The following is a 110,157-nucleotide window of genomic DNA, read 5'->3' as shown; positions in this document are numbered from 1 at the left end:
GCTGGTGGATTCGCTGGTGATGGGGCTGGTCGTGCTGGCGGTAATGAGCGTGCAGATCAGCTGGGAGCTGACGCTGCTGGCGCTGATTCCTATGCCGATTATGGCGCTGGTGATCCAGAAAGACGGCGCGCGCCTGCATCAGCGCTTCAAAGTGGCGCAGGCGGCGTTCTCCAGCCTGAACGACCAAACGCAGGAGAGCCTGACCAGCATCCGCATGATCAAAGCCTTTGGCCTGGAAGATCACCAGTCAAATCAGTTTGCCGGGATCGCCAGCGACACCGGCCGCAAGAATCTGCACGTGGCGCGCGTCGATGCGCGCTTCGACCCGATCATTTACATCGCCGTCGGCTTCTCTAACCTGCTGGCGATTGCCGGTGGCGGCTGGATGGTGTGGCACGGCTCTCTGACGCTCGGGCAGCTCACCAGTTTCGTCATGTACTTAGGGCTGATGATTTGGCCGATGCTGGCGCTGGCGTGGATGATTAACATCGTTGAGCGCGGCAGCGCGGCGTGGAGCCGCATTCGCGCGCTGCTGGCGGAAGCGCCGGCGGTAGAGGACGGCAATCAGCTACTGCCAGCGGAAGCGGGCGTGCTGCAGGTGGCGATCCGCGCCTTCCACTATCCGGCGAGTAGCGCGCCGGTGCTGAGCGACGTGCATTTCCAGCTACAACCGGGGCAGATGCTTGGGCTGTGCGGGCCTACCGGCTGCGGCAAAAGCACGCTGCTGAGTCTGATTCAGCGCCATTTTGATATCGATCAGGGCGAGATTTGCTATCACGCCATTCCGCTGCCACAGCTGCGGCTGGACAGCTGGCGCAGCCGGCTGGCGGTGGTCAGTCAGACGCCGTTCCTGTTTTCCGATACCGTTGCGAATAACCTGGCGCTGGGCCGCCCGGAGGCAACACAGGAAGAGATTGAGCGCGTGGCGCAGATGGCCTGCGTGCACGATGACATACTGCGTCTGCCACAGGGGTACGCTACCGAAGTGGGTGAGCGCGGTGTCATGCTCTCTGGCGGGCAGAAACAGCGCATCGCCATTGCGCGTGCGCTGTTGCTCAACGCGGAGATTCTGATCCTCGACGATGCGCTGTCGGCGGTTGATGGCCGTACCGAACATGAAATCCTGCATAACTTGCGCCAGTGGGGAAAAGGGCGCACGCTGATCATCAGCGCGCATCGGCTGTCGGCGCTGACCGAAGCCAGCGAGATTCTGGTATTGCAGCAGGGCGCAGTGGCACAGCGCGGCGATCACGATACGCTGGCGGCGCAGCCGGGCTGGTATCGCGATATGTATCGCTATCAGCAGCTGGAAGCCGCGCTGGATGAGGACGAGGCAGAACAGGGAGCCGACCATGGCTAAATCGCAACGCTTATGGCCAACGCTGAAACGCCTGCTGGCCTACGGCAAACCGTGGCGCAAATCGCTGTGGCTGGCCGTCGGCATGCTGTGGATCGCTGCCGCTGCCGAAGTCACCGGTCCGGTTCTGGTCAGCTATTTTATCGATAACCTGGTGGCAAAACACCAGATGCCGTGGGGCATCGTGGCCGGGCTGCTGGTGGGCTTTGTGCTGCTACAGCTGCTGGCAGCGGGTCTGCACTATTTCCAGGCGCTGCTGTTTAACCGCGCGGCGATTGGTGTCGTGCAGCAGCTGCGCGTCGACGTGATGAATGCGGCGCTGCGCCAGCCGCTCAGTGCCTTCGACACCCAGCCAGTGGGGCAGATTATTTCGCGCGTCACCAACGACACCGAAGTGATCAAAGATCTTTACGTCACGGTGGTGGCCACTGTGCTGCGCAGCGCTGCGCTGATTGGCGCGATGCTGGTGGCGATGTTTGCACTCGACTGGCGTATGGCGCTGGTGGCGCTGGTGATTTTCCCGCTGGTGTTAACGGTGATGCTGATCTATCAGCGCTACAGCACGCCGATTGCGCGCCGCGTACGTAGCTATCTGGCCGAGATCAATAATGGTTTTAACGAAGTGATTAACGGCATGAGTGTGATCCAGCAGTTTCGCCAGCAGGCGCGCTTCGGCGAGCGCATGGGCGAAGCCAGCCGTTCACACTATCTGGCGCGGATGGAGACGCTGCGGCTGGACGGCTTTTTGCTGCGTCCGCTGCTCAGCCTGTTTTCTGCACTGATATTGTGCGGTCTGCTGATGTTGTTCAGCTTTGCCACGCCGGGCGTGTTTGAGGTTGGCGTGCTTTACGCCTTTATCACTTATCTTGGCCGCCTTAACGAGCCACTGATCGAACTCACCACGCAGCAGTCAATGCTGCAGCAGGCGGTGGTGTCGGGCGAGCGTATTTTTGAACTGATGGATGCGGCGCAGCAGGGCTACGGCAGTGACGCTCAGCCGCTGGCTTCCGGACGTATCACCCTGCGCGATGTCAGCTTTGCCTACCGCGACAACCGCGACGTGCTCAGCCATATCGATCTCGAGGTGCCGGCGCGCGGCTTCGTGGCACTGGTCGGCCACACCGGCAGCGGCAAAAGCACCTTAGCCAATCTGCTGATGGGCTACTATCCGGTGACGCGCGGCAGCATAGAACTGGATGGCCGCCCGCTGCGCCAGCTGACGCACGATGCGCTGCGCGGCAGCGTGGCGATGGTGCAACAGGATCCGGTGGTACTGGCCGATACGCTGCTGGCCAACGTGCGCCTGGGACGCGATATCAGCGAAGAGGACGTGTGGCGCGCGCTGGAGAAGGTGCAGCTGGCACCGCTGGCCCGCGCGATGCGCGACGGCATTCATACCCGGCTCGGTGAGCAGGGGAACACGCTGTCGGTCGGGCAGAAGCAGCTGCTGGCACTGGCGCGCGTGCTGGTGTCGCTGCCGCAGATTCTGATCCTCGATGAGGCCACTGCCAATATCGACTCAGGCACCGAGCAGGCGATTCAGCAGGCGCTGCGCACGCTGCGCCAGCACAGCACGCTGGTGGTGATTGCTCACCGTCTTTCCACCATCACCGAAGCGGATCAGATTCTGGTGCTGCACCGTGGTCAGGTGGTCGAACGCGGTACGCACACCGAACTGCTGGCGCAGCAGGGCCGTTACTGGCAGATGTACCAGCTGCAGCAGGCTGGCGATGAACTCGCGGCGGGCATACCCGCAACGGCAGAGGGGTGATTTGCACCTTTTTTGCGCAGATTTATCGGAATGCTCTGTATTGATGCACTCCTTTGAGGCCGCAAGCACCAAAGGAGTGCAGTAAAGTCCCACCTTTCTGTTTTTCCGAATGAAAACCTTGCCCGTTACGCCATACCGGAGCGCGATACTCTGCGCCCGGCAGCCTTAGCGCCCACTTTTGCCATTTGTGGCACAGCCTTTGCTTAACTCTCTGCGTGTCCGCGAAGACTCACCTATTTTTATATCCGGAGGGGAACGTATGAAGCTGGTTACCGTGGTAATCAAACCATTTAAGCTGGAGGACGTGCGTGAAGCCTTATCCTCCATTGGCATTCAGGGCCTGACCGTGACCGAAGTGAAAGGCTTCGGTCGTCAGAAAGGCCATGCAGAACTGTACCGCGGTGCCGAGTACAGCGTTAACTTCCTGCCAAAAGTAAAAATCGATATTGCGATTGCGGACGATCAGCTGGATGAAGTGGTGGATGTGATCAGCAAAGCCGCGTACACCGGCAAAATTGGCGACGGCAAAATTTTCGTCGCGGAACTGCAGCGCGTGATTCGTATTCGTACCGGCGAGACCGACGAAGCAGCACTGTAACTGGGGCTCTGAATTGTGATGGGATGGAAAGAAATGAATAAAGTAATGACTAAGTTGGGCCTCACCAGCCTGGCGCTGTTACCGTCTCTTGCGATGGCAGCTGCGCCTGCTGTAGCGGATAAAGCCGATAACGCGTTTATGATGATTTGTACCGCGCTGGTACTGTTCATGACAATTCCCGGCATTGCCCTGTTTTACGGCGGCCTGATTCGCGGCAAAAACGTGCTGTCGATGCTGACGCAGGTCGCGGTGACGTTCGCGTTAGTGTGCGTACTGTGGATCGTCTACGGCTACTCGCTGGCGTTCAGCGAAGGCAACGCCTTCTTCGGTAACTTCCAGTGGGCAATGCTGAAAAATATCGAGCTGAAAGCGGTGATGGGCAGCTTCTATCAGTACATTCACGTGGCGTTCCAGGCTTCCTTCGCCTGTATCACCGTGGGGCTGATTGTTGGTTCGCTGGCTGAGCGTATTCGCTTCTCGGCGGTACTGATTTTCGTGCTGGTGTGGCTGACGCTGGCCTATCTGCCTATCGCACATATGGTGTGGGCTGGCGGCTTCCTGGCACAGGATGGCGCGCTGGACTTCGCTGGCGGTACCGTGGTGCACATCAACGCCGCCGTTGCGGGTCTGGTTGGTGCTTACCTGGTGGGCAAACGTGCTGGCTTCGGTAAAGAAGCGTTCAAACCGCATAACCTGCCGATGGTGTTTACCGGTACCGCGATTCTGTACGTTGGCTGGTTCGGCTTCAACGCCGGCTCTGCGTCTTCCGCTAACGAAATCGCGGCGCTGGCCTTCCTGAATACCGTAGTGGCCACTGCGGGTGCCGTGCTGTCGTGGGTGTTCGGTGAGTGGGCGCTGCGCGGTAAGCCTTCACTGCTGGGTGCGTCTTCTGGCTTCATCGCCGGTCTGGTTGCCATCACGCCAGCCTGTGGTTATGTCGGCGTCGGCGGCGCACTGATTATCGGTCTGGCCGGTGGCCTGGCAGGTATCTGGGGTGTGACCACGCTGAAGAAATGGCTGCGCGTTGATGACCCGTGTGATGTGTTCGGTGTGCACGGCGTGTGCGGTATCCTCGGCTGTATCCTGACCGGCGTGTTTGCCTCCTCTTCACTGGGCGGCGTAGGCTACGCGGAAGGCGTGACCATGGGCCATCAGGTTTGGGTGCAGCTGTTCAGCTGTGGCCTGACCATCGTCTGGTCTGGCGTAGTAGCCTTCGTGGGCTTCAAGCTGGCAGATATGATTGTTGGCCTGCGCGTACCGGAAGAACAGGAACGTGAAGGTCTGGATGTGAACAGCCACGGCGAGAACGCTTACAACCAGTAAGTGCCGGCTGGCAGAAGAGCAGTGCGCTATAACTATAATGATGAGAAAGGGGCGAGATAATCGCCCCTTTTTTTATGCTTCGCGCTGACGCATCACCCCTTCCTGCACCGTCGTCGCCACCAGCGTGCCGTCCTGGCTGAAGAACTCACCGCGCACGAAGCCGCGCGCGCCGGACGCTGAAGTGCTTACCACGCTGTACAGGAGCCACTCCGAGAGATCGAATGGACGGTGGAACCACATGGAGTGGTCAATCGTCGCCACCTGCATATCCGGCTCAAGGAAGCCTTTGCCATGCGGCTGCAGCGCGACCGGCAGAAAGTTGAGATCGGAAGCGTAGCCCAGCAGATATTGATGAATGCGGCGATCGTCCGGCAGCTGGCCATTGGCACGCACCCAGACCTGGCGCAGCGGCTCATCAACGTGGCCTTTCAGCGGATTGTGGATCTGCACCGGACGGATATCCAGCGGGCGCTCGGCGAGGAATTTTTCTTTCAGCTTGAGCGGCAGGTGCGCAGCCAGTCGGTGGGCGAGATCCTGCTCGGAGGGCAGGTTATCGGGTCCCGGCACCTGCGGCATGCTTTTCTGATGCTCGAAGCCATTTTCCGGTGCCTGAAAGGAGGCGGTCATGTAGAAGATCGGCTGACCGTTTTGTACGGCGCTGACGCGGCGGGCGCTGAAGCTTTTGCCGTCGCGCAGGGTTTCCACATCGTAAATAATGGCTTTCTGGCTGTCGCCCGGGCGCAGAAAGTAGCTGTGGAAGGAGTGAATGATACGGGCTTCCGGCACGGTTTGTTTTGCCGCATACAGCGCCTGTCCCACCACCTGGCCGCCAAACACCTGGCGCAGGCCGAGATCTTCACTCTGGCCGCGAAACAGGCCCTCTTCCAGTTTTTCCAGATTCAATAAATTAAGCAGGTTGTGCAGTGCCTGGCTCATAACGGATTCCTCAGTGATGCCAATGGCGTCAGTGTGAAAGATCCGACCAGTTTGCGCAACGCTTTTACCCGGTTTTCAGCAGCATGGCGGGGCTTCAGGCGCAAAGGGGATTTTTGTGCCAGAATTAACAGCAATCGGCGGTGGAAAACCCAGCCAATAAATTTACCGCCGACAATCATAGTGTTCATAAGGAGACGACATCGATGAAACTCTGGCATGTAATTAGCGGTATGACACTGGCGGTGGCAATCACAGGCTGTGCCGATCACAGTAAACCCGTGCCGACGCCAACTTTAGGCGCCAGCGTGGCCGGGCAGCCGTCGGCGATTGCCCAGCCGAACGTAAGCGGTTCCGTCTATATTCGCCAGCGTATTGCGCTGCCGCCGGATGCGGTGCTGACCGTGACACTGGCCGATGCGTCACTGGCGGACGCGCCGTCCAAAGTGCTGTCACAGCGTGTGGTTCGCACCGAGGGCAAACAGGCACCGTTCCAGTTTGTGCTGCCCTTTAACCCGGCTGATATCCAGCCGAACGCGCGCATTTTGCTGAGCGCAGCGATCACCATCGACGGCAAGCTGGCGTTTATCACCGATACGGTGAAACCGGTGATTAATCAGGGTGGAACGAAAGCGGAACTGCTGCTGGTACCGGTGACCAATATGGCGATGCCAACCCAGCCGGGCGCTGCTACCACCGTGCCTTCGACGTCGCCAACTCAGGTTACGCCGTCAGCCTCCGTGCCGGCACCAACCAGTCTGTAAGTTGAAACGGGAGACAGCGCGTTACGGAAGCTGCGCCAGAATGGCACTGCAGAAAGTAAAGGCGCTGTCTCGTCCCTGATCGCTCGGCACACGCCATCCCTGGCGTGTGACGCTTTACTTTCTGCAGTGCCATTCCCGCGCCTTAAAGGGAGTGCGGCCTGTCAGCATTAATACTCCCAGCGATACTTCGCCAGTTCAATTTCTCCCGCATCACTCACTTCAATACCTTCGGCTTCCAGCGCATCGCGCTGACGAAAAAGATCATCACCCTGCAGCGAAATACGACCATGACGATTAATCACGCGGAACCACGGCAGTTTACTGCCTGGCGGCAGGCGCCGCAGCACGCCGCCCACCTGACGTGCGGCGCGCGGTGAACCGGCCAGCAGCGCGACATCGCCGTAGGTCGTCACTTTACCGGCAGGAATAGCGGCAACAATTTGCCAGACGCGCTCGGAAAAATTGCTCTGTTCACTCACTGACGCACCTCGTCTGCGGGAAAAGCGCCACTTTAGCATGCGATTGCGGCTATCTGCAGGGTTTTGCCGCCGGCCTGTTCAAGAAACCAACGGTTGCCCGGCCTGCGCTTGCAATTGCCAAAGGCTTCCCCGATAATGCCAGCGCTCTCAACATGAGAGCTCGTCAATGGGGGCCCTGTTGGTTCTCCCGCAACGCTAACTTGTGAACTCGGTCAGGTCCGGAAGGAAGCAGCCGCAGCAGGCGACGCGTGTGCCGGGATGTAGCTGGCAGGGCCTCCACCATTTCTGCCCATGCAAAATCCCTGCGCGCAATGCGGCACAGCACCCTGTCGGCACTCCTTTGCCTGCCTGTCATCCGTGGAAATAAAGGTGAGTAACGAAACGACCTGCGGGGAGAAAACTTAGCGGACGTACTTCCAGACAGATCCGGGCACTTTGTCATAGAGCTTGTTCATGGTCAGCTCGGCCAGACGGTGATCGGCTGCGGAGTAGAATACCGCTAACTCATCATCGGGTAATTCATACTTGTTCTTTTCAATCACCCGTTCAAGGGTGTCAATTGAGCGACAACGACGCAGTCGCATCAAATAGTCTGTTTTGGTTAAGGCTGGGTTGCTCATAAATAAACCGGTCTCACTCTGATGCTAAAAGGAATGGCTGGGTTGCTGGAGATAAGCGCACTCTTCGGCAAACAGATTAAATAAGCGTTTTGCTGAACGTTGCCACCGTTGAAGATCCTGGGTATTGATTCCATAGCTGCTAAACAGCATAAAGGTATCATCAAGATATTCATCGATTTGCGTAATCAGCGCTTCATCTTCAACATGCTTAATTTTGTAATTCATCGTGAAAGAGGCGATATGCTCAATCAAATCGTTGAGCTGTAAATTGCCTGGCGAAGTGGGATCATTAACCCAGCCGTGATGGCTGTCGGTTAGCGTCGCCATACTTTCGTCAAACAGGTTCTCACACAGAAATTTAAGCTGGGCAATATCATGCCGTTTCGGTGAGTATTCGTCCATCTTTTTCCCCTCCATAGCGAGCACAGTTACCGCGACGCGGCGAGATTTGGAAAAGCTACCAGGGAGCGATCACGAATAAAAAGAATTCAGCGACCTTTTAAATATAATCCACAATCATTAGTTTTGCTCACCCAATTACTAAATATTACAATTCGTCGCACGGTGACGGGCGGGTATTGTCTATCACCTCAAACACCAGTGCACCGGGCGTTGTCTGGAACATAACTTCTTCACGTTGGGTAAAGGTTTCATTTAAATCAAGGCAGGGATTAAATAAATCCCACGTGAAATCGTAAAGCATTTTAAATCGTTTGTGGCCGACGGGCTGAATGGAAATAATGGTAAAACTGTCCGGAACTAATTGCGCGTTTTGAGAATACCACTGTAAATCGCCGGCAAGGTCCTGGGCTATTTTGAGAATATTCCCCTGGATAATCTGGCGTAACTTGCCGCAATCATCCTCATTCACGTCAATATCACTATGAATAATAGACTGCATTCTGCATCCCGTAAAAAGCAAGGAGAGTTCTATCATTGGCTTTCAGCTCTGACATTGCAAGCCATTGGTAAACAGAAAGGGCGATTGCTGCGATGGGCGCTGGCTTGATGGCACAAATCGCCCATGCGTATCGCCGCTGATCAATTTTTGAAACACTTTCGTCCGCGCGTCGCGATGATGCCATCAGGTAGTATATTGTTATGTTATAACATTTTGGTTACCTATCATGAATCACAGTGGATTACTTCTCTCGCTCGGCGGGCGCCTGCTGGTAGCGCTGCTGCTGAGTGGCCTGCTGGCTCTAGCCATCGTCTGGGGCCTGCACCAATGATGCGTTTTCATCGTCTGCAGGGCGGCTATCAGGGCAGGGCGGTGACGCCGGTGGTGAATGGCGAACTGGCGGCCGGCAGTATGACGGCACTGGTCGGGGCCAACGGAACGGGCAAATCAACCTTGCTCAAAACTATCGCCGGACTGCTGCCGCCAGTGGCGGGACGCTGTGAACTGCAGCTGCCGCGAAAAGCGCTGGGCTGGTTGCCGCAGCGCAGCGAGCTGGATACCCGCTTTCCGCTCACCGTCTATGAGCTGGTGGCAATGGGCTGCTGGCCGCGCTGCGGCTGGTTCGGTGGCATCACGCGTGCGCTGAGGCAGGAGATTGATGCCGCGCTGGAGGCGGTGCAGATGCGCGACTTCGCCACTGCGCAGCCCGCGATGCTCTCCGGCGGGCAGTTGCAGCGCGTGCTGTTTGCGCGCCTGATGCTCCAGCGCAGTCAGCTCTGGCTGCTGGATGAACCCTTCAACGGCATTGATACGCCGACGATAACCTTACTGATGTCGATTCTCGAACAGCAGCAGCGGGCGGGCACCACGCTGCTGGTGGTGCTGCACGACAAGCTACTGGTGGCGCGCCATTTTCGTGACGTGCTGTCGCTGGATGAGCGCGACAGTGCGCAGCAACCGCGGCTGTGTCGGGTGGCGTCATGACGTTACTCCAGCCGTTTATTGAGTTTGGTTTTATGCGCCGGGCGCTGGTGGCCTGCATGGCGCTGGCGATCAGTGCAACGCCGCTCGGCGTCTTTCTCTCGCTGCGCCGTATGAGCCTGGTGGGCGATGCGCTGTCCCATGCGGTATTGCCGGGCGCCGCCATCGGCTATCTGGTGTCCGGCCTGTCGCTGGTGGCGATGGGCATTGGCGGCCTGATTGCCGGGCTGGCGGTGGCGCTGCTGTCCGGTGCGGTCAGCCGTTACACCCACCTGAAGGAGGATGCCAGCTTTTCCGGCTTCTATCTGGGTTCGCTGGCGCTCGGCGTCACGCTGGTATCACTGCGCGGTTCCAGTGTCGATCTGCTGCACGTGTTGTTCGGCTCGCTGCTGGCGGTGGATAACGGCGCGATTGTGCTGGTTGGCAGCATCGCCGCGTTCACCCTGCTGATGCTGGCCGTGATCTTCAGGCCGCTGGTCATTGATGCCTTTGATCCTGATTTTCTGCGTGCGCAGGGGAGATGGAGCGCACCGCTGGTGCACGGCATTTTCCTCACGCTGGTGGTGCTGAATCTGGTGGCGGGTTTTCAGGTGCTCGGCACGCTGATGTCCGTTGGGCTGATGATGCTGCCCGCCACCAGCGCGCGCTTCTGGAGCCGTCACCTTACTCGCATGCTGGCGATTGCCATGCTGCTGGCGCTGATTGCCGCCTTTATCGGCCTGTTGCTCTCCTGGCACTATGCGCTGCCTGCCGGACCGGCGGTGGTACTGAGTGCGGCCGTACTGTTTTTGCTGTCTGTGTTGACAGGACCATGTGGCGGCCTGCTGCGCCGTCGATAATAAGATGACAAGGGGATAGGTATGAAGAAGTTACCGTTGAGTCTGGCGATTGGCGCGATGCTGATTAGCCCGCTGACGCTGGCAAAAACCGTTGATGCCGTAGCCAGTTTTACCGTGCTGGCTGACATCGTTAAACAGGTCGGCGGCGATCACGTTAAGGTGAAATCGCTGGTGGGCCCGGATGGCGATCCGCACACCTTTGAGCCGACGCCGCAGGATAGCCAGGCGCTGGCGCAGGCCGATGTGGTGTTCGTCAGCGGGCTGGGCATGGAAGGCTGGATGGACCGGCTGATTAGCGCGTCCGGCTACAAGGGCACGGTGGTGGTCGCCTCGAATGGTGTCAATACGCGCAAAATGGAGGAGGATGGCAAAACCATCACCGATCCACACGCGTGGAACAGCATGCACAACGGCGTGATCTACGCCACCAACGTGATGAACGCGCTGATCAAAGCCGATCCGGATGATGCTGCCGACATCCGTCACAGCGGTGAACGCTATATTCAGCAGTTGCAGAAGCTGGATAGCTGGGCCAAAAGTGAATTTGCCGGCGTGGCGCAAAGTAAACGCAAGGTACTCACCAGCCATGATGCCTTTGGCTACTTCGGCCAGCGCTACGGCGTGACGTTCCTCGCGCCGGTGGGCTTCTCAACCGAAGCGGAAGCCAGCGCCAGCGATGTCGCCGCTATCATCAAACAGCTCCGGGCCGAGCATATCACCACCTACTTTATGGAGAATCAGACCGATCCGCGTCTGGTGAAACAGATCGCCAGTGAAACCGGTGCGCAACCCGGTGGCGAGCTCTATCCGGAAGCGCTGTCAGCGGCCAGCGGGCCGGCGCCCACCTATGAGGCGGCGTTTAAGCACAATGTGGAAACTCTGCTGCACAGCATGAAGTAAAAAAAAGGCCGGGGAGCATCCCGGCCAATTATCACGACACTTTCCTAACGTTTTTTCTTTCTTCCCTGCACCGCCTTAAAGCGCGGGTTGGTTTTGCAAATCACATAAATACGACCTTTACGCCGCACGACTTTGCAATCTTTGTGACGGGTCTTGGCAGACCGCAATGAACTGACAACTTGCATGTGGCTAAACTCCGGTTATTTGCTGCGCGTCAGGAAGCTGCCAAAACGCTTGTTGAAGCGTGCGGCGCTGCCCTCTTTGGCAAACTCTTTCTGTTTACCGGTGTAGTAAACGTGCGACTTCGACGACACATCGAGCGTGACGTACGGCAGCTCTTCGCCCTCAAACTGGATGGTGCGATCGGTCTGAATCGTTGAGCCGACTTTGAAGTATTCGTCGACGGTGGTGTCGTGGAACACCACAGGACGGTAGTGCGGATGAATGTTTGGTTTCATGATAGCGCTCTCGTGTAATGTTATAATATAACAATATTATGAACCTCGCGCCGCAGGATTGCAACCACGCTTCTGGTGCGGGTTTGTCATGGAACGTGCGAGGCAGGGGAGTGCGCAATAAAAAAGGCCGCTTGCGCGGCCTTTTAGCAGAGAGAAACTATCAGTGAGGGTGATCCACCGGATGGCCCTGTTCCAGCTCAGACTTGTTCTTACTGAAACGGCGGCGCACCACCACGAAGAACACCGGCACGAAGAAGATCGCCAGCGCGGTGGCCGTCACCATCCCGCCCATTACGCCGGTACCGACGGCGTTCTGTGCGCCGGAGCCGGCACCGCTACTGATCGCCAGCGGCAGTACGCCGAGGATGAACGCCAGCGACGTCATCAGAATCGGACGCAGACGCATACGTGAGGCTTCCAGCGTCGACTCGACCAGCCCTTTGCCTTCTTTCTCCATCAAATCCTTGGCGAATTCGACGATCAGGATGGCGTTCTTCGCCGAGAGACCAATGGTGGTCAACAGACCCACCACAAAGTACACGTCGTTACTCAGACCGCGCAGCGTGGTGAAGAGCAGGGCGCCAATCACACCCAGCGGCACCACCAGCATGACCGCGAACGGAATCGACCAGCTCTCATACAGCGCGGCCAGACACAGGAACACCACAATCAGCGAAATGGCGTACAGTGCAGGCGCCTGGTTGCCGGACAGGCGTTCCTGATAGGACATGCCGGTCCAGTCGTAGCCGATACCCGCAGGCAGCTTCGAGGCGAGGCTCTCCATCAGGTTCATGGCATCACCCGAGCTCTTGCCCGGTGCCGCCTGACCCAGGATCTCCATTGATGGCAGACCGTTATAACGTTCCAGACGTGGTGAACCATACTGCCACTTCGCCGAAGAGAAGGCAGAGAATGGCACCATGGTCCCGGCGCTGTTGCGCACGTACCATTTGCTGATGTCATCCGGCAGCATGCGCGAGTCGGCCTGACCCATCACGTACACTTTCTTCACGCGACCACGGTCGATGAAGTCATTGACGTAAGAACCGCCCCAGGCCGCACCCAGCGTGGTGTTGATGTCGGACAGCGACACACCAAGCGCCTGCGCTTTTTCCTGATCGATAATCAGTTTGTACTGCGGCGTATCTTCCAGCCCGTTTGGACGCACGCCCACCAGCGTATCCGGATGCTGGGCAATCATGCCAAACAGCTGGTTACGCGCGGCGGTCAGCTTCTCATGGCCGAGGTTACCCTGATCGATCAGCTGGAAGTCGAAACCGGTGGCGTTACCCAGTTCGATAATGGCCGGCAGGTTGAACGGGAACACCATGGCATCTTTAATCTGACCCAGCGCCTGCATTGCACGTCCGGCAATCGCCGGCACTTTCAGGCTGGCATCACCACGCTCATCCCATGGCTTCAGGCTGACGAAGGCGATACCGGTGTTCTGTCCACGACCGGCGAAGCCAAAGCCGTTAACGGTAAACACCGAATTCACGCTGTCTTTCTCTTTGGTCAGGAAGTAATCCGTAACCTGATCCAGCACTTTCTGCGTCCGTTCCTGAGTCGCACCGGCAGGCAGCTGCGCCTGCGCCAGTAACAGCCCCTGATCCTCTTCCGGCAGGAACGAGGTAGGCAGTTTCAGGAACAGGTAAGCCATGCCGACCACAATCAGCAGATAAATCAGCAGATAGCGACCGGTGCTGCGCACAATGTGACCGACGCTGTCGACGTAATGGTTGGTGCTCTTATCAAACAGGCGGTTAAACCAGCCGAAGAAACCGGTGGTTTTGCCGTGTTCGCCTTTTTTGATGGGCTTCAGCATGGTGGCACACAGCGCTGGCGTCAGAATCAACGCCACCAGCACCGACAGCGCCATCGCCGAAACGATGGTGATCGAGAACTGACGATAAATCACCCCGGTTGAGCCGCCGAAGAACGCCATCGGGATAAATACCGCTGACAGCACCAGCGCGATGCCAACCAGCGCGCCCTGAATCTGTTCCATCGAGCGTTTGGTGGCTTCTTTCGGCGGTAATCCCTCTTCCGCCATGACGCGCTCAACGTTTTCCACCACCACGATGGCATCATCCACCAGCAGGCCGATGGCGAGCACCATGCCGAACATCGTCAGGGTGTTTATCGAGTAGCCAAAGGCACTGATGATGGCAAAGGTGCCCAGCAGTACTACCGGCACGGCGATGGTAGGAATCAGCGTCGCGCGGAAGTTCTGCAGGAACAGATACATTACCAGGAACACCAGCACGATGGCTTCGAACAGCGTTTTCACCACTTCGAAAATGGAGATCTTAACGAATGGCGTGGTGTCGTACGGGTAAACGGTTTTCATGCCGGCCGGGAAGAACGGTTCCAGCTTGGCCAGTTCCGCTTTCACCGCGTCGGCGGTATCCAGCGCGTTGGCGCCGGTCGCCAGTTTGACACCGATACCGGAGGCTGGTTTGCCGTTATAGCGGGCAATGATCTCGTAGTTTTCACCGCCGAGTTCAATCTTCGCGACATCGCGCAGGCGCACCTGTGAGCCGTCCTGATTGACCTTTAGCATGATGTTGCCGAACTCTTCGGTCGAGGTCAGACGCGTCTGGGCAATGATCGAGGCGTTAAGCTGCTGACCTGGCACCGGTGGGGTACCGCCCAGCTGACCGGCAGCCACCTGGGTGTTCTGGGTTTGCAGCGCGCTGATCACATCCACCGGCGTCAGCTGGTAGTTGTTAAGCTTATGCGGATCGAGCCAGATACGCATCGCATACTGCGCACCAAACACCTGAGTATCACCGACGCCAGGCGTACGGCTGATCGGATCTTTGATGTTCGACGCTACGTAGTCTGAGATGTCGTTCTGCGTCATGCTGCCATCTTCGCTGACGAAACCGGCCACCATCAGGAAGCTGCTGGAGGATTTTTTCACCTGAATCCCCTGCTGCTGTACTTCCTGCGGCAGCAGTGGCATTGCCAGCTGCAGTTTGTTCTGCACCTGCACCTGAGCAATGTCGGCGTCAGTGCCAGACTGGAAGGTCAGCGTCAGCGTCAGCGTACCAGAAGAGTCACTGCTCGAGGACATATACATCAGCCCGTCGATGCCGTTCATATTCTGTTCGATAACCTGCGTTACCGAATCCTGTAGCGTTTTCGCATCTGCACCCGGATAAGATGCCTGGATTTCAACTGCCGGCGGCGCAACGTTGGGATATTGCTCGATCGGCAGTTTGATAATCGATAGCGCACCCGCCAGCATAATAATGATGGCAAGCACCCAGGCAAAAATGGGGCGATCGATAAAGAACTTAGCCATGTATCAACGGCTCCTGTTTATGACGATGATTTAGCAGACTGAGATTCCGGTGCGGCTTTGGCATCATCTTTGACTTCCTGCGGCGTCACCTGAGCACCCGGTTTAGCACGCTGAATACCGACGGTAATCACGCGATCGCCCTCTTTCAGGCCATCGGTCACCAGCCATTTGTCGCCAAACGCCTGGTTCGCGGTAATCTTACGCACTTCGACTTTATTATCCGCGCCCACTACCATCGCGGTGGCTTCACCGGTTGGCGTGCGGGTTACGCCGGTCTGCGGTACCAGCAGCGCCGTCGGGTTAGTGCCCTCATCCAGACGTGCACGCACGAACATGCCCGGCAGCAAACGATGATCCGGATTCGGGAAAATCGCGCGCAGGGTAATCGAGCCAGTGGTTTCATCCACGGTAACATCAGAGAATTCCAGTGTGCCCGGCTGGCTGTATGCGCTACCGTTCTGCATCAGCAGGGTAACGTTAGCTTTGCCGTCGTTCTGCTTCAGCTGACCCGACTCCAGCTCGCCGCGCAGGCGCAGAAAATCATCGCTGGATTGGGTCACATCGACGTACATCGGATCGAGTTGCTGCACGGTCGCCAGCGCGGTGGTCTGGCCGTTCGACACCAGCGCACCTTCCGTCACCGAGGATTTACCAATGCGGCCGCTGATTGGCGAGGTCACTTTGGTGTACGCCAGGTTAATGCGGGCGGTTTCCACATTGGCCTGCGCCGCCTGTACGGCTGCTGCGGTCTGCGCGGCGGTGGCCGCGGCGTTATCGTAGTCCTGCTGGCTGATATATTTGGTACCCAGCAGCGGCTTGTAACGATTCACCGTCAGCTGGGCAACGCGCGCGTTGGCCTGAGCCTGGGCTAAATCGCCTTTTGCGCTGTCGTACGCGGCCTGATAGGTGGCGGGATCGATCTGGTACAGCGAATCGCCGGCTTTAACATCACTGCCTTCAACAAAATTACGCTTGAGAATGATACCTGACACCTGCGGACGCACTTCAGCCACGCGGAACGCCGAAGTACGGCCTGGCAGTTCGGTGGTGATTTTCAGGGGCTCGTTTTTTAACGTGACAACACCCACTTCCGGGGGCTGCTGCTGGGCGGCTTGCTGGGATTTATTATCATCACATCCTGTTAACAAAAAGCTGCCTGTAAGCATCACGGCGGCCGCCAGAGGCGCTAATCCTCTGTTTTTATTCATAAATAAACCTCTAGTGTCCGATATCAAATGATCAATGGATCACAAACCGTTAAACCCATTGCTGCGTTAAAACACGGGTCGTGCTATGGTACATACATTCACAAATGTATGTAAACTTGCCAGTTTGTAAAAACAGTCCTCTATGGCACGAAAAACCAAAGCGCAAGCACTTGAAACGCGACATCAAATTCTGGATGCCGCTTTAGCTCACTTTTCTGAACACGGTGTGGCCGCCACCTCACTGGCGGATATCGCCGCGGCCGCTGGCGTCACGCGCGGCGCTATCTACTGGCATTTTAAAAATAAAGCCGATCTGTTACAGGAGATCTGGCTGCGCTGCGACGCCGGGCTCGACGATGTGGAACTTGAGTATCAGACAAAATACCCTGGCGATCCACTTTCTGTAATGCGTTCGATGCTGATCTATATCCTTGAAGCCACAGCAAAGGATCCACAAAGACGCGCATTAATGGAGATTATCTTCCATAAATGTGAGTTCGTTGGCGAAATGTCGACGTTAATGGCGATGCAGCAGGGGCTGCTGCAGGCGTGTTATGACCGCATCGAAGAGGTGCTGCGCAGCTGTATCGAGGCCGGGCAGCTCCCGGCCAGCCTCAACACCCGTCAGGCGGCGCTGCTGATGCGCGGCTACATCAGCGGCATGATGGAGAGCTGGTTGTTCAATCCGCAAAGTTTTGATCTGGTGAGTGAAGCGCCGCAGGTGGTCGAGGCATTTATAGATATGCTGCGCCTGAGCCCGACGCTCGCCGGCACGCGCTAAGCGGTGCGCTCGGCCGCCAGCTTCTGCTCATAATCGCGCTGGACAATCGCCAGCGCAGCCAGCACCGTGGCCGTGGGCACCTGGTTTTCCTCCAGCAGCTGAATTAAATCGACCGCCAGCTTGATGTCGTCCGGCGCGGTATCCAGCGTCATAGTGTCTCCTAAATACGTAGTTTAGCGGCGACCAGCAGCATCAGCAGAGCACCGGCCAGCGCCACGGCAAAGCCCGTCGGATGCAGCGTACCGAGGTCACCCGTGGTGAAATACGTGGCGATGTAGCCGCCAATCAGCGCGCCGATCACCGCCAGCACCAGCGTCGGCACCAGTCCGCCGGGACGGCCGGGAAACACCCTCCGCTTCAGCCAGCCGGCAGCCAGGCCAATAATAATCCAGATGATAAGGGTCATGCTTCTCCTCCCGTCAGCGCTGTTTCCAGTATAGAGGAAAGCGAACGGCTTACGGCTGCGCCGCGATCTCCAGTTTATGCAGCGCGGCGCGGCAGCGCGCCAGCCGCTCCTGCAGAATCTCCACCTCGCGCATCAGCTGCTGCTGCACGCTCAGCGTTTCAGCGCGCGCCAGGTGCTGTTCGCGCTGCTGCAGCATGGCCAGCAATCGCGTTTCGTAGCCGCGGTACTCATCACGCTTCGGCTGCAGCGGATCGCGCCGCGGCCGTTCACGCACTACGCGCAGTTGCTGGCTACTGCACTCGCGCTGCAGCGCGGCAATCTGGTCCAGCACCTTCTGCGCCAGCCACTGGCGGCGCGACGCATTACTGTTGGACGCCGCGAGCTGCGCCGCATTGTGCTGCAGCTCTTGCAGATAGTCAGCCAGCCGCGTGCCTTTACAGCGAAACAGCTGCGCGTCAAAGCGCGGCTGACGGCAGCTACCGTCCGGCTGCTGCGCAATCTGCTGGCGCAGCGTGTCAATCATTGCGTGCAGACGCTGTTGGGCGGGCAGTTGAGGCATCACTTCGATTCCGTCTGTGTTAACGTAGCGCTGTTGTGACATTTTTCAGGCATCTGGCATGCAGCGCATTTTACTGTTAAGCCTTGGCTGGCTGGCGATTGTGCTGGGCACGCTGGGCATTGTATTACCTTTACTACCGACCACGCCATTCGTGTTGCTGGCCGCCTGGTGTTTTGCCCGCTCGTCGCCACGCTTTCACCACTGGCTGCTGTGGCGCTCGCCGTTTGGCCGCTATCTGCGCCACTGGCAGCAGCATCGCGCCATGCCGCCCGGTGCCAAAAGCCGTGCCATGTTGCTGATTGTCATCACCTTTGCGGTTTCAATCTGGCTGGTGAAGCTGCTGTGGCTGCGCATCCTGCTCGGCGCGATGCTGGCGTTGCTGCTGCTCATGCTGTGGCGCATCCCGGTTGTAGCAGAAAGTGCGAACCCGCACGAACCGTAGCATCAGGGTTGCATTTAGCCGGCTGTTTGCTTAGATTTGGGCATCTTCGTGCGTGGCTTCCCTTTGAGAAACGACTTCGCTTAACCCGGTTTCCGGGTATTGGCGCTGTGGAAGCTGCGCGTTTTAGATATTTTTCCAGGCGTAACCTTTATGACCGCAACTGCGCAGCAGCTTGAACTGATTAAAAACAGCATCAAAAGCATTCCTGACTATCCGAAGCCGGGCATCCTGTTCCGTGACGTCACCAGTCTGATGGAAGATCCGCAGGCGTATGCCGCAGCGATCGCCATTCTGGTGGAGCGTTATCGTAATAAAAGCATCACCAAAGTGGTGGGCACCGAAGCGCGTGGCTTCCTGTTCGGGGCGCCGGTTGCGCTGGGTCTGGGCGTGGGATTTGTGCCGGTGCGCAAGCCGGGCAAACTGCCGCGTGAAACTTTCAGCGAAAGCTATGAACTGGAGTACGGTTCAGACGCGCTGGAACTGCACAAAGACGCCATCAAACCCGGCGATGTGGTGCTGGTGGTGGACGATCTGCTGGCTACCGGCGGCACCCTTGAAGCCACGGTGAAACTGATTCGTCGTGCGGGCGGTGAAGTTAAAGACGCCGCGTTCGTGATCAACCTATTTGATTTAAGCGGCGAAGCGCGCCTGAACGCGCTGGGTATCGACTGCTATAGCCTGGTCAATTTCCCCGGCCACTAAGGCCATCGCGCCGCCAGCCTTGATGCCCGGCGGCGCCTCTCTTCGCACTCCCTGACAGGCGTATTCCGCCCTGAAGCGCAGCGCGCAACGTATCACGGGTATAGGCATATCCGGCTGTGGCTGTTACACTCCTGTCAAAATAAACAGGGTTTGCGTCACCGCATTTTTCCCCTAAGTCCCACGGCAGAATCGGCGCAACTGAGCGTGCTGCTGTGCCAGGTTAAACAACTCCAGTGATTGAATCCACATGAGCTATCAGGTACTTGCGCGAAAATGGCGTCCCCAGGCTTTCGCCGACGTAGTCGGTCAGGAACATGTGCTGACGGCGCTGGCCAACGGGTTGTCACTGGGACGCATCCATCATGCCTATCTGTTTTCCGGCACGCGCGGCGTGGGGAAAACCTCGATTGCGCGTCTGCTGGCCAAAGGCCTCAACTGCGAAACCGGTATTACGGCCACGCCCTGTGGACAGTGCGATAACTGTCGCGAGATTGAACAGGGGCGCTTTGTCGATCTGATTGAAATCGATGCTGCCTCGCGCACCAAAGTGGAAGACACGCGCGACCTGCTGGATAACGTCCAGTATGCACCCGCACGCGGGCGCTTTAAGGTCTATCTGATCGATGAAGTGCACATGCTGTCGCGCCACAGCTTTAATGCGCTGCTGAAAACGCTGGAAGAGCCGCCGTCACACGTGAAATTCCTGCTGGCGACCACCGATCCGCAGAAGCTGCCGGTAACCATTCTGTCGCGCTGCCTGCAGTTCCACCTGAAAGCCCTCGATGTCGAACAGATTCAGCAGCAGCTGGCGCACGTGCTGCAGCAGGAGCAGATTGACGCCGAGCCGCGCGCGCTGCATCTGCTGGCGCGCGCCGCCGACGGCAGTATGCGCGATGCGCTCAGCCTCACCGATCAGGCGATTGCCATGGGGCAGGGCAGCGTCACGCGCGACAGCGTGGCGCAAATGCTGGGCACGCTGGATGATGAACAGCCGCTGGCGCTGATTGAAGCGCTGGTGGAAGGCAACGGCGAACAGGTGATGGCGCTGCTGAATCAGGCCGCATCGCGCGGCGTGGAGTGGGAGGCGCTGCTGGTGGAGATGCTGCGTCTGCTGCACCGTATCGCGATGGTCCAGCTGCTGCCCAGCTCGCTTGGCGAAGATGATGCCAGCCAGGCGCAGCGCCTGCGCGAACTGGCGCGCGTGCTGCCGCCTGCTGACGTTCAGCTCTATTATCAGACGCTGCTGATGGGGCGCAAAGATTTGCCGTTGGCGCCGGATCGCCGGCTCGGCGTGGAAATGACGCTGTTGCGTGCACTGGCGTTTCATCCGCAGGCCACCATCGCTGAACCGGTGGCGCGCCCGTCGCTGACGCCGCAGGCCGCGCCGGTCGTTGCCGCGCCAGCGCCTCAGACCAAAGCCGCACCCGCTGTGGCCGCGCAGCCGCAGATGGCACCGCCGATGGATGAGTCGCCGCCGCCGGCCGATGATTATCCCGATATGGCACCGGCCCCGGAGCACTTGCCCGACGCCACCAGTCAGCTGTTACAGGCGCGGACGCAGCTGCTGCGTCAGGGAGCCGGCAAAGCAAAAAAGAGTGAGCCGGCAGCGCGTTCCGCGCGGCCGGCAAACCCGGCGCTGGAACGTCTGGCAAGCGTCACCGAGCGCGTGCAACAGCGCGCGTCTGAACCGGCGGTAAAAGCGCCGGCGAAGCCGGAAGCGTATCGCTGGAAAGCCCAGCAGCAGGAGGAGATCAAGCCGGAGCCGGTGGCGACGCCAAAAGCCTTGCGTTCTGCGCTGGAGCATGAGAAAACGCCAGAGCTGGCGCTCAAACTGGCGGAAGAGGCGCTGCAGCGCGATGCCTGGGCGGCGGAAATCGCCACGCTGACGCTGCCGAAGCTGGTCCAGCAGGTTGCGCTGAACGCGTGGAAAGAGGTGAATGAGCAGGGCGTGACGCTGCATTTGCGCAGCAGCCAGCGTCATCTCAACTCTGCCCCGGCGCGCCAGGCGATTCAGGAGGCGCTGAGCCAGGCGGCCGGCCAGACGGTTGAACTGACCATCGTGGAAGACGATAATCCGGCGGTATTGACGCCGCTGGAGTGGCGTCAGGCCATTTATGAAGAGAAACTGGCGCAGGCGCGTCAGTCGATCGAAAGCGATACCCACATTCAGACGCTGCGTCGCTTCTTTGATGCGGACCTGGATGAAGAGAGTATCCGACCCGTATGATCACGCTGTCGCGCAGCGTTGCGCGCAGCCCCAGCAGAGAGAGAAAACTATGTTTGGTAAAGGCGGATTGGGCAACCTGATGAAACAGGCCCAGCAGATGCAGGATAAAATGGCCAAAGTTCAGGAAGAGATCGCCGCACTGGAAGTCACCGGCGAATCAGGGGCTGGCCTGGTCAAAGTGACCATCAACGGTGCGCACAACTGCCGCCGCGTGGAAGTCGATCCCAGCCTGCTGGAAGATGACAAAGAGATGCTGGAAGATCTGATCGCTGCGGCGTTCAACGATGCGGCGCGCCGTATTGATGAAACGCAGAAAGAGAAGATGGCATCCGTCTCTGCCGGTATGCAGCTGCCGCCTGGCTTCAAGATGCCGTTCTGATGCAAACCAGTCCACTGCTTGAAGCTTTGATGGAGTCGCTGCGCTGTTTGCCGGGCGTTGGCCCGAAATCGGCGCAGCGCATGGCGTTTCATCTGTTGCAGCGCGATCGCAGCGGTGGCATGCGTCTGGCGCAGGCGCTGACCCGCGCCATGGCAGAGATCGGCCACTGTTCCGACTGCCGCACCTTCACCGAGCAGGAGATCTGCACCATCTGCGCCAATCCCCGCCGTCAGCAAAACGGCCAGATTTGCGTGGTGGAGAGCCCGGCGGATATCCACGCCATTGAGCAGACCGGCCAGTTTGGCGGTCGTTACTTTGTGCTGATGGGCCATCTATCGCCACTGGACGGCATCGGCCCGCAGGATATTGGCCTGGATCGGCTGGAGCAGCGCCTTGAACGTGAGACGCTGCAGGAAGTGATCCTCGCCACCAACCCAACGGTGGAAGGCGAAGCCACGGCTAACTATATCGCCGAGCTGTGCGGCCAGTATGGCGTTGACGCCAGCCGCATCGCGCACGGGGTTCCGGTCGGCGGTGAACTGGAAATGGTCGACGGCACAACGCTGTCGCACTCGCTTGCCGGACGGCACAAGATTAAATTCTGACCACTTGCCGGTATCCTGCTGCGATACCGGCTTGAAATTCTTCCCACCATCCCCATTTCACTCTCAACAATTGATCAACCCCGATTCTGTTGAGGTAGCAATGACCATGAAAGGACAAGAGACGCGTGGCTTCCAGTCAGAGGTAAAACAACTTCTGCACCTGATGATCCATTCCCTCTATTCAAACAAAGAGATTTTCCTGCGTGAACTGATCTCCAACGCCTCCGATGCGGCTGACAAGCTGCGCTTCCGCGCACTGTCGACGCCGGATCTGTACGAAGGCGATGGCGACCTGCGCGTGCGTATCTCGGTCGACAAGGAAAAACGCACGCTGACGCTGAGCGATAACGGCATCGGTATGCGTCGTGATGAGGTGATTGAAAACCTCGGCACCATCGCGAAATCCGGTACCAAAGCGTTTCTGGAATCGATGGGTTCCGATCAGGCAAAAGACAGCCAGCTGATCGGCCAGTTCGGCGTCGGTTTCTACTCGGCGTTTATCGTGGCTGACAAAGTGACGGTACGCACCCGTGCTGCGGGCGCCAAAGCCGACGAAGGCGTGTTCTGGGAATCCGCCGGCGAAGGCGAGTATACGCTGGCGGAGATTGAGAAAGCCGATCGCGGCACCGAAATTACGCTGCACTTCCGTGAAGGCGAAGATGACTTCCTCGATGCGTGGCGCGTGCGCAACGTGATCAGCAAATATTCCGATCACATCGCGCTGCCGGTGGAGATCGAGACCAAAGACGAAGAGAACGATACCGTCACCTGGGAGAAGATCAACAAAGCCCAGGCGCTGTGGACGCGCAACAAAGGCGAAATCAGCGACGAAGAGTACAACGAGTTCTACAAACACATCGCTCATGATTTCAGCGATCCGGCCATCTGGAGCCACAACCGCGTCGAAGGTAAGCAGGAGTACACCAGTCTGCTGTACATCCCGTCGCGTGCGCCGTTCGACATGTGGAACCGCGACAGCAAGCACGGTCTGAAGCTGTACGTGCAGCGCGTCTTCATCATGGATGACGCGGAACAGTTCATGCCGAACTACCTGCGCTTTGTGCGTGGCCTGATAGATTCCAGCGATCTGCCGCTCAACGTCTCCCGTGAGATCCTGCAGGACAGCCGCGTCACGCAGAGCCTGCGCGCCGCGCTGACCAAACGCAGCCTGCAGATGCTGGAAAAACTGGCTAAAGACGACGCAGAGAAATATCAGCTGTTCTGGAAAGAGTTCGGTCTGGTGCTGAAAGAGGGCCCGGCGGAAGATCATGCCAACCAGGAGGCGATTGCTAAACTGCTGCGTTTCGCCACCACCCAGAGCGAAGGCGCGGCGCAGACCGTTTCACTGGAAGATTACGTTAGCCGCATGGTTGAAGGGCAGGAGAAGATTTACTACATCACTGCCGACAGCTATGCCGCCGCGAAAAGCAGCCCGCATCTGGAGCTGTTCCGTAAGAAAGGCATCGAGGTCCTGCTGCTGTCCGATCGTATCGACGAGTGGATGATGAGCTACCTGACGGAATTCGATGGCAAAGCGTTCCAGTCGGTGAGCAAAGCGGATGAGTCGCTGAGCAAGCTGGCGGATGAAGAGACGGAAGCACAGAAGGAAGCGGAAAAAGCGCTGGAGCCGTTCGTCGATCGCGTGAAAACCCTGCTGGGCGAGCGCGTCAAAGAGGTGCGCCTGACCCATCGCCTCACTGACACGCCAGCGATTGTCACCACTGACGCCAACGAAATGACCACGCAGATGGCGAAGCTGTTCGCCGCGGCCGGTCAGGATGTGCCGGAAGTGAAGTACATCTTTGAGATCAACCCGGAGCATACACTGGTGAAACGCGTGGCTGATACGCAGGATGAAGCGCGCTTTGCGGAATGGGTTGAACTGCTGCTGGATCAGGCGCTGCTGGCTGAGCGCGGCACGCTGGACGATCCTAACCAGTTTATCCGCCGCATGAATCAGTTGCTGACGGCGTAACGCGGTGCGGTAATCGGAACGGTCGGCATGAATGCCGACCCTACAGGTTACCTGTCACCGATTTGACAACTGTCCACTCTCTGTAGGGTCGTCATTAATGACGACCTTAAAAAATCACATATTCGTAGGGTCGTCATTAATGACGACCTTTTTTTATTTATGCCGCCCTTGCTTACTTCAGCGCTTCATCCCGCAGCCAATCCCGGAACAACGTAATCTCCGCATCGTGCTGGCGTGACCGCTTGGTCATCATCCAGGTGGCACGGTCGGCGCGCACAAACCCCAGCGGCGCAATCAGCGTGCCGTCGTTCAGCTCCTGACGCACCAGCAGACGCGGCGCCACAATCACGCCCAGCCCGTTTCTCGCGGCCTGAATCGCCAGCGTCAGATTATCGAAATGTTTGCCCAGCCAAAAATTACCGCGCACGCCGCTGATTTTCGCCCATTCGGCCCAGGCCTGCAGGCGGGTATCGGCGTGCAAAAGCGGCAGCGACGCCAGATCCTGCTCGCTGTGAAAACGCGCCGCGTACTGTGGGGCGCACAGCGGGCCAACGTAATCATCGCTGATGAGCGAGGCATCAATGTCGTCGTCCGGCGCCTGTTCATAACTGAGGATCAGCACATCGGTGTGTTCGCTGCGCAGCTGAGCAATATCGCCCTGCGGCTGAAATTGCACTTCAATATCGGGATAGCGCTGGTAAAAGCTGCTGATGCGCGGAATCAGCCACTGGGATAAAAAACTCGGGGTACAGGCGACGCTCAGATGATTGCGCATCCCGGTGCGAATACTTACGCAGGTGGTAGAGAGTTCGCTAAAGGCTTTCTGGCAGCTCACCAGCAGGCGTTCGCCGTGAGAGGTTAAGCGCACGCGCCCGTTGGTGCGGATGAACAGGGGTTTGCCCATCCAGCTCTCCAGCTGGCGAATCTGATGGCTGATGGCGCTGTGGGTGACATGGAGACATTCGGCCGCGACGCTAAAGCTGCAATGCAGCGCCGCCTGATGAAAATAGTGCAGTGCACGTAACGACGGAAGCGCGGTCATACTCATCCCCTGTGTAAAAACCTAACAGGGATTGTCAGTTTATATCATTTTAATGTCCAGCCGCATTAACCTAACCTTTCCTGCTTAATCTGGCGGGTTGACGGACCGGCTTCGCTGTGTAAAGCAGCGGCGATGTCCGCTGCCAGCGCCAGCTTCACACAGCAGAATAACCAAGAGAAATGTCACGTGATGACTTCACAACAGGCTACTGCCAGGGCGGCGGCGCGCGATCGGCTGCGCGGCTTGCTGTCCCGTCACTATCGGCTGGAAAATTACGATCTGTTTTTTGCCCCCTCACTGCACATCGCGCGCGTGCTGCTCTCGCAACTGTTTCTGCGCCAGGAGCAGGCGCGCAATCAGACGCGCTACGCCGCGCAATATCCGGTCAGTGAACTTAGCGTGCTGCCGGCCCTGCCGATGATGGCGGGCAATATCGCGCTGGTCGATCACGTCGATATGCAGCAGGGCCGGGTGCGCAATCTGAGTGCCTGCCAGAGCCAGGGCGTGACGCACGCGTCCGGCTCCTTCGCCAGCGTGTTGCATAAACGACTCATCAGCGAGGCACGACTGTTTGTCACCCAACTGAATCAGCATGCGATGCTGAGCGACGATCTGGTGCTGATTGCGCTGCGTACTCATGATTTTAGTACGCTGGTGCGCAGCGAACTGCGGTTGTTCGAACAGGGACTGGCGCTGGGTGACGCGCCGGAACGCGCGCTGGAGTGCATGGCGCAGGACGACTGGCAGCCCTTCAACGTTGCCAGTGTCGACAGCCTGACGCTGGATACGCCGTTCACGCTGCAGTCGATTCACCAGCCCGGCCTGCCGTTTGCGCTGCTGCCCTTGCCGCCCGGCAGTGCGCTGCCAGCGTTGCCCGCGGATATGCAGCTGCTGCCCGCGCCGCATCGCCTGTTTTTGCCGGTCAGCGTACGCGGCAACGGCAATAAGCCACAGAATGTCACCGCTGCGCTAAAAAAACGGCTGCGCGAGGTGCTCAGAGACAGCCGAAATTCTTAAAAACGTGCGTGCTACTGGCGCACAGCGCTAAAGCAGGTCAAAGTAGGCCTTTCAGCGCCCGGGGGCCCGTTGCCTTGTGGTGTGCGGGTCATAATGGTATGTTCTTGGCCTTCTCAGATTGATCAATGCGATTCGCAAGGGGAATTACGCAATGCGTATTATTCTGCTCGGGGCACCGGGCGCAGGTAAGGGCACTCAGGCTCAATTCATCATGGAGAAATACGGTATTCCGCAGATCTCCACGGGCGACATGTTGCGTGCGGCTGTCAAAGCCGGCACCGAATTGGGCCAGCAGGCGAAAGCCATCATGGATGCCGGTAAACTGGTAACGGACGAGCTGGTGATTGCGCTGGTTAAAGAGCGTATCGCGCAGGAAGACTGCAAAAACGGCTTCCTGCTCGATGGTTTCCCACGCACCATTCCGCAGGCTGACGCCATGAAAGAAGCGGGCATCAAGGTGGATTACGTGCTCGAGTTCGCCGTACCGGACGAACTGATTGTCGATCGCATTGTCGGCCGCCGCGTGCATGCGCCGTCAGGCCGCGTTTACCACATCAAATACAATCCGCCAAAAGTGGAAGGTAAAGACGACGTGACCGGCGAAGAGCTGACCACGCGTAAAGATGACCAGGAAGAGACTGTGCGTAAGCGTCTGGTGGAATACCATCAGCTGACCGCGCCGCTGATTGCTTACTACAGCAAAGAAGCCGAAGCCGGTAACACCGAATACCACAAAATCGACGGCACCCGCCAGGTGACCGAAGTGAGTGCACAGCTGGCCGATATCCTCGGCTAAGTGGTGACCAGGGCCGGTTGTCCGGCCCTTTTGCAGCAATTGCTTTCCCCCTCCGCTTTTTCCGCTACAATTTCCCCCGATTCAGAACCATTGTCTGCGACATCAAGGAAATACAATGAGGCAAGATAAGCCTGGGGTTTTACTGGTTAACTTAGGTACACCAGACGCACCGACCACCGCGGCGGTGAAACGCTATCTGAAACAGTTCCTCGGCGATCCGCGCGTGGTGGATACGCCGCGCTGGCTGTGGTGGCCGATTCTCAATTTCATCATTCTGCCGTTCCGCTCGCCGCGCGTCTCGAAGCTGTACGCATCGGTGTGGATGGACGAAGGTTCCCCGCTGATGGTGTTCAGCAAGCGGCAGCGTGCCGCGCTGGCGCAGCGGCTGGATATGCCGGTAGAGCTGGGCATGAGTTACGGCCAGCCGAGCCTCAACGGTGCGGTGGAGCGTCTGCTGGCGCAGGGCGTCACCAAATTCATCGTGCTGCCGCTCTATCCGCAGTTCTCCTGCTCCACCGTGGCGGCAGTGTGGGATGGCCTGGCGGCCAGCTTTAAACCGCTGCGTTCCCTGCCGGAAGTGGCGTTTATCCGCGATTACGCCGAACATCCGGCCTATATCGCCGCGCTGAAGGCCTCGGTAGAGCGCTCGTTTGCCCAACACGGCGAGCCGGATCTGCTGGTGCTCTCTTACCACGGCATTCCGCAGCGCTTCGCCAATGAAGGCGACGATTATCCGCTGCGCTGTAAAGACACCACCGATGCCCTGGCCGCCGCGCTCGGCATTGCGCCGCATAAAATCATGATGACCTTCCAGTCGCGCTTTGGCCGCGAGCCGTGGCTGATGCCGTACACGGATGAGACCATGAAAAGCCTGCCGGCCAAAGGGATCAAACATGTGCAGGTGATGAGTCCGGGCTTTGCGGCGGACTGCCTCGAGACGCTGGAGGAGATCAGCGGCGAAAACTGCGAAATCTTCCTGCACGCTGGCGGCGAGAAATTTGAATACATTCCGGCGCTTAATGCGGATGATGAGCACATCGAGATGATGGTGCAGCTGGTACAAGCGCGCCGCTAAGGGTGCGGCAGAGAATGTGATATCATTCTCTGCCTGATTTTCCCTGACGGCAGCTTTCATGAAATTTCCCGGCAAACGCAAATCCAAACACTATTTCCCCGTCAACGCGCGCGATCCGCTGCTGCAGGCTTCCCAGCAGGAGCAGGAAGAGGGCAGCTGGGTGGTGGGTATCGACCAGACGCTGGTGGATATCGAAGCCAAAGTCGATGACGACTTCCTGCAGCGCTATGGTCTGAGCGCGGGTCATTCGCTGGTGATCGACGATGCGACCGCCGAAGCGCTGTACAACGAGCTGATGCGCGAGCAGCTGATTAGCCACCAGTTTGCCGGCGGCACCATCGGTAATACGCTGCACAACTACTCGGTGCTGGCTGATGACCGTTCGGTGCTGCTCGGCGTGATGTGTAACAACATCCAGATTGGCGGTTACGCCTATCGCTACCTGTGCAATACCTCCAGCCGCATGGACCTTAACTTCCTGCAGGGCGTCGATGGCGCCATTGGCCGCTGCTTTACCCTGATCGGCGAGCAGGGCGAGCGCACCTTTGCTATCAGCCCTGGCCTGATGAACCAGCTGCAGGCCGCCAGTATTCCGGAAGAGGTGATTGCCGGTGCGTCGGCGCTGGTGCTGACATCCTACCTGGTGCGCTGTCAGCCGGGCGAACCGATGCCGGACGCGACGCTGCGGGCCATTGAGTTCGCCAAAAAGCACAATGTACCGGTGGTGCTGACGCTGGGTACCAAATATGTGATTCAGGATAACCCGCAGTTCTGGCGCGATTTCCTGCGCGAACACGTCTCGATTGTGGCGATGAATGAAGAGGAAGCGTTCGCGCTGACCGGCGAAGCAGATCCGCTGCTGGCCTCCAACATGGCGCTGGACTGGGTCGATCTGGTGCTGTGCACCGCCGGACCGACCGGGCTGTATATGGCCGGGTTCACCGAAGAGGCGTTTAAGCGCAAAACCAATCATCCGCTGTTGCCGGGGGCGATTGCCGAGTTCAACCAGTATGAGTTCAGCCGCGCCATGCGCCATCAGGATTGCCAGCAGCCGCTGCGGATCTTCTCGCACATTGCGCCTTACATGGGCGGTCCGGAGAAGATCATGAACACCAACGGTGCCGGTGATGGCGCGCTGGCGGCGCTGCTGCACGATATTACCGCCAACAATTTCCACCGTCAGAAAGTGCCAAACTCCAGCAAACACGCTCGCGAATACCTGACCTACTCGTCGCTGGCGCAGGTGTGTAAATATGCCAACCGCGTCAGTTATCAGGTGCTGAACCAGCACTCACCGCGTCTGACGCGCGGGCTGCCGGAGCGGGAAGACAGTTTAGAAGAGTCTTACTGGGACAGGTAATAACGGCGGGTTGACCAGCTATCCGTCATGGATATCTGCGCTTTGCGAAACGGTGCGCATGAATGCGCACCCTACATGGGTCTCCATGGCGGCGCACCTTATGGTAGGGGCGCCATTCATGGCGACCTGGCAAATTAATAACGTCTTAAATCGGGCACTCGCGCACAATCGGGTTTTGCGCGATCTCTTCCTGCAATACATGCAGCATACTGTTGGCAATCTCCCGCTCGCCCATTACCACGCGATTGGCGCCACGCTCCATGATATAGGCCACTTCGTCGTCGTAATGCGCCCGGGCGATAATCTCAATATCTGCCCGCTTTTCGCGCGCGGCGGTAACAATTTCCCCGGCTTCATAGCCGTTGGGGATGGTCAGCAGCAGCCAGCGCGCGCAGTCAAGACGCGCTAAATCCATGGTATCGACTCGCGCCGCGTTGCCCAGCACGGCTTTGATGCCCTGTTCGCGCAGCGCTTCGACGCGCGGGCGCGAATTCTCCACTACCACCAGCGGCACATCAGCTTCCATCAGCTGCTGTCCCAGCAGGCTGCCGACGCGACCGTAACCCACGATCACCGCATGATTGCAGATATCCACCGGAATCTGCTTCTCTTCTTCAATTGCCTCTTCCAGTGTCTGCTCTTCCATGGTCTCGGTTTTGTCGAGATAACGCTCCAGCACGGTAAACAGAATCGGATTAAGCATGATGGAGAGAATCGCCGCCGCCAGCACCAGGTTGCGGCCTTCGTCGCTCAGCATACCGAGCGAAATCCCCAGTCCGGCGAGGATAAAAGCGAATTCGCCAATCTGCGCCAGGCTGACGGAGATGGTCAGCGCGGTGCGCCGCGAGTGGCCGAGCAGCGTGACCAGCAGCCAGGCGGCAATCGATTTGCCCAGCACGATAATGGCCAGCGCACCCAGCACCGCCAGCGGCTGCTCCAGCAGGATCATCGGATCGAACAGCATGCCGACCGAGACAAAAAACAGCACGGCAAACGCATCGCGCAGCGGCAGCGTGTCGTGTGCCGCCCGGTGGCTGAGCTCTGATTCATTCAGCACCATGCCGGCAAAAAAGGCGCCGAGGGCAAAGGAAACATCAAAGAATTCCACCGCGCCAAACGCGATACCCAGCGCCAGCGCCAGTACCGACAGCGTAAACAGCTCGCGTGAACCGGTGGCGGCGCTTTTGGCCAGAATCCACGGCACCACGCGGCGGCCGACCACCATCATCAGCACCATAAAGGCAGCGACTTTGCCGATGGTCAGTAACAGGTCCCACGCCAGCAGCGTCGGGCTGGCATTTCCCTGCTCCAGCATGCCGGCGATGGCCGGCAGCAGCACCAGCGTCAGCACCATCACCAGGTCTTCGACGATCAGCCAGCCGATGGCGATCTGCCCGCGCTGGCTATCAATCAGTTGACGCTCTTCCAGCGCGCGCAGCAGCACCACGGTACTGGCGGTAGAAAGACACAGGCCAAACACCAGGCCGGTCATCCATGACCAGCCCATCGCCCATGACAGACCCATTCCCAGCAGCGTGGCGACCGCGATCTGCGCGATGGCACCGGGAATGGCGATCGACTTTACCGACATCAAATCCTTAAGCGAGAAGTGCAGACCGACGCCGAACATCAGCAGAATAACGCCGAGTTCAGCCAGTTCGGGGGCCAGATTGGTATCCGCGACGAAGCCCGGGGTAAAAGGACCCGCCAGCACGCCGGCCAGCAGATAGCCGACCAGCGGCGAGATGCGCAGGCGATTCGCCAGCATACCAAGGAGAAATGCGAGGACCAGACCTCCGACAATGGTGGTGATCAACGGGGTAGTGTGATGCATGCCTGTCTCCTTGTGTGCAAATGTATCCGCTTGTAACAACCTAGTGTAATGCACAATCGTTCGCCGCGTTTAAACATTTGAGCGGTGAAAGACGAAAAAATTGAAAAAATGAGACAAAAACGCAGCCGAAGCGCTATTTTCCTCAGTTATCTCAGCATATCGGCAGGATTTATGCAGAATGGAGGGGGGCAGAGAAAAATAGTTGCCCCCCGAAAGGGCTCAGCGCTGCTGCTGATCAGGTAAGAAAGCGGTCAACAAGCCAATAAGTGGCAGCCAGGCGCAGATTTGATACACCCATTCGATACTGGTGTGGTCGGCTACTACGCCCAGGACCGCCGCGCCGAGGCCGCCCATGCCAAAAGCAAAACCGAAAAACAGCCCGGAAACCATACCGATACGCCCCGGCAGCAGCTCCTGGGCATAGACCAGAATGGCGGAAAACGCCGAGGCAAGGATCAGACCAATAATGACGCTCAGCACGCTGGTCCACATCAGGCTGGCGTGCGGTAACAGCAGGGTAAACGGCGCCACGCCGAGAATCGATCCCCAGATGACATATTTCCGTCCGATTTTATCGCCTATCGGCCCACCGATAATGGTGCCGGCGGCGACCGCGCCGAGAAAGGCAAACAGATGGAACTGCGAGGCCTGCACGGACAGCCCGAATTTGTGCATCAGATAGAAGGTGTAATAGCTGCTCAGGCTGGTGAGATAAAAGTACTTGGAGAATATCAGCAGCAGCAGAATGCCGATGGCCAGCGCCACTTTATTGCGCGGCAGGGGGTTACGCGGCCTGCTGGCAGCGCTGGCCTGCGTGGCGCGCTGCTGGTGGCTGTACCAGCGGCTCACCTGCAGCAGCACAATGATGCCGAGCAGCGCGGCCAGCATGAACCAGCTGAGATGGCCTTTGCCATAGGGCGCGACGATGATGGCGGCCAGCAGCGGCCCGAGTGCGCTGCCAAAGTTACCACCGACCTGAAACAGCGACTGAGCCAGCCCGTGGCGGCCGCCGGAGGCCATACGCGCCACGCGCGACGATTCCGGATGGAACACCGATGAGCCGCAGCCAACCAGCGCTGCGGCCAGCAGCACCTGCGGATAAGTGCTGGCAAAGGTCAGCAGCACCAGACCGAACAAGGTAAACCCCATCCCGACCGGCAGTGACCAGGGTTTCGGATATTTGTCGGTGTAATAGCCAATCAGCGGTTGTAATAATGAGGCCGTAACCTGATACGTCAGCGTAATCAAACCAATTTGCACAAAGCTGAGGCTGAAATCTTTCTGCAGCAGCGGATAGATCGCCAGTAACAGCGATTGCAGCATATCGTTCAGCAGATGCGCGAGACTGATGGCACCAAGAATGCCAAAAGCGGTACGCCCGGTGCGCCGCGTCGGGGTTAACGTCTGTTCACTTGCCATAAAGATCCTGAAGGGGTGGGAATTTCGTTATCAGATTGTTACGTCATGCATGACTGTATTCGCCTTTGGCCTTGAGTTAAAGGGCGAACTGTGCGACACAGAAGGGCGAAAAAGCACATCAGGCGCACCGCCCGGTAAAAAACGCAGAATAAGGAGATCGGCTTTGTTGTTATCACCGCACAGAGGGCGCTGGCTGGCGCTGATTATGCTGCTGTTGCCGCTGCTGGCGCAGGCGTGGCAGCCGGACCGCAGCTACCGTTTCAGCATTTTGCACACCAACGATCATCACGGCCACTTCTGGGCCAACGCGCAGGGTGAATATGGTCTGGCCGCGCAGAAAACGCTGATGGATCAGCAGCGGTACGATGTGCAGGCGAAGGGCGGCGGCGCGCTAATTCTGTCGGCGGGCGACGTCAACACCGGCGTGCCGGAATCGGATGTGCTGAACGCCGAGCCGGACATTCGCGGCATGAACCTTATCGGCTATGACGCGATGGCGCTCGGTAACCACGAATTCGACAAACCGCTCAGCGTGCTGCAAAAGCAGCAGAAATGGGCGAAGTTTCCGTTTCTTGCCGCCAACATTTATGCCAAAGGCAGCGATAAGCGCCTGTTTAAGCCGTGGGCGATATTCAATCGTATGGGACTGAAAATTGCGGTGATCGGCCTGACCACCACTGATACGCTGCGCATCGCCAATCCGCAAAACGTGGCGCAGATAGAGATTCGCGATCCGGTGAAAGAGACGGAAAAAGCGGTGGCGGAACTGCGCGCCAGCGACAAGCCGGATGTGATTATCGCGCTGACGCACATGGGCCACTACGACGATGGGCAGCATGGCAGCAACGCACCGGGTGATGTGGAACTGGCGCGCAGCCTGCCGCCGGGCACGGTTAATGTGATCGTCGGCGGGCATTCGCACGATGCGGTGTGCATGGCAAAAGAGAACGTCAGCGTGGCGGATTATCAGCCCGGACAGCCGTGCCAGCCGGATCGCCAGAACGGCGTGTGGATCGTGCAGGCAAAAGAGTGGGGGAAATTTGTCGGTCGCGGCGATTTCACCTTCCGCAACGGTGAGCTGACGCTGGATAACTATCAGCTGATTCCGGTCAACCTTAAGCACAAGGTGAAGAACCTTGATGGCAGCGAAACCTGGCTGCCGTATCAGGAAGCGATAGCGCAGAACGGCGCAATGATGAAGCTGCTGACGCCGTATCAGCTGCGCGCCGGCAAACAGCTGGCGGTCAACGTGGGTCGCAGCGACAGCGTGTTTGATGGCGACCGCAGCAAGGTGCGCTTTGAACAAATGCCACTGGCTCAGCTGATCCTGCGCGCGCAGATGGCGGCTACTCAGGCCGACTTTGCCGTTATCAGCGGCGGCGGTATTCGCACCTCGCTGGCGCAGGAAGAGATCAGCTGGCGCGATCTGTTGCAGATCCAGCCGTTTGGCAATCAGGTGGTGTCCGTGACGCTTACGGGCAAAGAGCTGCTGAACTACCTGGCGACGGTGGCGAATATCAAAGCCGATTCCGGCGGTTTCGCGCAGTTCAGCAACATCAGCCTGGTGGCCGATGGCAAAAGCGTCAGCGCAGTGAAAATCAATGGCGAGCCGCTGCAGCTGGATAAAACCTATCGCATGGCCACTAACAGCTTTAACGCCAGCGGCGGCGACGGCTATCCGGTGATTGATGGCCATGCTGGTTTCCGCAACAGCGGCCTGCGTGATGCCGAGGTACTGCGCAGCTATGTCAGTCAGCACTCACCGCTGCGCGTCGCCGATTATGCGCCACCGCAGATTGTGCACCTGACACCGCAGCAGGTTGAGGAGCGCGACAAAGCGCTGGAGAAGCAAAAGAAGCGCAGCTATCCGCAGATGATCCTGGCGTGGATCTGGCCGCGCGCGGCGCACGAGTGACAACACGGGCGGCACTTCAGCCGCCCGTGGTTTTTCAGGCGCGGCAGGATTTCTGGCTCACCCAGCGCTGGCGCAGCTTATCCCATGCCCAGTTGTAAGCCATGGTGTAGGGCAGAAAGAACAGAAAGAACGCCACTTCCAGCAGGAAAGCCTCCAGCAGCGAAATGTGCAACATCCACGCGGCAATCGGCAGGCCAATAAGGATAAAGCCGCCCTCAAAGCCGAGCGCATGCAGCGCGCGCAGGCCGAGACCGCGCTGGCGCTGCGGCGGACAGAGACGGTCAAAACCGCTGTTATAAATGATGTTCCACAGCATGGCGACGGTCGACAGCATAATCGCCAGCGCGCCCATCTGAAACAGCGGTTTATCCATGGCCCAGGCGGCCAGCGGCGCAACCGTGACGATCGCTAACCCTTCAAAGCCTGCGGCATGACAAAAACGTTCTTTCAGTGAACGGGTACGCATATAAACCTCCTTTTGAGTAACGCCACGCATTTTCTCACTGCACAATGCTAAGATAAAATGATTACCTATCGATAAAAGCGATGGTTCAGCATGAAGTACTCACCAGAATCCCTTGAGGCATTTGTCCAGACCGTCGCCAGCGGCTCGTTTTCTGCAGCGGCGCGTGCGCTGGCAAAAAGTCAGTCCACCATCAGTAGCGCGGTGGCCAATCTCGAAGATGACTTAGGCTTTGCGCTGTTTGATCGCAGCGGACGCCAGCCGGTGCTGACCGCTCAGGGCCAGCGCGCGCTGGCGCAGGTGCAGCAAATTCTTGCTGCCAGCCAGCGGCTGGATGAACTGGCGGTGCGGCTGTCGCAGGGCGTTGAGCCGCGCCTCAGCCTGGCCATTTCCGACTTCTGGCAGGCCGATCACCATGAAAATCTGCTGACGCGCTTTGAGGCACGCTATCCGGATATCGAGTTTGAATGCATGATTGCGGAAGATGAGGATGTGCTGGATTTACTGCAGGCCGGGCGCGTACATCTTGGCGTGGTGCGCGCGCAGCCGCGTTTGCCGCCGGATCTGGCGGTGGCGCGACTGCAGGTTGAAGCGCAAATGGCGATTTTTCTGCATCAGGATCACCCGCTGGCAGCCCGTTCGCAGGTGAGCGAGGCACAGCTGGGCGAATTGCGTCAGCTGCGGCTCAATACCTGGGTGGAAACCCGCCAGCCGCTGCCGGCCGGCCGCACCTGGTCGGCACCAACCTATCTTTTATTGCTGGAGATGGCGGAGCAGGGGTTTGGCTGGAGCGTACTGCCGCGCTGGCTGGTGCAGCAGTTTGGTCATCAGGTCTTGCGCGAGCTGCCGGTGCCGGGCTGGCCGCAGCATATCGCAGTGGATGTCATCTGGTCGCGGCGCAATCCGCCGGGCCCGGCCGGGCGCTGGATGATCGACCAGCTGTGCGCGCAGCAGCCTGATTAATCGCGGCGCGCCACGTCAGCCAGCGTGGCATCCAGCAGCCGTGCCAGATCCTGCGCGGCCAGTTCGATATCCAGCCCGCGCTTGCCGCCGGAAATAAAGATGGTCGGGAATTCGCTGGCCTGCTGATCGATCACCGTCGGCAGTCGCTTTTTCTGCCCCAGCGGACTGATGCCACCCACCAGATAGCCGGTGACGCGCTGCGCCAGTTGCGGATCGGCCATGTCGGCTTTCTTCGCCCCCAGCGCTTTGGCGACTTTTTTCAAATCCAGCTGTGAAGAGACCGGCGTCACCGCCACTGCCAGCGCTTTGCCATCACCGTTAAGCGCCACCAGCAGGGTTTTAAACACCTGGCGCGCATCCAGGTTGAGCTTGCGCACCGCCTCGTCACCGAAGTGGGTTTCATGGCTGTCATGCTCGTAGGGATGCAGGGTAAAAGCGACCTGTTGTTTTTCCAGCAGTTTTACGGCGGGTGTCATAATCAATCCTTGCTACGAAAATTCTTATCTCGGTTTGCGTGAAAGTACTGGCGAAAATCTGAACTTTGCGCGAAAATTGGCCGGCGCCAGTCACCCTGGCGATAACCAAAATCATAAACAAATTCCTCTTTGACGGGCCGATAGCAATATTGGCCTTCTTTTTTTATGCCTTCAGCAGCTGCGGCAAATTGTCTTCGCCGTACAGATGCAGTGCACCGACCGCCACCACATAGCGCCCGCGCGGCAACGCCAGCAGCAGCTCGCGCCAGTGCTGATTACGGTTGCGCATCAGAGTATCGTTCAGTTCACTACTGAACGTAGTCGGCAGCGCCACCGGCTGACTGGCGGGCGGCGCATCCAGCCACCAGCTGATCATGGTTTGCAGCAGTCGCGCGTTGGTGTGCCAGTGTTCCAGCGTATCCAGCAGCAGCGCCAGGCCATCCTGCGGTAGTGATTTCAGCAACGCGATCTGCGTTTCCGGCCCTTCCAGCTCAATAATGCGTTTTCCTGCCGCCTGCGCTGCCTGCAGCAGCTGATAGTCGATACCGTACTGCGGTCGCAGCCCCAGCCGCTGCGCCTGCTGCGCCTGCAGCATCAGCGCAATTTGCCAGAACGGCAGGCTATCAAACAGCGCGATGTTCAGTGACAGCTCATCGCACAGCGCCGTCAGCTGCTGCAGCGTCTCTGGCGTCAGCCGCGTTGCCAGCGGCGGATACGCTTCACCCTCACTAAACGGTGAACTGCCGCGGGTAATATCCGCTTCCACCACCAGCGCATCGGCTTTCTGCAGCTGGCGCAGCAAGCCGGCCGGCAGCGGTTGCATATCGCGCGTGCCCATATGAATACTGCCAGCCAGATGCAGACGGCGGTCTCCGAGTCTGATATCCATGGCGGGCCAGCTGTAGCTGGCGGGGAACAGGCTGCTGGCCAGCTGTTGCAGGCGGTGCCACACACTGCGTCTCATGCCGTGTCCTTTTTAAGTCAAAAATCCATGCTAGCGATTTCGCTCAGCGAAAGACAGGGCAGAGGTTGCTATTGCCGCTGCGCCGGTTTAAAGCGTAGCAAACGGTTAGCATTGCTCACCACGGTGATCGACGACAGCGCCATGGCGGCACCGGCGACGATGGGGCTGAGCAGCACGCCGGTAAACGGATAGAGTACGCCGGCAGCAATCGGAATGCCCAGGCTGTTATAGACAAAGGCACCCAGCAGATTCTGCCGCATATTGCGCAGCGTGGCGTTGGCCATCGCCAGCGCGTCGGCCACGCAGTGCAGATCGTTGCGCATCAGCGCCATCGCCGCGGTTTCAACCGCCACATCGCTGCCGCCGCCCATGGCGATCCCCACATCCGCCTGCGCCAGCGCCGGGGCGTCGTTGATGCCGTCGCCCACCATCACCACGCTGCGCCCCTGCTGTTGCAGCTGCGCTATCGCCTGCGCTTTACCGTCCGGCAGCACGCCAGCGATCACCTCATCAATGCCCGCTTCGGCAGCGATGGCTTCGGCAGTGGTCTGATGGTCACCGGTCAGCATGATCAGACGGTAGCCCAACTGATGCAGCCGCTGTAGCGCCGCACGGCTCTCCGGACGCAGCTGGTCGCGCAGGGCGATCAGGCCCAGCAGCTGCTGCTGATCCGCCAGCAGCACCGGCGTGGCGCCCTGCGCGGCGAGCCGCGCGATATCCTGCTGTGCGTCGCGCAGGTCGATGTGCTGCTCTTCCAGCAGCGCCGCATTGCCCAGCAGCAGCGTTCTGTCAGCGACAGTAGCACTCACGCCTTTGCCACGTATTGTACGAAATTGCGCAACGCGGGCATCACTGACGGTCGGTGCGGCGGCGACGATGGCCTTCGCCAGCGGATGCCCCGATCCCAGCTCCAGCTGGGCGGCCGCCTGCAATACCTGCTGACGATCCCAGTCGCTGTACAGCAGCACCTCGCTGACCTGCGGCGTACCCTGGGTCAGGGTGCCGGTTTTATCAAACACAATGGTGTCGACTTCACTGGCCCGCTGCAGCGCATCGGCATCGCGCACCAGCACGCCCAGCTCGGCAGCGCGGCCGACGCCCGCAATCACCGACATCGGCGTGGCTAAGCCCAGCGCACACGGACAGGCGATAATCAACACCGTGGTGACAATCACCAGCGTATAGGCCAACTGCGGCTGCGGCCCGATAAAATACCAGACCGCTCCGCTGAGCAAGGCAATCGCCACCACCACCGGCACAAATACCGCCGAGATGCGATCGGCCAGCCGGCCCATTTCCGGCTTGCTGCTCTGCGCCTGACGCACCAGATTGATGATACGGGCCAGCGTGGTATGGCTGCCGGTGGCGCGGGCGGTGAACTGTAGCGATCCGTCCTGCACCAGCGTCCCGGCATAAATCTTATCGCCAGGACGGCGCGACTGCGGCAGCGCTTCGCCGGTGAGCATTGCTTCGTCAAGCCAGGCTTCGCCGCGGCTGACTTCGCCGTCCACCGGTACGCGATCGCCGGTCACCAGCTTCAGCATCATGCCCGGTGCGATTTCGCTCAGCGGCAGTTGCTTTTCCCCTTCGGCGGTGATCACGCAGGCCTGCGCCGGGGTTAAATCCAGCAGCCGCTCCAGCGCCTGTGAGGCGCGCTGGCGCGCGCGCTGTTCCAGCGCATGGCCGAGGTTAATCAGGCCGATGATCATCACGCTGGCTTCAAAATAAAGGTGGCGCGCCTGCGGCGGGAAAAATGCCGGCCACAGCGCGACGCTCATTGAGTAGATCCAGGCCGCACCGGTACCGAGCGCGACCAGCGTGTCCATGGTGGCGGTAGCATGACGCAGGCTGCGCCACGCGCTGCGATAGAAGTGGCCGCCGGCAAGCACCATCACCGCCAGCGTGACGGCACCGAGCACGCGCCAGAGCGTCTGATTGCTGTCGTTTAGCATCATGTGATCACCGACCATGCCCCAGACCATCATCGGCACGCCGACGATCAGCGCCAGCGCCGCCTGCCAGCTAAAGCGGCGCATCGCCTGCCGTGCGCTGACCTGCTGGCGCTCGCGCCGGGTTTGTTCATCTTCGATCACTTCCGCAGAATAACCCGCCTCGTCTACGGCGCTGACCAGCGCTGAGGGTACGGCATCGCCCAGCACCAGCGCGCTGCGCTCACCCAGATTGACGCGCGCCTGGCTCACGCCGGGCACTTTCTGTAACGCCTGCTCGACGCGGCTGACGCAGCTGGCGCAGCTCATCCCGCCTATCAGCAGATGGTGCACCGCAAGATTCTCTTCTGCCGGCTGCGACTCCGTTGTCAGCGCCTCCGGCTGCGGCTCCTGAGCTGGCAACGGATCAGGCTTTGGGCTGGACGCCTCATTTTTCAGCGTGGCGTGATAACCAGCCTGCTCAACGGTGGCAATCAGATCGCTGGCGCTGGCTGCGCCGGTGACGCGCGCTTCCTGCTGCGTTACCTCGGCCTGTTCCACATCGCTGCGCTGTTCCAGCGCCTCTTTAACGCGTTTAACACAGTGGCCACAGGACAAGCCGTCCAGAGCCAGTAATTGTGTGTGTGACATCATCAACTCCTCGTTTATCAGGTTTGACTCGCTGCAAGGTTTGCATTAGTTATAAAGCCTAAACCTTCCATTCAGGGGAAGGTCAAGGGGCAGAGATGAACATCAGCGATGTAGCAAAAAAAACCGGGCTGACCAGCAAAGCGATTCGTTTTTACGAACAGAAAGGGGTGGTTACGCCGCCGTTACGCAGTGACAACGGCTATCGCAGTTATGGCGCGCACCACCTGGATGAGCTCAATTTTCTGCGCCAGGCGCGGCAGGTGGGCTTCACACTCGAGGAGTGTCGCGAACTGGTCGCGCTGTTTAATAACCCGGCGCGCCACAGTGCTGATGTTAAAGCGCGCACTCTGCAGAAGGCGGATGAGATCGCGGCGCATATTGAAGAGCTGCACGCGATGCGCGCGCGTCTGCTGGAACTGGCTGCAGCCTGCCCGGGCGATGACGGTGCCGAATGTCCCATCATCAATCACCTGGCGGGCTGCGGTCATCAGGAGGGCGGCAAACGCGGCTGAATCAGCAGCGTGATGCCTGACACGCCGGTCACGATCACCGGCGTGCCCGCTGGCAAATCTTCCTGCGCCTGCACGCGCCAGCTGCTGTCACCAATGCGCACATGACCGACGCCGTCTTTTAGCGCACTGTCTAACGTCAGGTGCTGGCCAATCAGCTGGCTGCCGCGCTGATTGAGCGTATTGGGCTGCTGCGCACTTTCGCGAAAGCGCATCCAGCGATACCAGAAAAACACGCACAGCAGCGTCAGGGCGGCGAACAACATGCCCTGGCTGGTCCACGAGAACGGAAACAGCCACTCAATGATCCCGACCAGCACCGCCGCCACGCCGCTCCACAGCAGGTAACCGCTGGTGCCGAGCATCTCCGCAGCCAGCAGTAAACCGCCCAGCGTGAGCCAGAACCAGTGCGGATGCGCAATCAGCTCCATCAGCATCACGGTTTGCGCTCCTGACGGCTCTCTTTCAGCAGCTCGCTGATACCGGCCACCGAGCCGAGCAGGCTGCTGGCATCGAGCGGCATCATCACCACTTTGCTGTTATTCGCTTCGCCAATTTTTTGCAGGGCATCGGTGTATTTCTGCGCCACAAAGTAATTAATCGCCTGGATATCCCCGGCAGAGATGGCTTCTGACACCATCCGCGTGGCGTTGGCCTCGGCTTCGGCCTGACGCTCGCGCGCTTCCGCCTGCAAAAAAGCGGAGGTACGTTCGCCTTCCGCTTTAAGGATTTGCGACTGCTTATCGCCCTCGGCGCGCAGGATGGCCGCCTGGCGAACGCCTTCGGCGGCGAGGATATCGGCGCGTTTGGTACGCTCGGCTTTCATCTGCGCGTTCATGGCCGCTATCAGTTCCTGCGGCGGGCGCACGTCGCGGATTTCAATACGGGTGATTTTTACCCCCCACGGATTGGTCGCTTCATCAACAATGTGCAGCAGGCGGGTATTAATGTTATCGCGCTGCGACAGCATCTCATCCAGCTCCATGCCGCCGAGCACGGTGCGGATATTGGTCATGGTGAGGTTGATGATGGCCAGCTCAAGATTGCTGACTTCATAAGCGGCGCGCGCCGAATCCACCACCTGAATAAAGCACACTGCATCGATGGTGACGTTGGCGTTATCTTTGGAGATGATCTCCTGCGACGGAATATCGAGGACCTGCTCCATCATATTGATCCGGCGACCAATACGGTCCATGAACGGCACGACTAAATTCAGACCGGGCGGCAACGTTTTGGTGTAGCGGCCAAAGCGCTCCACCGTCCACTGGTAGCCCTGTGGCACAATTTTGACACCGGCCCACACGGTAACCAGCGCGAGCACGATGATGACGGGAATCACTGTTAACATATAACCTCCTGGCTGTCAGATTGTCGGGCCGAGTCGCTTCGGCCCGTTTACCGCGCGGTACCGGTCAGTACAGCAGCGAGTAGAGCTGGCGACGATAGCGCGAGGCGAGGGCATCGCCGGTGCCGAGGGCCGCCAGAATCTCCTGGAACATTTTGCGCACTTCGCCGTCACCGGCGCTGAGATCGCGCTTCAGAAAACCTAACAACAGCTCCAGCGCTTCTTCATTGCGGCCCACCTGATGCAGCTGTAACGCAAGTTTAGCAGCCAGACCGGCGTTGTCCGGTTCGCTTGCCATCTGCTCCTGGAGCTGCTGGATCTCCGGCGTGTCGGCGGCCTGTTTCAGCAGGTCGATTTGCGAAATCAGGCTCTGATAGCGCGTATCCTGATCCTGCAACGGCACCACAGCCAGCACCGCTTCGGCTTCTTCGCTGCGGTTCAGGGTGATCAGGACTTCTGCCAGCAGAAAACCGATTTCACTGTTCTGATTGCTCAGCTGCCAGGCGTCTTTCAGCAGCGGTAGCGCATCCAGCGGCTTGCCTTCCTGCATCAGCTGCATCGCCTGCTGCGCCTTTAACTCCTCTTCACGCGGCAGGACTTTCTCCAGCAGCGCGCGAATTGCCTCTTCCGGCTGCGGGCCCTGGAAGCCATCGACCGGCTGGCCGTTCTGGAACAGGTAGACGGTCGGCAGAGAGCGCAGACCAAACTGCGATGCCACCAGCTGCTCTTTATCGCAATCCAGCTTCGCCAGAATAAACTGGCCGGCGTACTCCTGTGCCAGACGTTCCAGCACCGGCGTCAGCTGCTGGCAGTGCTGGCTGCGCTCCGACCAGAAGTAGAACAGTACCGGCAGCTGCATTGATTGCTCCAGCGTCTGCTGCAGGTTGGATTCGTTGATGTCGATAATCAAAGCGTGTGACATGAATACGTCTCTTGGCAGAAAGTGTGTTGAGGATATGGGGGCAAACGCCCCGGCTTCAAGTTCAATTCCGGCTTGCAGTTTAGTTACTGCGTAAAATGCGATCCAGCATCCAGCCCGGCAGCAGTCGTTTGAGCAGACTCATCGCCCAGGCGACCAGCGTCACCGGATAGCGCAGGCGCGGATGTTTACTCTCCAGCGCATGCCGCAGTTTCGGCAGAATCGCCTCCGGTGGCAGGCTAAAGCGCGCGGCGATACCGGGGTTGCGCACGGGCTTGTCGCGTTCGCCCTGCTGCACGTTTTCGGTAAACCGGGTGGTAATCGGGCCCGGCTCAATCAGGCTGACGCGCACGCCGCTGTGGCGCACTTCCATGCGCAGCGCATCGCTCCACGCCTCCAGCGCCCATTTACTGGCGGCATAAGCGCCGCGGCCCGGCGTGGAAATCAGGCCGAGCACCGAGCTGGTGTTGATAATCCGCCCGTCGCCGCTATTTTGCAGCGCCGGCAACAGGCGCAGCGTCAGCTGGTGGGTGCCAAAAAAGTTGGTGGAGAATTGCTGCTCCAGCTGCTGACGCGACACGCTGGTCAGCGGACCGTACTGGCCGAAGCCGCCGTTATTGAACAGCCCGTGCAGGCAGTGATCGGTGAGGTCCAGCACGCGATCGGCGGCGGCATCCACGCTGGCCGGATCGTCAAGATCCAGCTGGATGCCGGTGAAGCCGAGCTCATCCATGCGCGCCACATCGTCGGCGCGGCGACAGGCGGCCAGCACGCGATAGCCGCGCGCCAGCAGATCGTTGGCCGCCACCAGACCGATGCCGCTGGAGCAGCCGGTTATTAATACAGACTTTTGCATATCTTTACCTGTCATTGGGCTCGTCGCGGCGTTAATCATGCTTAACTAGCGGAGCCAGTTGCTCAGCCATCAGGTTGGCGATGAACGGCTGCGCATCCGGATTGGGGTGAATACCGTCCTGCTGCATCCACTCCGGCTTCAGATAAACCTGCTCCATAAAGAACGGTACCAGCGGAATATGATACTGCTGCGCGAGGCGCGGATAGAGCGCGCTGAACGCGTCGGTGTAGCGTCGGCCATAATTAGCCGGCAGACGAATTTGCATCAGCAGCGGCTGGGCGTTAGCGGCTTTGACCTGATCGATAATTTTACTCAGATCCTGCGCGATGTTTTGCGGCGGGAAGCCGCGCAGCCCATCGTTACCGCCCAATTCGATTAACACCCACTGCGGCTGATGCTGTTTTAATAGGCCCGGCAACCGCGCCAGCCCCTGACCGGCGGTATCACCGCTGATGCTGGCGTTAACCACTTTGGGCTGCTGTTGCCAGGTTTTGTCGAGCAGGCTCGGCCAGGCGGCGGTGGCGGACATGCGATAGCCGGCACTCAGGCTATCGCCGAGAATCAGCAGGGTATCGGCGGCGGCGATGCGCGACACCAGCAGCAGCAATAACAACAGGAAGGAATAATGCCAGCGGAAAACATTGTTGCAGTTCATCATCTTACTAAGTCCGTCGGTCAGGGAGAGCATCAGCTGACCATCCTTACCGGAGTTGAGCTGGTTGTCAAACCAGCCGAGACGCTGGCGTTGATCGGCGAGTCGGGATCCGGGAAATCCACCCTGCTGGGCATTCTCGCCGGATTGGATGATGGCAGCAGCGGCGAAGTGCATCTGCTGGGCCAGCCGCTGCACCAGATGAACGAAGAGCAACGCGCCGCGTTACGTGCGCGTGAGGTCGGTTTTGTGTTTCAGTCCTTTATGCTGGTGCCCACGCTCAACGCGCTGGAGAACGTCCAGCTTCCGGCACTGCTGCGCGGAGACAGCGATCGCGACAGTCGCGCGCAGGCCACTGAAATACTGACGCAGCTCGGACTAAAAGATCGTCTGCACCATCTGCCGGCCCAGCTCTCCGGCGGCGAACAGCAGCGCGTGGCGCTGGCACGCGCCTTCAGCGGCCGTCCTGGCCTGCTGTTTGCCGATGAGCCGACCGGTAACCTCGATCGCAAAACCGGCGATCGCATCGCCGATCTGCTGTTTTCGCTCAACCGCGATTTCGCCACCACGCTGATTCTGGTGACGCACGATGAGCAGCTGGCGGCACGCTGCGATCGTCGCCTGCGGCTGCGCGACGGCAAGCTGTGGGAGGAAGCATGATCTGGCGCTGGTTCTGGCGCGAGTGGCGTTCGCCCTCGCTGCTGATTGTCTGGCTGGCGCTGACGCTGGCAGTGGCCTGCGTGCTGGCGCTGGGCTCAATCAGCGATCGCATGGAGAAAGGGCTGAGCCAGCAGAGCCGTGACTTTATGGCGGGCGACCGCACGCTGCGCAGCAGTAAACCGGCACCGGATGCGTGGCTGGACAAAGCGCGCGAAGAGGGGCTGGCGGTTAGCCGGCAGCTCAGCTTTATGACCATGACCTTTGCGCAGGAGACACCGCAGCTGGCCGATGTCAAAGCGGTCGATGATGCGTACCCGATGTTCGGCACCCTGCAGACGGATCCGCCCGGCCTGCGTCCGGTGGCCGGAACGGTGCTGGCCGCGCCGCGTCTGCTGGCGCTGCTTAACCTGAAGGTCGGTGACCGCATTGACGTGGGCGATACCACGCTGCGCATTGCCGGCGAAGTGATTCAGGAGCCGGACGGCGGATTCAATCCGTTTCAGACGGCGCCACGTTTGCTGATGAACCTTGCTGACGTGGAGAAAACCGGCGCGATCCAGCCCGGTAGCCGTCTGAGCTGGCGCTATAAGTTTTCCGGCGAGGCGGCACCGCTGGCGCGCTATGATCGCTGGATTCAGCCGCAATTGCAGGCCGGCGAGCGCTGGATCAGCGTGGAAAATTCCGAGGATGCGCTGGGCCGCTCAATGCAGCGTGCGCAGCAGTTCCTGCTGCTCTCGGCGCTGTTAACCCTGCTGCTGGCGATTGCCGCAGTGGCCGTCGCCATGAGTCATTACTGCCGCAGCCGTTACGATCTGGTGGCGGTGCTGAAAACGCTGGGCGCCACGCGGAAATCGCTGCAGCGGCTGATTATCGGTCAGTGGCTGGCCGTGCTGCTGCTGGCGGCCATCGCTGGCAGTGCGCTGGGGCAGGGCATTGAAGTCGCGCTGCTGCTGATGCTCAAACCGGTGCTGCCCGCCGCTTTACCGGCTGCCAGCGTCTGGCCGTGGTTGTGGGCGATTGGCGCGCTGGTGGTGATCTCGCTGCTGGTCGGGTTGCGTCCGTACCGTCTGCTGATGGCCACACAGCCGCTGCGCGTGCTGCGTCGTGATGCGGTAGCCACACTGTGGCCGCTGCGTATTTATCTGCCGGTGATGGCGCTGGTGGTGGTAGCGCTCCTTGCGCTGCTGATGGGCGGCAGCAAAATGTTGTGGGCGCTGCTGGCTGGCGTGGTGATGCTGGCACTGCTGCTGGCGCTGCTCGGCTGGGGCACGCTCCTGCTGCTGCGCAGACTGGTGGTGCGTAATCTGGCGCTGCGCCTGGCGATCAACCGTCTGCTGCGTCAGCCTGCCATGACGCTCAGCCAGCTGGCGGCGTTTTCGCTCTCCTTTATGCTGCTGGCGTTATTGCTGGTGATGCGCGGCGATCTGCTCGATCGCTGGCAGCAGCAATTACCGGCGGATGCGCCCAACTATTTTCTGCTCAATCTGACCCAGCAGCAGGTGCCGCAGGTAGACGAGTTCCTGCGGCAGCATCAGGTTAACGCCGGAACCTTCTATCCGATCGTGCGGGCAAGGCTCACTGAGCTGAACGGCAAGCCGGCCGATCCCAACCTGGATAACGCGCTGAATCGCGAGCTCAATCTGACGTGGCAGGCGGAGCGTCCGGATCACAATCCGCTGGTGGCCGGCAGCTGGCCACCGAAAGCCGGTGAAGTCTCGATGGAGGTCGAGCTGGCCGATCGTCTGGGCGTCAGGCTCGGCGACAGGCTGACTTTTAGCGGCGATACGCAGCAGTTCAGCGCGACGATCACCAGTCTGCGCAAGGTCGACTGGGAGAGCCTGCGGCCAAACTTCTTCTTTATCTTCCCGCCGGGCGCGCTCGATCAGCAGCCACAAACCTGGCTGACCAGCTTCCGCATGGCGAACGATCCCGCGCTGCTGGCGCAGCTTAACCGCGCGTTCCCGACGCTGAGCCTGCTGGATGTCGGCAGCATGCTGAAGCAGATTGGACAGGTGCTGGCGCAGGTGAGTCAGGCGCTGGAGATCATGGTGATCCTGGTGACGGTTTGCGGTGTGTTGCTGCTGCTGGCGCAGATCCAGGTCGGCATGCGCCAGCGCCGGCAGGAGCTGGTGGTGTATCGCACGCTCGGTGCCAGCCAGCGCCTGCTGCGCGGTACGCTGTGGTGTGAGTTTGCGCTGCTTGGCGTGGTCGCGGGAATCGCGGCGGCGCTGGGGGCGGAAGCGGCACTGTGGGGGCTTCAGCGCAAGATTTTTGATTTCCCGTGGCAGCCAGACTGGACGCTGTGGCTGGCGCTGCCGCTGTGCGGTGCGGCGCTGCTGTCGCTGTGCGGCGGCTGGCTGGGTGTCCGTTTACTGAAGGGGAAAGCGCTGTTCAGGCGGTTTGATGCTGCCTGATGCCCTCACCCCAGCCCTCTCCCACGGGAGAGGGAGCCGATCGGGCCCGTATGCGTGATTCTGCACTTCAGAACGTTCAGGTGAGTGTCAAACTGAAAAATCGCAGCGCATGGTTCCCTCTCCCACGGGAGAGGGGGGCCGATCGAGCCCGTATGCGTGATTCTGCACTTCAGGACATTAAGGTGAGCGTCAAACTGAAAAATCGCACCGTATAATCCCCTCTCCCTGTGGGAGAGGGCAAGGGTGAGGGAAACACCGCAGAACTACAGCTTCGCCACGGCCCACGCGATGCCGCTCGCATAGGCATCAGGCAGCAGCGGTACCAGCGCATTGAGTGCGGCGGTGAGGCGTGCCGGATCGCTGTCGGTCAGATTCAGGTGCCCGACCTTGCGTCCGGCGCGGACTTCTTTGTCGTACCAGTGCAGATGTACCAGCGGCTGCTGCAGCCAGTCGGTATTGAGGTCGGTGCCAATCAGGTTGACCATCACCGACGGCGCAAACACCACCGGCTGCGGCAGCGGCAGACCGAGCACCGCACGCAGGTGCAGTTCAAACTGGCTGATAGAGGCGCCATTCTGCGTCCAGTGGCCGCTGTTGTGCACGCGCGGTGCCAGCTCATTGATCAGCAAGCCCTGCGGCGTGACGAAACACTCCATCGCCATCACGCCCACGTACTTCAGCTCATGCATGATCGCGCTCAGCATCGCTTCTGCCTGCTGCTGTTGCGCGGCATCAGCCTGCGGGAAGGCAAAGCTGGTCCGCAGGATGCCGTCCTGATGCAGGTTGTGCGTCAGCGGATAAAACACCGTGCGGCCATCGTGCCCACGCGCGCCCACCAGCGAGACTTCACCGCTGAAGTTAATACCCTGCTCAACGATGCACTCGCCGTAGCACTCATCCGGCAGCGTTGCGGTTTCGTCGGCGCGCAGGCGCCACTGACCGCGGCCGTCGTAGCCGCCGGTGCGGCGCTTGACGATCGCCAGCTCGCCCAGCGTGCTAAATACCGCCGGCCACTCGCTTTTATCGGCCAGCAACTGCCACGGCGCGGTTGCCAGGTTGAGTTGATCGAGCAACTGCTTTTGCGTCAGGCGATCGGCGAGGCGCGGAAAAATATCGCGGTTGACGAACGCCGGATGGTTAGCCAGCTCGCGCGTCAGCGCGGTTTCCGGCCAGCGCTCGATTTCCGCGGTGATCACGCTTTGCGCGATCGGCAGTGCCGACGGCTCCGCGTCCAGCCCGACCGGATACACGGCGATGCCCAGCGGCTCGCCGGCCTGGCGCAGCATGCGGCCCAGCTGACCGTTGCCGAGTACGCAAACTGGCTTCATGCGTCCTCCCGCGGATCCGGATTATTCAGCACCTCATCGGTCTGGCTCTGACGCCAGGCGGCCAGGCGTGCAGCCAGATCGCGATCGTGAATCGCCAGGATCTGCGCCGCCAGCAGTGCGGCGTTGGCGGCACCGGCTTTACCGATGGCCAGCGTACCGACTGGAATCCCGCGCGGCATTTGTACGATGGAGTAGAGGCTGTCCACGCCGCTCAGCGCTGCGCTCTGTACCGGTACGCCCAGCACCGGCAGCAGGGTTTTCGCCGCCAGCATGCCTGGCAGGTGCGCCGCACCGCCGGCACCGGCGATGATCACCTGAAAACCGTTGTCGGCTGCGCGCTCTGCAAAGCTGAACAGCTTATCTGGCGTACGGTGCGCAGAGACCACTTCAACGTGGAACGGGACATCCAGGCTGTTAAGGATTTCCTCGGCGAACTGCATGGTAGCCCAGTCACTTTTGGAACCCATGACGATGGCGATACGGGCCGGGGCGGCGTTGGATGACATGCGGTCAACTCCTGTGAATAATCAAACGAACCTGGCCGGGCGGGCAGGTAAAGAAGGGCACAGAGAATAGCACGAGACAGCGGCAAGGAAAACGGTTGCGTGGGCGGAAAACCGGCATTTCCGCCGCAAACAATCAGAAAGGAAATTCGATCAACTGCACGCCCTGTGCGTCCAGCTGAATCATCGATCCGCGCTCATGCCACGCGCCCAGCACCGCGCGTTGCGCTGGCGTGCCGGCGAGCTCGAACTGATGAATCGCCGGGCGATGGGTGTGGCCGTGAACCAGGATCGACACCTGCTGGCGCGTCATCGCCGCGGCTACTGCCTGCGGGTTGACGTCCATGATGCTCAGTGACTTGTGCTGGTTGGCCTGCTTGCTGTCGGCCCGCATCCGCGCAGCAATGCGCATGCGCAGACGCAACGGCAGCGCGAGAAACAGCCGCTGCAGCCAGCGCTGATGGACTTTGGCGCGAAAACGCTGATAACCGTGATCGTCCGTACACAGCGTGTCGCCATGCATCATCAGCACGCGCTGACCATAGCGCTCCAGCACCTGCTCTTCGGGCAGCAGCGTCATGCCGCTGGCGCGGGCGAACTGTTGACCTAACAGGAAGTCGCGATTGCCGTGAATAAAGAATTTTGGCACCGGCAGGGCACGCAGGGCGTCGGCGATCTGCTGATGCAGCGGATTAGGATCGTCATCGCCAATCCAGGCTTCAAACAGATCGCCAAGGATGTAAAGCGCATCACACTGCTGCGCTTCCCCCTGCAAAAAATGCAGAAAACCGGCAGTGATTGCCGGTTCTTCCTGACACAGATGTAAATCTGCGATAAACAGCGTGCGCGACATTACTCGCTGACGGTCACTTTCTGGATGATCACGTCATCAACCGGCACGTCCTGGTGCATGCCGCTGCGGCCGGTTTTCACTGCTTTGATTTTTTCGACCACGTCCATGCCTTCAACCACTTCAGCAAACACGCAGTAACCCCAGCCCTGCAGGCTTTCGTCACGGAAGTTCAGGAAGTCGTTATCGGCAACGTTGATGAAGAACTGTGCGGTGGCCGAGTGAGGTGCCTGGGTACGCGCCATCGCCAGCGTGCCTTTGGTGTTTTTCAGGCCGTTATTGGCTTCGTTGCGGATGTCTGCTTTGGTGGCTTTCTGCTTCATGCCCGGCTCGAAACCGCCGCCCTGAATCATGAATCCGTTGATCACGCGGTGAAAAATGGTGTTGTCGTAGAAACCTTCACGGCAGTAGTCCAGGAAGTTCTGTACGGTAGCCGGCGCTTTGTCATCGAAGGTTTTGATTACGATATCGCCATGGTTCGTCTGGAAAGTGACCATTATATTCGTCCTGTGGAGGTTGTCGTCAGTATCAACTGCCGCACCGGCAAGGCGGCGGGGCATTTTTGTAGACGCCTCTTATATCACAATTTCCAATAACGCGTCAGTAAGGCAACGGCAGTTGCGAAGCGAGCGATGCACAAGTCGGAAAAATACGGCACAATAACCGGCTACATCAAGAAGGCGTATCCCGCACACGTAAACAACGGAATCGTTCAATGCTAAAGATCTATAACACCCTGAGTCGCCAGAAAGAGGAATTTAAACCCATTCATGCCGGTGAAATCGGTATGTACGTGTGTGGAATCACGGTTTACGACCTCTGTCATATCGGCCATGGGCGTACCTTTGTGGCATTCGACGTGGTCGCGCGTTACCTGCGTTACGTGGGCTATAAGCTGAAATACGTGCGTAATATCACTGACATCGATGACAAGATCATCAAACGTGCCAACGAAAACGGGGAAAGCATCGAAACGCTGACCAACCGGATGATCGCCGAAATGCACAAAGATTTTGCCGCGCTGGGTATTCTGCCGCCGGATCTCGAGCCACGCGCCACGCGCCACATCGCGGAGATCATCGAACTGGTCGGCAAGCTGATCGATCGCGGCCATGCCTACGTGGCTGATAACGGCGACGTGATGTTTGATGTGCTGAGCGATAAAGATTACGGCGCGCTGTCGCGTCAGGATCTCGAACAGCTGCAGGCCGGCGCGCGCGTGGAAGTGGCGGAAGTGAAGCGCAACCCGATGGACTTTGTGCTGTGGAAAATGTCCAAAGCCGATGAGCCGGCGTGGAACTCACCGTGGGGCAATGGCCGTCCGGGCTGGCACATTGAGTGCTCGGCGATGAACTGCAAACAGCTTGGCACCCATTTCGACATCCACGGCGGCGGTTCAGACCTGATGTTCCCGCACCATGAGAACGAAGTGGCGCAGTCGACCTGTGCACACGATGGCCCGTACGTGAACTACTGGATGCACTCCGGCATGGTGATGGTTGACCGGGAAAAGATGTCGAAATCGCTCGGCAACTTCTTTACCGTGCGCGATGTGTTGCAGCACTACGATGCGGAAACCGTGCGCTACTTCCTGATGTCCGGCCACTATCGCAGCCAGCTTAACTATGGCGAAGATAACCTGAATCAGGCACGCGCGGCGCTGGAGCGCCTTTACACCGCGCTGCGCCATACCGATGCCAGCGCGACGCCGGCTGGCGGTGAGGCGTTTGAAGCCCGCTTCCGTACCGCCATGGACGATGATTTCAACACGCCGGAAGCTTACTCGGTGCTCTTCGATATGGCGCGTGAAGTCAATCGCCTGAAGGGTGAAGATAAAGCCGCCGCCGATGCGCTGGCCGCGAAACTGCGTCAGCTGGCCGATGTACTGGGCATTCTGCAGCAGGATCCGGAGCAGTTCCTGCAGAGTGGCGCACAGGTCAATGCCGACGAAGTGGCAGAGATTGAACACTGGGTGAAAACCCGCGCCGATGCGCGTGCTGCAAAAGACTGGGCGCAGGCAGACATCGCACGTGACAAGCTGAACGAGCTGGGCGTAATCGTGGAAGATGGCCCGCAGGGGTCAAGCTGGCGCCGTAAATAACAAAAAGGGCGAACTGCGGTTCGCCCTTTTTATCACCAGCGATCAACGGGTGTAGGGTGCGCATTCATGCGCACCTGGCTAATCAGGCCACAACCGTTACGCGCTGACCGGCAAACTCAACCGTCTGACCGGGAAAAATCTTGCAGCGCTTACGCGTCTCGATGGCACCATCAACGCGCACTTCGCCTTCGTCGATCACCGCTTTGGCCTGCGCGCCGCTCTCCACCCAGCCTTCCAGCTTCAGCAGATCGCATAAATCAACGTGCGCATGTTTACCCAGTGAAAAACTCGCCATTATGCCTGCTCCACGTCGTGATACTGTTCGCACGCCAGCAGCGTGTTCTCAATCAGCGTGGCGACCGTCATCGGGCCCACGCCGCCCGGTACAGGCGTGATGTAAGCCGCGCGCTCAGAGGCTGACGCAAAATCCACATCGCCGACCACTTTGCCGCTTTCCAGCCGGTTAATGCCGACATCAATCACAATCGCACCTGGTTTAATCCAGTCGCCCGGGATAAAGCCCGGCTTACCGACTGCCACTACCAGCAGGTCGGCATGCTCAACGTGATGGCGCAGATCTTTGGTAAAACGGTGAGTGACGGTGGTGGTGCAGCCGGCCAGCAGCAGCTCCATGCTCATCGGGCGACCGACGATATTCGATGCGCCAACCACCACGGCGTTCAGGCCGTAGGTATCGATGTTATAGCGCTCCAGCAGCGTGACGATGCCGCGTGGCGTACACGGACGCAGCTTAGGGGCGCGCTGGCACAGACGACCGACGTTATAAGGATGGAAGCCATCAACGTCTTTGTCCGGCGTAATGCGCTCCAGCACTTTGACGTTGTCGATCCCGGCCGGCAGCGGCAGTTGCACCAGAATGCCGTCGATAGCGTCGTCATTGTTCAGCTCATCGATCACATCCAGCAGCTCGGCTTCGCTGGTGCTGGCGGGCAGGTTATAAGCGCGCGAGACAAAACCGACCTCTTCGCAGGCGCGGCGTTTGTTAGCGACATAGATCTGCGATGCCGGGTTTTCACCGACCAGCACCACGGCCAGGCCAGGGGCGCGTTTACCGGCAGCGAGACGCTGCTGCACTTTTTCGGCAACCTCAAGGCGCACCTGCTGCGCAATCGTTTTACCGTCAATAATTTTTGCTGCCATCAGAGAGGAAATCCATCTGTAGAGAGTTAAATCGGGGATGGCGCCTATTCTGTCAGAAGCGCGTGCGGCTGTCAGTCACAGATTCGTTTACGCGACCGGTTTCCCGATTTTTCGCCGTGGCGCGCACCAGGCTTAGCGCGTATTATGCCCGCCAGGCAATGATGTGGAACACGTGATGATTTGGTTGATGCTCGCCACGCTGGCGATAGTGTTTGTTGTGGGATTTCAGCTGCTGACCGCCGGTTCGCGCCACGCCGCGCAGGCGCTCAGCAAGCGGCTGCAGCTGCCGCCGGTGCATGTTGAATCGCTGCTTGCGCAGATGGGCAAAGAGGCGGCAAACGAGTTCACCGATTACATTCGCGGCGACAACGAAGTGCACCTCAATAATGGCGCGGCAGTGCTGCTGATCTGGCAGGTGCTGATTGTCGATGGCAGCGATGAGAACGCACAGCGCTGGCATCACATTCTGACGAAGGCGGGGTTCTCCGCCCTGATTTCACGGCAGCAGCTGTTGCTGGCGCTGGGCTTTCTGCGCCAGCTGGAGCCGGACAGCCAGGAGCTGAATGCGTTACGCGAGCAGTATAATGCGCGCTTTACGCCGCAGGGGATTGAACTGGAAGGGGAATCCGCGGAGGTGAGTAATCTGGTCTCGCTGAGCGAGTGGCGTCAGCGTCATTAAGGCGAATTGTTCATTCCCTCGACACTCTGCTGCCCGTTGGCGGCAAAAACGTTGACGCGCCAGCGTGCCGACGTATAATCCGACGCATCTTCTATGCGCCCTTAGCTCAGCTGGATAGAGCACCGGCCTTCTAAGCCGTAGGTCACAGGTTCGAATCCTGTAGGGCGTGCCAAATAAAATCAATCACTTAAAAACCTCCTTCAGCCTTCAAAATTTCACCGTGGGACAGATTTGGGACACGACTGCCAAAAATCGCGTCAATTTGCCTCGCATGCTCTGTCAGATGATTAGGTGCCAGGTGAGCATACCTGCGAACCATTTCGATGCTTTCCCATGCGCTCATTTCTGTGCTGAGGCTACAGCACGGCGTGACGCGACAAAACGCCAGCTCATTGTGGCCTATGCGCCCTGATGAAATACTCCCGCTGACAGTCAACACGCGATGCCTTTTCAGGCCGGAATTATATACGTTAACCTGACCATTCAGGATAGATACGAGGTTTCCTGCCAGGTGAATTTTCTGAATCTCTGTCAGTCAGGCGCGGATGATGATATTCATTGAAAATGTTTGAGAAATAATTATGGCACCTGATTCGGGAGCGCGTCAGGCCATTCCTGCTAAATACTTACGGCCGTTAATATCAACCTGTCACCTTTTAAGTGGGGATAGTAAATAATAATTAACCTTTTATAAAAACTTTGCGGGCTATTTTTCTTTTTCTGGTTTAGTGGCGTTACGGCTGGATGATAACAGGTGTTTAGCGTTGGCAGGATTGCAGGTCAGTTGAAGAAAATTCATTCATTATTTTTTTTCATTAAAATCAATTGGTTGGTTATCGCTCCTGAACGTTGCCAGAATTATTGCGTCAGGAAAAGAAGAGGGTGTCAGCGGTAGCATATCGGTGAAAAATTTCCTGGTGCGGAGGGTTTTAAGCCAGGTATTGATTACCTGCATGCAAGAATTGTTTCTCTCAAAAAGCCGGGGGGTAATTTTATATTGAGAGTGTCACTAATATAGCGATATGTAACCCACGTAAATCTGAATAACGGGTCCGAAATAAATTTTAAAATTAACTATTCCGGGTGATGAATCTGCGTCACACAATGCCGATAACACATTCATATCCGACACTCTCATCTACTTACAGCGAGAATTAATATGAAAATATCCACCCGACTTGCAACGGGCTTTGGCCTGCTTGTTGTACTTTTTATTATCTGTACCGGCATTGCGCTCAACGCTCTGAGTAATGCGAGCAAAGGTATGGACGATGCGGTTAACGTCAAAATGAAAAAGTATCAGCTGGTGCTGGATATGCGTGGCAGCATCAGGGATATGGGCATTGCGGTTCGTAACCTGGCGCTCTTAACGGATATTGAGGCAATGAAGCCTGAATGGGAGCGCGTACAAAAACAAGAAGCGCAGTATATAGCCAGCCGCAAGGCTTTGGCTGAGGTGATGCAGGAGGATTCAACACCGCAGGGGCGGGAAGTCATGAGCCGCATTACTGAAGCTGAGGAGCCTGCACTTGCCTCGCTCAAGCAGGCTGGCCGGCTCGGTCTTGAAAATCGTGCCGAGGAAGCCACTGCCTATCTGCTGAATGTCACGCGCCCGGTGCAGAGTACCTTGCTCAAAGCGCTTAATGACATGACGCTGGTTCAGATGAAAAATACGCAGTCCGCTGTTGAAACCAACAGTCAGGCGACACGCCGGGCATCGCTGATCCTGATGTTGCTCGCGGCCGCATCAGCACTGCTGGCAGTGGGAACGTGCGTTATGACCATTCGCGTACTGATGCGTCAGCTGGGCGGCGAGCCTGTACAGGCGCAGACTCTTGCGGCAACCATTGCTTCTGGCGATTTGACGACGCCTGTAACGCTGCGAAACAATGACAGTACCAGCCTGATGGCTTCTCTGGATGGCATGCAGGCAAACCTGCGTGGTCTGGTGTCAAAGATAAAAGACTCTGCTGCTTCTGTGGCGCTGGCAGCGGATGAGATATCACAGGGCAATACAGAATTGTCATCCCGCACCGAGGAGCAGGCTGCAGCGCTGCAGGAAACTGCGGCCAGTATGGAGCAGCTTACCGCCACCGTGAAAAGTAATACGGCCGGCGCGCAGCAGACCGCTGGGTCTGCCCGGGATGCGGCAACGCTGGCACGCGCAGGAGAGGCCGACGTACAGCGTATGTCTGAAACCATGAATGAGATCTCATTGAGCGCGACAAAGGTACGGGACATCACCTCCGTGATCGAAAGCATTGCCTTCCAGACCAACATTCTGGCGCTCAACGCAGCGGTGGAGGCCGCACGGGCAGGTGAAGAAGGACGCGGTTTTGCCGTGGTTGCCGGTGAAGTCAGAACGCTTGCACAGCGCAGTGCAAATGCTGCTCGCGACATCAAACAGCTGATTGAACAGGCCGTTGAGCAAGTCGAAAGCGGCGTTGAGGTGGCAGCAGGTACAGGGCAGAGCATATTGAAGATTGTCAGCATGGTGGGCGAACTGGCAGAGGCCATGGATAATATTTCACTGGCTTCTTCAGAACAGATGCAGGGCATTTCTCAGGTTAGCATTGCGGTAAGTCAGATGGATGGTGTCACGCAGAATAACGCTGCGCTGGTTGAAGAGTCCTCTTCGGCGTCTCAGTCTCTCTCTGAGCAGGCGCACGCTCTGCGGGGGATGGTGGACACATTTCGTGTCTGACGTAAAAGGGCTCAGCGTTTCTGAGTAGAAATAAGACTAAGGACGCTCAATAAATCACGTGCATATTGGGGATTGAGTCGGGTGGGGCGGAAAGATGTTTGCTGAATTTATTCTGCAGCCGTCCCGACCTTTCAACAGAAACCTACCCCGCCATGTCAGGCTGGCCAAAACACGCTGGCCTTATTTTGCAACCTTTGAGGGGGTCTGCGAATTGGCTTGAGACGTTACGCTGTTTATTCTCACATCTGTAATGCGGTCGGTTGCTGGGTTGTGAGTATTCGCTGCCAATGCGAAAGCAACCCGATAGCAGGCGCGGTTTCCGCAATCTGTCCGGGATGATATAAATGCATAAATGATCTGCATGGAAGCCATGATGAAAAAAACACTCTCACTTATCGCCGTCATGTTATTAGTCGGCTGCCAGTCCCATACTAAACAAACAGCAAGGCAGTCATTCAGGTTTCCAACCGCTTCCGAGATAAGAAGCGAGTGCGAATCGCAAACCTCCTCGCAAATAGCAAATAAAGATACGCATCTGTGGCTTTGTCAGGCCGTTACCGCAATACAGTATCGGTTTTTTGACGCGAATTTATATCACGGTAAGACCTGTGATTTGGTCATTACGCAGCCCTTAGGTCAGCCACCGACAAACGTCACTGCGCAGGGCGGAGATGCTGATCTGTGCGCCGTCGCTATCGATGCGGTAAAGCAGGCGATAGATGCCAATACCTTTCCCATGCGGCCTGCGTATCTGAAAGAAAAGATACCGGTGCGTTTTGCGCCCTGACTGGCTTTCTCCCGATCAGACCGTTGCTGCATAAGCGTAACCATAGGTAACAAAGTTTGCCGTTTAACCCCTGTATATCACGCCGTCAGTTCTGCCAGGCTATGCTCAGCATTACTGACATAACACGTATCTTTATGGAGATTCAAGGCAATGAAAAAACAGTGGATTGCGGCCCTGGCAGCGGCAGGCCTTCTTTTAGTCGTTAGCGCCCAGGCAGAGGCAAAAGGGTGTCTGAAAGGCGCCGTCGCTGGCGGCGTGGCAGGTCATCTGGTTCATCATGGCGTTGCCGGAGCGGCAGCGGGCTGCGCGGTGGGCCACCACATGGCCGCCAAAAAACAGAAAGAGGCGGAACAAAAGCAACAGTAAACCGCGGGTGGCTGGTCACGTAAAACTGGTGTCAGGCTTTCTCATCGAACCAGTTCTGAAACCTCGCTATTGCATCAGGCATCATGTCGCGTGCGCGTTCCATAATCAGGGTCTCCGCAGAGCGCAGTCCGTTCTGCGGGTGCGAGGCCTCGCACAGTGCCAGAGCCAGGTCTGAAGCATCAAGCATCGCCAGGTTGACTCCGACGCCAACCGGCGGCATCAGGTGAGCTGCATCGCCAATCAGGGTGATGCCCGGCCGTGGTGCCCAGCCAAAATCGGCGGGCAGGCTGTAAATCGGGCGTCTGACATAGTCACCGGTGGCGTTCACCACCAATTGCAGGGAAGCGGCCCAGTCGCGGTAGCTGTCGCGCACCCAGGCGGTGAGGCCGGAGGAAGCTATGTGTTGATCGATGGCATCAGGGGCGCGCTTCATCGCTGCATAGACGCAAATCCTCCCGCCGCCGTTGCGTTGCGTGACCAGCGCCTGCGCACCGCCAAAGCTGAACGCGGTCCCGTTGCCGGCAATGCTGTTGATTTGGTCGGACGGGTGATCTATCCAGCCTTCGAAAAAGGTAATGCCGGTATAAACCGGACGTACCGGCGTCAGGTAACGGCGGACCCGCGACCAGGCACCGTCAGCACCAATCACGATATCGGCTTCGTAGCGCCTGCCGTTTCTGAATACCAGCCCGTGCGCTTTTTGCTGGCCATAGTCAACGTAATGCAGTTTGTGATCCCACTGCAGGGTCTGCGGTAACAGGGCGCTCAGCAGCAGGTTTTTCAACTCACCGCGATCGATCTCCGGTTTATCCATTTCACCTTCCGGCGTGAATATGTCGACCTCAATGTCTCCGGTAAGGTAATTCAGCATCCGGCTTTCCTGATCCTCATGCCTGGCGATACTGATGAACTGCTCCAGCAGGCCCGCTCTGCGCAGTGCCGCCTGGCCGCTGTCAGCATGCAAATCAAGCGAACCGCCCTGACTCCGTGCAGCATCCGCCGGCTCATCCTCAAACACCGTTACGTTAAAACCGTGGCGCTGAAGAATCACGGCCGCCGTGAGGCCTGCCGGGCCGCCGCCCACGATAGCGATAGTCAGTTTGTCCGACATGTCTGTTCTTCCCCGATGTAAAGTGGATACTGTATAATCACAAAGTTGACATATCAACTACGTGACGGGATAAATAATGGGCAGCACAGAGATTTCAAACGCAGAGTGGCAGGCATGGCGCGGATATCGCCGGCTTGCTGAAGTCATCACCGGACGCATTGTCAGAGAGATCAATGAGGCGACCGGGTTGTCCGGTCCGGATTTCATGATCCTGATGGAAATCAACCGCAGTCCGCAGGGCGTACTGCTGCAGCGTGAGCTGCTGGAATACCTTGAGTGGGACAAGTCGCGGCTATCGCACCAGCTTTCACGTATGGCCGCCCGGGATCTGGTACAGCGCAGCCGCGCAACTCGCGCAGGGATTTCAGTCCGCATGACAGCGGCCGGGAGCCAGCTGCTTGCTACAGCGCGGCCGATACATGCCGCAGGCGTGCGGCGAAATTTCCTCGATTTGCTGACGCCGGAAGACATCGAAGGGCTGATCGCTATCACCGGGCGGTTACGGCAGTCAGCCAGCGGTTTTATCGAATAACTCCCGGCCGGTCAGCTTCAGACACTCCTTCTGTAACCTGCACAATCGCGGCAGCCGTTGACGGGATTGTGTGAAAGATTAATTAAAACAGGGACTTGTATTTTTCGCGTTGACAGGCTGTTGACAGCCTCTTCAGGCTAGCTCTAAATTGAGCATTCGCTCTAATTTTGAGCCTGATCCAGCCGCTAATGGTGAAAACAATGTTACTGAGAGCCTCCTCCCGTTTCTGGCGTTATCTGATGAAGAACCTTCTGACGTATGCTGCCATTCTGCTTGCTGGCGGGTTAGCCACCGCGAATATGGCCAGTGCTGCCGTCACCCATGTCGCTATCTATCGCGGCGGTGCGGGCTGTCCGGGCTGCTCAGAAATGGTCCGTAAAGCGCTGGAACAGAGCGGTCTGCCGCTGGACATCGCGTATGTCGGAGAGCAGGAAAAAATAAAGGTCACGGAGGATAATCTCGCCACTTTTGATGTGTACATCCAGCCCGGAGGCGGGCAGGACATCCCCGGCGCCTTTGCTGCGCTGGGCGACGAAGGGGCTGAGGCCATACGCAAATTTGTCCGCAATGGAAAAAGCTTTCTCGGATTGTGCATGGGCGCGTATCTGGCCGATGAAAACTGGCTGGGGCTGATCCCCTCATCGCTGGACTCTGAAGTCATGCGCAAGGGGACTAACATACCCGACGAGGGCGATTACGTTGTCGATGTTGTCTGGCAGGGTAAAACCGAAAAATTTTATTATCAGGATGGTCCTTACCTGAATGCCGAAGACGCGCACGGCTTCGTCGCTCTGGCGCGCTATGCCAACGGTGATATCGCGCTGGCGAAATATACTTACGGTAAAGGCACGGTGCTCCTGAGCGGACCGCATCCGGAAGCGGATGAAAGCTGGATGGCGCCGGAGAAAAACAATCCGGCCTACACCTCAGCCGGCAGCAAGATGGCCAGGCTGTTTAATGATTTAAAGCCAGGGAGGTAAGCGGCTATGTGGAAAAATCCCTGCTAGCGACAAAGTTTCTGCAAGGCGGCCATTATCTCAAGAAAAAAATGTGTCCGCTTATCCGCAGAGTAGTTAAGAATAAGCGCGCTTGAGTAACCGTCAATCAGGGCGTGAAGATTACGCGCCACCTCGTCTTTACCTGCTTCGCTGAGGTGGCCAAATGCCTGGCCGGATAAGCCCTGACGGATGATCGCTGTCCACGTCTGCGTGCTGGAGAGCAACAGCTGCTCAAATTGCTTATCCCTTGCCGCCAGCGGCCACAACTCGAGGTAGATCAACCAGTGAGAAGCCGGCCCGTCTGGCAGGAGATAATCCACCAGCGCACGAAAAAAGGTGTCATGCTGTGAATCATCCCTCTTTTCGCTCTCTACAGAGAAAGCGGCAACGTCCTCATCCAGCATGAAAGCAATCGAGTCCAGCCTCAGCGCATCCCAGTTTTTGAAATAGTGGTAGATATGGCTGCGGGATATGCCCAGCGTATTGGTCAGATCGCGGGTTGAAACATTGTTGAAGCCGCGCTCCCGAAAAAGCTGCAGCGCCGCGAGAATGATATTTTTCTTAACCGTTTCTTTTTTCACGTTCTACCTTAAAAGACACCGTTGTCCTGAACGTTAATTCAGCAACCTGTCACCGGACCTGCCTTTCTGCGTTACGCCTCAGCGTGTTTCTCATTAACCAGCCAGCGTACCTTAGCAGAAAATTTTCCCCCTGTCGGGGGCGGGATTTCAGCAGGCCAGCCAGGGTTTGAGCGCAGTGCGAGCGCGCGGCTGCGGCGCAAACATGCGCTGTGCAGTCAGGGCGGTGCAGGATTTTATTCCGTCGCCATCGGGCAAAAATCGTGACCGGCCTCACACTTTCTCGTTTCTGACTATACTCAAACCTCCTTTTTATCCCGTCATTGACCAGGTCTTGAATCACCCATGGACGATAGCAAGCAAAATCCTTCGCAGTCTCAATCCGATGATAGCGGCAGCCTGACATTTACTGTTCAGCAGCGCCTGTTTTTTGTGGTGTTAGTCGCCACGATGGGCGCGCTGGCGTTTGGCTACGACACCGGCATTATTTCCGGCGCGCTGCCCTACATGACGCTGCCCGTCGCGCAGGGCGGTCTCGATCTCACGCCATTTACCGAAGGGCTGGTGACCTCTGCGCTCACCTTTGGCTCCGCGCTCGGCGCGTTCATCAGCGGTTATGTCTCGGACCGCTTTGGTCGCCGTATCACGTTACGCAGCCTTGCCCTGTTGTTCATTGCCGGAGCGTTAGGCACCACGGTTGCGCCGAATCTGGAAATCATGGTGGTGATGCGCTTTATTCTGGGTTTCGCGGTGGGCGGCGGATCGTCAACGGTTCCGGTCTTTATCGCTGAAATTGCCGGTCCTAAGCGCCGGGCACCGCTGGTCAGCCGCAACGAACTGATGATTGTGTCAGGGCAACTGCTGGCTTACGTCGTCAGCGCCGCCATGAGTTTGCTGCTGCACGATCCGGGCATGTGGCGCTATATGCTGTCGCTGGCGATGATCCCCGGCATTCTGCTGTTTATTGGCACCTTTTTTGTCCCGGCCTCACCGCACTGGATGGTGGCGGAAGGACGCTTTAATGAGGCGCTGCGTATCCTGCGCAAACTGCGGGAAAATCCGCGCGAGATTAAAAAAGAGATGGCAGAGATGCGGCAGAATGCCCGCGAAGCCCGTCAGGGGCCACCCGCGCGCGAACTGTTAAAAGAGAAATGGATTGTGCGTCTGCTGCTGCTGGGCTGCGGCATGGGCATTGTCGCGCAGTTTACCGGCGTCAACGCCTTCATGTATTACACGCCAGTCATTCTGAAAAGTACCGGGCTGGGCACCAGTGCTTCGATTGCGGCCACCATCGGCAACGGGGTGGTATCGGTACTGGCCACCTTTGCCGGCATTAAAGCCATCAGTCATTTCGGCCGGCGCCCGATGCTGATGACCGGGCTGTCGGTGGTGATTGCGATGCAGCTGGCGCTGGGCGCGGTGCTGGTTCTCATGCCGCAAAGCCTGACGCAAAGTCTGCTGGCACTGGCGTGTATTCTGGTGTTCCTGTTCTTTATGCAGATGTGCATTTCCCCGGTTTACTGGCTGCTGATGTCGGAGTTATTTCCGATGAAAGTTCGCGGGGTATTAACCGGTTCAGCGGTAGCGTTTCAGTGGATATGCAACGCCGTGGTAGCGCTTGCATTTCCGCCTTTGCTGTCGCTGGTTGGTAATAAGGCGTTCTTTATCTTTGCCGCAATCAATGTGGCTTCCCTGATGTTTATTGCCGTGATGTTGCCGGAAACCCGGGGGAAATCACTGGAAGAGATTGAATCTCACATGCGCGAGCATTTTGGTGAACCTGCGGATCAAGCCGCGTCATCAACCTGATCCCCAGCACGCTGTGCCGCGGCACCCGCCGCGGCATTATCGCCATACTCTGTTAAATAATTCCTGTTACAGGCTTCATTTCAGAACTTGCCTGCACCGGTTCGCTCAATAGGGTCTACAGTGTGACGTGAGGTTCTCATCAACGTGAAATGGAGGAAGTAAATTTGTCTATTCAACACGACGGGAAAGGGCACGTCATTATTGGCGAAGCGGCACTAAGCCTGGCTTTGGGCAAAAAGAAGATCAGCGTTAATACGCTTATCGACGAGCTCAGACACATGAAACGCGCTGGCGGCAGCGACACACGCCTGTCCGCGATTTCAGAGGCGATCGGCTGGCTCAGAAGCTTTGATGAGCCTGAGCAGGCCGCGATCCATGTGCCGTACCTGCAGACGCTTGCAGGCCTGAACGACGAGAAGAACTGACGCCATAAGACGTAGTCCGGCTCTGGCCGGAAGACGACAACGTAGATGACCTCATCGGACGCGCGTTAGCGTGTACCGGCCGGAGAAAACTGTCAGGGATGACGTCTTCACCACCATCAAACCTCGTATTAACGATTTTCGGCAACGCGGCATGTGGCAACGGATGCGGGCTTTAGCGACGGATGTGCAACGCGCTGAAGGTGAGCGGATGAATCAAACGATCAGCGACCAAACAGCATCGCCAGCAGGGAACGTGCCTGTTCCGCTTCGACGTCATCGTCCGTGTCATTGATGTGCCCGATAAGCTTGAGGCAGATCGCGGTGCGCGTCAGCCGACGTTCCTGACGCAAAATTTCAACGGTGATGCGTCCCAGTAGCGCAATCTGGCGGGGATCGGTGACCTGACTGAAGTAACCGGCTAGTCCGGTATTGTGACAAGGCGGCAGCCCGTTGTTTCTCATTTGTCCACCTGCAGCACACGATCATCTTGTAGGGCGCAAAGTAACCGATACGATATCGTCTGTACAGCAACAATCCTCATACCGTGTCAGGTAATCAGCGGGTTGTCCAAACCGATACCGTTTTTCCTGCCGCTGAACCCACCCCTTACGCCGATTATTTCAGTATGTAAGCCCCTGAGATTAAGGTGTTAGCATTTTTTGCACAAGAACGTAGCTAATAAAGAAACAGTATTGCTGTACAAGTTTTATTTCTTTGTATAAGTTTACGCACAGAGAGAAGCGACGGTATTTTAACCATTCGAGGGGTTCATCATGCGTCAGAATGTTGCAAAATTTCCAGACAGCGCCAGTGAGATTGCCCGCTATTTCAGCAGAGCGACAGCACCTACTCAGCAGGAAACGCTGGGGCAGATTGTCGTTGAGATCCTGCGCGCAGGAAAAAACCTCAACCGTAAGGCGATCTGCACCAAACTGCTGAGACGCCTTGAGGTCGCGGCAAATTATGAAGAAGAGCGTCATTACCAGACGCTGATTGGCATGCTGTTTGAACGCTGATACGAAAAGGGATAATCGGTGGTACCTGCAGCATGCGCTTTATGACCCGGGAAGGGTCAGCCACTTGTCCGAAAGGGCACAGTCCCGCAGGGGGTGGGCATGCAGAGAAGTCAAATTGAACGTTTAACCGAAATCGTCCTGGGCGAGGCGGTGGTCAGGCTGCTCGATAATAATGAACGAATCAATGTGGCGACCGTTTCAGCCCGACTCCGGTCAATGGCTGCAGAGGAATTTAATCCCGACCGTCTGGAGGCGATCAGGATCGCCATCAGGGAGCTGCAGATGCAGTCAGCAGCCCGGGAAAATCGTGAAAAGCCGATGGCTGCTCTGGGCGGGATGTCACAACCCAGGGCTGGTAAAAAGCATTAATGACAGGGACGATACGATCTCGTGATTAACCGGAGTGCGGCAGGACGCCCGGCATAACACGGCCATCTCAGGATGGCCGATTTTTTTGGCGACCAACGGGCTGTCAGCAGCGCCCGGTTTACGGATAACTACATATGCAAACCAACGAACACGCATTCAGCGCTGAAGCGGCCCTTATTCACCATTTTCGCAGCGGCGGTGAGCGCTATGCGGCCGAAGCCGCGGCACTGGATGCTGTGATTCGCGACATCGTCATCCATGGCCAAAAAGTGACGAGCAAAACCATCATCCTGTATCTCATCGCAGAGCTTGAGATGACCACCGATATTGTCAAACTGGATGTACTGCGCAACGTGCTTGAAATCGTGGTCGGCAGAACGCCGGATGATGAAGGGTTCTGAAAAGGTTAGTAAGCCGGAGCAGTAGATTAAGCTTAGTGCATCTGCTTCACAAGCATACTGATGGCGTTTAAACAGGCCTGCCGCAGTTCATCTTCGCTTGCCGTTTCGCCAAGATGATGCAGTGCATGGGTAATGTCCTGAAGTGTCAGGTGCTGGTCCGGCTTAAGAAGGCGCGCCACAACCGTTCCAATAACGGCGTAGATATCTTCGGCGGTAGTGTCATCGCTCAAATGACCTCCATCCGTTGGTGGATAAGCATACAGTATAGCAGAAACCACAGCGTCAGGCGCGGCAGATTGTCAGGCAGCGATCAGTGCAGCTTGCCGGAAAAAGAAAAATGCCCGGCAGTGAACGCCTCTTTCTTCACCGCGCTCATCTCCATTTCCCGTCTGACGTCCTCAATGACACGCAGCACAGCACGAATGCGGTCACTGTCTGTTTCGCGGTCAAGCATCGCCTGCAGCCTGTCGTTGAGGGCCGCCCAGCTTATGGCGACGTTATCATCGAGTAACGCCGTTACGGCTTCTCCGATGATGATATCCGCCATTTTATCGTCAAAATTGTTTTTCATCAGTCTGTCCGGCTGCGGTTAGGGCAATGAGCTTACCACAGGAATCTCACCCGGACACATTGAGCACATCAAACTCCGCTAAAAGATGCCGGACGCGGGTTATCGGCGCAATGATCAGCATATTGATTTGCCGGCGTTGTAAAGAGGATGACATTTGCGTTTGCGCCGGCCATCACGGCGCTACTTTCTGACGGGTTCCGCGGCTTCAGCGCGCCCGCTGACCTCTGAAGCCGCCTGATCCAGACGATAAAGTAAGGTGTCGCCGCGTTCGCAGTAACGCGCCGGCCAGATCATCGCCCCGTTACCGTCCTCCACGTACTTCACACCCAGTGCCTCCACCACAGCCCATGGCTGCGCCAGCGCACTGCGGTACCGAAGTAACTCGCGCGCCATGGAAACCGCCTCCGGTTCGTTCTCCTCCGGATGGCTGGATATAAACTGCAGTCGGGCATCGCTCAGCATTGTCTTCTCCTGTGAGCCTGACGTTTTATCTCTTCAGAGGTTCTGCGTCGTCAGGCTTAACCGCTTTCAGATCGCCTCGCGGCTCTCAGGCCATGCCACGGCGCCGCCCTCAGGCGTAAACAGGCTGCCCTGGAAATCGATGATCCCGGCCGCCTCCAGCCACATCCACTCTTCGGGACGCTCGATACCGGCTGCAATGACGTTGATTTCCAGCGCCGAACAACAGCGGATGACCGCCTGCATCACCGCCTGCTTCGGGCCGCTACGATGAATATCACGTACAATATTTGCGCCGATACGTACCCGGTCAGGCTGGACGTGCGCCAGTAAAGAGAGACCTGCCGAGCCGTCGCCGAAGTTATCAATTGAAAGGCTGATGCCTGCCTCTTTCAGCTGTCTGACCGCCGTGGAAAAGTCTTCGAGCCGGGAGATGACTTCCGTTTCGCTCACGCCAAGAATGATTTGCTGCGGCACCAGCTCCGCCTGCGCGATGGCGCTGACCAGCTGACTTACCGCATCGGGAAGATAAACCAGCGTCATCGGCAGGATACTGATATACAGCGTCATGCCATCGGGACAGGCCTGGCCGGCTTTATGCAGTGCGTCTGTCACCACGTTGATGTCATGAGTGTAACGCTCATGTTCCCCGAGTCCGGCGGGTTGCGCGTGCGGAATCGCCTCAATGGCCGTCACTTCACGGCCAAGGGGATCAACCACAGGGCGGAAAGTGACGCCACTGGCCGGCGCGGGAGATTGCCCTTCCGCGGGGATGAACTCCCAGAAATCAGCTGGCGGCACTTCAAAGTAGTTCTCTTTTTCACGCGCTTCGACAAAGGTTCTGAGGAACTGTAGCCCGCGATCGTCATAGGTCAGCTGATATTTCGACGTGCCGCGATCAAGCACCGCCTGCAGCACACTGCCGCTGTGGTGAGTACGCAAATCGAACAGCTCCATGCCGGCATTACCGAAACGCCGCGAAGGGGAGTAGTCGCGCATCAGCTCGACCACATTGTGATGACGCCGGTCGGCACAGATGCGGGCGTAGATTGCCAGAACGCCGTGCTCTGGTCCTTCCAGGATTTGAAAAAAGTGCGTGCCGTTAAACAGCAGGATGCCGGTAACATGATGCTCAGCATTGAGCAGACTCGCTTTTGCCACCATCTCCGGCAGGATATTGACGGGAACATCTTCAGAGATGTGGCTGCGGTAAATTATTGTTGTAAGCATTTTACGCTCCAGATTGTCGCGATTGTCCTCTGACACCTTAGCAGCATGGGTTAAATTGTGAAACGTCCGGGCTGAACGCTGCCCAGCGGCTGTTTGAGCCCGGTAAAAGTGGGAAGGCGCGAGTCAAAGGTCGGGAAAGGTGCTGACTGCGTTGCGTGCGTGACAGCCTGGCGGCCGCGCTGAAAAGACAAGCGGCGCTTTAAAGCGCCGCTTCGGATGAGCCTGCCAGTGAGCGATAGTAGCCCGACAGCAGGTCTTTAGCTGTTGTACCGCTGCTACTCGCGGGTTTTACCCTCTTCGATAAACTCTTCGTCGATCTCTTCGACGTTTTCCCGGTTGTCGCGGCCGGAGAGCAGATTCCAGCAGGCGATGAACAGGGCAGCGATCAAGGGACCAATCACGAAGCCGTTGATGCCGTACACTTCCATGCCGCCCAGCGTGGCAATCAGGATCAGGTAATCCGGCATTTTGGTATCTTTGCCGACCAGCAGCGGACGCAGTATATTGTCCACCAGCCCGACCACGATAACGAAGAAGCCCACCAGGAACAGGCCTTTCCACAGCGCACCGGTGGCGAAGAAGAAGATGGCCGCGGGCACCCAGACGATAGCCGAGCCGACTGCCGGGATCAGCGACAGGAACGCCATCAGCGCACCCCACAGCAGGCTGCCGTCGATGTCGGTGATCCAGAAGGCAAAGCCACCAAGCACCCCCTGCACCACGGCCACCACCACCGTGCCCTTGACCGTCGCGCGCGATACAGCGGCAAATTTCATCAGCAGATGGTGCTTAACATAGGTGGAGAGCGGCAGCGCTTCGAGAATCAGCCCGACCAGCCAGGCGCCGTCTTTCAACAGGAAAAACAGCAGATAAAGCATCACGCCAAAGCCCACGGTGAAGGTGAAAGTCCCTTTACCGATCAGGAACACGCTGCCCGCCATGTATTGTCCGCCCTTCAGCGCAAAGCCGGAGAGTTTTTGCTGAATCTGTGCGGCATTGTTCAGATTGTGATCCGCCAGCCAGGTTTGTGCCCACTCCGGCAGGTGCTGCAGCAGCGAGGCAAATACCGCCGGGAACTGCGCGGAATTGGTTTGCAGCTTGGTGTACACCGTATTGATCTCGACCACCAGCGACGAGGTGATGATCGCCAGCGGCGTAAACACGATCAGGCAGATAATCAGTAAGGTCACAAAAGAGGCCAGCCCGTTGCGGTCGCCCATTTTACGCCGCAGCAGTGACTTCAGTGGCGCAAAGATCACCGCCAGAATCGCCGCCCACAAAATGGCGGAGAAATAGGGCGCCAGCACATCAAAAAAGGCGATCGTGACAATCGCCAGAATCACTATAAAGAAACCGATATTTAACCCTTTAACACGCATGCAAAAGCCTCGCAGATAAACGTAGCGAATGAACTATAGAACGGCTTTTGCGGAATGTAATGTTTTTAGCGCGCAAGGCAAGGCGTGCAGGATGAAAAGCTGTCCCGATCTGTCCGCGCGATGTCCGCTCACAGGCTGGCGCGCCAGGGCGGCGGCGGCGATGATAGCCCTAAACCCTGACAGGAGAGTGCCATGCTGGAATTACGTCCTAACTGTGAATGCTGCGATAAAGATCTGCCGCCGGCCTCGCCTGATGCGCGCATCTGCTCGTTTGAGTGCACGTTTTGCGTTGACTGTGCGGAAGGCGTGCTGGCGCAGCGCTGCCCGAACTGTGCGGGTGAACTGGTTCGGCGACCGATACGTCCGGCGCAGGCGCTGCTGCGCCATCCGGCTGCAACTCAGCGATATCCGGTTTCTGCGCCACCCCGCTAAATTCGCTAGCGCAATCAGATTAACAGCCGACGCATAATTATTGTGCGCCAGCTTGCTGGTTATTTAACCTTACGCTTCAGCGCAGTGAAAAATTAGCGTTATATTAATCACGCACATCGATTAATTGCCAGGACGGCAATAGGGCTCTGGTTATCAATGAAATGTGCCGGCCAGCTAATTTGCCGGTCGGCTTAAATGGCGGCATAACTAAAAAATAGCATGGATTAATTTTTGCCTTTTAAATTCAATGTATTGTGATTTTATGGCGATGTTTTATACGGGCTGACTATATTTCCTGACGACAGCTGGTCAGAGCACGGACCTTATTTCCTTTCACATTATGTACCTTTGGTGGTTATTTTCGCTGCCATGAACATTTTTACGGTTTTTTCTGAAAATAGAAGTTTTCTGAAAGTATTTTGCCCTGATGAATGTTATTCTTTCCGGGCAATGCTAGTGATGTGGCGTTGTGTGCTTCAGTTTTACCCTCTTTTTAGCAGGGTTTCCCCGCTTTATGCTTTTTATGGAAATAGCATTGTCCGCCCGATCCCCGCGATCGGGTTTTCTTTATTCCCGCTGAATTAACTGCTTATTTTCCTGCCAGCCTTATCGTGCCACGCCACCATAAAGTCTCCACAATCGTTAAGAAAGCGCTAACCTGGCGTAATGTATTGTAAGTATCCGATTTTTAAGACTTTTGGAAATGCTGTTTTAGCTTTGTTTAGGCAATAGTAAGCCTCAACGGCGCGCAGACTGCCGTTATCCCTGGAGGTAACACCATGAAAAAAACAACACTTACGATTATTGCGTCATTTATTGCATGCAGCACACTGTTTTCCAGCGTCTCCTGGGCCGACGGTCCCGGTGACCCTCGCTGGGACCCGCACGGCGGCGACCGCCATCAGGATCGCGGCCCGGGTCCCGATCATCATGACCGTCGTGACTTTGGCCACGATCGCGGACCGGGCCCGGATCGTCACGACCACTATGCTGACCACCGTATGCCGGAGGGACATCGCGGCGGCGATCGCTTTGCCTGGCGCGGTCATGATTTTCGCCGTGGTTATCCGGCACCGCCGGAGTTTCGCGGTCCACACTATCGCGTCGACGACTGGCGGGCACGCGGTCTGTATGAGCCGCCGCGCGGCGAGCACTGGGCCTTTATCGACGGAAATTATGTGTTAGTGGCGGCCGCGACCGGCATTATCACCGCCATTTTGCTGAATAACGCATTTAACTAATCCTGCCGCACGGATGGCGACGGCCATCCGTGTTTCTCTCCGCTTTCACCGCTCACCAGGTTATTCTCTGGACAACCCGTTTTTCCTTTCAACGCGTTAAGGAGTCATGATGACCATGGTAAAAATGGTGGCGGTGGATATGGACGGCACCTTTCTCGACGATAAAAAACAGTACAACCGGGCACGTTTTCAGGCCTGCTATCAGGAGATGACGCGGCGCGGCATCAAATTTGTGGTCGCCAGCGGTAATCAGTATTACCAGCTCAAATCCTTCTTTCCCGACATCGCCAGTGAGATCGCCTTTGTCGCCGAAAATGGCGCGTGGATCCTCGACAGGGATGAGGAGCTGTTCTGCGGCGCGTTCTCGCGCGAGGACGTTAATGCCGTGCTCGATACCCTGCAGCGCGGTAACTATCCCAACCTGAAATACATTCTCTGCGGCCGTAACAGCGCTTATCACTTCAACACCATGGATGAGCAGTGGCTGGTCAAAATGCGTCACTACTGCCATCGCCTCAAGGCGATCGATAGCCTCGCTGACGTGGGCGATGACCGGCTGTTCAAGTTTGCGCTGAATCTGTCCGATGATTATGTCGATGTTCTGATGGCTGATATTGAGCGTCTGCATCAGGGCGCGGCGGCGGCGACCTCGAGCGGGCACGGCTCGGTGGATTTGATTGTGCCCGGCTTGCACAAAGCCAACGGGCTGCGTCTGCTGCAGCAGCGCTGGGACATCAGCAGCGATGAGGTGCTGGCGTTTGGCGACGGCGGCAACGATCTGGAGATGCTGGTGCAGTCGCGCTTCAGCTTTGCCATGCAGAATGCGCCGCAGCGGGTCAAAGACGCTGCGCGCTACGGCGCACCGTCCAATAACCAGGAAGGCGTGCTGCAGGTGATTGAGCAGATGCTGGCGGGGGAAGGGCCGTTTGCTGGCTGAATAAGCAACGGGCAGCCTGCGCTGCCCGAAAGGCTCAGACGACGCGCCACGCGGCGGTAATCATCTCCGTGAGCGTGGCGGGATCATAATTGACCCAGCCGTTTTTGCTGTTGGCGCGCGCCACAATCCAGTCGACCTCTTCCGCGGCGAGGGGTGGTCCCTCCAGCCAGAACGGCACGATAGCCTGCTGCTGCAGCCAGGCTTTCAGCGCCAGCGCCGGCGGTGCCGTTTCATCGGGCAGCAGGCGTTCAGCCAGCACCGCCATCAGCCGCTGCTGTTCGGGGTGCGCGCTCTCCGCCAGTACATCAAGGAACGGGAACAGCAGACGACCGCAGACTTCGCCGTGATGGAACGGTTTAATCGCCCCCAGCTCGCCGGCAATACCGTGGATCACCCCCAAACCCGCGCTGCTCAGGCTGACGCCGCCGAGCCATGATGCCATCATCATCGCTTCACGTGCCGCATCGCCGCGGCTGTCGTCCTGATTGAGGTACGGCCACGCCTGCATGAACAGTTGCAGCCCGTTGAGCGCGTTCTGCTGACTGAACAGGTTGCCCTTGCGTGACAGATAAGCCTCGAACAGGTGGGTAAAGGCATCAATGGCGCAGGTAGCCAGTACACGATCCGGCGCCCCTTTGAGCAGATCGGGATCGAGAATCGCCACCTGCGGCACAAACACCGGATGGCGCAGCGAGGCCTTCACCTTAATGTGCTGCTGATCGGTCACCACCGCATTCTGCGTGACTTCGCTGCCGGTGCCGGCGGTGGTAGGAATGGCGATCAGCGGCAGCGTGACCGCCTGTACCGGCGTATCGCCCACTTTCTCGAGGTAGCGCGCGATATTCAGCGGATGCTGCATCATGGCGCCAAAGGCTTTGGCCGCATCCAGCACGCTGCCGCCGCCGATGGCGACAACGCGATCGACGTGGCCACGCCAGCGCGTCACCCAGCCATCGATCTCGTCTGGCGAGGCTTCATGGCTGACAATTTCATAGCCCAGAATGTGATCGTTCAGCGTCGCGCCCAGACGTGCCCACGCCGGACTGTTGAGAAATGAGCGGCCGCAGAACAGCAGCGTGGGCTGCGGATTCGCCGCCAGCAGCGGGACCAGGCGGTCGATGCTGCCACGGCCAAACAGGGTTTGTTGATTACTGTACAGCTCAATCAGATTCTCACTCACCTGCAGATCCTTATCGGTTGGCGTAAAACAGCTAGTGTAACCAAAAGCCACGCCGCTGCCGGGGCAAACATTCTGATAACCCTCCGACAAAAAGTTGATCACCTTCGCAAAACAGAAATTCACCCGCTGCACCAGGTGCTTTCCCGTCAATGTTACCCTTAACATGATACCGGTAACAGGATGTCGCATTCTGAAACATCTGGCACTGATAACCCCTTTGTCCCATTACAACAAACCGCTGCCGGTAATACGCCGAGCGCAAAAGTGGAGAAAAATTATGCCATTACTCTATGTGGCAATTGGCGTGGCGTTACTGCTGCTGCTGATGATTCGCTTCAAACTTAACGGCTTCATCGCGCTGATTCTGGTGGCACTGGCGGTGGGCATGATGCAGGGCATGCCGGTCAATAAAGTGATTGGATCGATCAAAACCGGCGTCGGCGGTACCCTGGGCAGCCTGGCGCTGATCATGGGCTTTGGCGCGATGCTGGGGAAACTGCTGGCCGACTGCGGCGGTGCGCAGCGTATCGCCACCACGCTGATCGAAAAATTCGGCCAGAAGCACATTCAGTGGGCGTTGGTACTCACCGGCTTCACCGTGGGCTTCGCGCTGTTTTATGAAGTCGGGTTCGTGCTGATGCTGCCGCTGGTGTTCAGCATTGCTGCGTCGGCGCGCGTGCCGCTGCTGTATGTCGGCGTGCCAATGGCGGCCGCCTTATCCGTCACCCACGGCTTTCTGCCGCCGCATCCGGGTCCGACCGCGATTGCCACGTTATTTAATGCCGACATGGGTAAAACCCTGCTGTACGGTACGCTGCTGGGTATTCCGACGGTGATTCTGGCCGGGCCGGTGTATGCGCGTTTCCTGAAAGGCATTGATAAGCCGATTCCGGAAGGGCTGTGGAACCCGAAAACTTTCAGCGAAGCGGAGATGCCGGGTTTTGGCGTTAGCGTGTGGACGGCGCTGGTGCCGGTGATCCTGATGGCGCTGCGTGCCGTGGCAGAAATGCTGCTGCCGAAAGGCCATGTGCTGCTGCCGTATGCGGAATTTTTTGGCGATCCGATCATGGCGACGCTGATTGCGGTGCTGATTGCCATCTTCACCTTTGGCCTTAACCGTGGCCGCAGCATGGATGAGGTGATGGGCACCATCACTGACTCGATCAAAATCATTGCCATGATGCTGTTGATCATCGGCGGCGGTGGCGCCTTTAAACAGGTGCTGGTGGACAGTGGCGTGGATAAATACATCGCCGGCATGATGCATGAAACCAACGTCTCGCCAATCTTTATGGCGTGGTCAATTGCGGCAGTGCTGCGTATTGCGCTGGGATCTGCCACCGTCGCGGCGATTACCGCCGGCGGCATTGTGGCACCGCTGATTGCCACCAGCGGCGCCAGCCCGGAGCTGATGGTCATTGCCGTCGGTTCCGGCAGTGTCATCTTCTCGCACGTCAACGATCCGGGTTTCTGGCTGTTCAAGGAGTACTTCAACCTGACCATCGGTGAAACTATTCGCTCGTGGTCGGCGCTGGAAACCATCATCTCGGTGTGCGGTCTGCTGGGCTGTTTGCTGCTGTCCGCTGCGCTGTAACCGGCTGAGGCACCGCGCCTCAGCCCCGGCGGCTTACTGCGCTAAGGCGCGGAAGGCCGCCAGTTCGTCCTCCGGCATGCCAGCCTGGCGTGCCGCTGCGCAAATCTGCTGCCAGCTGTTGCTGTCCAGCGGAATGCCCTCGCGTTCACGTGCTGCCCGATTGCGCGTTTCCCATTCGCCTGGCACCAGAATCTCCGCCTCACCACTTTGCGGTGAACGCCTGACCCACGCGAGAAATTCTTCGGCTTCCTGCTGCATCGCCGGTGCGTCAAACGCGTCTGGGTTCAGGATAATGGTGGTCATGCCGTTAAAGATGGCGTCAGTGCCGGTGAGCAGCGTGGCGTCATGCGTAGTGCGACCGCCGGACAGCGCGCCGCCAAGGATTTCGCACATCGTCGCCAGCGCATAGCCTTTGTACAGGCCGAAGGCGGTCAACGCGCCATACGGCGACTGATGCATCACACCCGGATCGGTGGTCGGCTGGCCCTGCGCATCAAGCAAATAGCCCGGCGCGACCGGCTGACCTTTGTTATACGCCACACGCGTTTTACCAAAGGCGATGCCGCTGGTAGCAAAGTCCAGCAGCAGCGGTTCGCCGTCGCGACGCGGAAACACCGCGCAGAACGGATTGGTGCCGAAGCGGCGATCGCTGCCGTTAAACGGCGCCACCATTGGATCGCCCATCACATTAACGAAGTGAAAGGAGACAAAGCCCGCTGCGGCACACTGCTCCGCCCAGTGACCGATACGGCCAATGTGGTGCGAATGATGCAGGCCGACCGCCGCGAGGCCAAACCTGTTCGCCCGCTCAATGCCGTGCTGCATGGCCTCGTACGCGGCCACCTGGCCAAAGCCTTTCTGGCCATTAAGGGTGAGGACTGCGCCAGCGTCTTTTTCGATGCTGACGTGCTGATTGAGCTGGAGAAAGCCCTGCGTCAGCGAGGCCATATAGCTCGGTATCATACCGACGCCGTGGGAGTCATGGCCCGCGAGGTTAGCAGCAACAAGATGGTCAGCCACCAGGCGCGCTTCTTCGGCACTGCTACCGGCATGCAGCCAGATAGCCTGAACAAACTGATGTAAGCGGGAAGGGGAAACTCGATGCAGTTCAGTCACGCGGTTAATCTCCTTATGGGGGGAGAGAGCATCCTGCGCTGAAATGGATAATAACCGCAAGTAAGGGCTGATAAAGGGCCACAACACGTGGCCCAACAAACTCAGTGCGGCTGTTCGAAGCCGGCTTTAACCATCTGTTCACGCAGTGCGCGTGCAATTTCACGGTTCCCACCCGTGATTGGATAAATAACGTTGTTGACGACATCGTCAAGATAATGCTCATCAAACTCTTGCAGGGTGAGCTGCGTACCGCCTTCGTCATTAATCGCAATGCTGCCACGAATGTGACTGCCATGATCCTTTGCCTTGAGGCTGTAACGACCCATGCTGGTATTAATCGTGCTCATATCATCTCCTTGTTACGTAGACATAGCGAACAATTGAGGCCTGCTACAGGCGCTGTAATTTTAGACAATCAGCGCGCTACGCGTGCGGCGGGATAGCAACGTAAGCGATAAGCTGCGACCGGGCTCGCAGAAAAAAAGAGCAGGCAACAGTCTCTGAGGCAAGTGACTGAGATCGCGCTCGCAGCGCCCAGCGAAGCCGGAATAATCATCTATACTGAATGCACGATGCGTTATTTTTCATCCTGAAGGAGCGAACTATGAAAATAATACTGTGGATCATTGCCATCATCTTTATTGTCGGGTTACTGACGATAACTGGCGTGTTTAAACTGATTTTCTGACGCGTTCAGGCACCCGGCGGGTGCCTGAAACATTATTCAACGTGACGGGCGGCAGAAGCCGGGTGCAGGGATGACAGCGGGATCACATCGCGCAGGCTGATCGGCTTGCCGCACGCGGCGCAACAGGCGCCGTGATGATCGGGATTGTCGACCTTTTCCTTGCCGGGTACTGTATAAAAAAATTTGGCGCAACCGCAGCGGCTGCAACGAATTGTCATCTCAGTTCCTCCTCTCTCCGTCCTGGAGTGATGAGATTTATCTCAATCATCGGGTGAGTTCAATTGATAAATTTTATTAATTTATTCATGAAATCAATTTGCATGGATAAGTTGCTGAATATTAAGTAATCACCCTAAGTAATCATCAACTGAGCAGTGCATTTTCTGCACCTTTTACCCTCTGCGTTTTGTTTATTTGCCGTTTCGACTCCGTTCGCGCAGTGAGGTAAAATTAACCAGCTGATTGCCAGCAGAGCCGGGTGCGACTGGCGCCATCGTGGCGCGCGCGCTGTACGCGCTCGTGGCATCAGCCATTAACCCACGGCAGCATGGTGCGGCGCGATGTGGCGCTACGCGGTGACTGCCGGATACAGGATGATTTAACAGGAAGCATTGTTGTGAACTGGCGTATTTCTGCAGCCTTTTGCGGCTGTATTTTGACTTCATCGGTCTCTTTTTCGACACCAGCGGCAACCACAGGCGAAGCGATTAAATCGGGCTGGAATACCTTCTCCGATAACGTGGCGCAAACCTGGACACAACCGCAAAATTACGATCTTTACGTCCCGGCTATCACCTGGCACAACCGCTTTACTTACGATGATGAACACATCAAAAAGTACAACGAGCGGCCGTGGGGCGCGGGCGGTGGCGTTTCGCGCTGGGATGAAAAGGGCAACTGGCACGGCCTGTATGCCATGGCGTTCAAAGACTCGTTTAACAAGTGGGAGCCCATCGCCGGCTACGGCTGGGAAGCGACCTGGCGACCGCTGAACGATCAGAATTTCCATCTGGGCGCCGGTTACACCGCAGGCGTGACGGCCAGGGATAACTGGCGATATATCCCGGTTCCGCTGGTATTGCCGCTGGCTTCGATAGGGTATGGCCCGGCAACCTTCCAAATGACTTATATTCCAGGTACTTATAACAACGGCAACGTTTATTTTGCCTGGTTAAGATTTCAGTTTTAATCTCTGAAGATGCGCAGAAAGTGTGAAGGGCATGGAAAAAATCAATATTTATCACTTTTTCATCAATTCGCGCTGGACAAATGTCACTGCAATTGCTGTACTAGATGCCGACACAGTTTAGTGTCCATTTTTCATGTAAAGGTAATATAGATGTCCAAGATCAAAGGTAACGTTAAGTGGTTTAATGAGTCCAAAGGATTCGGTTTCATTACTCCAGAAGATGGCAGCAAAGATGTATTCGTACACTTCTCTGCTATCCAGAGCAACGGCTTCAAAACTCTGGCTGAAGGTCAGCGTGTAGAGTTTGAAATCACCGACGGCGCTAAAGGCCCATCTGCTGCTAACGTTACCGCTCTGTAAGTTAACAGTCAGAATTTTAAAAACCCGCCTGATGGCGGGTTTTTTTTGTGCTTTTTTCAGCCCTGCCACCAGCTAATGGCCCAGGCGATAATCACCAGCGTACTGAGCGACAGCGCCAGCCATTCATTTAAACAGTGCGGTACCAGATTCTTCATGTGCCATGCCTCGCAACTTCATTTATGCCAGCATGGCAAAGCAAGATTAAGCCAGCCTTAAGCCAGCGTGACAGCGGCATGACAAGGCACATTCTGCGGCGTCGCTCACAGATAATTCCCGTAACATACTCATAACAAAGCTTACTTGCAGATTTTTCAGCGGCAACGCTATATAACAGCAGTCAGGGAACGGAGGAGGCAGGATGAACATACGTGAAGCACAGGCCAAAGACAGCTTTGCCCTGAGTGCACTGTTAACCGAGCTGGGTTATCGCGGCACGGAAAAATTTATCAGCGATCGGCTGGCGCAATTGTGCGCCCATCCCGACGAGACGCTGCTGGTGGCGGAACACGGTAACCAGGTGCTGGGATTTCTTTCGCTGCACTTTATTCCGCAGCTGGCATTAGCGGGCGATTTCGCGCGCATCAGCTATTTCTGTATCGCCGAGGGTGAGCGCAGTAAAGGCAGCGGCCAGCAGCTGCTGAACCACGCCGAGCAACTGGCGCGCGCCCGCGGCTGCGACCGCATGGAAGTGCATTGTCACGCCTCGCGACTGAAAGCCAACCAGTTTTATGCGCGTGAAGGCTACGTTGAGTCGCCACGCTATCACATCAAAGATCTGGGCTGATATTAAGCTCGCGTCCGCAGGCAATCACTAACGCATCGGCGATGCTGTCGAGCTGATCGGCCGGCAGCCGCGCAATGCTGACGCGAATGAACTGTCCGCTGTTGATGCTGCAGCGTTCGCCTGGCAGCACGGTGATGCCCCGGGCGGCGAGGGTGATCATGGCATACTGCTCTGACGCCACCGGCAACATCACGCTCAGGCCGTCGCGATCTTCCTGTACCAGCCCGCGCCGCGCCAGTGCGGCCAGCAACTGCTGACGGCGCGCGGCATACGTGGCTTTAGCCTGCTGTATGCGCTGCTGGGTGGGCGCATCGCTCAGCATCCAGGCCACCGCATCCTGCAAAATACGGCTGGTCCAGCTGACCCCGAAGTTACGCCACGACTGCAGCCGTTTCACCAGTTCTGTCGTGCCGGATACCACCGCCAGCCGCAGATCCGGGCCGTAGGCTTTGGAAAAGGAGTGCACGTGCAGCGTGCGCTGCGGATAGTGGCGGCCGAGACTCCAAACCGGCCAGCGCGACAAATCGCCGATGCCGTCATCCTCGACAATCAGGGTGGCACTCTGCGCCAGCACCTGCGCCAGCGCTTCACTGCGCTGCTGGCTGACGCTGTAGCCGGTTGCCGAGTGGGTGCGTGGCTGATAAATGAACATCGCTGGCGCTTTCTGTAAGTGTGTCGCCAGCACCTCAGGCAGCGGTCCCTGCTCATCACCGGGCAGCGGCAGGATCTCGGCACCGATGTTGTCGAGCATATCCAGCAGACGCGTCGCGGTCGGATCTTCAATCACCACCCGATCGCCGGGTGACAGCAGCGTCTGCACAATCAGGTTCATGGCATCGAAGCCGCCATCGGTCGCCAGCCACGCCTCCGCCGGACAGGGCCAGCGCGGCGCAATGGCCGCCTGCAGCTGTGGCGAAATCGCCTCACGCTGATAGCTATTCAGCTGTGGTGACGCCAGCCCGGCCAGCATCGCCGGGCGCAGATCCGGCAGTAGGGCCGGATCGGGTGCTGCCATCGCCAGCGCGGCCTTGACGTTTTCACCATAGTTGCCAATTTTCTCAAAGCGGACCGGTCGCGGCATCACACTGTTGCCGCACACCCAGATTCCGCTTCGCCCTTTACCCGCCAGCACTTTCTGCTTTTTCAGCTGCGCCCAGGCCGCGGATACCGTGGCCGGACTCACGCTCAGCCGTTCCGCCAAATCGCGCACTGCCGGCATCTGCATGCCCACGGCAATCTGTCCGTCGCGAATCAATGTTGACGCGGCGAGGGTAATGCCTTTTACCGAGGCGTCGTTAATCTGCTGGCTGAGCCACTCTGCATCCACTATTTGCGTCATAAGAAAAAGCTTTGTTCAGTAACAAAGAAATGATTGTTCAGATTAGTATTCGCGTTTTAGACTCAAATTCAAGCACAATTTGCAGAAAAAATGCACAGCGCCAGCGTGGCGGCTGAACAAACGGAGAAGCACAACGATGATCACTATCAGACTGGCGGTGCGCGACTGGGATTACTTCACGCCGCTGGCGCTGGGCGATATTCAGCCACAGGGCTTCAGGCTGGTCATTGACCGCGTAGGCACGCTGGTGGATAACCTGGCCAGCAGTGAACACTACGAAGGCGGTGAGGTGTCGTTCAGCCGCTATGCGCAGGCACGGGCGCGCGGCGACAGCTCACTGCTCGGCCTGCCGCACTTTCTGATGCGTGGCTTTCGCCAGCGCTGCATCATCACCACCACAACCAGCCCGCTCACCACGCCAGCTCAGCTGAAAGGCAAAAGAATCGGCGTTACCGGCTGGCAGGACTCCGGCAATACCTGGACGCGCACCGTGCTGCGCGAAGCGGGCGTCGATATCAACGACGCCTTCTGGTTTGCCGGACGCCTGACCGCTGATCATCCGATTGTTGACCGGCTGGCGGGATTTGGTCGCCCGGGCCGTATCGAACCGGCGCCGGACGAGCGTCCGCTGATTGAACTGTTGAAAGCCGGCGAGCTGGATGCGGTGTTCACGCCGTTTATGCCTGAGGGTTTTTTCCTGAAAGATTCCGGTCTGCGCCAGCTGCAGGCGGATTTCGTCAGTGCCGAGCGCGACTACTTCAACCGCGTCGGCTATGTGCCCGGTATTCATCTGCTGGCGCTGAAGCCGGCGCTGGCAGCGGCGCATCCGTGGCTGCCGCAGGCGCTGAGCGAGGTGATCGATCGCGCGTATCAGCTGTGGATGCGCAAACGCGAGAAGTACGCGGATACCACGCCGTGGCTGCTGGATGATTTGCGACGCACCGCGCAGGAATTGCCTGCCGACTGGAATCAAAACGGATTTACCGCTAACAAAAGGATGATTGCCGACTTCGCCCGTGAGCTGTTTCAGCAGGGCTTAACCACAACGTTGCTCTCGCCGGAGGAGATTTTCCCGGCGGCGGCCAGAGGGGAGTGAAGATGAAAGTAGCCATGGGGCAGTTCGCCGTTAGCCGCGAATGGCAGGAGAACACCGCCATTTGTCGCGGTCTGATGCAGGATGCGCTGGCGGCGGGCGCCGATCTGCTGGTGCTGCCGGAAGGCGTGCTGGCGCGCGATATCGCCGATCCCGATCTGGTGTTAAAAGCCGCACAGCCGCTGGATGGGCCGTTTGTCAGTCAGCTGCTGGAAACCAGCAAAGGTAACGCGCTGACCACCATGATGAGCGTGCACGTGCCGACGCAGGATAACAAAGCGCACAACGTGCTGATTGCCCTGCGTAATGGCGAAATCATCGCGCAGTACGTCAAGCTGCATCTGTACGATGCCTTCGCCATGCAGGAGTCGCAGCGGGTTAATCCGGGTGATGCCGTGCCGCCGCTGGTTGAGGTGGCCGGCATGAAAGTCGGGCTGATGACCTGCTACGACGTGCGTTTTCCCGAACTGGCGCGCCGGCTGGTGCTGGACGGTGCCGACGTGCTGGTGCTGCCTTCCGCCTGGGTAAAAGGACCGTTAAAGGAGATGCACTGGGAACTGCTGACCAGTGCGCGCGCGCTGGAAAACACCTGCTACATGGTGGCGGTAGGCGAGTGCGGGCCGCGCAACATTGGTAACAGTCTGGTGATCGATCCGCTTGGCGTGGTGATTGCTAAGGCACCGGAGTGCGCTGCACTGGTGTTTGCCGAACTGGATCCGGCCCGCATCGCCTACGCCCGCAGCGTGCTGCCGGTACTGGAAAATCGCCGCTTTGCCCGTCCGGAATTGCAATCACTTTGACCTGCCTGGGGGAAACTGACTGATGAAAATGCTTTTAACCGCCATCGCGCTGGCGACCGGCCTGACGGCGAGCGTCGCCCAGGCAGCGGACGCCATTCCGACGCAAAAAATGGATCAGGCGCTGCACGATCGACTGCCCGCGCAGATCAAGCAGGCTGGCAAAATGATCTCGGTAAACAACGGCTCCTTTCCGCCGTATGAGATCGTTAACGGGCCGCACTCAATGGATGGCGCCTCGGCCGATCTTACCGTGGCGCTCGGCCAGCTGTTGGGCGTGAAAATTGAACACGCGACGGTGAGCGGTCTGTCCGGCGTACTGGCCGGCATTAATTCCGGACGCTATCAGATGGCCATCGGGCCGATAGGTGATTATCCGGATCGCCAGCAAAAGGTGGACTTCATCGACTACGTGCAGGAGTTCGTGGTGTTTGGCGTGCAGAAGGGCAATCCGGCGCACATCAACGGTCTGGCAGATACCTGCGGCAAGCGCATCGCGGTAATGGCGGCCGGTTCGGCGGAGCAGGTGATCCGCAAACAGTCAGCCGCCTGTGAGGCTGCGCGCAAACCTGCAGTCGTGGTGCAGTCCTTCACCGATCAGCCTTCGTCGATACTGGCGGTGCGCTCGAAGCGTTCGGATGCCTTCTTCTCCTCGCAGGCGCCGCTGACCTATTTCATTGAGCAGGCGCAGGGGCAACTTGAACTGTCTGGTCAGGGGCAGAAAAACGGCTTTGGCGATATCTTTCAGGGCACGGTCGTTCCCAAAGGCTCGCCGCTGGGTGAGGTGGTGCTGGATGCCTACAAAGAACTGTTTGCCAACGGCACCTACGCGGCCATCATGAAAAAGTGGCAGCTGGACGGCAACATGCTGCCGCAGCCGGGACGTAACCTGGCGCAGGAGACGGCAAAATGAGTGCCGTCGGCCCCAACGCGCGCCCCACGGATCAGGGGGACGTGCCGCAGCGCGACGTCGCTTTTGCCCGTAGCGCGCCCGCGTATGGACGCTGGGTTAGCTGGATCGTGGTCCTGACGCTGGCAGCGAATGGTCTGTGGCTGGTGGCGACCAATCCCAATTTTGAGTGGCACGTGGTGCTGCAGTGGTTTACCGAAGGCTCGGTGCTGAAAGGGCTGCAGGTGACGCTCGGTCTCACGGTGGTGTCGATGGTGCTGGGCACCCTGCTGGGGCTGCTGCTGGCGGTCTGGCGGCTGTCAGAGAATAAACTGCTGAGCGGCGTGTCGGCGCTCTACATCTGGTTCTTTCGCGGTACGCCGCTGCTGGTGCAGCTGATATTCTGGTACAACCTGTCGACACTGTTTCCCACGCTTTCGATCACCGTGCCGTGGACGGACATCACCTTTGCCAGCTGGAATACTAACGATCTGATCACGCCGCTGACCGCCGCCATCGCCGGTCTGGCGCTCAACGAGGCCGCCTATATGGCGGAGATAATCCGTGCCGGCCTGCTGTCGGTCGATCACGGTCAGGTTGAAACCACTCAGGCGTTTGGCATGAGCCGCAGCCGCGCGCTGCGGCGTATCATCATTCCACAGGCGATGCGTGCCATTATTCCCCCGACCGGCAACCAGCTGATTAGCATGATCAAAGCCACGTCGCTGGTGAGCGTCATCGCGATGGGCGATCTGCTCTATTCGGTGCAGGCCGTTTACAACCGTACTTTTGAAATCATTCCGATGCTGATGGTGGCGGTGATCTGGTATCTGCTGATTACCTCGATCCTCAACGTCGGCCAGTCAGCCATTGAGCGCTACTACGCGCGCGGCAGCAAACGTACCGTGGTGGTGAACAAACGACGCGCCAGCAGTGACACGGCGCTGGCTGCGGCCCCGCGTTTAAAGGAGGACGTATGAGCGAGATTCAGCCGCTGGTGCGCGCGCGTAATGTGCAAAAGAGCTTCGGTGATAACGCGGTGCTGAAAGGCATCGATCTTGATGTGTTTCCGGGCGAAGTGGTGGTGATTCTCGGGCCTTCAGGCTCCGGCAAGTCGACTTTTCTGCGCTGCATTAATCATCTGGAAGAGATGAATGCCGGCTCGATTATGGTGGGCGACGAGCAGATTGGTTATGCGCTAAAGCGCGGCCTGCTGCATCGCCTGTCGGCGCGGAAAATTGCCCATCAGCGGCAGAAAATCGGCATGGTGTTTCAGCAGTTCAATCTCTATCCCCATATGACGGTACTGCAAAACATCATGGAAGCGCCGATTGGCGTGCATAAGTTCCCACGCGATGAGGTGCTGCAACATGCGCGTGAGCTGCTGGCAACGGTCGGATTGAGCGATAAAGCCGACGCCTGGCCGCGGCATCTGTCGGGGGGACAACAGCAGCGCGTGGCGATTGCCCGTGCGCTGGCGATCAAACCGCTGCTGATGCTGTTTGATGAACCGACGTCGGCACTGGATCCGGAACTGGTGGGGGAAGTGCTGGCTACAATGCGAACGTTAGCCAATCGCGGCCTGACCATGATTGTGGTGACGCATGAGATTGGCTTTGCGCGTGAAGCCGCCGATCGCGTGGTGTTCATGGATGGTGGCGTGGTGGTGGAACAGGGACCGCCAGAGCAGGTGATCGGCAATCCGCAGCATCCACGTACCCAGGCGTTTCTCAGCCGCTTTATCTGACCCTGAGATCTCACTCTGTTACAGATTGCAGTTGAGCGTGGTGAATAACTGCGCGTTAATAGTGCTGTCCGTTTTTCGCGAAGGTTGAAAGGTAAAATATGGAAGGTATCAGTATTGCCAAACTGCTGATCATCGGTGCGCTTATCGTACTGCTTTTTGGCACCAACAAGTTACGTTCACTGGGTGGCGATCTGGGTTCCGCAATCAAGGGCTTTAAAAAAGCCATGAAAGATGATGAATCCACCGCAACCAAAAGCAGTGCCGAAGAAACGCCTGCTGAACGCGTCGGCCATAAAGAGTAATCTCTGCGCTGAACGTCAATAAGTGTAAATATTTATTACGTTAAAAAACCAGACTGCTACAGTCTGGTTTTCGTTTTTTTAGTGCCAGACAATGTGATGTTCCAGCGGTTCATCCCAGCCTGGCAGGTTGCCGCCGTGATCGCCGCTGGCGGTCAGTGTGCTGTCAGCATTGTTCCACTCATCCAGCCATGCTTCGCTGAAGGTCAGCGGCAGAATAGCGGGCGCAATATCATCCTGCTGCATCGCCAGTTCCATCAGTGCACAATCAATCGCGCTGAGATCGCTGTCATCAATCGGCGTGATAATGGCGGCAGGCTGCGGCAGTACGGTAATCAACTTATTGTAACGGCTGCTGACATGCCCCTGTTCATCGACGAACTCTGCACTGAAAACATGCTGTGCTGCGCTTAAATCGTCGGGCTGAGCGAACTGCCAGTGACCCTGTGCGTCGCCCGTTACCACCTCGATTAGCACATTATCGATATAAATATGCACCTGAGCGCCGGCCGCCAGCGTGCCGCTAAACATTTTCGGCTCACCGCTGTCGTCGTAATCCACCGCATAGTCGTGTTGCTGTATGTCGCGCAGCACAGCCACCTCAGGCAGGCTCAGCGGCTGCCGGGCTGGGGGCGTGGTCACAGGCGACGGGTGGGGCGTCTGATGTTCAGCGGCATACCATGCCGCAGGCAGCGCGCTGACCAGCGACAGCGCCGGGCTGAGCGCCGGAACCTCAGGCAGGCTGTGCCAGACGCTCTCGCCGGCGGCCTGCTGCGCTGACTCCAGCGGCGGCAGCGCTGGCAGCAACGGCGTTTCATCCGGCGTTACGCTGCGCAGTTCGGTGAACGGCAGTGCGGGCGCGGGCGCGGACGCAGGCTGCGCGCTTTGCGGCAGGTGCAGATGAATTTCGTCGTAGCGGTGGTCGATGCTGATGGCGGTTGCAAGAAACGCCAGTTCGCACGACGCATGGGGCGTCACGAACGGATTGGTGATATCCATGGGCGTGGTGCGCGCTTTTAGCGCATCCAGGCTTTCGCCCGACGCGCCGCTTCGCGGTCTACCAGAGGATGGACCTGACACATCCGCCGCCCGCATAAAATCGAGCTCATCGATATGAAAGGATGATTGCATAATCTGACCTTTATGAAAAAAACACTGAGAAAATAAAAAATAATAAACAGGCTCTTATGGCCTCAGCGGTTAAAGCGACAGATTTGCGACAGGAATTAAGCTGTTTAAGCAGAATTTTTGCGATTGCGCCGCAGCAGGGCGCAATCGCGGCAGGAGATTACTTCACTTCCAGGCCTTTCGCCTGCATATCAGCGTGATAAGAGGAGCGAACGAAGGGACCGCAGGCAGCGTGGGTAAAGCCCATCGCCAGCGCTTCCTCTTTCATCTCATCAAACTCCGCCGGGCTGACGTAACGCTGTACCGGCAGGTGGTGACGGCTTGGCTGCAGGTACTGGCCGAGGGTCAGCATGGTGACACCGTGGCGACGCAGATCGCGCATCACCTCGATGATTTCCGCATTGGTTTCCCCGAGACCGACCATCAGACCAGATTTGGTTGGCACGTCCGGATGCGCCTCTTTAAAACGCTCCAGCAGCTTCAGCGACCACTCATAGTTAGCGCCCGGACGCACCTGGCGATAGACGCGCGGTACGTTTTCCAGGTTGTGGTTGAACACATCCGGCGGCGTAGCCGTGAGGATCTCCAGCGCGCGATCCATACGGCCGCGGAAGTCTGGTACCAGCGTTTCGATTTTGATGGTCGGGCTTTTTTCACGGATGGCGCTGATGCAGTCAGCAAAGTGCTGTGCACCGCCGTCACGCAGATCGTCGCGGTCCACCGAGGTGATCACCACATAGCGCAGCGCCATATCGGCGATGGTTTGTGCCAGCTTCAGCGGCTCGTTGGCGTCCGGCGCGTTTGGCCGACCGTGTGCCACATCGCAGAACGGACAGCGGCGGGTACAGATGGCACCGAGGATCATAAAGGTGGCGGTGCCGTGGTTAAAGCATTCGGCGAGGTTAGGGCAGGAAGCCTCTTCACACACCGAGTGCAGGCCGTTTTTACGCATCGCCGCTTTGATGCCCTGAATGCGGCTGGAATCCGCAGGCAGCTTGATCTTCATCCACTCCGGCTTACGCAGGATTTCCTGGCGTTCGGTGACCACGGTTTTTACCGGAATCAGCGCCATTTTGTCGGCATCGCGATACTTGACGCCACGTTCCATCTGAATTGGTTTACTCATAAATCTGCAGGTTCCGGTCGGGATTGCGATTTGAAAGCTTCCTCACTCAAACTGAGAACCAGGCTTTCAACTTTATTTGAAAAAATTGCAAAAATTATATCATCTCGCCGGGGCAGAAGCAGCCGATAAGCCATGGCGAAAGTTACAATTTTGTAAATGCGCACGTACGGTCAAGGTCAGCACGCGACCTCATCATGCCATTCCGTATCGCTAAAGCCGGTCAGGCGCGCGAAATGCTGCACCAGGCGCGGCTGCACGTCCGCCGGCGTGACGCCGGGCTGGAAAGCGCTGATCTGCGTCATCTGCATACCGGCATAGCCGCAGGGATTGATGCGCAGGAAGGGCGCCAGATCCATCGCGACATTGAGCGCCAGACCGTGAAACGAGCAGCCTTTACGGATGCGCAGGCCGAGCGAACAGATTTTCGCATCGCCAACGTATACGCCGGGCGCATCCGCACGCGCACGCGCACTGATGTCGTAATCAGCCAGCGTAGCGATGACCGTCTCTTCCAGTGCGGTGACCAGATCGCGCACGCCCAGCTTGCGGCGTTTAACGTCAATCAGTACATACATCACCTGCTGGCCCGGGCCGTGATAGGTTACCTGGCCGCCGCGATCGCTCTGTACCACCGGAATATCGCCCGGCACCAGCACATGTTCGGCTTTGCCCGCCTGGCCCTGAGTAAACACCGCGGGGTGTTCCACCAGCCAGATTTCATCGGCGGTGGCGCTGTCGCGCCGATCGGTAAAGTGATGCATGGCATCGGAGACGGGCTGCCAGTCGCGCTGGCCAAGCTGACGAACAAGAAGCGTATTAGCAGACAAAGCAGAAGTCCGGTAGCGAGTGGAGGGCAGAGTATAACGCTGGCAAAGCGGCCTTTACCAGCGTCAGCATTACAGCACCATGCGCACGATTTCGATGTTGCCCAGCTCTTCGTACAGGGTTTCCACCTGTTCGATGTGGGTGGCGTTAATGGTGATCGAGACCGAGTGATAATTGCCTTTGCTGCTGGGCTTCACGTCAGGGCTGTAGTCGCCGGGCGCATGACGCTGCACCACTTCAACCACTTGATCAACCAGCTCCGGTTGCGCCAGGCCCATCACTTTGTAGGTAAAAGGCGTCGGGAATTCGAGCAGTTCATTCAGTTTGGTTTTCATATTAACTCCGGTGCATAAAAAACAGGCTCCCGCCGAAGCGGGAGCAATATAGTAGCTTATCTGGGGACGGATTGGCGATTTTTCAAGCGCGCCTTAGCCGAACCAGTGATGGAACATCAGTTTGATATAATCGATGATGCGGCTGAAGAAACCGCCTTCCTGCACTTCGTTCAGCACCACCAGCGGACGCTGTTCGATGGTTTTACCATCCAGCTGGAAGTTGATGCTGCCCACGACCTGGTTTTTCTGTAGCGGCGCGTGCAGTTCGGTGTTGTTCAGCACGTAACTGGCCTTGAGGTCTTTCATGCGGCCGCGCGGGATGGTTAGATAGGCATCTTTTTCCACGCCGAGCTGCACGCGATCGCTGTTGCCAAACCATACCGGCTCAGAGGCAAACTCTTTGCCCGCCTTCAGCGGTGCCACGGTTTCGAAGAAGCGGAAGCCCCAGGTCAGCAGCTTTTTACTCTCGGTTTCACGGCCTTTGAAGGTGTGACCGCCCATCACCGCCGAGATCAGACGCATCTGGCCTTCGGTCGCTGACGCCACCAGGTTATAACCGGCGGCTTCGGTGTGGCCGGTTTTGATGCCGTCGACGTTCAGGCTGGTATCCCACAGCAGGCCGTTACGGTTCATCTGGCGGATGTTATTAAAGGTGAACTCTTTCTCTCTGTAGACCGCGTACTCATCCGGCACATCGCGAATCAGCGCCTGACCAATCAGCGCCATGTCACGCGCCGTACTGTACTGACCGTCAGCATCAAGACCGTGCACGGTCTGGAAATGGGTATTTTTCAGGCCCAGCGCGCCCACGTAGTTGTTCATCAGGTTAACGAACGCGTCCTGGCTGCCGGCGACGTAATCGGCCATCGCCACGCAGGCGTCGTTACCGGACTGCAGCACGATACCGCGCGTCAGCTGAGAGACCGGTACGCGATCGCCCGGCTTGAGGAACATCAGCGAGGAGCCTTTGAACACCGGATTGCCGGTTGCCCAGGCATCTTTACCGACGGTAACAATGTCATCCTGATGGATTTTGCCCGCTTTGACCGCCTGGCCGATGACGTAGCTGGTCATCATTTTGGTCAGACTGGCCGGGTCGCGGCGCGCGTCCGCGTTCTTTTCCGCCAGCACTTTGCCGGAGTTATAGTCGATCAGCACGTAAGCTTCGGCATCGATGTCCGGCACGCCCGGAATCATGGTTTTCAGATTAACATCATCTGCAAAGGCAACGTGGCTGAGGGAGAGAGCGACCAGTGATCCCACTGTCAGGCGTTTCAGAAAACGAGAAGGTTTCAGCGTATTCATGTTCAGGACTACAGCATCCGTGGGGTTAAGAGTGAAAAAAGTGCCTTACTATAGCAAAGCTGCCATCGTGCGACATCTGGCTTTATGCCTCAGTGTCAGCAGGCAAGGGCACGGCCCGTCACATTGACGGGCGGGCCGTGGTAATAAAGGAGCTGATCTGCGCTTCAGTGCTCAGACGCTGCTGCAGCGCCGCGGCCTGAGCCCGGCTGCTGAAACCGCCAAGCTGCACGCGGTAGACATTGCCATTGGCTTCCACCGCGCCGGGTACACCAAAGCGCTGGCCAAGGCTGTCCGCCATCTGCCGGGCGCGTGCGGCGTCATTAAGGGCGCCAACCTGTACCACAAAACCGCTGCCGGCATGGGCGCTGGCGTTGTGGCTGGCCGGAGCCGGACTCGCTGCCGCAGCCGCAGCCGGTGCGGCAGGGCTGGCGGCAACCGGTGTGTCCGGCGCGCTGCCTTCCAGTACGCCGCTGGCTAACGGCTGCGGTGCGCCGAGAAAGCCGCTGCTCTGCACCGGTGCGCCGATGTTGCCGTTGCTCTGCAGTGAACTGTTATCCACCGCGCGGACGTCCTGTGCGGCAGGGGCGGGCGCGCTGCTGGCGCCGGTCATCACCATGCCGCCGCTCAGGTCAGGCCGCGCCGGCAGCGCATAGCTCTGTTTGGCCACGGTGGTGCCGATGGTGCCCGGACCGGATACTGAACCGTCCGGCGCTACCTTGATGTAATCCACCCGTACGCGGGTGTTATTGGAAATATTCAGGCGATCGCCCGCGGCGCGCGACAGGTCGATAATCCGGCCCGGCGTGTAAGGGCCGCGATCGTTGACGCGCACCACAATCTGCCGGCCATTGGCCAGGTTGGTGACGCGCACGTAACTTGGCAGTGGCAGGGTAGGGTGTGCGGCGCTTAACGCGTCCGGATCGTAGGTTTCACCCAGCGCGGTGCGGTTGCCCTGTGCTTCTTCACCGTACCAGGTTGCCAGACCGACTTCGCTGTAGTTGGACGGATCTTTAATCACCCGGTAGGTTTTGCCGTTGACGCTGTAGTCCTGGCTGGTAGAAGGATTGATCGGCTCATAGCGCGGCTCCACGCCGGGAATCTCCACCACCGGGCCATTGTAGGCCGGCTGCGGCGGGGCCGTGTTCGTCTGCTGTTCCGGTGTGGAACAGGCAGCCAGTACCAGTGATGCCAGAGCAACCCCAAGCCAGTCCTTACGCATGTGCAGCCTCTTAAACGCTTTTAGATAACATTTTTCGATGAGTGTGGATCGACATCACGATGCCAAATCCGGCCATTAACACAATCAGCGCCGATCCGCCGTAGCTCACCAGCGGCAGCGGCACGCCAACCACCGGTAAGATACCACTAACCATGCCAATGTTAACGAAAACATACACAAACAGAATCAGCATCAGGCCGCCGGACATTACGCGACCAAAGGTGGTTTGCGCGCGTGCGGCAATCACCAGCCCGCGCATGATCAGCAGCAGATAAAGTACCAGCAGCAGCAGGACGCCCACCAGGCCGAGCTCTTCCGCCAGCACCGCGAAGATAAAGTCGGTGTGACGTTCGGGCAGAAACTCCAGCTGTGACTGGGTACCATGCAGCCAGCCTTTGCCGCGCAGGCCGCCGGAGCCGATAGCAATCTTGGACTGAATAATGTGGTAGCCGGCACCGAGCGGATCGCTTTCTGGATCGAGCAGCATCATCACGCGGTCGCGCTGATAATCGTGCATCAGGAAGAACCACAGAATCGGGATGAACGCCGCCACCAGCAGCACGGCCACGCCAATCAGCTTCCAGCTCATGCCCGAGAGGAACAGCACAAACAGGCCGGAGGCGGCGATCAGAATGGATGTACCGAGGTCCGGCTGCGCCGCCACCAGCAGCGTCGGCATGAAAATCAGCACCAGCGCGATGCCGGTGTTTTTCAGCGTCGGCGGGCAGACATCGCGGTTGATGAAGCGTGCCACCATCAGCGGCACGGCGATTTTAGCGATTTCCGACGGCTGAAAGCGCACAAAACCGAGATCCAGCCAGCGCTGCGCCCCTTTACTGATGTGGCCGAAGGCATCGACCGCCACCAGCAAAATTACGCAGACAATGTAGAGGTAGGGCGCCCAGCTTTCATACACGCGCGGCGGCACCTGCGCCATCACCAGCATGATGATGGTGCCCATGGCAATCTGCCCGAGCTTGCGCTCCATCATGCCCGGATCCTGGCCGCTGGCGCTCCAGATAACAATGGCGCTGTAGGCCAGCAGGCTAATGATGATCAGCATAAACAGCGGGTCGATATGGATACGCGTCCAGATCGTTCTTTTCTGGGGACTATCGTTCATCGACATCGTTATTCACCTTCGTAACCGGGCGGCATGGGTGCGGCTTCTGGCAGCACGGTATTGTTGTCGCCCAGCATTATGTGGTCGAGAATCTGGCGCATCACGGTGCCCACCGCCGGGCCGGCACCGCCGTTTTCCAGAATCATGGTGACGGCGACGCGCGGCTTGTCGTACGGCGCGAAGGCGGTCATCAGCTTATGGTCACGCAGCCGTTCGGCAATTTTGTGCGCGTTATACGTCTCATTCTCTTTCAGGCCAAACACCTGTGCGGTACCGGATTTCGCCGCAATCTTGTACGGTGCATCGGCAAAGCTTTTGTGCGCGGTGCCGTTGGCGCGGTTGGCTACGCCATACATACCGTCTTTGGCGATCTCCCAGTAGCCGGAGTGAATGTCGCCAATCGGCGCATCCGGCGGCTGGCGATACGGCACCATGCTGTTGCCTTCACGGGTGGCGCGCAGCAGGTGCGGCACTTTAATCACGCCGTCGTTAATCAGGATCATCAGCGCTTTGTTCATCTGCACCGGCGTCGCCGTCCAGTAGCCCTGGCCGATACCGACCGGAATGGTATCGCCCTGATACCACGGCTTTTTAAAGCGTTTCATCTTCCATTCGCGCGTCGGCATGTTACCGGGGCTCTCCTGCGGCAGGTCGATACCGGTACGGTGGCCGTAGCCGAATTTGGTCATCCACTCCGACAGGCGGTCGATGCCCATGTCATAGGCCACCTGATAGAAGAAGGTATCCGCCGACTCTTCCAGCGATTTGGTGACGTTGAGGCGACCGTGGCCCCACTTTTTCCAGTCGCGGTAGCGTTTTTCCGAGCCCGGCAGCTGCCACCAGCCCGGATCGAACAGGCTGGTATTGCGGTTAATCACGCCGGCGCTGAGCGCTGAGACCGCTACATAAGGTTTAACCGTGGAGGCTGGCGGATACGATGCCTGCAGCGCACGGTTATACAGCGGGCGGTTCTCATCGCCGAGCAGCGCCTTATAATCTTTACTCGAAATACCATCGACAAACAGATTCGGATCGTAACTGGGTGTGGAGACCAGTGCGAGAATCTCACCGGTGCGCGGATCGCTCACCACCACGGCGGCGCGGCTGCCGGTCAGCAGGGTTTCGATGTACTGCTGTAGCTTGAGATCGATGGTCAGCCAGATATCGCGTCCGGCCTGCGGTGACTGCTCATGCAGCTGACGGATCACGCGGCCGCGGTTGTTAACTTCTACCTCTTCGTAGCCGGTTTTGCCGTGCAGCACATCTTCGTAATAGTTTTCGATGCCGAGCTTACCGATGTCGTGGGTGGCTGCGTAATTCGGCCATTTGCCTTCTTCATCCAGGCGCTTGACGTCACGATCGTTGATTTTCGAGACGTAACCCACCACGTGCGTCAGCGTCTGGCCGTAGGGATAGTAGCGGCGCTGGTAGCCTTTCACTTCCACGCCCGGGAAACGGTACTGGTTCACTGCGAAGCGCGCGACCTGCACTTCATTCAGGCCGGTTTTGACCGGAATCGAGGTAAAGCGGCGCGAGCGCTTGCGCTCTTTTTCAAACGCATCGATGTCATCGTCGGTCAAATCCAGCACCGGCCGCAGATCCTGCAGCGTCTGCTTCAGGTCATCGACTTTTTCCGGCACCAGCTCGGCCTGGTAAATGGTGCGATTGAGCGCCAGCGGCACACCGTTGCGGTCATAGATGATGCCGCGGCTGGGGGCGACCGGCACCAGTTTGATGCGGTTTTCGTTTGAACGGGTGCTGTAGTCGTCGAAGCGCAGGATCTGCAGATGATACAGATTGACCACCAGCACGCTGGAGAGCAGCAGGATGCCGACAAAGGCCACCAGGGCGCGGCGGACAAACAGTTTCTGTTCGGCAGTGTAATCGCGAAAAGCGTTGCTCTGTAATTTCATCCGCTGCGTTTATTGTCTGGAGGTTGTCAGGCGTTTATTCACGGTGATAAGGGTGATTGGTGGTGATACTCCAGGCACGATACAGGCTTTCCGCCACCAGCACACGCACCAGCGGGTGCGGCAGCGTTAACGCGGACAGTGACCAGCTCTGCTCGGCTGCCGCTTTACACGCCGGCGCCAGACCTTCCGGCCCACCAATCAGCAGGCTGACATCACGCCCGTCCAGCTTCCAGCGCTCTAACTGCTGCGCCAGCTGCGGCGTTTCCCACGGCTGTCCGGGAATATCCAGCGTCACAATGCGGTTGCCTTTGCCCACCGCCGCCAGCATCGCTTCACCCTCTTTTTCCAGAATGCGTTTGATGTCGGCGTTTTTGCCGCGTTTACCGGCCGGCACTTCAGTCAGCTCAAACGGCATATCTTTGGGAAAGCGACGCAGGTACTCCATGAAACCGGTCTGAACCCAGTCGGGCATTTTGGTGCCGACGGCGACAAGCTGCAGTTTCAACGTTTAGCTCCAGAGCTTTTCCAGCTCATACAGCTGGCGGCTCTCTTCCTGCATCACGTGCACGATCACTTCACCGAGATCGACCACAACCCAGTCAGCAGCCGCTTTGCCGTCGACGCCGAGCGGTTTCAGGCCAGCCGCGCGCGATTCCTGCATCACATGGTCAGCGATGGAGGAGACGTGACGGTTGGAGGTCCCGGTACAGATAATCATGCAATCGGTGATACTGGATTTGCCCTGCACATCAATCGCAACGATGTCCTGGCCTTTGAGATCATCAATCTTATCAATAACGAACTCTTGGAGTGCTTTGCCTTGCAAAAGGTTCCCCTTAAAAACAGGTGATTATGGGCAGGCTGAATGCCCCGGAAAACGCAGCCAAAAATGAAGCGGCGCAGTATAGCACGCGGCGATCAATCGCGATATAAGCCCGCGCGATCGATGTAGTCGATCACCGCCGCTGGCAGCAGATCGGCGCAGTCCTGGCCATGATGGCGGCGCTGGCGAATCTCTGTGGCAGAAATGTCGAACAGCGGCGTATCGGCCAGCCAGATGTGGCCTGCCGGTGCGCGATGCAGCTGCTGCACTTCATGCGCGCGGTGCGCATCCAGCCACTGCTGCATCTCTGGCGTAGCCATCTGTGCGGCGTAGCCTGGACGCTGACAAACCAGCAGGTGACACAGCGACAGCAGTTCCTGCCAGCGATGCCATTTTCCTAACGTTAGCAGAGAATCCTGACCGATGATAAACCCCAGGGGCTGTTGTGCACCGCGCTCGGCGCGCAGGGTTTCCAGCGTGTCCACCGTCCATGATGGCGTGGTGCGCGTCAGCTCGCGCGTGTCGATATCAAACAGCGGACGATCGGCAATGGCGCAGCGCAGCATCGCCACGCGCTGTTGTGCGCTGGCTTCCGGCTGCGGCCGGTGCGGCGGCACGTTGTTCGGCAGCAGCGTCACTTTTTGCAGGCCAACCTGCTGCGCCAGCGCGGTGACCGGACGCAGATGGCCGTAGTGAATTGGATCGAAGGTGCCGCCAAACAGCGCGTAAAGGTCAGACATCGGTTAAACCCAGCGGAAAATCACGATGGCACAGCAGCAATGACAGCGTCTCCAGCTGCGGCCAAAGATTCTGACCGTAGTCCTGCTTCATGGTCAGTTCGAGTTGAGCCAGCAAATGCACCGCTTGCTGCAGCCGTTGCGCATCCAGTCGCTGCAGTGCTTCAGTGAACAGGGCACGGCGGTTCTGCCAGATACGCTGTTGATCCATCAGCGTACGCAGCGACTGCTTTGCCTGCTGGCGTTGCAGCTGCAGTAGCGTCAGCAGATCGCGCTGCAGCGTGCGCAGCAGAATCACCACTTCGCTGTCCTCTTTTTGCAGCTGACGCAAAATGTGCAGCGCGCGTTTGCTCTTGCCGGCCAGCAGCGCATCAACCCAGTGAAACGGCGTGAAATGCGCGGCATCGTTCACCGCTTCTTCCACGCGGGGCAGCGTCAGTTTGCCGTCCGGCCACAGCAGCGACAGCCGCTCCAGCGCCTGGGCCAGCGCCAGCAGATTACCTTCATAACAGTAGCAGAGCAGCTGAATTGCCGCGTCATCAATACTCAGCTGCAGGGCTTTCGCGCGGGCGGCCACCCAGCGCGGCAGCTGCGCCTGTTCCGGCGTCTGGCACGGCACCAGCACCGCACTGGCGCTGAGCGCTTTAAACCAGGCGCTGTTTTCCTGCGCTTTGGTCAGCTTCGCCATACGCAGCACCAGCATAATGTCGCTGTGCAGCAGCGCCGCCAGTTTCACCAGCTGTTCGGCGATGGCGGCGTTGGGGCCGTTTTCCGGCAGCTGCAGCGTCAGCGTCTGGCGCTGTGTGAACAGGCTCAGCGACTGACAGCTGGCGAAAATCGCCTCCCAGTCAGTCTGCGCATCAACGCTGACGGAAAAATGCTCGTCGAAGCCCTGCTGAGCGGCGGCAGCGCGGATGGCATCTGCGCTCTCCTGAATCAGCAGTGGTTCATTACCGGTGAGAAAATAACAGGCGCGCAGCCCCTCTCGAAGCTGCGCGCGCAGTTGTTCAGGATAGATCCTGATCATTGCAGACTGGTGGCTGACGAGGAGGGCACTTCCGGTGAGTCCGCACCTGGCGCAATCACTTCAGGTTGCGGCAGCGTCTCTTTGTTGCTCTCCTGCGCGGCGTGTACCGTCAGCAGCTTACGCACCAGCTGCTCGGCAGCACGCTGACGCATCTCCTGCACAATCATATCCTGCTCGGCATCCTTCGCCAGCGCGGCGTTCGGGTTGTCGAAGAACGAACGGTATACCGTGGTGCTGATCGGATAAATGCCTTTACCCGGCAGCAACACCTGCGCGCTGACGGTCATTACCAGCGAGTATTCGGCGGTGGTGCCGCTGATGAATACCGACGCAGTATCGCGTCCCTGACTCTCCGCGCCGAGACGCAGCGTCGGGTATTGCGCACTGGCCGCTTTGCTGTCTTCAACGATTTTGACATCGTTGATGCGCAGCTGCTGACGCACGGTGCGCGCCAGCGGGCCATACGGATCGCCGCTCTGGACGATCAGCGTTTTCATTTCCGGTGGCACCTGCGTGGTGCCGCGCGGATGAAAACCACAGCCGGCAGTGACCAGCACTGCCAGCAGGACAAACAGCCTGATAACGAGTTGTCGCACAGTTCCTCCTGAACTTAACCTACGACCAGGTTAAGCAGTTTGCCAGGGACATAAATCACTTTACGAAGGGTGACGCCATCCAGATATTTCGCCACCAGATGCTCCTGTGCCGCACGCGCCTGCACTTGTTCCTGCGTCGCATCCGGCGCCACGGTAATTTTACCACGCACTTTACCGTTGACCTGCACCACCACCAGCAGCGAATCCTCTACCATTGCCGCTTCATCGGCAACCGGCCAGCTGGCGTCGTCGATGCTGCCTTCGCCACCCAGTGCCTGCCACAGCACGTAGCTGGCGTGCGGGGTGAATGGATAGAGCAGGCGCGTTACGGCGACCAGCGCTTCCTGCATCAGGGCGCGATCCTGTTCGCTCTCCTGCGGCGCGCGCAGCAGTTTGTTCATCAGCTCCATGATCGCCGCAATAGCGGTGTTGAAGGTCTGACGACGGCCGATGTCATCCGCCACTTTGGCGATGGTTTTGTGCAGATCGCGACGCAGCGCTTTCTGCTCATCGTTGAGCGCGTTGACATCCAGCGCCACGGTCGCGCCTTTAGCCACGTGATCGTACGCCAGCTTCCACACGCGTTTCAGGAAGCGGTTAGCGCCTTCCACGCCTGACTCCTGCCACTCCAGCGTCATCTCCGCCGGGGAAGCAAACATCATGAACAGACGCACGGTATCTGCGCCGTAGCGCTCAACCATCAGCTGCGGGTCGATGCCGTTGTTTTTGGACTTCGACATTTTGCTCATACCCGCGTAGATCACTTCGCGGCCCTGATTGTCGATGGCTTTGGTGATGCGGCCTTTTTCGTCGCGCTCGACGTTAACGTCAACCGGAGAAACCCAGTTGCGCTCGCCGTTAGCACCGACGTAGTAGAAGGCGTCTGCCAGTACCATGCCCTGACACAGCAGACGTTTGGCCGGCTCGTCAGAGTTGACCAGGCCCGCGTCGCGCAGCAGCTTGTGGTAGAAGCGGAAATACATCAGGTGCATGATGGCGTGTTCGATACCGCCCACATACTGATCGACCGGCAGCCAGTAGTTCGCGGCTGCCGGATCCAGCATGCCTTCGTTGTAGTTCGCACAGGTGTAACGCGCGTAGTACCACGATGATTCCATAAAGGTGTCGAAGGTGTCGGTTTCACGCAGCGCCGGCTGACCGTTGACGGTGGTTTTCGCCCACTCCGGATCGGCTTTGATTGGGCTGGTGATACCGTCCATGACCACGTCTTCCGGCAGAATTACCGGCAGCTGATCTTCTGGCGTTGGCATTACGGTGCCATCTTCCAGCGTCACCATCGGAATGGGCGCACCCCAGTAGCGCTGGCGTGACACACCCCAGTCGCGCAGGCGATAGTTCACTTTACGCACGCCGACGCCTTTGGCCGCCAGCGCATCGGCGATAGCGTTGAAGCCGGCGTCGTGGTCCAGACCGTCAAACTCGCCCGAGTTGAACAGCGTGCCTTTTTCGGTCATCGCTGCGGCGCTGACATCCGGCGCGGTACCGTCGAGGTTGAGTACCACCGGCTTGATGTTGAGATCGTATTTGGTGGCGAATTCCCAGTCGCGCTGGTCATGACCCGGTACGGCCATCACGGCACCGGTGCCGTATTCCATCAGCACGAAGTTAGCGACCCAGACCGGAATCTCTTCGCCCGTCAGCGGATGGATAGCGTGCAGGCCGGTGGCCATGCCTTTCTTCTCCATCGTGGCCATGTCCGCTTCGGCGACTTTGGTGTTGCTGCATTCAGCAATGAAATCAGCCAGCGCCGGGTTGTTGACGGCAGCCTGGCGCGCCAGAGGATGACCGGCTGCCACGGCGACATAGGTTGCCCCCATGAAGGTGTCCGGACGGGTGGTGTAAACCGTGACTTTTTCCGCGCTGTTGGCCACGTCAAAGGTGATCTCGACACCTTCAGAACGGCCAATCCAGTTGCGCTGCATGGTCTTGACCTGCTCCGGCCAGTCTTCCAGCTTATCGAGGTCGTTGAGCAGCTCTTCGGCGTAATCGGTGATTTTCACGAACCACTGCGGGATCTCTTTGCGTTCGACTTTGGTGTCGCAGCGCCAGCAGCAGCCATCGATCACCTGTTCGTTCGCCAGTACGGTCTGGTCGTTCGGGCACCAGTTGACCGCAGAGGTTTTTTTGTAGACCAGACCTTTTTCGTACAGTTTGGTGAAGAACCACTGTTCCCAGCGGTAATACTCAGGCTGACAGGTCGCCAGTTCGCGACTCCAGTCATAGCCGAAGCCCAGCAGTTTCAGCTGGTTTTTCATGTATTCGATGTTGTCGTAGGTCCAGGGGGCTGGCGCAGTGTTGTTTTTCACCGCCGCCCCTTCAGCGGGCAGGCCAAAGGCATCCCAGCCAATCGGCTGCAGGACGTTTTTGCCCAGCATGCGCTGGTAGCGCGCAATCACATCGCCAATGGTGTAGTTACGCACGTGGCCCATGTGCAGGCGGCCAGAAGGATAGGGCAGCATAGACAGGCAGTAGTATTTCTCTTTGCCTTCCTGCTCGGTCACTTTGAAGGTTTCGTTTTCGTCCCAGTGCTGCTGGACGCGGGATTCTATCTCTTCCGGGCGGTATTGCTCTTGCATGGCTGCCTGTGGTCCTTGTGAAATCGTTTTTTAAACACTTTTGATCCGCATAGCATACCCATAAGGCCGCCCCTCAACAACAATTGACGCCCTCCGGCGGCGTGATTTGTGCGGAATGCGACAGCGCTTTCACCCTTTTGCGATTTCCTCTGCGCTAAGCGCAGCAAATATGGCAAAGCGGCTAAACTTAACTCAGCATCCGCAGCGGAAAGGAGAACAAAATGAATAATGTGGCGCAGGAGTATCGTGCAACGGTAGCAGCATTAACCCAGCGGCTGGAGCGTGGCGAGCGTGATGTCGACGCACTGGTCGCCGAGGCGCGCAGCGCGCTGCTGCAGAAACAGACGCTGACCACCGCCGAAGTCGACGAGGTCATGCGCGCGGTGCGGCGCGATTTGCACGAGTTCGCGCTCAGCTATCAGGAATCCAGCGAAGCGCTCGGCGATTCAGTGTTTCTGCGGGTGATCCGTGAAAGCCTGTGGAAAGAGCTGGCCGATATCACTGATAAGAGCCAGCTGGAGTGGCGCGAAGTGTTTCAGGATCTGCGGCATCACGGCGTGTATCAGAGCGGCGAAGTGGTGGGACTGGGTAACCTGGTGTGTGAAAAGTGCGGCTTTACCCGGGCGATTTACACCCCGGAGAGCCTGACGCGCTGCCCGGAGTGCGGCCACGATCAGTTCCAGCGTCAGCCGTTTGAGCCCTGAATTATCACCGTGATCTGAAGCAAAAAAAGTATTGCTGCTGAAGGCGTGCGGACTGTCAGAAGGGAACCTGAACACGCCCGGATCGGCAAAACCCGCATCCCTGCGTGCCTCGACACGCGGCATCCCTGCCGCGTGACGTCCGGCTTAGTTCAGGATCCCTTCTGCCGTAAAAAACAGGTGCGGCGGTATGCGCGCATTTAGTCACCGTGATGATGAAGCTTAATGGTGCGCATCACAGCAGCAATATATCGATTTTGGTGAAGTGCAGGAGGGGCAAGATAAGCCCTGACGCTGGCGGTCCGTGGACCGCCAGAACTGTGAGTATTAGTGCAGGATTTTCGCCAGGAAGTCTTTGGCACGGTCGGACTGCGGATTGCTGAAGAAGTCATCCTTGTTGGTGTCTTCAACGATCTTTCCTTCGTCCATAAAGATGACGCGATTCGCCACTTTGCGTGCAAAGCCCATCTCGTGCGTCACCACCATCATCGTCATGCCTTCGTTGGCTAACTCCACCATGACGTCCAGCACTTCGTTGATCATCTCCGGATCCAGCGCGGAAGTCGGTTCATCGAACAGCATGGCGATAGGATCCATGCACAGCGCACGGGCGATGGCGACGCGCTGCTGCTGACCGCCAGACAGCTGACCAGGGAATTTCTCCGCATGCGCCGCCAGACCCACGCGCTTCAGCAGGGCAAGGCCCTTATCGCGCGCGGCAGTTTTGTCGCGCTTCAGCACTTTCACCTGCGCCAGCACCAGGTTATCAATGATGCTGAGATGCGGGAACAGTTCGAAGTGCTGGAACACCATGCCCACTTTACTACGCAGTTGGGCGAGATTAGTTTTTTTGTTGTTCACCTCGGTACCGTTCACCTGAATGCTACCCTGCTGCACGGGCTCCAGCCCGTTCACCGTTTTAATCAGCGTCGATTTACCCGAGCCGGACGGTCCGCAGACCACCACTACCTCACCTTTCTTCACTTCGGTGGAGCAGTCGGTCAGCACCTGAAAGTGCCCATACCACTTAGAAACATTTTTCAGGCTAATCATTTAAACCGTCCTTTTTCTTTTCAGATAACTTACCAACAGCGAAGCGCTCAGGCTGATCACGAAGTAGACCAGACCGGCAAACAGAACCATTTCTACCTGGGTACCGTCACGTTCACCGATAGTGGACGCGGTGCGGAAGAAGTCCGCCAGGCTTAACACATACACCAGCGAGGTGTCCTGGAACAGCACGATGCCCTGCGTCAGCAGCAGCGGCACCATGGCGCGGAACGCCTGCGGCAGGATGATCAATTTCATCGACTGCCACTGCGTCATACCCAGCGCCAGCGCCGCGTTGGACTGACCGCGTGAGATGCTCTGGATACCGGCGCGGATAATCTCCGAATAGTAAGCGGCTTCAAACAGCGCAAACGCCACCATGGCGGAGATCAGGCGGATATCGGTTTTTGGCGACAGCCCAAGCACCTGCTGCAGGAAGCTGGGAACCACCAGATAGAACCACAGCAGCACCATCACCAGCGGTACCGAGCGGAACAGGTTCACGTACAGTTTGGCGAACCAGCGGATCGGGGCGAACGCGGACAAACGCATCACCGCCAGAATGGTGCCCCAGATAATGCCAAACACCACCGCCACCGCCGTGATTTTCAGCGTAATGATCATGCCGTTCAGCAGATAGGGCAGGCTGGGCGGAATCGAACTCCAGTCAAAATCGTACATTATTTGCCTCCCAGGTTGCCGGGCAGGCGGATTTTGCGTTCTACCAGACTCATAATCAGCATGATCACCAGGTTAATACCAACGTAGGCCAGGGTGATAGCGGTGAAAGATTCATAGGCATGCGCCGAGTAATCCAGCAGCTTGCCCGCCTGCGCCGCCAGGTCGACCAGACCGATGGTAGAGGCGATGGCGGAGTTCTTCACCAGGTTAAGCATTTCCGAGGTCATCGGCGGCACAATCACGCGATAGGCGTTAGGCAGCAGCACGTAGCGGTAGGTCTGCGGCAGCGTCAGGCCCATCGCCAGACCGGCGTTTTTCTGGCCGCGCGGCAGCGACTGAATCGCGGCGCGCACCTGCTCACACACGCGTGCGGCGGTGAACAGACCGAGACAGATGGTTGAAGAGAGGAAAAACTGGATGTTCGGGTCCAGTTCAGCCTTAAACCACATGCCGAGCTTCTCCCCGACCAGTTCTGGTGCCACCAGATACCAGAAGAAGAACTGCACGATCAGCGGGATATTACGAAACAGCTCCACGTAGCAGGTGCCAATCGTGGACAGCCAGCGATTAGGCACGGTACGCAGAATGCCAAAGAAGGAACCTACCAGGAAGGCGATAATCCAGGCGCAGCAGGAGACCGCGACGGTCACCTGAAATCCGGACCACAGCCAGCCGAGGTAAGTCGTATTGCCGAACGGAGCCTGCTGTAAAAAGATGCCCCAGTTCCAATCGATACCCATAACGAGCTCCGGTAAAAAAAGGGTAGCGAGGCTACCCATAAGATTGTTGAGCGGTGTCTTGTGTCCTGCTTCAGGGGAACGGCCTGTTACAGTCTGTCTGTCCGCACCGCGTGTTCAGCAATCGAGAGGGCAGCAGTGCCGCCCTTGTTTTCATTGTTAATTCAGAGTGCTTTGTCGTTCGGTGCTTTAAACAGCGCCTGCATGTCAGAAGACAGCTCGAAGTTCAGGTTCAGGTTCTTCGGCGGAATTGGCTGTTTGAACCAGGTATCGAACCATTTGGTGGCTTCACCCGACGTCTGTGCTTTGGCGATGGTGTCATCCATCAGCTGTTTAAACGGCGCATCGTCTTTACGCAGCATGCAGCCGTAGGCTTCTTTGGACTGCGGCGTACCCGTGATTTCCCAGTTATCTGGTTTCTTCGCCTTGGCACGTTCACCGGCCAGCAGCGCGTCATCCATCATGAAAGCCACTGCGCGACCGGTTTCCAGCGTGCGGAACGAGTCACCGTGATCTTTCGCGCTGATGATGCGCATATCCATTTTCTTCTCGTCATTCAGCTTGCGCAGCAGAATCTCAGAGGTGGTGCCCGAGGTGACGACCACGGTTTTGCCTTTCAGATCGGCGAAGTCTTTGATATCGCCGCCTTTCTTCACCAGCAGACGCGTACCGATGATGAAGATGGTGTCAGAGAACGCCGCCTGCTGCTGACGCTCTACGTTATTGGTGGTCGAGCCACACTCGAAATCGTAGGTGCCGTTTTGCAGCAGTGGAATACGGTTTTGCGAGGTGATCGGCAGCATTTTGACCTGCAGATCCGGCTTATTCAGTTTCGCTTTGATGGCGGCAACAATGGCGTTGGAGTAGTCCTGCGAATAGCCCACCACTTTCTGCTGGTTGTCGTAGTAAGAAAAGGGAACGGATGACTCACGGTGCCCCACGACAATCACGCCACTATCATTGATTTTTTTCAGGGTGCCGGTGAGATCTTCCGCCTGGGCCGCGCCCGCTGCTGCGCCCAACAGCAGAAGCGATAATGCCACTTTGCGAATCTGCATGTTCCTACTCCTTCGTGTGAATGTTGCGCAGAACATAAACTGCGCAGATGGTGATGTTGTGTGTATTTCCTGCTGCTTTTTTAATTATCCCTTAGCGCAACTGCGCGCAGGATAGTGATTAACATAGCGAATTGTTAACGTAATGAAACAAAAAAGTTCGTTTTTTGCGAGCCGCTCCGCACCAATAAGAGGCAAAAAACGGCCTCTGCGCCAATTAAGTGCGCTTCGGTGCCAGATAATGGTGCGCAAACAGGGCATTACGCTGACAAATCACCGATGTTGCTAAAACCACTGAAATAATTAGCAATGATCGTGCCAGTACGCGGAGAGTGGGCAAAAAGGCAGCAGAAAGTGGCGGTGACTAAGGATAAAGGGAGCGGAAAACTGCGCAGAAAAAAGGCGAAGCCTGCGCTTCGCCTGGTGAGAGGGGGCGGGATATCAGGCGCGGCGGCGTAAAATCGCCAGCACGATGCCCGCCAGCGTCAGCAGCCATACCGGCCAGATACCGACGCGTGCATACGGCGTTTCTCCGCTGGCAGGCGTGACTGTTGCGCTCAGCACTTCGCGGGTGAACTGCGGGATGATGTTCTCCACGTCTCCCTGCGCATTCACCACTGCGGTAACACCGTTGTTGGTTGAGCGCAGCAGCGGGCGACCCAGCTCCAGCGCGCGCATGCGTGCCATCTGGAAATGCTGCCACGGACCAATCGAATGACCGAACCAGGCATCGTTCGATACCGTCAGCAGGAAGTTGGTGTCCGGACGGAAGTTAGCGCGCACCTGTTCGCCCAGCACGATCTCATAGCAAATGGCGCTGGTGAGGTTGTAACCCGCCACTTTCAGCTGCGGCTGCAGGTAGGCGCCACGGCTGAACGAGGACATCGGCAGGTCGAAGAACGGCGCCAGCGGACGCAGCAGACCTTCCAGCGGCACAAACTCGCCAAACGGCACCAGATGGTTTTTCTGGTAGCGGTTGCGGCTCTGATAGCTGTAAGGCTGCGCGCCACCCAGCACAATTACCGAGTTGTAATCGTGATAGCGGTTGTCGCTCTCAACGCGCGAATCAACAATGCCGGTGATCAGCGTGCTGCCACGCGCGCGCAGTTCGTCATCCAGCGCATGCAGAAACGGCTGCTGATTACTCTCCAGATCGGTAATTGCCGACTCCGGCCAGATGATGATTGGCGCTTTGCCGATAAACGGCTGGCTATAAGCGGTGTAGACGCGCAGCGTGGTCAGCAGCTGCTGCGGATCCCACTTCATTGACTGCGGAATATTGCCCTGCACCATCGCCACATTGACGCTGCGCTGCGGCAGCGGCTGATACCACTGCAGCATCCGCAGTGGCCACGGCAGCAGCAGCAGCGCGACGGCGATAATCAGGTTTTTCACGCTGCGGTGATAGCAGGCTGAGGCCAGCATGCCGGCAATCACCATCAGCAGGAAGGTGATGGTTTCCACGCCAGCCAGCGGCGCCAGGCCTTTCAGCGGCCCATCGATCTGGCTGTAGCCAAACTGCAGCCACGGAAAGCCGGTCAGCACCCAGCCGCGCAGAAACTCGGTGATCTGCCACAGCGCCGGTGCCGCCAGCGCCATGCGCCACAGCGTGGCCCGTGGCCAGAAGCGGTTCAGCAGCAGGGCAAACAGCAGCGGGTAAAGCGCCAGATAGGCGGCGAGCAGCACCACGAGGAATACATTGACCGGGCCGGGCATGCCGCCAAACGTCGCAATGCTGACGTACACCCAGTTGATGCCGCTGCCGAACAGGCCAAAGCCCCAGGCAAAACCGATTCCTGCCGCCTGCGCGCTGCGGCGATCCAGCAACAGCAGCTGCAAACCGGCCAGAGAGAGCAGGGCGGCGGGCCAGAAATCATACGGGGAAAAGGAAAGGGTGCCCGCGGTACCCAGAATTAACGCCAGCAGCAGGCGAACCCGCTGCTGCGAGTAGAGAGAGGCTAATGCCATAAAATTATTCGTCTTCCAGTTGCGGTTGCGGAGAGTCTTCCGGAATTTTCACATGCACCTGGATGATACGGCGGCTGTCAGCCATCGCAACTTTGAATTGGTAACCCTCAATGTCGATGCTTTCACCGCGCGCCGGCAGATGGCCGAATCCCTGCATCACCAGACCGCCAATGGTATCGACTTCGTCATCGCTGAAATCGCTACCAAATACCTCATTGAAATCCTCAATCGGCGTCAGCGCACGCACCGTATAGGTGTGGCGATTGAGCTGGCGGATATCGCGATCTTCTTCGTCGTCATATTCGTCTTCAATTTCGCCGACGATCAGCTCCAGGATATCTTCGATGGTCACCAGTCCGGAGACACCACCGAACTCATCAATGACGATCGCCATATGATAGCGCTGCGAGCGGAACTCTTTGAGCATGCGATCGACGCGCTTGCTCTCAGGCACCACCACGACCGGGCGCAGCACTTTTTCCATGCTGAATGGCTCGGCGCTGCTGCTCATAAACGGCAGCAGATCTTTCGCCATCAGAATGCCTTCAACATGGTCTTTATCTTCGCTGATTACCGGGAAGCGCGAGTGGGCAGATTCAATAATCACTGCCAGGCACTCTTCAAGGCTCTGGTTGCGCTTCAGGGTAATCATCTGCGAGCGCGGGATCATAATGTCGCGCACGCGCTGTTCGGCAATATCCAGCACCCCTTCCAGCATGTCGCGGGTGTCCTGGTCGATCAGCTCTTTTTGCTCAGAATCGCGGATCAGCCCCAGCAGTTCGTCACGGTTTTTGGGTTCGCCGTGGAAAAGCTGATTGATTAACAGGGAGAAAAAACCCTTTTTACTACTGGGTGCGTCGTTGTTTTGAGAATGGTCGTCGCTCATGGCGTTTTTATTTAGTTCTCTCGAATGAGGGAAAGGAACTGCCGGCATCCTCGCCAGCAGCGCAATGTCCTGAACCGGCGGTTCAGGCGTCTTCTTTTTCCGAAATGTACGGATCGGGATAGCCAAGAGCAAGCATTATCTCGGTCTCGAGCGCTTCCATCTCTTCAGCTTCCTCGTCTTCAATATGGTCATAACCCAGCAGATGCAGCGTGCCGTGAACCACCATGTGTGCCCAGTGCGCTTCAGGGCTTTTGCCCTGCTCGGCCGCTTCCTGCTCAACAACCTGACGACAAATAATCAGGTCGCCCAGCAGCGGCAGCTCAATGCCCGGCGGAGCTTCAAACGGGAACGACAGCACGTTAGTCGGCTTATCTTTGCCGCGATAAGTCAGATTAAGCTCATGACTCTCCGCTTCATCGACCAGCCGTATCGTGACTTCGCTCTCAGGCTGAAACGGCGTGACCGCCGCCTCCAGCCAGCGCTGAAACGCCGCTTCTGCGGGCAGGCCGTTTTCATCGGCACACGCCAACTGCAAATCTAAAATCACCGTGCTCATGAAGGCTCCTGCGGCGTCGGCTGGCTGGCAGGTTGTGCCGCCTGTGCTTCACGCTTACGCTCTTCCGCCAGTTTATCACGGCGTTTCTGGTCCGCTTCTTCCCAGGCTTCATAAGCATTAACAATGCGTGCGACCACCGGATGACGCACCACGTCTTCGCTGTGGAAAAAGTTGAAGCTGATCTCTTCCACATTGGCCAGCACTTCGATGGCGTGGCGCAGACCGGATTTGGTGCTGCGCGGCAGGTCAATCTGCGTCACGTCACCGGTAATCACCGCTTTGGAGTTGAAGCCGATACGCGTCAGGAACATCTTCATCTGTTCGATGGTGGTGTTCTGGCTCTCATCGAGAATCACGAATGCGTCGTTCAGCGTACGGCCGCGCATGTAGGCCAGCGGCGCGACTTCAATCACGTTGCGCTCCATCAGCTTCTCGACGCGCTCGAAGCCCAGCATTTCAAACAGGGCGTCATACAGCGGACGCAGGTAAGGATCGACTTTCTGACTGAGATCGCCGGGCAGGAAGCCGAGCTTTTCGCCGGCTTCGACCGCCGGACGCGTCAGCAGAATACGGCGAATCTCCTGCCGCTCCAGCGCATCCACCGCGGCGGCGACCGCCAGATAGGTTTTCCCGGTCCCGGCCGGCCCAATGCCGAAGGTGATGTCGTGATCGAGAATATTGGCGATGTACTGCGCCTGGTTTGGCGTACGCGGTTTAATCACGCCGCGCTTGGTCTTGATGTTTACCGCTTTACCGTACTCCGGCACGCTATCGGCCGTCTGTTCCAGCACGCGACTCTCTTTGATCGCCAGATGGATCTGATCCGGTTCAATGTCCGGGATCTGGCCGCGCACCGGCGCGGTATCAACGTACAGCGAACGCAGAATATTGGCGGCCGCCTCGACACTCAGCGCGCGGCCGACCAGCTTAAACAGGTTGTCGCGGCGATTAATCTCAATGCCCAGACGGCGCTCCAGCTGTTTAACGTTGTCATCAAACGGACCGCACAGGCTCATCAGTCGACGATTGTCTGCCGGTTCAAGGGCGATTTCACGAGTTTCGATATTCAAATGAATCCTTTGGGTCACTCAGGGCCAGTTGAAAGAAATAGCAGATACCGCACGCCAGGCGTCAGCATCTTTACGGAATTATTTATGGGGTCGCGCCTGGGCGCAAGCTTCAGGGGAGATATTTGGGCGGCAGCTGCGGAAAGCAAGGGCTGCGGGATGAAACAGGCGACAGCGCGTTGTGCGCTGTCGCTCAGTAATCGCGGTCTCAAGGTTGATACAGGCCCACGCCGATCTCATCCTCTTTACGCGTACGCGCAATCACCGATGCCGGACTCTCCGCGACGCGCAGGCCCATCTCCTCTTCGGTGCGAACCACGACGCCACGCAGCGAATTGGTATAAACATCGACGATTTCGACATCAACAAATTTACCGATCATGCGCACGTCGCCTTCAAAGTTGACCACGCGGTTGTTTTCGGTACGGCCGGTCAGCTCCATCACATTCTTACGTGAGGTACCTTCCACCAGAATACGCTGAACGGTACCAAGCATGCGGCGGCTCCATGCCATCGCCTGCTGATTGATGCGATCCTGCAAAATGTACAAACGCTGCTTCTTCTCCTCTTCCGGCACGTCGTCCGGCAGATCGGCCGCTGGCGTACCCGGACGCGCCGAATAGATAAAGCTGAAGCTGGTGTCGAAATTAACTTCGCCGATCAGCTTCATGGTCTGCTCGAAATCCTGCTGGGTTTCGCCCGGGAAGCCAATGATGAAATCTGAACTGATCTGGATATCCGGGCGCGCGGCCACCAGCTTACGGATAATCGCTTTGTACTCCAGCGCAGTGTGCGCTCGCTTCATCAGCGTCAGAATACGATCGGCACCGCTCTGCACTGGCAGGTGCAGGAAGCTCACCAGCTCCGGCGTATCACGATAAACGTCAATGATGTCGTCGGTGAACTCAATCGGATGGCTGGTGGTGAAACGAATCCGGTCAATCCCGTCAATCGCGGCTACCAGACGCAGCAGCTCGGCAAAGGTACAAATCTGGTCGTCAAAGGTCGCGCCGCGATAGGCGTTGACGTTCTGCCCCAGCAGATTCACTTCACGCACGCCCTGCGCCGCCAGCTGGGCAACTTCCAGCAGGATGTCATCGCAGGGACGGCTCACTTCCTCGCCGCGCGTATAAGGCACCACGCAGAAAGTGCAATATTTATTGCAGCCTTCCATGATCGAGACAAAAGCCGTAGGCCCTTCAGCGCGCGGCTCCGGCAGGCGATCAAACTTTTCGATTTCCGGGAACGAGACGTCAACAATCGGGCTTTTGCTGCCGCGTACCTGATTAATCATCTCCGGCAGACGATGCAGCGTCTGCGGGCCAAAAACGATGTCCACGCACTGCGCGCGCTGGCGAATTTTATCGCCCTCCTGCGAAGCCACACAGCCGCCCACGCCAATAATCAGCTCAGGATTCTTCGCCTTCAGCTTCTTCCAGCGTCCCAGCAAGTGAAACACTTTTTCCTGCGCCTTCTCACGGATGGAGCAGGTATTCAGCAGCAGTACGTCTGCGTCTTCGGCTTCCTCCGTCAGGGTATAGCCGTGCGTGCTGTTCAGTAGGTCAGCCATCTTCGATGAATCATATTCGTTCATCTGACAGCCCCAGGTTTTGATATGCAGTTTTTTGGTCATTGAACTAGCCATTGATTCTGAGCAGAGAAGTGCAGGGCGCGTATTGTAATGCTTTGGCGCGGGTGTGACCAGCATGCCCGTCATACTTCGCACGCCAGGTGCGTTGGCTGCGCGCGGCTCCCCCGGTCACTTACTGATGTAAGCTCCCGGGATGATCCTTGCTTGCCGCCTTCCCGGCATACGAATTATTTAGGGCATGATGCCCGGTTATATTTCACACGCCAGGTGCGTTGGCTGCGCGCGGCTCT

Annotated in this window: 116 protein-coding genes, 1 tRNA gene, 1 other RNA gene, 1 pseudogene and 1 other annotated feature (1 of these 120 only partly in view); of the genes and pseudogenes, 52 read left to right on the top strand and 67 right to left on the bottom strand. The window is 58.0% G+C overall.

Annotation, left to right across the window (positions count from 1 at the left end):
* The 4 genes from C1Y43_RS17565 to amtB all read left to right on the top strand — a co-directional run.
* On the top strand, positions 1–1,360 hold the 3' portion of the coding sequence (locus C1Y43_RS17565) for a SmdA family multidrug ABC transporter permease/ATP-binding protein (RefSeq protein WP_104189098.1). It extends 410 nt beyond the left edge of the window; the window shows 1,360 of its 1,770 coding nt (coding positions 411–1,770); the start codon falls outside the window, past its left edge; its stop codon occupies positions 1,358–1,360.
* Complete coding sequence (locus C1Y43_RS17560) at positions 1,353–3,128, top strand: SmdB family multidrug efflux ABC transporter permease/ATP-binding protein (RefSeq protein ID WP_058769395.1); 1,776 nt, start codon at positions 1,353–1,355, stop codon at positions 3,126–3,128. Before C1Y43_RS17565 ends, C1Y43_RS17560 begins: the two co-directional genes overlap by 8 nt.
* Before the next feature lie 259 nt (positions 3,129–3,387).
* Positions 3,388–3,726 (top strand): P-II family nitrogen regulator, encoded by a 339-nt coding sequence (gene glnK, locus C1Y43_RS17555; protein ID WP_007886947.1) that lies wholly within the window; start codon positions 3,388–3,390, stop codon positions 3,724–3,726.
* Positions 3,727–3,759: 33 nt separating this feature from the next.
* A complete protein-coding gene (gene amtB, locus C1Y43_RS17550) occupies positions 3,760–5,049 on the top strand; it encodes an ammonium transporter AmtB (protein ID WP_021507199.1) in 1,290 nt (429 codons plus the stop codon).
* A 72-nt stretch (positions 5,050–5,121) separates the two neighbouring features.
* On the opposite strand, the gene tesB is transcribed toward amtB, so the two are convergent.
* Both tesB and C1Y43_RS23675 read right to left on the bottom strand, forming a co-directional pair.
* On the bottom strand, positions 5,122–5,985 hold the full coding sequence (gene tesB / locus C1Y43_RS17545; protein ID WP_104189096.1) for an acyl-CoA thioesterase II: 864 nt from the start codon (positions 5,983–5,985) through the stop codon (positions 5,122–5,124).
* Entirely contained in the window at positions 5,982–6,173 is a 192-nt protein-coding gene (locus C1Y43_RS23675) for a hypothetical protein (protein ID WP_136547754.1), read from the bottom strand. Before C1Y43_RS23675 ends, tesB begins: the two co-directional genes overlap by 4 nt.
* A 15-nt stretch (positions 6,174–6,188) precedes the next feature.
* On the opposite strand from C1Y43_RS23675, the gene C1Y43_RS17540 reads away from it, so the two are divergent.
* Positions 6,189–6,746: a YbaY family lipoprotein gene (locus C1Y43_RS17540; protein ID WP_021507201.1), complete on the top strand. Its 558-nt coding sequence runs from the start codon at positions 6,189–6,191 to the stop codon at positions 6,744–6,746.
* Positions 6,747–6,913: 167 nt separating this feature from the next.
* Here the strand turns inward: C1Y43_RS17540 and C1Y43_RS17535 are convergent, their stop codons facing one another.
* The gene (locus tag C1Y43_RS17535) at positions 6,914–7,225 is read right to left on the bottom strand and encodes an MGMT family protein (protein WP_021507202.1); all 312 of its coding nucleotides are present in this window, start codon (positions 7,223–7,225) and stop codon (positions 6,914–6,916) included.
* Between the two features lie 176 nt (positions 7,226–7,401).
* On the opposite strand from C1Y43_RS17535, the gene ffs reads away from it, so the two are divergent.
* Positions 7,402–7,498: signal recognition particle sRNA small type (gene ffs / locus C1Y43_RS17530), an RNA gene on the top strand.
* Positions 7,499–7,626: 128 nt separating this feature from the next.
* Here the strand turns inward: ffs and C1Y43_RS17525 are convergent.
* From C1Y43_RS17525 to C1Y43_RS17515, 3 genes are all read right to left on the bottom strand, one after another.
* A complete protein-coding gene (locus C1Y43_RS17525; RefSeq protein WP_021507203.1) occupies positions 7,627–7,845 on the bottom strand; it encodes an HHA domain-containing protein in 219 nt (72 codons plus the stop codon).
* Between the two features lie 24 nt (positions 7,846–7,869).
* Positions 7,870–8,247: an Hha toxicity modulator TomB gene (gene tomB / locus C1Y43_RS17520; protein WP_021313568.1), complete on the bottom strand. Its 378-nt coding sequence runs from the start codon at positions 8,245–8,247 to the stop codon at positions 7,870–7,872.
* 145 nt (positions 8,248–8,392) lie between these two features.
* On the bottom strand, positions 8,393–8,746 hold the full coding sequence (locus C1Y43_RS17515) for a hypothetical protein (RefSeq protein ID WP_031279656.1): 354 nt from the start codon (positions 8,744–8,746) through the stop codon (positions 8,393–8,395).
* A 327-nt stretch (positions 8,747–9,073) separates the two neighbouring features.
* Here C1Y43_RS17515 and C1Y43_RS17510 point away from each other — a divergent pair, with 327 nt between their 5' ends.
* The 3 genes from C1Y43_RS17510 to C1Y43_RS17500 are packed head-to-tail and all read left to right on the top strand — an operon-like array spanning position 9,074 to position 11,466.
* On the top strand, positions 9,074–9,730 hold the full coding sequence (locus tag C1Y43_RS17510) for a metal ABC transporter ATP-binding protein (protein WP_021507205.1): 657 nt from the start codon (positions 9,074–9,076) through the stop codon (positions 9,728–9,730).
* On the top strand, positions 9,727–10,566 hold the full coding sequence (locus C1Y43_RS17505) for a metal ABC transporter permease (protein WP_058775239.1): 840 nt from the start codon (positions 9,727–9,729) through the stop codon (positions 10,564–10,566). The genes C1Y43_RS17510 and C1Y43_RS17505 overlap by 4 nt, the downstream gene beginning before the upstream one ends.
* 21 nt (positions 10,567–10,587) lie before the next feature.
* Positions 10,588–11,466 carry a metal ABC transporter substrate-binding protein gene (locus C1Y43_RS17500; protein ID WP_058769397.1) on the top strand — a complete coding sequence of 293 codons (879 nt, stop codon included), beginning with the start codon at positions 10,588–10,590 and terminating at the stop codon, positions 11,464–11,466.
* 44 nt (positions 11,467–11,510) lie between these two features.
* On the opposite strand, the gene ykgO is transcribed toward C1Y43_RS17500, so the two are convergent.
* The 4 genes from ykgO to C1Y43_RS17480 all read right to left on the bottom strand — a co-directional run bounded on the left by ykgO (position 11,511) and on the right by C1Y43_RS17480 (position 16,442).
* Entirely contained in the window at positions 11,511–11,651 is a 141-nt protein-coding gene (gene ykgO, locus C1Y43_RS17495; RefSeq protein ID WP_010616859.1) for a type B 50S ribosomal protein L36, read from the bottom strand.
* 15 nt (positions 11,652–11,666) lie between these two features.
* Positions 11,667–11,924, bottom strand: coding sequence for a type B 50S ribosomal protein L31 (locus C1Y43_RS17490; RefSeq protein WP_021507208.1), 258 nt, complete (start codon positions 11,922–11,924; stop codon positions 11,667–11,669).
* A 160-nt stretch (positions 11,925–12,084) separates the two neighbouring features.
* The gene (locus C1Y43_RS17485) at positions 12,085–15,234 is read right to left on the bottom strand and encodes a multidrug efflux RND transporter permease subunit AcrB (protein WP_021507209.1); all 3,150 of its coding nucleotides are present in this window, start codon (positions 15,232–15,234) and stop codon (positions 12,085–12,087) included.
* Positions 15,235–15,251: 17 nt separating this feature from the next.
* Complete coding sequence (locus C1Y43_RS17480; RefSeq protein ID WP_058757947.1) at positions 15,252–16,442, bottom strand: efflux RND transporter periplasmic adaptor subunit; 1,191 nt, start codon at positions 16,440–16,442, stop codon at positions 15,252–15,254.
* Between the two features lie 142 nt (positions 16,443–16,584).
* Here C1Y43_RS17480 and acrR point away from each other — a divergent pair, with 142 nt between their 5' ends.
* Entirely contained in the window at positions 16,585–17,223 is a 639-nt protein-coding gene (gene acrR / locus C1Y43_RS17475) for a multidrug efflux transporter transcriptional repressor AcrR (protein WP_031279658.1), read from the top strand.
* On the opposite strand, the gene rsmS is transcribed toward acrR, so the two are convergent.
* The 3 genes from rsmS to priC are packed head-to-tail and all read right to left on the bottom strand — an operon-like array spanning position 17,220 to position 18,188.
* A complete protein-coding gene (rsmS, locus tag C1Y43_RS17470) occupies positions 17,220–17,375 on the bottom strand; it encodes a pleiotropic regulatory protein RsmS (protein WP_021507212.1) in 156 nt (51 codons plus the stop codon). The two genes, acrR and rsmS, sit on opposite strands and share 4 nt — an antisense overlap.
* 8 nt (positions 17,376–17,383) lie before the next feature.
* Entirely contained in the window at positions 17,384–17,629 is a 246-nt protein-coding gene (locus C1Y43_RS17465) for a GlsB/YeaQ/YmgE family stress response membrane protein (RefSeq protein WP_010616865.1), read from the bottom strand.
* 49 nt (positions 17,630–17,678) lie between these two features.
* Positions 17,679–18,188, bottom strand: coding sequence for a primosomal replication protein PriC (gene priC / locus C1Y43_RS17460; protein WP_104189094.1), 510 nt, complete (start codon positions 18,186–18,188; stop codon positions 17,679–17,681).
* A gap of 58 nt (positions 18,189–18,246) precedes the next feature.
* Here priC and C1Y43_RS17455 point away from each other — a divergent pair, with 58 nt between their 5' ends.
* The 6 genes from C1Y43_RS17455 to htpG all read left to right on the top strand — a co-directional run bounded on the left by C1Y43_RS17455 (position 18,247) and on the right by htpG (position 24,518).
* Positions 18,247–18,630 (top strand): DUF454 family protein, encoded by a 384-nt coding sequence (locus C1Y43_RS17455; protein ID WP_104092661.1) that lies wholly within the window; start codon positions 18,247–18,249, stop codon positions 18,628–18,630.
* A 150-nt stretch (positions 18,631–18,780) separates the two neighbouring features.
* The gene (gene apt, locus C1Y43_RS17450) at positions 18,781–19,332 is read left to right on the top strand and encodes an adenine phosphoribosyltransferase (RefSeq protein ID WP_104189093.1); all 552 of its coding nucleotides are present in this window, start codon (positions 18,781–18,783) and stop codon (positions 19,330–19,332) included.
* Between the two features lie 247 nt (positions 19,333–19,579).
* Entirely contained in the window at positions 19,580–21,559 is a 1,980-nt protein-coding gene (gene dnaX, locus C1Y43_RS17445) for a DNA polymerase III subunit gamma/tau (RefSeq protein WP_104189091.1), read from the top strand.
* Positions 20,901–20,962, top strand: a sequence feature (DnaX frameshifting element). (Overlaps the previous gene by 62 nt.)
* A 49-nt stretch (positions 21,560–21,608) precedes the next feature.
* Complete coding sequence (locus C1Y43_RS17440) at positions 21,609–21,938, top strand: YbaB/EbfC family nucleoid-associated protein (RefSeq protein WP_010616869.1); 330 nt, start codon at positions 21,609–21,611, stop codon at positions 21,936–21,938.
* Positions 21,938–22,543: a recombination mediator RecR gene (gene recR, locus C1Y43_RS17435; RefSeq protein ID WP_031279660.1), complete on the top strand. Its 606-nt coding sequence runs from the start codon at positions 21,938–21,940 to the stop codon at positions 22,541–22,543. The genes C1Y43_RS17440 and recR overlap by 1 nt, the downstream gene beginning before the upstream one ends.
* 100 nt (positions 22,544–22,643) lie before the next feature.
* On the top strand, positions 22,644–24,518 hold the full coding sequence (gene htpG / locus C1Y43_RS17430) for a molecular chaperone HtpG (RefSeq protein ID WP_104189089.1): 1,875 nt from the start codon (positions 22,644–22,646) through the stop codon (positions 24,516–24,518).
* 172 nt (positions 24,519–24,690) lie between these two features.
* Here the strand turns inward: htpG and C1Y43_RS17425 are convergent, their stop codons facing one another.
* On the bottom strand, positions 24,691–25,560 hold the full coding sequence (locus tag C1Y43_RS17425) for a LysR substrate-binding domain-containing protein (protein ID WP_021507220.1): 870 nt from the start codon (positions 25,558–25,560) through the stop codon (positions 24,691–24,693).
* Positions 25,561–25,749: 189 nt separating this feature from the next.
* On the opposite strand from C1Y43_RS17425, the gene C1Y43_RS17420 reads away from it, so the two are divergent.
* The 4 genes from C1Y43_RS17420 to C1Y43_RS17405 all read left to right on the top strand — a co-directional run bounded on the left by C1Y43_RS17420 (position 25,750) and on the right by C1Y43_RS17405 (position 29,808).
* Positions 25,750–26,577 (top strand): DUF6024 family protein, encoded by an 828-nt coding sequence (locus tag C1Y43_RS17420; protein WP_031279661.1) that lies wholly within the window; start codon positions 25,750–25,752, stop codon positions 26,575–26,577.
* A 151-nt stretch (positions 26,578–26,728) separates the two neighbouring features.
* On the top strand, positions 26,729–27,373 hold the full coding sequence (gene adk, locus C1Y43_RS17415) for an adenylate kinase (RefSeq protein WP_021507222.1): 645 nt from the start codon (positions 26,729–26,731) through the stop codon (positions 27,371–27,373).
* A 115-nt stretch (positions 27,374–27,488) separates the two neighbouring features.
* On the top strand, positions 27,489–28,448 hold the full coding sequence (gene hemH, locus C1Y43_RS17410) for a ferrochelatase (RefSeq protein ID WP_021507223.1): 960 nt from the start codon (positions 27,489–27,491) through the stop codon (positions 28,446–28,448).
* A 58-nt stretch (positions 28,449–28,506) separates the two neighbouring features.
* The gene (locus C1Y43_RS17405; protein ID WP_104189087.1) at positions 28,507–29,808 is read left to right on the top strand and encodes an inosine/guanosine kinase; all 1,302 of its coding nucleotides are present in this window, start codon (positions 28,507–28,509) and stop codon (positions 29,806–29,808) included.
* A 145-nt stretch (positions 29,809–29,953) separates the two neighbouring features.
* On the opposite strand, the gene ybaL is transcribed toward C1Y43_RS17405, so the two are convergent.
* A complete protein-coding gene (gene ybaL / locus C1Y43_RS17400; protein WP_021508650.1) occupies positions 29,954–31,642 on the bottom strand; it encodes a YbaL family putative K(+) efflux transporter in 1,689 nt (562 codons plus the stop codon).
* Positions 31,643–31,861: 219 nt separating this feature from the next.
* The gene (locus C1Y43_RS17395) at positions 31,862–33,061 is read right to left on the bottom strand and encodes an MFS transporter (protein WP_058769404.1); all 1,200 of its coding nucleotides are present in this window, start codon (positions 33,059–33,061) and stop codon (positions 31,862–31,864) included.
* 163 nt (positions 33,062–33,224) lie between these two features.
* Here C1Y43_RS17395 and ushA point away from each other — a divergent pair, with 163 nt between their 5' ends.
* The gene (gene ushA, locus C1Y43_RS17390; RefSeq protein ID WP_104189085.1) at positions 33,225–34,976 is read left to right on the top strand and encodes a bifunctional UDP-sugar hydrolase/5'-nucleotidase UshA; all 1,752 of its coding nucleotides are present in this window, start codon (positions 33,225–33,227) and stop codon (positions 34,974–34,976) included.
* 34 nt (positions 34,977–35,010) lie between these two features.
* On the opposite strand, the gene C1Y43_RS17385 is transcribed toward ushA, so the two are convergent.
* The gene (locus C1Y43_RS17385; RefSeq protein ID WP_058769406.1) at positions 35,011–35,442 is read right to left on the bottom strand and encodes a multidrug/biocide efflux PACE transporter; all 432 of its coding nucleotides are present in this window, start codon (positions 35,440–35,442) and stop codon (positions 35,011–35,013) included.
* A 90-nt stretch (positions 35,443–35,532) separates the two neighbouring features.
* On the opposite strand from C1Y43_RS17385, the gene C1Y43_RS17380 reads away from it, so the two are divergent.
* Complete coding sequence (locus C1Y43_RS17380; protein WP_021508646.1) at positions 35,533–36,402, top strand: LysR family transcriptional regulator; 870 nt, start codon at positions 35,533–35,535, stop codon at positions 36,400–36,402.
* Here the strand turns inward: C1Y43_RS17380 and ybaK are convergent.
* From ybaK to copA, 3 genes are all read right to left on the bottom strand, one after another.
* A complete protein-coding gene (gene ybaK / locus C1Y43_RS17375; protein WP_021508645.1) occupies positions 36,399–36,878 on the bottom strand; it encodes a Cys-tRNA(Pro)/Cys-tRNA(Cys) deacylase YbaK in 480 nt (159 codons plus the stop codon). The genes C1Y43_RS17380 and ybaK overlap by 4 nt on opposite strands.
* A 163-nt stretch (positions 36,879–37,041) precedes the next feature.
* Positions 37,042–37,842 (bottom strand): TraB/GumN family protein, encoded by an 801-nt coding sequence (locus C1Y43_RS17370; RefSeq protein ID WP_021508644.1) that lies wholly within the window; start codon positions 37,840–37,842, stop codon positions 37,042–37,044.
* Between the two features lie 68 nt (positions 37,843–37,910).
* Entirely contained in the window at positions 37,911–40,421 is a 2,511-nt protein-coding gene (copA, locus tag C1Y43_RS17365) for a copper-exporting P-type ATPase CopA (RefSeq protein ID WP_104189083.1), read from the bottom strand.
* 95 nt (positions 40,422–40,516) lie between these two features.
* Here copA and cueR point away from each other — a divergent pair, with 95 nt between their 5' ends.
* Positions 40,517–40,933: a Cu(I)-responsive transcriptional regulator gene (gene cueR / locus C1Y43_RS17360; protein ID WP_021508642.1), complete on the top strand. Its 417-nt coding sequence runs from the start codon at positions 40,517–40,519 to the stop codon at positions 40,931–40,933.
* Here cueR and C1Y43_RS17355 read toward each other — a convergent pair.
* The 5 genes from C1Y43_RS17355 to tesA form a co-directional block, all read right to left on the bottom strand.
* Complete coding sequence (locus C1Y43_RS17355; protein ID WP_021508641.1) at positions 40,909–41,367, bottom strand: NfeD family protein; 459 nt, start codon at positions 41,365–41,367, stop codon at positions 40,909–40,911. The two genes, cueR and C1Y43_RS17355, sit on opposite strands and share 25 nt — an antisense overlap.
* Entirely contained in the window at positions 41,367–42,281 is a 915-nt protein-coding gene (locus C1Y43_RS17350) for an SPFH domain-containing protein (protein WP_021508640.1), read from the bottom strand. Before C1Y43_RS17350 ends, C1Y43_RS17355 begins: the two co-directional genes overlap by 1 nt.
* A gap of 64 nt (positions 42,282–42,345) precedes the next feature.
* A complete protein-coding gene (locus tag C1Y43_RS17345; RefSeq protein WP_021508639.1) occupies positions 42,346–43,200 on the bottom strand; it encodes a co-chaperone YbbN in 855 nt (284 codons plus the stop codon).
* A gap of 79 nt (positions 43,201–43,279) precedes the next feature.
* Complete coding sequence (locus tag C1Y43_RS17340; protein WP_104189081.1) at positions 43,280–44,053, bottom strand: SDR family oxidoreductase; 774 nt, start codon at positions 44,051–44,053, stop codon at positions 43,280–43,282.
* 31 nt (positions 44,054–44,084) lie between these two features.
* Positions 44,085–44,711 carry a multifunctional acyl-CoA thioesterase I/protease I/lysophospholipase L1 gene (gene tesA, locus C1Y43_RS17335; protein WP_021508637.1) on the bottom strand — a complete coding sequence of 209 codons (627 nt, stop codon included), beginning with the start codon at positions 44,709–44,711 and terminating at the stop codon, positions 44,085–44,087.
* On the opposite strand from tesA, the gene ybbA reads away from it, so the two are divergent.
* Both ybbA and ybbP read left to right on the top strand, forming a co-directional pair.
* Positions 44,679–45,365 (top strand): putative ABC transporter ATP-binding protein YbbA, encoded by a 687-nt coding sequence (gene ybbA / locus C1Y43_RS17330; protein ID WP_104189079.1) that lies wholly within the window; start codon positions 44,679–44,681, stop codon positions 45,363–45,365. The two genes, tesA and ybbA, sit on opposite strands and share 33 nt — an antisense overlap.
* Positions 45,362–47,779 (top strand): putative ABC transporter permease subunit YbbP, encoded by a 2,418-nt coding sequence (gene ybbP, locus C1Y43_RS17325; protein WP_104189077.1) that lies wholly within the window; start codon positions 45,362–45,364, stop codon positions 47,777–47,779. The genes ybbA and ybbP overlap by 4 nt, the downstream gene beginning before the upstream one ends.
* 263 nt (positions 47,780–48,042) lie before the next feature.
* Here the strand turns inward: ybbP and purK are convergent, their stop codons facing one another.
* The 4 genes from purK to ppiB form a co-directional block, all read right to left on the bottom strand.
* Positions 48,043–49,107: a 5-(carboxyamino)imidazole ribonucleotide synthase gene (purK, locus tag C1Y43_RS17320; RefSeq protein ID WP_104189075.1), complete on the bottom strand. Its 1,065-nt coding sequence runs from the start codon at positions 49,105–49,107 to the stop codon at positions 48,043–48,045.
* Positions 49,104–49,613 carry a 5-(carboxyamino)imidazole ribonucleotide mutase gene (gene purE, locus C1Y43_RS17315; RefSeq protein ID WP_021508633.1) on the bottom strand — a complete coding sequence of 170 codons (510 nt, stop codon included), beginning with the start codon at positions 49,611–49,613 and terminating at the stop codon, positions 49,104–49,106. The genes purK and purE overlap by 4 nt, the downstream gene beginning before the upstream one ends.
* Before the next feature lie 133 nt (positions 49,614–49,746).
* Entirely contained in the window at positions 49,747–50,463 is a 717-nt protein-coding gene (locus C1Y43_RS17305) for a UDP-2,3-diacylglucosamine diphosphatase (protein ID WP_058781235.1), read from the bottom strand.
* Complete coding sequence (gene ppiB, locus C1Y43_RS17300; protein ID WP_021508631.1) at positions 50,463–50,957, bottom strand: peptidylprolyl isomerase B; 495 nt, start codon at positions 50,955–50,957, stop codon at positions 50,463–50,465. Before ppiB ends, C1Y43_RS17305 begins: the two co-directional genes overlap by 1 nt.
* Before the next feature lie 218 nt (positions 50,958–51,175).
* Here ppiB and cysS point away from each other — a divergent pair, with 218 nt between their 5' ends.
* Positions 51,176–52,561, top strand: a complete 1,386-nt coding sequence (gene cysS / locus C1Y43_RS17295) for a cysteine--tRNA ligase (protein ID WP_021508630.1) — start codon at positions 51,176–51,178, stop codon at positions 52,559–52,561.
* Between the two features lie 82 nt (positions 52,562–52,643).
* Here the strand turns inward: cysS and ybcJ are convergent, their stop codons facing one another.
* Together ybcJ and folD are read right to left on the bottom strand one after the other, a co-directional pair.
* Entirely contained in the window at positions 52,644–52,856 is a 213-nt protein-coding gene (ybcJ, locus tag C1Y43_RS17290; protein WP_010618497.1) for a ribosome-associated protein YbcJ, read from the bottom strand.
* Positions 52,856–53,722 carry a bifunctional methylenetetrahydrofolate dehydrogenase/methenyltetrahydrofolate cyclohydrolase FolD gene (gene folD / locus C1Y43_RS17285; protein ID WP_021508629.1) on the bottom strand — a complete coding sequence of 289 codons (867 nt, stop codon included), beginning with the start codon at positions 53,720–53,722 and terminating at the stop codon, positions 52,856–52,858. The genes ybcJ and folD overlap by 1 nt, the downstream gene beginning before the upstream one ends.
* A 175-nt stretch (positions 53,723–53,897) precedes the next feature.
* On the opposite strand from folD, the gene C1Y43_RS17280 reads away from it, so the two are divergent.
* Together C1Y43_RS17280 and C1Y43_RS17275 are read left to right on the top strand one after the other, a co-directional pair.
* On the top strand, positions 53,898–54,401 hold the full coding sequence (locus tag C1Y43_RS17280) for a DUF1198 family protein (RefSeq protein ID WP_058769413.1): 504 nt from the start codon (positions 53,898–53,900) through the stop codon (positions 54,399–54,401).
* 95 nt (positions 54,402–54,496) lie between these two features.
* Positions 54,497–54,573: transfer RNA gene (locus C1Y43_RS17275), tRNA-Arg, on the top strand.
* A 15-nt stretch (positions 54,574–54,588) separates the two neighbouring features.
* Here the strand turns inward: C1Y43_RS17275 and C1Y43_RS17270 are convergent.
* A pseudogene (locus C1Y43_RS17270) lies at positions 54,589–54,747 on the bottom strand (integrase); the annotation flags it as partial.
* Between the two features lie 813 nt (positions 54,748–55,560).
* Between C1Y43_RS17270 and C1Y43_RS17265 the strand changes: the two are divergent.
* The 3 genes from C1Y43_RS17265 (at position 55,561) to C1Y43_RS17255 (ending at position 58,258) form a co-directional block, all read left to right on the top strand.
* Entirely contained in the window at positions 55,561–57,105 is a 1,545-nt protein-coding gene (locus tag C1Y43_RS17265) for a methyl-accepting chemotaxis protein (protein ID WP_058769414.1), read from the top strand.
* Positions 57,106–57,466: 361 nt separating this feature from the next.
* Positions 57,467–57,892 carry a cell envelope integrity TolA C-terminal domain-containing protein gene (locus tag C1Y43_RS17260; RefSeq protein WP_233209851.1) on the top strand — a complete coding sequence of 142 codons (426 nt, stop codon included), beginning with the start codon at positions 57,467–57,469 and terminating at the stop codon, positions 57,890–57,892.
* A 150-nt stretch (positions 57,893–58,042) separates the two neighbouring features.
* The gene (locus C1Y43_RS17255) at positions 58,043–58,258 is read left to right on the top strand and encodes a hypothetical protein (protein ID WP_021508621.1); all 216 of its coding nucleotides are present in this window, start codon (positions 58,043–58,045) and stop codon (positions 58,256–58,258) included.
* 31 nt (positions 58,259–58,289) lie between these two features.
* Here the strand turns inward: C1Y43_RS17255 and C1Y43_RS17250 are convergent, their stop codons facing one another.
* Positions 58,290–59,369 (bottom strand): NAD(P)/FAD-dependent oxidoreductase, encoded by a 1,080-nt coding sequence (locus C1Y43_RS17250; RefSeq protein ID WP_104189073.1) that lies wholly within the window; start codon positions 59,367–59,369, stop codon positions 58,290–58,292.
* Positions 59,370–59,445: 76 nt separating this feature from the next.
* Here C1Y43_RS17250 and C1Y43_RS17245 point away from each other — a divergent pair, with 76 nt between their 5' ends.
* Complete coding sequence (locus tag C1Y43_RS17245) at positions 59,446–59,901, top strand: MarR family winged helix-turn-helix transcriptional regulator (protein ID WP_104189071.1); 456 nt, start codon at positions 59,446–59,448, stop codon at positions 59,899–59,901.
* 299 nt (positions 59,902–60,200) lie between these two features.
* The gene (locus C1Y43_RS17240) at positions 60,201–60,881 is read left to right on the top strand and encodes a BPL-N domain-containing protein (RefSeq protein ID WP_223815640.1); all 681 of its coding nucleotides are present in this window, start codon (positions 60,201–60,203) and stop codon (positions 60,879–60,881) included.
* A 23-nt stretch (positions 60,882–60,904) separates the two neighbouring features.
* On the opposite strand, the gene C1Y43_RS17235 is transcribed toward C1Y43_RS17240, so the two are convergent.
* Positions 60,905–61,480 (bottom strand): TetR/AcrR family transcriptional regulator, encoded by a 576-nt coding sequence (locus tag C1Y43_RS17235; protein ID WP_104189069.1) that lies wholly within the window; start codon positions 61,478–61,480, stop codon positions 60,905–60,907.
* Between the two features lie 342 nt (positions 61,481–61,822).
* Here C1Y43_RS17235 and C1Y43_RS17230 point away from each other — a divergent pair, with 342 nt between their 5' ends.
* Entirely contained in the window at positions 61,823–63,286 is a 1,464-nt protein-coding gene (locus tag C1Y43_RS17230) for a sugar porter family MFS transporter (RefSeq protein ID WP_104189068.1), read from the top strand.
* A 164-nt stretch (positions 63,287–63,450) separates the two neighbouring features.
* A complete protein-coding gene (locus C1Y43_RS17225; protein ID WP_031279895.1) occupies positions 63,451–63,711 on the top strand; it encodes a hypothetical protein in 261 nt (86 codons plus the stop codon).
* A gap of 221 nt (positions 63,712–63,932) precedes the next feature.
* Here C1Y43_RS17225 and C1Y43_RS17220 read toward each other — a convergent pair whose 3' ends face one another.
* On the bottom strand, positions 63,933–64,172 hold the full coding sequence (locus tag C1Y43_RS17220) for a biofilm development regulator YmgB/AriR family protein (RefSeq protein WP_021508614.1): 240 nt from the start codon (positions 64,170–64,172) through the stop codon (positions 63,933–63,935).
* A 312-nt stretch (positions 64,173–64,484) separates the two neighbouring features.
* Here C1Y43_RS17220 and ycgZ point away from each other — a divergent pair, with 312 nt between their 5' ends.
* The 3 genes from ycgZ (at position 64,485) to C1Y43_RS17205 (ending at position 65,497) form a co-directional block, all read left to right on the top strand.
* Complete coding sequence (gene ycgZ, locus C1Y43_RS17215) at positions 64,485–64,727, top strand: regulatory protein YcgZ (protein WP_021508613.1); 243 nt, start codon at positions 64,485–64,487, stop codon at positions 64,725–64,727.
* 99 nt (positions 64,728–64,826) lie between these two features.
* The gene (locus C1Y43_RS17210) at positions 64,827–65,096 is read left to right on the top strand and encodes a hypothetical protein (RefSeq protein WP_058775261.1); all 270 of its coding nucleotides are present in this window, start codon (positions 64,827–64,829) and stop codon (positions 65,094–65,096) included.
* A 134-nt stretch (positions 65,097–65,230) separates the two neighbouring features.
* Entirely contained in the window at positions 65,231–65,497 is a 267-nt protein-coding gene (locus C1Y43_RS17205; protein WP_104189066.1) for a biofilm development regulator YmgB/AriR family protein, read from the top strand.
* 32 nt (positions 65,498–65,529) lie between these two features.
* On the opposite strand, the gene C1Y43_RS17200 is transcribed toward C1Y43_RS17205, so the two are convergent.
* The 5 genes from C1Y43_RS17200 to C1Y43_RS17180 all read right to left on the bottom strand — a co-directional run bounded on the left by C1Y43_RS17200 (position 65,530) and on the right by C1Y43_RS17180 (position 69,136).
* A complete protein-coding gene (locus C1Y43_RS17200; RefSeq protein ID WP_021508610.1) occupies positions 65,530–65,727 on the bottom strand; it encodes a hypothetical protein in 198 nt (65 codons plus the stop codon).
* Positions 65,728–65,807: 80 nt separating this feature from the next.
* Entirely contained in the window at positions 65,808–66,068 is a 261-nt protein-coding gene (locus C1Y43_RS17195) for a hypothetical protein (RefSeq protein ID WP_021508609.1), read from the bottom strand.
* A 180-nt stretch (positions 66,069–66,248) separates the two neighbouring features.
* Positions 66,249–66,530: a hypothetical protein gene (locus C1Y43_RS17190; protein ID WP_088516275.1), complete on the bottom strand. Its 282-nt coding sequence runs from the start codon at positions 66,528–66,530 to the stop codon at positions 66,249–66,251.
* Positions 66,531–66,596: 66 nt separating this feature from the next.
* Positions 66,597–67,757 (bottom strand): diguanylate phosphodiesterase, encoded by a 1,161-nt coding sequence (locus C1Y43_RS17185; RefSeq protein WP_104189064.1) that lies wholly within the window; start codon positions 67,755–67,757, stop codon positions 66,597–66,599.
* A gap of 275 nt (positions 67,758–68,032) precedes the next feature.
* Positions 68,033–69,136 carry an AI-2E family transporter gene (locus tag C1Y43_RS17180; protein ID WP_104189062.1) on the bottom strand — a complete coding sequence of 368 codons (1,104 nt, stop codon included), beginning with the start codon at positions 69,134–69,136 and terminating at the stop codon, positions 68,033–68,035.
* 192 nt (positions 69,137–69,328) lie between these two features.
* Here C1Y43_RS17180 and C1Y43_RS17175 point away from each other — a divergent pair, with 192 nt between their 5' ends.
* The 3 genes from C1Y43_RS17175 to C1Y43_RS17165 all read left to right on the top strand — a co-directional run bounded on the left by C1Y43_RS17175 (position 69,329) and on the right by C1Y43_RS17165 (position 71,746).
* Positions 69,329–69,568: a DUF1272 domain-containing protein gene (locus C1Y43_RS17175; RefSeq protein WP_010615634.1), complete on the top strand. Its 240-nt coding sequence runs from the start codon at positions 69,329–69,331 to the stop codon at positions 69,566–69,568.
* A gap of 779 nt (positions 69,569–70,347) precedes the next feature.
* Positions 70,348–70,809 carry an RcnB family protein gene (locus tag C1Y43_RS17170; protein ID WP_021508605.1) on the top strand — a complete coding sequence of 154 codons (462 nt, stop codon included), beginning with the start codon at positions 70,348–70,350 and terminating at the stop codon, positions 70,807–70,809.
* 109 nt (positions 70,810–70,918) lie between these two features.
* The gene (locus tag C1Y43_RS17165; RefSeq protein ID WP_104189060.1) at positions 70,919–71,746 is read left to right on the top strand and encodes a Cof-type HAD-IIB family hydrolase; all 828 of its coding nucleotides are present in this window, start codon (positions 70,919–70,921) and stop codon (positions 71,744–71,746) included.
* A 34-nt stretch (positions 71,747–71,780) separates the two neighbouring features.
* On the opposite strand, the gene C1Y43_RS17160 is transcribed toward C1Y43_RS17165, so the two are convergent.
* Positions 71,781–72,926, bottom strand: coding sequence for an iron-containing alcohol dehydrogenase (locus C1Y43_RS17160; protein ID WP_104189172.1), 1,146 nt, complete (start codon positions 72,924–72,926; stop codon positions 71,781–71,783).
* A 277-nt stretch (positions 72,927–73,203) separates the two neighbouring features.
* Here C1Y43_RS17160 and gntT point away from each other — a divergent pair, with 277 nt between their 5' ends.
* Positions 73,204–74,520, top strand: coding sequence for a gluconate transporter (gene gntT, locus C1Y43_RS17155; RefSeq protein WP_021508602.1), 1,317 nt, complete (start codon positions 73,204–73,206; stop codon positions 74,518–74,520).
* Between the two features lie 33 nt (positions 74,521–74,553).
* Here the strand turns inward: gntT and C1Y43_RS17150 are convergent, their stop codons facing one another.
* Complete coding sequence (locus tag C1Y43_RS17150) at positions 74,554–75,636, bottom strand: malate/lactate/ureidoglycolate dehydrogenase (protein ID WP_104189058.1); 1,083 nt, start codon at positions 75,634–75,636, stop codon at positions 74,554–74,556.
* A 101-nt stretch (positions 75,637–75,737) separates the two neighbouring features.
* Entirely contained in the window at positions 75,738–75,983 is a 246-nt protein-coding gene (locus C1Y43_RS17145; protein WP_021508600.1) for a hypothetical protein, read from the bottom strand.
* Positions 75,984–76,940: 957 nt separating this feature from the next.
* On the opposite strand from C1Y43_RS17145, the gene pagP reads away from it, so the two are divergent.
* The 3 genes from pagP (at position 76,941) to C1Y43_RS17125 (ending at position 78,657) form a co-directional block, all read left to right on the top strand.
* Positions 76,941–77,513 carry a lipid IV(A) palmitoyltransferase PagP gene (gene pagP / locus C1Y43_RS17135; RefSeq protein WP_021508599.1) on the top strand — a complete coding sequence of 191 codons (573 nt, stop codon included), beginning with the start codon at positions 76,941–76,943 and terminating at the stop codon, positions 77,511–77,513.
* A gap of 150 nt (positions 77,514–77,663) precedes the next feature.
* Positions 77,664–77,873: a transcription antiterminator/RNA stability regulator CspE gene (gene cspE, locus C1Y43_RS17130; protein ID WP_010615627.1), complete on the top strand. Its 210-nt coding sequence runs from the start codon at positions 77,664–77,666 to the stop codon at positions 77,871–77,873.
* Positions 77,874–78,231: 358 nt separating this feature from the next.
* Positions 78,232–78,657 carry a GNAT family N-acetyltransferase gene (locus C1Y43_RS17125; protein WP_021508597.1) on the top strand — a complete coding sequence of 142 codons (426 nt, stop codon included), beginning with the start codon at positions 78,232–78,234 and terminating at the stop codon, positions 78,655–78,657.
* Here C1Y43_RS17125 and C1Y43_RS17120 read toward each other — a convergent pair.
* On the bottom strand, positions 78,641–79,996 hold the full coding sequence (locus C1Y43_RS17120) for an aminotransferase class I/II-fold pyridoxal phosphate-dependent enzyme (protein WP_104189054.1): 1,356 nt from the start codon (positions 79,994–79,996) through the stop codon (positions 78,641–78,643). The two genes, C1Y43_RS17125 and C1Y43_RS17120, sit on opposite strands and share 17 nt — an antisense overlap.
* Positions 79,997–80,132: 136 nt before the next feature.
* Between C1Y43_RS17120 and C1Y43_RS17115 the strand changes: the two genes are divergently transcribed.
* The 6 genes from C1Y43_RS17115 to tatE all read left to right on the top strand — a co-directional run bounded on the left by C1Y43_RS17115 (position 80,133) and on the right by tatE (position 84,824).
* Complete coding sequence (locus C1Y43_RS17115) at positions 80,133–81,092, top strand: nitrate ABC transporter substrate-binding protein (RefSeq protein WP_088516279.1); 960 nt, start codon at positions 80,133–80,135, stop codon at positions 81,090–81,092.
* A 2-nt stretch (positions 81,093–81,094) separates the two neighbouring features.
* Complete coding sequence (locus tag C1Y43_RS17110) at positions 81,095–81,889, top strand: deaminated glutathione amidase (RefSeq protein ID WP_059010522.1); 795 nt, start codon at positions 81,095–81,097, stop codon at positions 81,887–81,889.
* Between the two features lie 22 nt (positions 81,890–81,911).
* A complete protein-coding gene (locus C1Y43_RS17105) occupies positions 81,912–82,799 on the top strand; it encodes an ABC transporter substrate-binding protein (protein ID WP_104189053.1) in 888 nt (295 codons plus the stop codon).
* Positions 82,796–83,755 carry an amino acid ABC transporter permease gene (locus C1Y43_RS17100; RefSeq protein ID WP_058757905.1) on the top strand — a complete coding sequence of 320 codons (960 nt, stop codon included), beginning with the start codon at positions 82,796–82,798 and terminating at the stop codon, positions 83,753–83,755. Before C1Y43_RS17105 ends, C1Y43_RS17100 begins: the two co-directional genes overlap by 4 nt.
* A complete protein-coding gene (locus tag C1Y43_RS17095) occupies positions 83,752–84,522 on the top strand; it encodes an amino acid ABC transporter ATP-binding protein (protein ID WP_058757904.1) in 771 nt (256 codons plus the stop codon). The genes C1Y43_RS17100 and C1Y43_RS17095 overlap by 4 nt, the downstream gene beginning before the upstream one ends.
* A gap of 98 nt (positions 84,523–84,620) precedes the next feature.
* The gene (gene tatE, locus C1Y43_RS17090; RefSeq protein WP_010618871.1) at positions 84,621–84,824 is read left to right on the top strand and encodes a twin-arginine translocase subunit TatE; all 204 of its coding nucleotides are present in this window, start codon (positions 84,621–84,623) and stop codon (positions 84,822–84,824) included.
* A gap of 78 nt (positions 84,825–84,902) precedes the next feature.
* Here the strand turns inward: tatE and C1Y43_RS17085 are convergent, their stop codons facing one another.
* From C1Y43_RS17085 to leuS, 14 genes are all read right to left on the bottom strand, one after another.
* The gene (locus C1Y43_RS17085) at positions 84,903–85,952 is read right to left on the bottom strand and encodes a hypothetical protein (protein ID WP_146068667.1); all 1,050 of its coding nucleotides are present in this window, start codon (positions 85,950–85,952) and stop codon (positions 84,903–84,905) included.
* A 157-nt stretch (positions 85,953–86,109) separates the two neighbouring features.
* Complete coding sequence (gene lipA / locus C1Y43_RS17080; RefSeq protein WP_058757902.1) at positions 86,110–87,075, bottom strand: lipoyl synthase; 966 nt, start codon at positions 87,073–87,075, stop codon at positions 86,110–86,112.
* A 176-nt stretch (positions 87,076–87,251) separates the two neighbouring features.
* On the bottom strand, positions 87,252–87,902 hold the full coding sequence (gene lipB, locus C1Y43_RS17075) for a lipoyl(octanoyl) transferase LipB (protein ID WP_104189049.1): 651 nt from the start codon (positions 87,900–87,902) through the stop codon (positions 87,252–87,254).
* Between the two features lie 69 nt (positions 87,903–87,971).
* Positions 87,972–88,235, bottom strand: coding sequence for a DUF493 family protein YbeD (gene ybeD, locus C1Y43_RS17070; RefSeq protein ID WP_010618866.1), 264 nt, complete (start codon positions 88,233–88,235; stop codon positions 87,972–87,974).
* A 93-nt stretch (positions 88,236–88,328) separates the two neighbouring features.
* On the bottom strand, positions 88,329–89,540 hold the full coding sequence (gene dacA, locus C1Y43_RS17065) for a D-alanyl-D-alanine carboxypeptidase DacA (RefSeq protein WP_021508587.1): 1,212 nt from the start codon (positions 89,538–89,540) through the stop codon (positions 88,329–88,331).
* A 118-nt stretch (positions 89,541–89,658) separates the two neighbouring features.
* Positions 89,659–90,759: an endolytic peptidoglycan transglycosylase RlpA gene (gene rlpA, locus C1Y43_RS17060; RefSeq protein ID WP_104189047.1), complete on the bottom strand. Its 1,101-nt coding sequence runs from the start codon at positions 90,757–90,759 to the stop codon at positions 89,659–89,661.
* Positions 90,760–90,769: 10 nt separating this feature from the next.
* Complete coding sequence (gene mrdB / locus C1Y43_RS17055) at positions 90,770–91,882, bottom strand: peptidoglycan glycosyltransferase MrdB (protein WP_031279886.1); 1,113 nt, start codon at positions 91,880–91,882, stop codon at positions 90,770–90,772.
* An 8-nt stretch (positions 91,883–91,890) separates the two neighbouring features.
* On the bottom strand, positions 91,891–93,795 hold the full coding sequence (mrdA, locus tag C1Y43_RS17050) for a peptidoglycan DD-transpeptidase MrdA (RefSeq protein ID WP_021508584.1): 1,905 nt from the start codon (positions 93,793–93,795) through the stop codon (positions 91,891–91,893).
* Positions 93,796–93,829: 34 nt separating this feature from the next.
* Positions 93,830–94,300: a 23S rRNA (pseudouridine(1915)-N(3))-methyltransferase RlmH gene (gene rlmH, locus C1Y43_RS17045; RefSeq protein WP_058757899.1), complete on the bottom strand. Its 471-nt coding sequence runs from the start codon at positions 94,298–94,300 to the stop codon at positions 93,830–93,832.
* A 3-nt stretch (positions 94,301–94,303) separates the two neighbouring features.
* The gene (gene rsfS / locus C1Y43_RS17040; RefSeq protein WP_021508582.1) at positions 94,304–94,621 is read right to left on the bottom strand and encodes a ribosome silencing factor; all 318 of its coding nucleotides are present in this window, start codon (positions 94,619–94,621) and stop codon (positions 94,304–94,306) included.
* 92 nt (positions 94,622–94,713) lie between these two features.
* Complete coding sequence (nadD, locus tag C1Y43_RS17035) at positions 94,714–95,358, bottom strand: nicotinate-nucleotide adenylyltransferase (RefSeq protein ID WP_058769435.1); 645 nt, start codon at positions 95,356–95,358, stop codon at positions 94,714–94,716.
* On the bottom strand, positions 95,351–96,382 hold the full coding sequence (holA, locus tag C1Y43_RS17030) for a DNA polymerase III subunit delta (RefSeq protein WP_058775278.1): 1,032 nt from the start codon (positions 96,380–96,382) through the stop codon (positions 95,351–95,353). Before holA ends, nadD begins: the two co-directional genes overlap by 8 nt.
* Entirely contained in the window at positions 96,379–96,978 is a 600-nt protein-coding gene (gene lptE, locus C1Y43_RS17025) for an LPS assembly lipoprotein LptE (protein ID WP_021508579.1), read from the bottom strand. Before lptE ends, holA begins: the two co-directional genes overlap by 4 nt.
* Positions 96,979–96,992: 14 nt before the next feature.
* Complete coding sequence (leuS, locus tag C1Y43_RS17020; RefSeq protein WP_021508578.1) at positions 96,993–99,575, bottom strand: leucine--tRNA ligase; 2,583 nt, start codon at positions 99,573–99,575, stop codon at positions 96,993–96,995.
* A 221-nt stretch (positions 99,576–99,796) separates the two neighbouring features.
* On the opposite strand from leuS, the gene C1Y43_RS17015 reads away from it, so the two are divergent.
* Entirely contained in the window at positions 99,797–100,279 is a 483-nt protein-coding gene (locus C1Y43_RS17015; RefSeq protein WP_021508577.1) for a zinc ribbon-containing protein, read from the top strand.
* A gap of 324 nt (positions 100,280–100,603) precedes the next feature.
* Here C1Y43_RS17015 and C1Y43_RS17010 read toward each other — a convergent pair whose 3' ends face one another.
* The 9 genes from C1Y43_RS17010 to miaB all read right to left on the bottom strand — a co-directional run bounded on the left by C1Y43_RS17010 (position 100,604) and on the right by miaB (position 109,909).
* Positions 100,604–101,329 carry an amino acid ABC transporter ATP-binding protein gene (locus tag C1Y43_RS17010; RefSeq protein WP_058757895.1) on the bottom strand — a complete coding sequence of 242 codons (726 nt, stop codon included), beginning with the start codon at positions 101,327–101,329 and terminating at the stop codon, positions 100,604–100,606.
* Positions 101,330–102,007: a glutamate/aspartate ABC transporter permease GltK gene (gltK, locus tag C1Y43_RS17005; protein ID WP_021508575.1), complete on the bottom strand. Its 678-nt coding sequence runs from the start codon at positions 102,005–102,007 to the stop codon at positions 101,330–101,332.
* On the bottom strand, positions 102,007–102,747 hold the full coding sequence (locus C1Y43_RS17000; protein WP_021508574.1) for an amino acid ABC transporter permease: 741 nt from the start codon (positions 102,745–102,747) through the stop codon (positions 102,007–102,009). Before C1Y43_RS17000 ends, gltK begins: the two co-directional genes overlap by 1 nt.
* A 161-nt stretch (positions 102,748–102,908) precedes the next feature.
* The gene (locus C1Y43_RS16995) at positions 102,909–103,802 is read right to left on the bottom strand and encodes a glutamate/aspartate ABC transporter substrate-binding protein (RefSeq protein ID WP_021508573.1); all 894 of its coding nucleotides are present in this window, start codon (positions 103,800–103,802) and stop codon (positions 102,909–102,911) included.
* 438 nt (positions 103,803–104,240) lie between these two features.
* Positions 104,241–105,767, bottom strand: a complete 1,527-nt coding sequence (gene lnt, locus C1Y43_RS16990) for an apolipoprotein N-acyltransferase (RefSeq protein WP_104189045.1) — start codon at positions 105,765–105,767, stop codon at positions 104,241–104,243.
* 4 nt (positions 105,768–105,771) lie between these two features.
* A complete protein-coding gene (corC, locus tag C1Y43_RS16985) occupies positions 105,772–106,653 on the bottom strand; it encodes a CNNM family magnesium/cobalt transport protein CorC (RefSeq protein WP_021508571.1) in 882 nt (293 codons plus the stop codon).
* Between the two features lie 82 nt (positions 106,654–106,735).
* Positions 106,736–107,209 carry an rRNA maturation RNase YbeY gene (gene ybeY, locus C1Y43_RS16980; RefSeq protein WP_010616134.1) on the bottom strand — a complete coding sequence of 158 codons (474 nt, stop codon included), beginning with the start codon at positions 107,207–107,209 and terminating at the stop codon, positions 106,736–106,738.
* Positions 107,206–108,279, bottom strand: a complete 1,074-nt coding sequence (locus tag C1Y43_RS16975) for a PhoH family protein (protein WP_058769440.1) — start codon at positions 108,277–108,279, stop codon at positions 107,206–107,208. The genes ybeY and C1Y43_RS16975 overlap by 4 nt, the downstream gene beginning before the upstream one ends.
* 205 nt (positions 108,280–108,484) lie before the next feature.
* On the bottom strand, positions 108,485–109,909 hold the full coding sequence (gene miaB, locus C1Y43_RS16970; RefSeq protein WP_021508568.1) for a tRNA (N6-isopentenyl adenosine(37)-C2)-methylthiotransferase MiaB: 1,425 nt from the start codon (positions 109,907–109,909) through the stop codon (positions 108,485–108,487).
* Positions 109,910–110,157: the final 248 nt, after the last annotated feature.

Source organism: Pantoea sp. ICBG 828, assembly GCF_002928355.1.
Lineage (GTDB): Bacteria > Pseudomonadota > Gammaproteobacteria > Enterobacterales > Enterobacteriaceae > Pantoea > Pantoea dispersa.
Note: the sequence above shows the minus strand (reverse complement) of the source record. Positions and strands in the feature narration are given on the sequence as shown.

Bases quoted from the DNA above. Each gene is read 5' to 3' on its own strand.
- C1Y43_RS17265 (WP_058769414.1), top strand. From the start codon at position 55,561: ATGAAAATATCCACCCGACTTGCAACGGGCTTTGGCCTGCTTGTTGTA.
- C1Y43_RS17010 (WP_058757895.1), bottom strand. From the start codon at position 101,329: ATGATTAGCCTGAAAAATGTTTCTAAGTGGTATGGGCACTTTCAGGTG.
- C1Y43_RS17245 (WP_104189071.1), top strand. From the start codon at position 59,446: ATGGGCAGCACAGAGATTTCAAACGCAGAGTGGCAGGCATGGCGCGGA.
- acrR (WP_031279658.1), top strand. From the start codon at position 16,585: ATGGCACGAAAAACCAAAGCGCAAGCACTTGAAACGCGACATCAAATT.
- C1Y43_RS17385 (WP_058769406.1), bottom strand. From the start codon at position 35,442: ATGCGTACCCGTTCACTGAAAGAACGTTTTTGTCATGCCGCAGGCTTT.
- C1Y43_RS17000 (WP_021508574.1), bottom strand. From the start codon at position 102,747: ATGGGTATCGATTGGAACTGGGGCATCTTTTTACAGCAGGCTCCGTTC.
- C1Y43_RS17340 (WP_104189081.1), bottom strand. From the start codon at position 44,053: ATGCAAAAGTCTGTATTAATAACCGGCTGCTCCAGCGGCATCGGTCTG.
- C1Y43_RS17145 (WP_021508600.1), bottom strand. From the start codon at position 75,983: ATGAGCACGATTAATACCAGCATGGGTCGTTACAGCCTCAAGGCAAAG.
- C1Y43_RS17170 (WP_021508605.1), top strand. From the start codon at position 70,348: ATGAAAAAAACAACACTTACGATTATTGCGTCATTTATTGCATGCAGC.
- corC (WP_021508571.1), bottom strand. From the start codon at position 106,653: ATGAGCGACGACCATTCTCAAAACAACGACGCACCCAGTAGTAAAAAG.
- ybcJ (WP_010618497.1), bottom strand. From the start codon at position 52,856: ATGGCGAGTTTTTCACTGGGTAAACATGCGCACGTTGATTTATGCGAT.
- ybeY (WP_010616134.1), bottom strand. From the start codon at position 107,209: ATGAGCACGGTGATTTTAGATTTGCAGTTGGCGTGTGCCGATGAAAAC.
- copA (WP_104189083.1), bottom strand. From the start codon at position 40,421: ATGTCACACACACAATTACTGGCTCTGGACGGCTTGTCCTGTGGCCAC.
- C1Y43_RS17395 (WP_058769404.1), bottom strand. From the start codon at position 33,061: ATGGCAAGTGAACAGACGTTAACCCCGACGCGGCGCACCGGGCGTACC.
- rlpA (WP_104189047.1), bottom strand. From the start codon at position 90,759: ATGCGTAAGGACTGGCTTGGGGTTGCTCTGGCATCACTGGTACTGGCT.
- folD (WP_021508629.1), bottom strand. From the start codon at position 53,722: ATGGCAGCAAAAATTATTGACGGTAAAACGATTGCGCAGCAGGTGCGC.
- holA (WP_058775278.1), bottom strand. From the start codon at position 96,382: ATGATCAGGATCTATCCTGAACAACTGCGCGCGCAGCTTCGAGAGGGG.
- C1Y43_RS17485 (WP_021507209.1), bottom strand. From the start codon at position 15,234: ATGGCTAAGTTCTTTATCGATCGCCCCATTTTTGCCTGGGTGCTTGCC.
- C1Y43_RS17515 (WP_031279656.1), bottom strand. From the start codon at position 8,746: ATGCAGTCTATTATTCATAGTGATATTGACGTGAATGAGGATGATTGC.
- leuS (WP_021508578.1), bottom strand. From the start codon at position 99,575: ATGCAAGAGCAATACCGCCCGGAAGAGATAGAATCCCGCGTCCAGCAG.
- glnK (WP_007886947.1), top strand. From the start codon at position 3,388: ATGAAGCTGGTTACCGTGGTAATCAAACCATTTAAGCTGGAGGACGTG.
- C1Y43_RS17525 (WP_021507203.1), bottom strand. From the start codon at position 7,845: ATGAGCAACCCAGCCTTAACCAAAACAGACTATTTGATGCGACTGCGT.
- C1Y43_RS17180 (WP_104189062.1), bottom strand. From the start codon at position 69,136: ATGCGTGTTAAAGGGTTAAATATCGGTTTCTTTATAGTGATTCTGGCG.
- tomB (WP_021313568.1), bottom strand. From the start codon at position 8,247: ATGGACGAATACTCACCGAAACGGCATGATATTGCCCAGCTTAAATTT.
- C1Y43_RS17095 (WP_058757904.1), top strand. From the start codon at position 83,752: ATGAGCGAGATTCAGCCGCTGGTGCGCGCGCGTAATGTGCAAAAGAGC.
- recR (WP_031279660.1), top strand. From the start codon at position 21,938: ATGCAAACCAGTCCACTGCTTGAAGCTTTGATGGAGTCGCTGCGCTGT.
- C1Y43_RS17185 (WP_104189064.1), bottom strand. From the start codon at position 67,757: ATGCTTACAACAATAATTTACCGCAGCCACATCTCTGAAGATGTTCCC.
- C1Y43_RS17255 (WP_021508621.1), top strand. From the start codon at position 58,043: ATGAAAAAACAGTGGATTGCGGCCCTGGCAGCGGCAGGCCTTCTTTTA.
- tatE (WP_010618871.1), top strand. From the start codon at position 84,621: ATGGAAGGTATCAGTATTGCCAAACTGCTGATCATCGGTGCGCTTATC.
- C1Y43_RS17120 (WP_104189054.1), bottom strand. From the start codon at position 79,996: ATGACGCAAATAGTGGATGCAGAGTGGCTCAGCCAGCAGATTAACGAC.
- lnt (WP_104189045.1), bottom strand. From the start codon at position 105,767: ATGGCATTAGCCTCTCTCTACTCGCAGCAGCGGGTTCGCCTGCTGCTG.
- C1Y43_RS17230 (WP_104189068.1), top strand. From the start codon at position 61,823: ATGGACGATAGCAAGCAAAATCCTTCGCAGTCTCAATCCGATGATAGC.
- C1Y43_RS17085 (WP_146068667.1), bottom strand. From the start codon at position 85,952: ATGCAATCATCCTTTCATATCGATGAGCTCGATTTTATGCGGGCGGCG.
- C1Y43_RS17480 (WP_058757947.1), bottom strand. From the start codon at position 16,442: ATGAATAAAAACAGAGGATTAGCGCCTCTGGCGGCCGCCGTGATGCTT.
- amtB (WP_021507199.1), top strand. From the start codon at position 3,760: ATGAATAAAGTAATGACTAAGTTGGGCCTCACCAGCCTGGCGCTGTTA.
- C1Y43_RS17490 (WP_021507208.1), bottom strand. From the start codon at position 11,924: ATGAAACCAAACATTCATCCGCACTACCGTCCTGTGGTGTTCCACGAC.
- dacA (WP_021508587.1), bottom strand. From the start codon at position 89,540: ATGAATACGCTGAAACCTTCTCGTTTTCTGAAACGCCTGACAGTGGGA.
- C1Y43_RS17420 (WP_031279661.1), top strand. From the start codon at position 25,750: ATGACTTCACAACAGGCTACTGCCAGGGCGGCGGCGCGCGATCGGCTG.
- C1Y43_RS17560 (WP_058769395.1), top strand. From the start codon at position 1,353: ATGGCTAAATCGCAACGCTTATGGCCAACGCTGAAACGCCTGCTGGCC.
- gntT (WP_021508602.1), top strand. From the start codon at position 73,204: ATGCCATTACTCTATGTGGCAATTGGCGTGGCGTTACTGCTGCTGCTG.
- purE (WP_021508633.1), bottom strand. From the start codon at position 49,613: ATGTCATCCAACGCCGCCCCGGCCCGTATCGCCATCGTCATGGGTTCC.
- C1Y43_RS17240 (WP_223815640.1), top strand. From the start codon at position 60,201: ATGGCCAGTGCTGCCGTCACCCATGTCGCTATCTATCGCGGCGGTGCG.
- dnaX (WP_104189091.1), top strand. From the start codon at position 19,580: ATGAGCTATCAGGTACTTGCGCGAAAATGGCGTCCCCAGGCTTTCGCC.
- C1Y43_RS17370 (WP_021508644.1), bottom strand. From the start codon at position 37,842: ATGAGACGCAGTGTGTGGCACCGCCTGCAACAGCTGGCCAGCAGCCTG.
- ybaK (WP_021508645.1), bottom strand. From the start codon at position 36,878: ATGACACCCGCCGTAAAACTGCTGGAAAAACAACAGGTCGCTTTTACC.
- C1Y43_RS17440 (WP_010616869.1), top strand. From the start codon at position 21,609: ATGTTTGGTAAAGGCGGATTGGGCAACCTGATGAAACAGGCCCAGCAG.
- C1Y43_RS23675 (WP_136547754.1), bottom strand. From the start codon at position 6,173: ATGAACACTATGATTGTCGGCGGTAAATTTATTGGCTGGGTTTTCCAC.
- C1Y43_RS17175 (WP_010615634.1), top strand. From the start codon at position 69,329: ATGCTGGAATTACGTCCTAACTGTGAATGCTGCGATAAAGATCTGCCG.
- C1Y43_RS17015 (WP_021508577.1), top strand. From the start codon at position 99,797: ATGAATAATGTGGCGCAGGAGTATCGTGCAACGGTAGCAGCATTAACC.
- C1Y43_RS17405 (WP_104189087.1), top strand. From the start codon at position 28,507: ATGAAATTTCCCGGCAAACGCAAATCCAAACACTATTTCCCCGTCAAC.
- C1Y43_RS17280 (WP_058769413.1), top strand. From the start codon at position 53,898: ATGATTTGGTTGATGCTCGCCACGCTGGCGATAGTGTTTGTTGTGGGA.
- apt (WP_104189093.1), top strand. From the start codon at position 18,781: ATGACCGCAACTGCGCAGCAGCTTGAACTGATTAAAAACAGCATCAAA.
- mrdB (WP_031279886.1), bottom strand. From the start codon at position 91,882: ATGAACGATAGTCCCCAGAAAAGAACGATCTGGACGCGTATCCATATC.
- C1Y43_RS17465 (WP_010616865.1), bottom strand. From the start codon at position 17,629: ATGACCCTTATCATCTGGATTATTATTGGCCTGGCTGCCGGCTGGCTG.
- ppiB (WP_021508631.1), bottom strand. From the start codon at position 50,957: ATGGTCACTTTCCAGACGAACCATGGCGATATCGTAATCAAAACCTTC.
- C1Y43_RS17125 (WP_021508597.1), top strand. From the start codon at position 78,232: ATGAACATACGTGAAGCACAGGCCAAAGACAGCTTTGCCCTGAGTGCA.
- C1Y43_RS17350 (WP_021508640.1), bottom strand. From the start codon at position 42,281: ATGTTAACAGTGATTCCCGTCATCATCGTGCTCGCGCTGGTTACCGTG.
- ybbP (WP_104189077.1), top strand. From the start codon at position 45,362: ATGATCTGGCGCTGGTTCTGGCGCGAGTGGCGTTCGCCCTCGCTGCTG.
- hemH (WP_021507223.1), top strand. From the start codon at position 27,489: ATGAGGCAAGATAAGCCTGGGGTTTTACTGGTTAACTTAGGTACACCA.
- C1Y43_RS17540 (WP_021507201.1), top strand. From the start codon at position 6,189: ATGAAACTCTGGCATGTAATTAGCGGTATGACACTGGCGGTGGCAATC.
- C1Y43_RS17100 (WP_058757905.1), top strand. From the start codon at position 82,796: ATGAGTGCCGTCGGCCCCAACGCGCGCCCCACGGATCAGGGGGACGTG.
- cysS (WP_021508630.1), top strand. From the start codon at position 51,176: ATGCTAAAGATCTATAACACCCTGAGTCGCCAGAAAGAGGAATTTAAA.
- C1Y43_RS17305 (WP_058781235.1), bottom strand. From the start codon at position 50,463: ATGTCGCGCACGCTGTTTATCGCAGATTTACATCTGTGTCAGGAAGAA.
- C1Y43_RS17510 (WP_021507205.1), top strand. From the start codon at position 9,074: ATGATGCGTTTTCATCGTCTGCAGGGCGGCTATCAGGGCAGGGCGGTG.
- C1Y43_RS17250 (WP_104189073.1), bottom strand. From the start codon at position 59,369: ATGTCGGACAAACTGACTATCGCTATCGTGGGCGGCGGCCCGGCAGGC.
- C1Y43_RS17500 (WP_058769397.1), top strand. From the start codon at position 10,588: ATGAAGAAGTTACCGTTGAGTCTGGCGATTGGCGCGATGCTGATTAGC.
- C1Y43_RS17195 (WP_021508609.1), bottom strand. From the start codon at position 66,068: ATGAAAAACAATTTTGACGATAAAATGGCGGATATCATCATCGGAGAA.
- cspE (WP_010615627.1), top strand. From the start codon at position 77,664: ATGTCCAAGATCAAAGGTAACGTTAAGTGGTTTAATGAGTCCAAAGGA.
- tesB (WP_104189096.1), bottom strand. From the start codon at position 5,985: ATGAGCCAGGCACTGCACAACCTGCTTAATTTATTGAATCTGGAAAAA.
- C1Y43_RS17190 (WP_088516275.1), bottom strand. From the start codon at position 66,530: ATGCTGAGCGATGCCCGACTGCAGTTTATATCCAGCCATCCGGAGGAG.
- C1Y43_RS17455 (WP_104092661.1), top strand. From the start codon at position 18,247: ATGCAGCGCATTTTACTGTTAAGCCTTGGCTGGCTGGCGATTGTGCTG.
- C1Y43_RS17425 (WP_021507220.1), bottom strand. From the start codon at position 25,560: ATGACCGCGCTTCCGTCGTTACGTGCACTGCACTATTTTCATCAGGCG.
- nadD (WP_058769435.1), bottom strand. From the start codon at position 95,358: ATGTCTGACCTTTACGCGCTGTTTGGCGGCACCTTCGATCCAATTCAC.
- cueR (WP_021508642.1), top strand. From the start codon at position 40,517: ATGAACATCAGCGATGTAGCAAAAAAAACCGGGCTGACCAGCAAAGCG.
- C1Y43_RS17345 (WP_021508639.1), bottom strand. From the start codon at position 43,200: ATGTCACACGCTTTGATTATCGACATCAACGAATCCAACCTGCAGCAG.
- adk (WP_021507222.1), top strand. From the start codon at position 26,729: ATGCGTATTATTCTGCTCGGGGCACCGGGCGCAGGTAAGGGCACTCAG.
- miaB (WP_021508568.1), bottom strand. From the start codon at position 109,909: ATGACCAAAAAACTGCATATCAAAACCTGGGGCTGTCAGATGAACGAA.
- ybaL (WP_021508650.1), bottom strand. From the start codon at position 31,642: ATGCATCACACTACCCCGTTGATCACCACCATTGTCGGAGGTCTGGTC.
- gltK (WP_021508575.1), bottom strand. From the start codon at position 102,007: ATGTACGATTTTGACTGGAGTTCGATTCCGCCCAGCCTGCCCTATCTG.
- C1Y43_RS17105 (WP_104189053.1), top strand. From the start codon at position 81,912: ATGAAAATGCTTTTAACCGCCATCGCGCTGGCGACCGGCCTGACGGCG.
- lipA (WP_058757902.1), bottom strand. From the start codon at position 87,075: ATGAGTAAACCAATTCAGATGGAACGTGGCGTCAAGTATCGCGATGCC.
- C1Y43_RS17260 (WP_233209851.1), top strand. From the start codon at position 57,467: ATGGAAGCCATGATGAAAAAAACACTCTCACTTATCGCCGTCATGTTA.
- purK (WP_104189075.1), bottom strand. From the start codon at position 49,107: ATGAAGCCAGTTTGCGTACTCGGCAACGGTCAGCTGGGCCGCATGCTG.
- C1Y43_RS17380 (WP_021508646.1), top strand. From the start codon at position 35,533: ATGAAGTACTCACCAGAATCCCTTGAGGCATTTGTCCAGACCGTCGCC.
- ybbA (WP_104189079.1), top strand. From the start codon at position 44,679: ATGCCAGCGGAAAACATTGTTGCAGTTCATCATCTTACTAAGTCCGTC.
- C1Y43_RS17355 (WP_021508641.1), bottom strand. From the start codon at position 41,367: ATGCTGATGGAGCTGATTGCGCATCCGCACTGGTTCTGGCTCACGCTG.
- priC (WP_104189094.1), bottom strand. From the start codon at position 18,188: ATGCCTCAACTGCCCGCCCAACAGCGTCTGCACGCAATGATTGACACG.
- ykgO (WP_010616859.1), bottom strand. From the start codon at position 11,651: ATGCAAGTTGTCAGTTCATTGCGGTCTGCCAAGACCCGTCACAAAGAT.
- C1Y43_RS17220 (WP_021508614.1), bottom strand. From the start codon at position 64,172: ATGAGAAACAACGGGCTGCCGCCTTGTCACAATACCGGACTAGCCGGT.
- rsmS (WP_021507212.1), bottom strand. From the start codon at position 17,375: ATGACGCTGGATACCGCGCCGGACGACATCAAGCTGGCGGTCGATTTA.
- C1Y43_RS17505 (WP_058775239.1), top strand. From the start codon at position 9,727: ATGACGTTACTCCAGCCGTTTATTGAGTTTGGTTTTATGCGCCGGGCG.
- mrdA (WP_021508584.1), bottom strand. From the start codon at position 93,795: ATGAAATTACAGAGCAACGCTTTTCGCGATTACACTGCCGAACAGAAA.
- C1Y43_RS17115 (WP_088516279.1), top strand. From the start codon at position 80,133: ATGATCACTATCAGACTGGCGGTGCGCGACTGGGATTACTTCACGCCG.
- htpG (WP_104189089.1), top strand. From the start codon at position 22,644: ATGACCATGAAAGGACAAGAGACGCGTGGCTTCCAGTCAGAGGTAAAA.
- C1Y43_RS17165 (WP_104189060.1), top strand. From the start codon at position 70,919: ATGACCATGGTAAAAATGGTGGCGGTGGATATGGACGGCACCTTTCTC.
- ybeD (WP_010618866.1), bottom strand. From the start codon at position 88,235: ATGAAAACCAAACTGAATGAACTGCTCGAATTCCCGACGCCTTTTACC.
- C1Y43_RS17210 (WP_058775261.1), top strand. From the start codon at position 64,827: ATGCAGAGAAGTCAAATTGAACGTTTAACCGAAATCGTCCTGGGCGAG.
- tesA (WP_021508637.1), bottom strand. From the start codon at position 44,711: ATGATGAACTGCAACAATGTTTTCCGCTGGCATTATTCCTTCCTGTTG.
- C1Y43_RS17110 (WP_059010522.1), top strand. From the start codon at position 81,095: ATGAAAGTAGCCATGGGGCAGTTCGCCGTTAGCCGCGAATGGCAGGAG.
- C1Y43_RS16995 (WP_021508573.1), bottom strand. From the start codon at position 103,802: ATGCAGATTCGCAAAGTGGCATTATCGCTTCTGCTGTTGGGCGCAGCA.
- ycgZ (WP_021508613.1), top strand. From the start codon at position 64,485: ATGCGTCAGAATGTTGCAAAATTTCCAGACAGCGCCAGTGAGATTGCC.
- C1Y43_RS17205 (WP_104189066.1), top strand. From the start codon at position 65,231: ATGCAAACCAACGAACACGCATTCAGCGCTGAAGCGGCCCTTATTCAC.